This window comes from Streptomyces sp. NPDC042201, from assembly GCF_055582185.1.
Map to the genome: position 1 here is coordinate 170,497 of NZ_JBVJDS010000011.1, position 113,405 is coordinate 283,901.

The window sequence follows — 113,405 nt, forward strand, 5'->3', positions numbered from 1 at the left end:
GCCCGTTGGATCGTCGAAGCGGCGAACATGCCGGTGCTGGCCGAGGCCGAGGAGCTGCTGGCGCGGCGCGGGATCACGGTGCTGCCCGACGTCGTGGTCAACTCCGGTACGAACGCCTGGTGGTGGTGGACCCTCTTCGGCGATATCGGCCCGGACGCGGACGAGGCGTTCGCCCATACCCGCCGGGCGATGCGCGGGCTGATCGACCGGATGCTGGAGCGCGCCGACGCGGACGATACGACTCCGCGCGCCGCCGCGCACGCCATCGTCGCCGACCGGCTGCCGGTCATCGCCCTGCGGTACGGCCGGTACCGCTGAGCCGGCTGGATAGGGTGGCGGGCGTGGCGAGAGTGCGGCTGGGTGTGGAGGAACGGCGCGAGGCCCTGCTGCGCGCCGCCGTCGGGCAGATCGAGGCGCGGGGTGTGGCGGCGCTGCGGATCTCCGATGTCGCCGCCGTGCTCGGCGTCAGCAACGCGCTGGTGCTGTACCACTTCTCGACGAAGGAGAAGTTGGTCGCGGCCGCGTTCGCCCATGCCGCGCGGGACGATCTGGCCCAGCTGCGCGCGCTGCTCGGCCGGCGCACCACCGCGCTGGCGCGGCTGCACGGCGCGGTCCGCTGGTATGCGCCGACGGGCGAGGCGAAGGGCTGGAAGCTGTGGATCGAGGGATGGGCGGCGGCGCTGCGCGAACCCGCGCTGCGTGACGTGGCCCGCGATCTCGACCAGCAGTGGAAGGCGGCTCTGACCGAGGTCATCGCGGAGGGCTCGGCCACGGGTGAATTCCGGTGTACGGACCCGGCGTCGGCGGCCTGGCGGCTCACCGCACTGCTGGACGGGCTCGCGGTCCAGATGACCTCGTACGCGGGTTCGCTGTCGCGCTCCACCCTGCTGGAGTGGGCGGACGCGGCGCTCGCCCGTGAGCTGGGTGTCGACCTCGCGGTGCTCGACGGCCCCGGGGGATAGGGCAGCGGCCGTAGTGTGGCGGACGGACATCCGAACCGGAGAGGGAGACTATGGCGCAGCAGCGGACCGACCAGCTCGATCAGAGCGATGGCACCGACCGGACCCAGCACGACCAGCAGGCCGACCGGCCCGGTCAGCCCGGTCCACTCGGTCACGATGTGCTGGTCATCGGGGGCAGCGGGGTGGACACGGTGGTCCGGGTCGACTCACTGCCCGTTCCGCTCGCCGATTCGGTCGGCGTGGGACCGATCCGCGAATGGCCCGGGCACACCGGCGGCAATGTGGCTCTCGGCTGCCGGCAGCTCGGACTGAACGTCAAGTTCCTCGACTACATAGGGGATGACTGGACCGGCGGCCAGGTCCGCGAGCGGCTCGCCAAGGGCGGGGTGGACTTCGAGGCCCTGATCTCCCCGGCGGGCACCCGGCGCGCGGTCAACCTGGTCGAGAAGACGGGCCGCCGGATGTCCTTCTACGACGCCAGGGATCCGGACGATCTGCGGATGCCGCGCGACTTCTATCTCCCTCATCTCGAGCGTGCCCGCCATGTCCATCTGTCGATCACCAACTTCGCGCGGTTCCTCTTCGATGACATCCAGGCGCTCGGGGTGCCGGTCTCGACCGATCTGCACGACTGGGACGGTCTCGACGACCACCACAAGGATTTCGCGTTCCGCTCCGATCTGGTGTTTCTCAGCGCGGCCGGGGCGAGCGAGCGGATCGCCTCGGTGATGCGGGAGATCCTGCGCGAGGGCCGGGCCGAGGCAGTGGTGGCGACGGCGGGCGCCGGCGGCTCGTATCTGATGATCCGTGAGGGAAGCCGCACCCCGCGCCCGATCCGGGCGACCGTCCCACCCGCGCCGGTGGTGGACTCCAACGGTGCGGGTGACGCGTACGTCTGCGGATTTCTGTACGGACGGCTGGCCGGCCGGGATCTCGAGGAGTGCGCCCGGCTCGGCGCGGTGGCCGGTGCCTACGCCTGTACGGGCGAGGGCGGCGCGGCGCTGATCGACGAGGACGGACTGCTCGCGGCCAAGGCCTGAGCGACGCGCCGCCGAGCGGCCCCGGGCTGGGCAGGTCCGGGGCAGGGCGGGTCCGGAGCAGGGCGGGTCCGGAGCAGGGCGGGTCCGGAGCAGGGCGGGTCCGGGCCTTTCAGGTCTGGCTCGTCGGTTCGTATGCCTCCGCTTCGAGCCCGAACGTCCAGGCGACGCCCTCCTTCGCCGTCCTGGCGGAGGGGGGCACCCGCAGCCAGTAGGTGCGGTGCGACCCGTCCGGCTCCGGCGTGGAGTTGACCACCTCGACCATCACGACGTCCTCGTCGCCGACCAGTGCGATCCGCCAGAGTATGCCGGTCTCGTCGCGGTGGACGGGCTGTGCGTCCGACTCGCTCAGATAGCGGTCATAGCCGTAGTACTCCAGCATCACGCGGCGCAGTTCGGCGTTCGCCTCGGCGCGGATCCGCTCGGGCGTCAGCTCCGGCAGCTCACTCAGGAACGCGGCCGGGACCGGCATCCCGCGCCACGCGTACAGGGCGAAGCCGTCGGGATAGGCCAGCGCGGGGCCGTCCCCGCGGTCGAGACGGCCCGCTTCGTCGCGATGCAGGGCGACGGGACGCTCACAGATCACCACGGCGCGTTCGTACGGCCACCACCAGCCCGCGTGCCGCGCCACCTCGGCCAGTCCTTCGAGGCGCTCGCTGCGGCCGTCGAACGCCGCGAGCCAGGCCGCGTCGTGCTGCCCGAGCACCGCGTCGAGCAGCACCGTCCGGATCCCGGCCGTCTCCGAGGGCTTCTCGGCGAGCGCCTCGACGACCCCGGTGCGTATCCGCTCGGCGAGCGCCCGGGTGGTGTCCCAGAGGCGGGCGCCGGTGACGCTCCAGTGCTCGGCCCAGCCGGCCGGGCCCAACGCGTCGTGCACCCTGCGCCGTTCCTCCGCCCAGGGATACGTGCGCACGTCGTCGCGCACCGACCGTCCTGCGTCGGTCAGCGACCGCGCGGCCTGCGCGCCGGCCAGCGGTGACCCGGCCCAGATGATCCGCTCCGGCTCCGCCAGGCCCGCCCTGCGGTAGGCGAGCCGCACCCCCTCCTCGGCGGCCGGCCGGTCCGTCGCACCCGTCGCCGCCGCGACAGCCCGCCATGTGTCCACGTAACTCATGTCTGAAGCCCCGTCCCCTGTGGTCCCTGTGGTCCCTGTCCGGTGTCTGCGCACCGCTGATTTCCCTGCCACCGCGTGCCGCCGCTGGTGCGCGGCGACGGAGGTCCGCGCTCAGTCCGCGACGACGCGCACCGCGCCCGGCAGGTATTCGCGCTGGCGCACCACCCGGAACCATCCCTGGGGCAGCGGTATCACCGCGTGCTCCTCATGCACCACCCGTCCGCCGTCCGGGAGATGGAGAAGCATCGGCCCGGCCTGGTCACCCGGCTCCCGGAAGAGCCGGCCGGGACCGGTCACGGCGTGGGCATGACCGGTGACCTCACCGAGCGCCAGGACCATCCGGCCGCGCGCGTCCCTCGGCTCGCCGGACGCGGCCGCCGCGTCCACGAACTGCGACGGCACCGTCTCTTCCGCGACGGGCATGATGAGCACGTCTCCTTGCCGGTACATGGCTCTCCCCTCCACCGGCGGCGCCGAGTGCGCCGAACCTGTGAACGACGCTAAGGGGAGGGTCTGACAATCCGGCCCCGACGACGGACGTTGTCAGTGGTGCTTGGTAGAACTGCTCGCACGTCAGCCGATCAACGTCACCCGGTGTCTGGAGCATCCGCCATGACCATTTCGAACCATCTGCAGGAGCTGTACGGCCTGCCCGCGTTCGACTTCCCCGGCGCCGAAGCGACGGCGGAGCTCCCGGCTCCGGCTTCCGTGGCCTGGCGCGTCTCGGTCGATTCGTACGAGGCCGAGGAGCAGTGGGAGGAGGCGTTCGCCCGCTTCACCGACGCGGTGGACACCACCGAGGTCCGGGCTCTGATCGTCGGCTCCTGGAGCGACGCCTACGAGTCGGGGCCCGGCGAGGTCATCTCGGCCCTCGTCGCGGCGAGCGGGCGGCTGCCGGCGCTGCGCGCCCTGTTCCTCGGCGACATCACGTTCGACGAGTGCGAGATCTCCTGGATCAACCAGGGGCTGGTGACCCCGCTGCTCGACGCCTTCCCCGCGCTGCGCGAGTTCGGGGTCCGCGGCGGCCAGGATCTGCGCTTCCCCGCCGTCCGGCACGACCGGTTGCGCTCGCTGACCATCGAGACGGGCGGCCTGGACGCCGAGGTGGTGCGCTCCGTCGCGGCGAGCGACCTGCCCGCGCTGGAGCATCTGGACCTCTGGCTCGGCACCTCGTGGTACGGCGCGAACGCGCAGGTGGCCGACCTGGCACCGATCCTGGCCGGGTCGCGGCTCCCCCGGCTGCGGTATCTGGGGCTGCGCAACAGCGAGATACAGGACGAGATCGCGACAGCCCTGGCGGGTGCCCCGGTCGTCGCCGGTCTGGAGATCCTCGATCTTTCGATGGGCACTCTCGGCGACGAGGGCGCCGAAGCGCTGCTCGGCGGCCAGCCGCTCACGCACCTCAAGAAGCTCGATCTGCACCACAACTATCTGGGTGAGGCCATGCGGGAGCGGATCCTCGCCACGCTCGGCGCCGCCGGGGTGGAGGTCGACCTCGCCGACAGCGGGGAAGTGGACACCGAGGACGACGGCACGGAGCACCGCTACACCGCGGTGGCGGAGTGACCCGATGCCGCCGTTCCTGAGCAGCCCCGCCCCGGGCGTTACGGATCTGAGCGATTCGGTCCCGGCCGTTACGGATCTGAGCGCTTCGGTCCCTGGCGGTACGGCTCTCACCCTCGCCGTGGTCGGTAATCCCGGCAACCGCCGCGTCACCCTGTTCCAGGACGCCGTGCGGGCCGCCGGGCTGCCCGCGGCCCGGGAGGTGGCCTGGCTCGATGTGCTGCGCGGGCAGGCCCGGTTCACGGCCGGTGAGACGGTACGGATCGACTCCCCGGGCGAGGACCCCGAGGTGGAGCGGTTGCTCCGCGGCACGGACGACCCGACCAGGGTCGAAGGCACCGCGCGCTGGTACGAGACGTTCACGGCCGCCGCCCGAGGGCTCGGCCGCGCGGCCCGCGCCGCAGGAGCGGATCTGCTCGACGATCCGGACGAGCTGGCGGTGCTCTTCGACAAGCGGCTCTGCCACGGCGTGCTGGACGCGGCGGGGGCGCCGGTTCCCACGTCACCCACCTCGTCGCCCGCCTCGGGATCCGGCGCTCCGGCCGTGTCCGGCTGGCCCGAGGTGCGGGCCCTGATGGCGGCGGCCGGGCTGCGCCGGGCGTTCGTCAAGCTGGCCCACGGCTCATCGGCGTCCGGGGTCCTCGCCGTCGAGACGGCGGGCCCCGGGCGGGTGTGCGCCACCACCTCCGTCGAGCGCGACGATACGGGCCGCCTCTTCAACTCGCTGCGGGTGCGCCGCTACACGACCGAGCGCGAGGTGGCGGCGATCGTCGACACCCTCGCGCCCGACGGGCTGCACATCGAACGCTGGCTGCCCAAGGCGGCGCAGGACGGCCGGTCGGCCGATCTGCGGGTGGTGGTCGTCGCGGGCCGCGCCACCCACGCGGTCGTACGGACCAGCCGCTCCCCCATGACCAATCTCCACCTCGGCGGGGCCCGGGGGGATCTGGGCGCGGTCCGGGCCGCCGTCGAGGCGTCCGGCGGCAGCTGGGCCGCGGCTCTCGCCGTCTGCGAAGAGGCGGCCGGCTGCTTCCCCGGCACCCACTGCGTGGGCGTCGATCTGCTGCCCGCCCCGAGCTGGCGGCGGTTCGCGGTCGGCGAGGTCAACGCCTTCGGCGACCTGCTGCCCGGTCTCACCGGACTGCCCGGCGGCGGCGCCGACGGCCTGGACACGTACGCGGCGCAGCTCGCCGCCCTGCCGACGCGTGCGGCCCGCCGCCCCGGACGACCGAGGAACGCGCATGCGGACACCTGACATGAACGAGGTCGTCGGGCAGGACGATCTGCTGCTCGTCACCCTCGACACCCTGCGCTTCGATGTGGCGGAGGAACTCGCCGCGGCGGGCCGGATCCCGCATCTCGCCCACCATCTCCCGGACGGCCGCTGGGAGCGGCGGCACGCGCCTGGCAGCTTCACCTACGCCTCCCACCAGGCGATCTTCGCCGGTTTTCTGCCCACGCCCGCCGAGCCGGGTCCACATCCACGGCTGTTCGCCGCGCGCTTCGGGGGCAGTGAGACCACGGCCGACCGGACGTTTGTCTACGACACCCCTGATCTGGTGTCGGGCCTCGCGGCGGCCGGCTATCACACGGTGTGTGTCGGCGGGGTCGGCTTCTTCAATCGGCGGGGCGCGCTCGGCTCCGTCCTGCCCGGCATGTTCCAGGAGAGCCACTGGGAACCGGAGTTCGGCGTGGCCTCCCCGGCCTCCTTCGAGGCCCAGATCGACCGGGCGGAGCGGGTGGTCGCCGGGCTGCCGCGCGAGCGGCGGCTGTTCCTCTTCGTCAATGTCTCCGCGCTGCACCAGCCCAACTGGTTCCATCTGCCCGGCGCCACCCGGGAAACCGGCGACTCCCGGGCCACGCACGCCGCCGCCCTCGAATATGTCGACCGGCACATAGGCCGGCTCTTCGCCGCCGCGAGCAGCCGCCGCCGCTGCTTCACGATCGTGTGCTCCGACCACGGCACGGCCTACGGCGACGACGGCTGGACCGGGCACCGGCTGGGCCATGAGGTCGTCTGGACCGTGCCGTACGCCCACTTCTTCCTGGAACCTGGGGCCGCCCGATGAACACCGCCACCACCACCGCACCCCGTCCGTACGAGAGTTATGTCTACGCCTATCCGCACAAGACGGCGTACCGCCCGCTCGACGACCGCCCGGCGCTGCGCGACCTGTGGGCCGGTGAACGCAAGGACGCCCTCTCCCTCTATCTGCACATACCGTTCTGCGAGGTCCGCTGCGGCTTCTGCAATCTCTTCACCCGGATCGGCGCTCCCGACGAGCTGACGACGCGTTACCTCAACGCCCTCGACCGGCAGGCGACGGCCGTTCGCGACGCGCTCGGCGAAAATGGCGGAAGCGGCGATGGCGGAAGCGGCGACGGTGGCGACGGCTCCGTACGGTTCGCCGCCGCGGCCTTCGGCGGCGGCACACCCACCTACCTCGACCCCGATGAGCTGGACCGGCTCTGCGACATCGCCGAGAAGCGGATGGGCGCCGATCTGCGCGCCGTTCCGCTCTCCGTCGAGACCTCCCCCGCCACGGCCACCGCCGACCGGCTCGCCGTGCTCGCCGAGCGCGGCGCCACCCGGCTGAGCATCGGCGTCCAGAGTTTTGTCGACGCGGAGGCGAAGGCCGCCGTGCGCCCGCAGCGCCGCGCCGAGGTCGAGGCCGCGCTCGGCCGGATCCGCGAGGCGGGGATCCCCGTCCTCAACATCGATCTCATCTACGGCATCGACGGCCAGACCGAGGAGACCTGGCGCCACTCCCTGGACGCCGCGCTCGCCTGGCAACCCGAGGAGCTGTATCTCTATCCCCTGTACGTACGGCCCCTGACCGGCCTCGGCAGGATCGGCGCGGGCAGCGACGCGGCCTGGGACGCACAGCGGCTGCGGCTCTACCGGCAGGGCCGCGATCACCTCCTCGCGCAGGGCTACGAGCAGGTGTCCATGCGGATGTTCCGCCGCACCGGCTCCCCGTCCCAGGGGGCCGACGACCACGCCTGCCAGACCGACGGCATGATCGGCCTCGGCTGCGGAGCCCGCTCGTACACCTCAGGGCTGCACTACTCCTTCGACTACGCCGTCGATATGCGCGAGATACGGACGATCATCGACGCGTACGCGGCGGCGGAGGACTTCTCACGGGCCGAGGTGGGCTACCGGGTCGACGGCGACGAGCCGCGCCGTCGTCATCTTCTCCAGTCGCTCCTGCAGGCCGGGGGCATGGAAGTGGCCGGCTACCGCGAGCGGTTCGGCAGCGGCCCCGCCGAGGACTTCCCGGCGGAGCTGGGCCGGTTCGCGGCGCTCGGCTGGCTCGACGGCGGCGCGGGCCCCGGGCTGCTGCGGCTCTCCCCCGAAGGGCTCGCCCACTCGGACGCTCTGGGCCCGGCGCTCTTCTCCCCTGCCGTACGGGCCGCGATGGCCACGTACGAAGCGAAGTGAGACCCCGTGGACCTGACGATCCTCTACCGCGGCCCGCTCTCCTCCTGCGACTACGACTGTCCCTACTGCCCGTTCGCCAAGCGGCGCGACAGCCGCGAGCAGCTGCGCGCCGACCGGGCCGCCCTGGAGCGCTTCACCGCCTGGGCGTCGGCGCAGACGGAGGACCGGCTGTCGGTCCTGTTCACCCCCTGGGGCGAGGGTCTGGTCCGCTCCTGGTACCGGCGCGCGCTCACCGAGCTGTCCGGGCTGCCGCATGTCCGCCGGGTGGCCATCCAGACGAATCTCAGCTGCCGCACCGACTGGCTGGCGGACGCCGACCCACGGACGCTGGCCCTGTGGTGCACGTACCACCCGGGACAGACGCCGTACGACCGCTTCCTGGCGAAGTGTCATGACCTGGCCGACCGGGGCATCCGGTTCAGCGTGGGCGTCGTCGGCATCCCCAGCCATCAGGAGCACGCACGCCGGCTGCGCGCCGAGCTGCCCGGACACATCTATCTCTGGATCAACGCGGCCGAGGGGCACAGCTATACGGACGAGGAGGCCGACCGCTGGACGGAGCTCGATCCGCTCTTCCCGTACAGCCGCCATCCGCACCGCTCGGCCGGTCTGCCGTGCCGTACGGGTGAGTCGGTGATCTCGGTGGACGGGGAGGGTACGGTACGGCGCTGCCATTTCGTCCGCGCCGAGCTGGGCAATCTCTACGACGGGTCGTACCGGCGGGCGCTCGGCCCCCGGGCCTGCCCGCTGGCCGTGTGCGACTGTCATATCGGCTATGTGCATCTGGAGACGCTGCCGTTGTACGACGTCTTCGCTGGCGGGGTACTGGAGCGGATCCCGGCGGGGGCGTAGCGCGGGCCCCGGCACACCCCCGCCGTCAGTGCTTCAGCGGCAGCAGATCGGGCCGTTTGGCCGCGACATGGTCCCCGGAGGAGACGCCGCGCAGCCGGCGCCCGATCCAGGGCACCAGATACTCCCGCGCCCAGTGGATGTTGTCGCGCCGCACCTCGAACGTGCCGCGCGGCTGCTGTGGCGGCCACACCTGGTCCGGGTCTGCGGGCACGTCGAGGCCGAGCACCTGTGCGGCGCGCAGCGCGACACGGGTGTGTCCCTCGGGTGACAGATGCAGCCGGTCGCCGTCCCAGGCCCGCCTGTCCTGGACGGACTTGAGGGACCAGAGGTCGAGCACGGGACAGTCGTAGCGGTCGGCGATGGACCGTACATGAGCGGTGTACGTGGCGATCTTGCCGCGCAGATGGCGCAGCACGGGGACACCCCGGGTGTCGAAGCCGGTGGTCACCATGACGGTGCCCACGGCGCCGGTGAGGTCGGCGACGGCGCGTTCGAAGCGCTCGGCGACATCGTCGGGGTCGGTGCCGGGCCGGATGATGTCGTTGCCTCCGGCGCAGAAGGTCACCAGGTCCGGGCCGAGTTCCTTCGCGCGCGGTATCTGCTCGTCGACGATCTGGTCCAGCAGCCGGCCGCGTACGGCGAGATTGGCGTACCGGAAATCGCCGTGCACGGCGTCCGCCGTCTCGCCGGAGACCGGAAGCTGGTCCGCGAGCAGAACCGCGAGGCGGTCCGCCCAGCCGACGTACAGCCCGTCGGGTCCTGGGTCTCCCACGCCTTCCGTGAAGCTGTCACCGATCGCCGTGTACGACCCGAATACGCCTCTTCTTCTTGATCTCGAATCGTCTGCCACAGCAGCACATCTTTCACCCGTGGATGTGACCTACGCGACCGTAAGAAGGAGTTGACGGTGGGTGAGATATGCCATCGGTCAAGATTCGCCCAAGCGGGAATACGCGAAATGATCTCCGCCCGGCACTCCAGGTGCCGGGCGGAGGTGATGTCATATCAGGGCTTCCCCGATCAGATGGAGACGCCGTGCTGACGGAGGAATTCCAGCGGGTCGATGTCCGAGCCGTACTCCGGGCCGGTCCTGATCTCGAAGTGCAGGTGCGGTCCTGTGACATTGCCGGTGGCGCCGGAGAGCCCGATCTGCTGGCCCTCGCTGACGGTCTGGCCGGCCGAGACGGAGAGGGAGGACATGTGGCCGTACTGCGAGTAGTGGCCGTCGCTGTGCTGGATGACGACCTGGTTGCCGTACGAGCCGCCCCAGCCGGCCGTCACGACGGTGCCCGCGCCGACCGCCTTCACCACGGTGCCGGTGGAGGCCGAGAAGTCCACACCGGTGTGGTAGCCGCTGGACCAGCTGCTGCCGGAGGCGTGGTACGGCGTGCTGGGCTGCCCGCCGTCGATGGGCAGGGTGAAGCCGGAATCGCTGCTCGGCGCGGGGGTCTCGGTGGCCGGGGCGGTGGGCTCCGTGACGGTGGACGGCTCCGAGGGCTCCTCGGACGGCTCCGCGGGCTTCGGGGGCTTGCTGGAGGTCGTGGCCGGGGTCGCGGAGTGGGCGGCCCTGGCCTTGGCGCCGAGGGTGAGCTTCAGGCCGGGGTGGATCAGCGACGGGTCGGCGCCGATCGCCTTGCGGTTGTCCTTGTACAGCTTGTGCCAGCCGCCGCGGACCTTGTGGTCGCGGGCGATCTTGGACAGATAGTCGCCGGCGACCACGGTGTAGAGCCTCGGGGACTTGGCGGAGGCGGACAGGCTCTGGGCCGTGTGCGCGACGGAGGCGGACTGCGGCGCGGCCTTCTCGGCGGCGTGCGCACCGGTGGCGCCCATGAGCGGAAGCGCGAGGGCGGCCCCGCCCGCGCCGGCGACGATGAATCCGCGGGCAATCGGGTTGGACTTGGGACGGCGATGCTTACCGGGCATGACGAATTCCTCTCCGGCGCCTGCGAGGTAAGCTGTCGGGTTCGGGCTGGAGATGCCCGGCCGCGCGTGCTGCGCGACTTCACCCCAAGCCGGTCCTGGCCTAAGGGCCGGCGTACTACCTGGGTTCCCCGCTCCTGCCACGCGTGGATGGGTGAGTGCGAATTCCGAGCGGCGGCAGGATTTGGCGTTCCGCTCGGATTGAGGGTGAACGTAGGCGAGTCGGGACGGCCTGAACAAGCCCTCTGATTTCCGCCGATGACACCCGCTTCGATATCACCGGGGAATTCCGGTCACCCTGCGTGGATTACCGATCTTCGGATTCCATGTGAGGCGGCAAATTCCGTTTCTTGGTACAGCCACGCAACGTCACGGATATGATCCTGCTCACTGGCCGAGGCTCATCTCGCCCTCGACCGGGGCACGTTGGGCCAAATATCCCAATGCGGACAGATGATGATTTGGGCGATATCAACCCGTGCGCGATGTCCGAATAATGTCGATCTGTATCCCCGGCGGTCGAACTGATTGCCGTGCGAACAGATGTCGTAGGGTCAGGAGTCGACATCGTCGGCGAGCAGCGCCGACGGCAGACACGGAGGAGCAGGCCGTGACGCAGCAGCTGCCGCAGGTCCCGTCGACCGAGCCCGAGCTGTCCGGAGTGCGCAACTTCCGTGACGTGGGCGGGCTGCCGACCACGGACGGCCGACGGGTACGGTACGGACGGCTCTTCCGCAGCGGCCATCTCGCCAACGCCACCGCGGCCGACGCCGCCTTCCTCTCCTCCCTCGGCCTGCACACGGTCTTCGACTTCCGCAATGCCGCCGACCTCAAGCTCGACGGCGTGGACGTGGAGCTGGCCGGGGTGCGAAATGTGAACATTCCGCTCACCGACCCGGCCGACGGCGCCGAGTTCTGGAAGATGGTCCGGGACGGTGATCTCGACCAGCTGCGCTCGCTCCTGTCGGACGGCAAGGCCGCGGACCGGATGATCAACTCGTACCGGGCGATCATCACGGACCGCGTCGCCGAGCACAGCCGGGTGCTGCACGCCCTCGCCGAGGAAAGCGTCCCGGCGCTGATGCACTGCGCGGCGGGCAAGGACCGGGCAGGGCTCTCCATCGCCGTGTCCCTGCTCGCGGTCGGGGTCGAGCCCGAGGCGATCGAGGCCGACTATCTGAAGTCGAACGACCCGCACCGCCGTTATCTCGTACGCCGCAGCGACAACTCGCCCGCCGGCAAGTCCCCCGAGGTGATGGAGCTGCTCAGCCCGCTCTTCGACGCCCGCGCCGAATACCTCGCCGCGGCCTTCGAGACCATCGAGAAGACCTGGGGCACCACCGACCGCTATCTCACCGAGGGCCTCGGCCTCGCCCCCGAGACCCGCGAGCGGCTGCGCGCCCGTCTCCTCGACGAGAGCTGACCGAGCGGCGGCGGGCCGGCCGCCCCGGCCCTCGCCGCTGCCCTACTGCCCGCGCGCTCCCAGTTCGAAGAGCAGGTAGAGGAAGCCCGCGAAGAGATGGCCGGCCACCAGATAGGCGAAGAGCCGGATCACCAGCCCACGGGGGAACGACTTCTCCTCATGCGTGACGCGCGCCGGCCCGGCTTCCGGCTCGGCAGGCGTCGCGGCCGGGTTCCCGGCTGGATTCTCCGACATGGTGACTGGCCTTTCTCTGGCAGGTCAGCGGCGATGGGCCCCGCCACCGAGGCACAGCTCGGCGGCGGGGCTCTGCAGCAGGGTATGGACGAAGAGCAGCTCGGTCCCGGCGGGCCCGGCGGCCGCGATCCGGTGCGGTGTGAGCGAGTCGAAGTGCGCGCTGTCCCCCGGGCCGAGCACATGCACGGCGTCCCCGAGGCTCAGCCGCAGCCGTCCTTCGAGGACATAGAGCCACTCCTCCCCCGGGTGTACGCGGACGAGGTCACCCTGCGCCCCGTACGGCACCTGGACGCGCAGCGGCTGCATGGCCCGGCCCGAGCCGCCCGCCTGGTGGTACGTCCAGCCGTCCGCCTCCACGGGCTCCGTCCGGCCGGCGCGGACGATGGGGTCGCGCTCCGGCGGGATCTCCCCGAGCAGCTCGGAGACGGTCGTCCCGTAGATACGGGCCAGGGCCAGCAGCATGGGCAGGGAGGGCTGCCGGCGGCCCGTCTCCAGCCGGGAGAGATGGGCGGGGGACAGCCCCGCCCGCCCGGCGGCGGTCTCCAGGGTGAGGCGCCGGCCACGGCGCAGCTCGCGCAGGCGTGGCGCGACATCGGGGAGCTCGTCGGGCAGCTCGCCCGTCGGCTCTCCGGTGGGAGGAGTGCTCATACCTCCATTGGGCCAAAATATTTCCTCCGGGGCAACTTTCTTGCCCCGGAGGCAAATACGCCGTCCACCGCGTGCGAGGCCGCGTCCTACCGGTTGGCGACGGCCTGCTTCACCAGTGTCCTGCCGAAGTCCCACATCAGTCCGCCACCGCCATGGGCGTCGTCCATCACCGCCGTGAAGGCGTCCACGAAGCGCTCCACCTCGCGTTCGCCGATGGTCAGCGGCGGAATCAGCTTGATCACTTCCAGATGGTCGCCGGAGACCTGGGTGAGGATGCGGTGCTTCTGGAGCAGCGGCACGACCACCATCTGCGCGAAGAGTCCCTTGCGGGCCGCCTGCAGCATGGTCCAGCGACTGCGCAGCTTGATCGAGGTCGGCCGGCCGAACTCGATGCCGATCATCAGGCCCCGGCCCCGTACCTCGTACAGCAGCTCGTAGCGGCCGACGAGCGCGGCCAGCCGTGATCTGAGCAGATCGCCGGTCGCCCGCGCATTGGCGACGATCTTGTCATCCTCCATCACCGACAGCACGGCCAGGCCCGCCGCCATGGCCTGGGCATTGGATCCGAAGCTGGCCGAGTGGACCAGCACCCGGTCCATCGAGGAGTAGACCTTCTTGAAGATCCAGTCCTTGCCGAGGGTCGCGCCGACGGGCACATAGCCGCCGGAGAGCGCCTTCGCCACACAGACGAGATCGGGCTCCACCCCTTCCTCGTGCTGGTACGCGTAGAAGTCGCCGGTCCTGCCGAGACCGGTCTGCACCTCGTCGACGATGAGCAGCGCCTTGTGCTGGTGCAGCAAGTCCTGGGCGGCACGCAGAAAGCCGGGCGGTGTCGCGTGCACCCCCTTGCCCTGGATGGGCTCGACGATGAACCCGGCCACGTCGCCGCGCTTCAACTCCCTCTCCAGCGCGTCGAGATCGCCGAGCTCCATGGCGGTGTCGGGCAGCAGCGGTGCGAAGCCGTCCCGGAATCCGTCCTCGCCGTTGACCGACAGGGATCCCGTGGTGAGCCCGTGGAAGGCGTGCGCGCAGTACAGGATCCTGGGCCTGCCCGTCGCGTACCGGGCGAACTTGAGGGCGGTCTCCACCGCTTCCGTACCGCTGTTGCCGAAGAACACCCGGTCCAGATGCGGGGAGTGGGCCAGCAGCTTCTCGGCGAGCAGTCCGGGCAGCGGCTGGCAGTCGAAGCGGGTGAGATCGGCGAGCGAGGCGTCGAGGACATCATGGAGGGCCTTGCGTACGACGGCGTGGTGCCGGCCGAGCCCCATCACGCCGAAGCCGGCGAGCATGTCCAGATAGTCGTTGCCGTCCTCGTCCCAGAAGTAGGCGCCCTCGGCCCGCTCGTAGACCCGGTCGAAGCCGATGGTGTGCAGCATGCGCGGGAGCTGGTGATTGAGGTACTTGGCGTGCAGTTCGTAGCGCTCGGCGCCGCGCTCCGCGAGAAGCTGGGTGAGGTCGAAGCCCTTCGGCTGCTTGAGTTCCTTGACCTCGTTGAGCTGCGCGGACTCCTTGGGCTGGGTCATTCCGTGCTCTCCTTGTGTGCCGGGCCTGCCGCACCGCCCCCCACCGGCCGCCGCCGGCCGGGCCCGGACGCGCCATGAACGGCGCGTCGCGATCGGCCGGGCCGGCGGCTCGGGGAGCCCCGGTGCGACAGGCTCTCCAGCGGTCGTCCCGTCAGCGCGAGCCGGCGACCGTCTCACGGACCGCCCGCAGGGACTCCTTGAGGGAGCCCATGGTGGCGAGGACGGCGGTCGGCTCGTAGCCGCAGTGCGCCATGCAGTTGGCGCAGCGCGGGTCCTTGCCCCGGCCGTACTTGTCCCAGTCGGTCTCTTCGATGAGCTCACGGTAGGTCGGCACATACCCGTCGCTCATCAGATAGCAGGGTCGCTGCCAGCCGAAGAGCGAGTAGTTGGGAATGGCCCACGCCGTGCAGGGGAAGTCGGCCTTTCCTTCGAGGAAGTCCAGGAAGAGGGGCGAGTGATTGAGGCGCCAGCGTGCCCGGTTGCCGCCGGAGAACGCCTTCTTGAACAGCTCCCTGGTCTGGTCGACACCCAGGAAGTGCTCCTGGTCGGGGGCCTTCTCGTAGGCATACGCGGGCGAGATCATCATCTCGTCCACCCGCAGATCGTCATTCAGGTAATTGAGCACCTCGATGATGGTCTGCGGGGTGTCCGTGTTGAAGAAGGTGGAGTTGGTGGTCACCCGGAAGCCGCGCCTCTTGGCTTCCTTGATGGCCGCCACCGCCTCGTCGAACACTCCCTCCTTCGCGACGGACTCGTCGTGCCGCTCACGCAGGCCGTCGATATGAACGGCGAAGGCGAAATACGGCGAAGGAGTGAAATTCTCGATCTTCTTGCGCAGCAGCATCGCGTTGGTGCACAGGAAGACGTACTTCCTCTTGGCCACCAGCTGCCGGACGATCTCATCGATCTGCGGATGCATCAGCGGCTCGCCGCCGGCGATGGAAACCATCGGTGCCCCGGACTCCAGCACCGCCCCGACGGCCTGGGCAACGGGCATACGCTGCTTCAGGACGCCGGCCGGGTGCTGGATCTTGCCGCAGCCCTCACATTTCAGATTGCAGGCGAAGAGGGGTTCCAGCTCGACAATGAGCGGAAACTTCTCACGCTTGCGGAGCTTCTGTTCAACGAGGTACGTCCCGACCCTGATGGTCTGACGAAGCGGCATGGCCATCTAGCTCACCTCCTGGGGAGCAGCAAAGAACGGTGCCATTCATAGAAAGCCGGCAGGACGGCACGGAGAACGCGGAAGGCTGATATTCCACCGCGCACTGTGCCAATACGGAGGAGCTCATGCTCTGGAGCGTCCACGACCACCCGGACGGCCGCAACCGGGCGGGGCCCGGCGCTCAGAGCACTTCGGAGCGTGGCGGCGGACTCCATGTCCACCGCGACCGCCCCCGTGGTGCGCAGTTCGGCCCGCTCATGGCCGCGTACCACATGGTCGGAGCCGGTCAGTGGACCGGTGTGGACCGTGCGGCCGGGTACGGCCCGGGTCAGCGCGTCGACGAGCAGCCCGGTGCCCGTACAGGGCGTGCGTCCGTACGGGCCCCGGGTCTCGTCAGCGACGATCAGATCCCCCGGGTTCATCCCCGGGGTGAGCCCGGCACAGAATCCGGCCGCGATGACGGCCGCGTCCCTGGTCCGCTGCTCTCCGAGCGCGCGTGCCACGGCGCGCTCGGCGTTCTTGGGCCCCATGCCCGTACGGAGGACGGTCACCGGCCCCGGTGCGTCGCCGTGGCCGCCGCCGCGCAGGGCGAATCGCTCGATGCCGAGCGCGCAGGCGATCAGCAGCGCCGCGTGGGGGCCGGCCGGGGCGTCGGCCGGTCCTGAGGACCGCGCCATCAGCCCCCCTTGCGGCTGCCCGCGCGAGCAGCCAGGGGCTCCCCGTGGACATACCGGCCGAGGGCCGTGAGCGGGAAGACTTCCCGGTAGAGGTGGTAGTTGATGCTGAAGTCCCAGGGGAAGCCGGTGCCGGTGAACTGCGGCTCGTCCCAGGAGCCGTCCTCCCGCTGGGTCTCGGTGAGCCAGCCGATACCCCGCTCGACGGCCCTGCCCTCGCGCTCCCCGGCCGCGAGGAGCGCGAGCAGCGCCCAGGCGGTCTGGGAGGCGGTCGAGGCGCCGTGCCCGATCCACCGCTCCTCGCGGTACGAGCGCAGGTCCTCGCCCCAGCCGCCGTCGTCGTTCTGCACGGATTCGAGCCAGCTGACGGCGCGTCGGATCGCGGGGTGGGTGAGCGGCAGCCCGGCGGCGGTCAGCGCGGGCACCACCGACCCTGTCCCGTAGACGTAGTTGACGCCCCAGCGCCCGAACCACGCTCCGTTGGTCTCCTGTTCGGCGAGGAGCCAGTCGATTCCGCGCCGGGTGCCGGGGTGATGGGCCTGGCCCTCGTAGGCGAGCATCTCGACGACATGTCCGGTGACATCCGCGGACGGCGGGTCGATGACCTCGCCGAAGTCGCAGAAGGGCAGCCGGTTGGGGAACCGGCTGGTGTTGTCGGCGTCGAAGGCGCCCCAGGCTCCGTTCCTCGACTGCATGCCCATATTCCACCGGGCGCCGCGTTCGATGGCCGCGTCGAGCCGCGCGGGGTCGGGGTGCCTGACCCGGCGCAGCGCGAGGATGACCTCGGCGGTGTCGTCGATGTCGGGGTAGTTGTCGTTGTGGAACTCGAACGCCCAGCCGCCCGGGGTGAGTCCGGGCCTGCGTACGGCCCAGTCGCCCGGTCGGACGATCTGCTCGCCAATCATCCAGTCGGCGGCCTTGACGAGCGCCGGGTGGTCCGGGCTCAGGCCGGCGTCGGCGAGCGCGATGGTGGCGAGGCAGGTGTCCCAGACCGGCGACTGGCAGGCCTCGATCATCCGGGCGCCGTCCTCGCGCCAGACGGCGAAGCGGTCGAGCGACTCGAGTCCGGCGCGCATGACCGGGTGGTCGAGGTCGTACCCGAGCAGATGCAGCGCGATGACGGAGTAGACGGCGGGCGGCTGGATCCCGCCCCAGCAGCCGTCGTTCTCCTGCCGTTCGATGATCCAGCGCGCGGCCGCGTTCATGGCGGTACGGCGCAGTCGGCGCGGCGCGACCTTGTGGTACACGTGCAGGGCCTTGTCGAGGCGCTGGAAGGCGCCGTCCCAACTGGCCACCGGCGCCAGCGGCTTGGCCGGGTTGGGGTTGCCTGCGTCGGCGTGCAGCTCGTCGAGGGCGAAGGGGGCGGGCCGTACGGGCCGCAGCGCCGAGACGATGGTGAGCGGAACGACGGTCTGCCGTGCCCAGCAGCCGAAGTCATAGATGTTGAGCGGGAACCACTTGGGGAAAAAGATCAGCTCGGGTGGCAGTTCGGGGAGGTCGTCCCATTTCCACCAGCCGAAGAGGGCGAGCCAGATGCGGGTGAAGACCCGGCTCGCGGCGATGCCGCCCTGTTCCCGGACCCAGCCGGCGGCGCGTGCCATGTGCGGATCGTGGGGGCGGTCCCCGGCCAGCCGCAGGGCCACGTACGCCTCGATGGTGGCGGAGAGTTCACCCGGGCCGCCGTGGAATGTGGCCCAGGTACCGTCCGGGCGCTGCTCGCCCCGGATGAAGAGGGCGGCCGCCTCGGTGGTGCGCGCGTCCTGGATCCCGAGGAACTGACGGAGTAAGAGATCCTCGGCGTCCATCGAGACATTGGTTTCCAGGTCGCCCTTCCACCAGCCCTGGGCGTCCTGCAGGCCGAGCAGATGCTCGACGGATCGTGCGGTGGCCCGCTCGGCGGCGACCCGTAGGTCACCGCCGGGGGCGAGAGGGACATCGGTTGGTCCGCTGGCCGAGGCTGCTCGGGGTCTCATGGCCCCGGTGCTTCCGTCGGTCGTCGCTGTCATGGCTTCCCCTTCGTGCAGTGGTGTGCTTCTGCTGTGCCTGGGGTCTCCGTCGTCCGGTGCCTGCGGCTGTGGACGGCGACTGCGGTCATATGCGAATAGTGATCATCTCTTTCGTACGACGACGAAGTCCGCCAGCGCGGTGAGCTGCGCGCGGATCTTTTCCGGCATGTCTACGCCATCCAGGGCCTCGATGGCGACGGCATGCTGCCTGCGGGCCTCCTGGGAGGTCCACTCCCGGCCGCCCGCCTCCTCGATCAGCGCGGCCCTGGCGGCGAATTCCTCTTCCGAGAAGTTCTGGAAGTCGGTGCTCTTGGCGTCGGCGGCGAGCAGCTCGCCGAGCCGTTCCGAGGCGGGTCCGCCGGCCGCGAGCGCGGCGACGACCGGCAGGGACTTCTTGCGCTGGCGCAGATCGCTCCAGGTCTGCTTGCCGGTGGCCTCGGGATCGCCCCAGATGCCGAGCAGATCGTCGACGGCCTGGAAGGCGAGACCGAGGTGATGGCCGTACGCCTCCAGTGTGTCGGCCGTCCGGTCGTCGGCGCCGCCGAGGACCGCGCCGATGGAGACGGCGCAGGCGAGCAGGGCGCCCGTCTTGTTGCCCTCCATCTCCAGGCATTCCTCGACGGTGACCCGCTCGCGGTGCTCGAAGGAGATGTCCTGCGCCTGACCGTCGATCAGCTTGCGGGAGGCGGTGGTCAATCGGCGGGTCGCGCGGCCCGCTTCCACGGTGCCGAGCTCCAGCAGCACTTCGTTGGCGAGCGCGAAGAGGGCGTCGCCGACGAGGATCGCCTGAGCGGGACCGTGCATCTTCCAGACGGTGTCGCGGTGGCGGCGCTGCTCGTCACCGTCCATCAGATCGTCGTGCAGCAGTGAGAAGTTGTGGACCAGCTCCACGGCGACGGCGCCGGGGATCCCCTTCTCGGGAGCGGCGCCCGCCGCTTCGGCGGAGAGCAGCGCGAGCGCCGGGCGCACCGCCTTGCCGCCGTCGCCGTCGGAGGGCCGGCCCTCAGCGTCGATCCAGCCGAAGTGGTAGGCGGCGACGGTGTCCATGGGCGGGGCGAGCCGGTTGACGGCGGCGCGCAGCACCGGCGTGGCCAGGCTCCGCCCGCGCTCCAGCAGCGCGTAGACGTCCGCGGTGTCGACAGCCGGATTCGCCGGGGGCACAGTCGGCACGGTCTCTCCTCTTGTTCCAGTACTCGTAGGTGCAGTACTCGGGCTCATGCCGCCTCCTGCAGGGGATGTTCATGGCGGCGACCGAGCTCGGAGAGGGCGGCGCCCGCGGCGCTGAAGCCGCTTCTCACGGCGCCCTCCATGGTCGCGGGCCAGCCGGTGGCGGTCCATGCGCCGGCCAGGAAGAGGCCGGGGACGCGGGTACGGGCCTCGGGCCGCAGCCGGCCCACGCCGGGCGTGGGCGCGAACGTCGCTGTCCGCTCCCGGGTGACGAAGAAGTCCCGTACCTCCGCGCCCCGGGCGGCGGGCAGGAGGCGTTCCAGCTCGGGGAGGTAACGCGCGCGCAGTTCGGCGACGGGCAGGTCGATCTCGTCCTGGACGGCCGACTGGGACACCGCCAGATACTGGCCGTCCGTGAGTCCGGACGCGTCGGTGCGGTCGAAGACCCACTGCACCGGGCTGCCGAGCGCGGCGAAGAAGGGGCGGCGCAGCACTTTACGGTCGTACACGACATGGACGTTGAGGATCGGCGCGGTGCCGATGTCGAGCAGCCGGTCGGGGTCGTCGAGCGCGCCCGCGGGCAGCAGGGCGTGGGCCTCGCGCTGGGGTACGGCGAGGACGACGGTGTCCGCGTCGAGCCGCTCGCCGTCCACCTCGACGTGCCAGCCGCCCTCGGCGGCACGGGAGACGGCGTTCACGCGCGTGCGCAGCTCGGTCCGCACCCCCGCGGAGTCGAGGGCCTTGCGTGCCAGCGTGTCGTGCAGCTCGCCGAGCGGGACGTGCGCCCAGCCGATGTCGGCGGCGCCGGGCTCGGAGAGCAGCCCGGTCTTGAAGACCATCGCGGCGAGCCCCATGGAGGCGTGCGGCGCGGTGGCGTTCAGGGTCGCCACGCCGACCAGGTCCCACAGGGCCTCGATCGTCCGGTCCGACTGTCCGTGCCGGCCGAGCCAGGTGGCGAAGTCGATGCCGTCCAGGGCGGGATCGGCCGGGTCGAGCCGCTTGAGGGCGAGCGCGGCCCGCCCGACGGAGGCGCGCTCCGCGAGCGAGAGATGCGGGTACGTCGCGAGTCCGGCGGCGAGATGCAGCGGTACGGGCAGGGCGTTGCGGCGCAGTCGGCCGAGCCGCGGCCGGGCACGGCCGACGTCGAGGACGGGTACGTCCAGCCGGTCCTGCAGGGGAGCGAGCGCGGCGCCGTCCACCCGGTCGAGGAACCAGCGGTACGCCGTGCAGCAGCGCAGATACACATGCTGGCCGTTGTCGATGGTGAGGTCGCCGCGGCGGAACGAGAAAGCCAGACCGCCCAGGCGCGGCCGCCCCTCGACGAGCGTCACCCGCACGCCGGCGTCGGCGAGCTGAAGGGCCGCGGTGACCCCGGCGAGCCCGGCACCGACCACGACCGCGTGGCGGGACCGCGAGCCGTCATCTGTCGTCATGCGTGCCCCCTCGGACCGTCGCAGTCAGGGACGCGTCATACCGGCGCGGGGTTGCGACCCGCCGGTGCGCGGATGGCGGGAAGGAACCGACCCGGGCATCGAAGTGCCGCATCAGCCACGCCTCCTGACGGTCTGCCGGGAGATGTGCCGGGCGTCCAGGCCGGAGAGCCCGCGCACCGCGACGTACGCCTTCTCGTGCCCCGGGAGCGAGACCCGGCCGCGCAGGACGGCCTCGGGGTCGCGCTCGATACGGTCGAGGAGACGGCGGTAGATGCCCGCCATGGCGGCGACACAGGCGCCGCTGCGCCGGTCGAGCAGGGGCAGCAGGCGGTAGCCCTCGGCGAACAGGGCGCGGGCGCGGCGGACCTCGAAGTGCACCAGGCCGGCGAAGTCGGAGCCGGCGGGCGGGGTGGCGCTGTGGAAGCCGGTGGAGCAGCCGAACTTGGCGAGGTCGTCGGCGGGCAGATACGTACGTCCGTTGCCCGCGTCCTCCCGGACGTCCCGGAGGATGTTGGTCAGCTGGAGGGCGAGCCCCAGCGTGTCCGCGTACTCGGCGGCGCGCTCGGCGCCGGGCGCGCCCGTTCCGCTGCCGAACACGCTGAGCGACACCCGGCCGATGGCGCCCGCGACGCAGCGGCAGTAGACCTTGAGGTCGTCCCAGGTCTCGTACGTGTCGCCGCGGACATCCATCAGGACGCCGTCGATCAGCTCGTCGAGCCCGCCGAGCGGGATCGGGAAGCGCCGTGCCGCGTCCGTGAGGGCGACCGCGACCGGGTCGGTGTCGTCCTCGTCCACCTCGCCTTTCCTGACCCTGTCCAGCAGGGCGCGGGTGTCCTCGAGCCGTGCCTGCTTGGCCTCGGGTGCGAGTGTCCCGTCGCCGATGTCGTCCACCCGCCGGGAGAACGCGTACAGCGCGGACATGGCCTGCCGCTTGTCGGTCGGCAGCAGTCTGATGCCATAGGCGAAATTACGGGCCTGCTGTCCGGTGACGGCCTCGCAGTAGCTGTAGGCCGCCAGTACCGGCGCGGACACGGGTGTCTGTCCCTCCACGTTCCGGCTCACCCCTCTCTGTGCGCACTTCGCAAGACAGCTCCCACTTCACGCAGCAGACGCGGCTTGGTGGGTTTGGGCGGTCCGGGGAGCACATCGTGCCCGGCGGCCGCGATCGAAGCGAGGGCGGCACGCCCTCCGGCCACGAATCCGGCGAGCAGCAGCTTGAGCCTGCCGTGGACGCTACCCACCAAGGGGGTGCCTTCATTCAGCAGTTGCCCGGCGCGCTCGGCTTCGAAGGCGATCAGGGCGCGTACCGACGCGTTCGCGGTGGCGGCGGCCAGATCCGCGTCGGTGACATGGAACCGCTTCATGTCCTCGGCGGGCAGATAGATACGGTCGCGGCCCAGGTCCTCGGTCACGTCCTGCAGGTGTTCGATGATCTGGAGCGCCGTGCAGACGGCGTCGGAGCGGCGCAGGCGCTCGGGGCTCGCGGTGCCGGTGATCCCGAGGACCAGCCGGCCGACCGGGTTGGCGGACAGCTCGCAGTAGGCGAGGAGGTCGTCGTAGGTCTCGTAGCGCCGCACCAGCTGGTCCTGGCGGTTGGCCTCGATCAGCCCGAGGAACGGCTCCGGAGTCAGGGAGCGGCGCCGTACGACCGGTGTCAGGGCGCGCAGCAGCGGGTGGCCGGGGGCCGGTCCCGCGGGGTCGAAGACGCGCCGCAGATCGGCCTCGAAGGCGTCGAGCACGGCCGGCCGGTCATCGGCGCGGGCGGCGTCGACACCCAGGTACGCGGCGTCCGCGCCGCCGGGGGCGAGGTCGCCGTCGCCGATGTCGTCGACGAGCCGGGCATAGCCGTAGACGGCCATCAGATCGTCGCGCCAGGCGCGCGGCAGGAAGAACGGGGCCACGGGGAAGTTCTCGTCCGCGGCCTTGTCCAGCGTGGTGCGCGAGGCGGCGTCGGGGCGCGCCTGTGGAGTGCCCGTCACTTCGGACTTCCCAGTACGTGGACGGCGGAATCATCCTCGCGGAGCTGGAGATTTCCCGTCATTGCCGTCACATCTCCCGTTCTACACTGCTGACCCAATACATCCCATTTCGGACACGCCGCCCGCCCTCCTGAGTACAGAACACTGTTTGGCGGGTGGGATGCTCAGGGGGTATCACCCCACTTGCCGCGAATCAGCACCTGCACAGCTTACGTTGTACGACTAAGGGGACCACGCCCGGGTGTTGCGCGCAGTACGCCAACGCCGCAATACAGGCCAACCTTCCCCCACGCCAAAGGACTTGACTGAATCTTTGACGAGTGACGGCCCGTGGCCGGGTGGGGCTCGGCGGTCCTCCCGCCACGGCGGAGCCCCCGCCGGAGCGGTCCGGCAGGGGCTTCGTCAGTGCGGAAGGATCCGTTCCGGTGGACCGGCCTACTTGCCGGTCTCCTTCTCGTACGCCTTGATGACCTCGTCGGTCGGGCCGTCCATCAGCAGCTCGCCCCTCTCCAGCCACAGCACCCGGTCACAGGTGTCCCTGATCGACTTGTTGCTGTGGCTGACCAGGAAGACCGTGCCGGCTTCCTTGCGCAGTTCCCGGATCCGCTGCTCGGAGCGGATCTGGAACTTCCGGTCGCCGGTGGCCAGCGCCTCGTCGATCATCAGGACATCGTGGTCCTTGGCCGCGGCGATGGAGAACCGGAGCCTGGCCGCCATGCCGGACGAGTAGGTCCGCATCGGCAGGGTGATGAAGTCGCCCTTCTCGTTGATGCCGGAGAAGTCGACGATCGACTGGTACCGCTCGCGGATCTGCTCGCGCGTCATCCCCATGGCCAGGCCGCCGAGGATGACATTGCGTTCGCCGGTCAGGTCGTTCATCAGCGCGGCGTTGACGCCCAGCAGGGAGGGCTGGCCATCGGTGTAGACCTTGCCGCTCTCCGTCGGCAGCAGACCCGCGATGGCGCGCAGCAGGGTCGACTTTCCCGAGCCGTTCGTGCCGATCAGGCCGATCGCCTCGCCGCGGTACGCGGTGAAGGTGACCCCCCGCACGGCGTGCACCTTACGGACACCCCGCGACTCCCCCTTGTCGCGGCGGAGTATGCGGCTCAGCGCGGCGGTGGCACTTCCCTTGCCGCCGCCACCGCCGTTGACGCGGTACACGATGTGCACCTCGTCGGCGATGACCGTGGGGATACGTCCCTGCTCGATGTCATCAGCCACGGCCGTACCGCTCCTCAGCCTTCCAGAAGTACACGAAGCCGGCGACGCCCAGGAGGACGGCCCACAGCAGTGCGACAAGCCAGACATGCGCGGGCAGATTCGACCTGTCGTAGCCGTCGATCAGCGCGAACCTGACCAGGTCCATGTAGATGGCGGCCGGGTTGTACTGAAGGACGTCGCCGATCCAGGCGGGCTTGTCCTTGAGCATCACCGGGATGGAGAACATCACGCCCGAGGCGTACATCCAGGTACGCATCACGAACGGCATCAGCTGGGCGAGGTCGGGGGTCTTGCTGCCGAGCCTCGCCATGATCAGCGCGAGACCGGTGTTGAAGAGGAACTGGAGCGCCAGCGCGGGCACGACCAGCAGCCAGCTCAGCGACGGATAGCTGCCGAAGGCAATCGCCACGACGATCAGCACGATCATCGAGAACAGCAGCTGCTGGAGCTGCTGGAGGGAGAACGAGACCGGCAGCGAGGCCCGGGGGAAGTGCAGGGCCCGGACGAGCCCCAGATTGCCGGAGATGGCGCGGACCCCGGCCATTACCGAGCTCTGGGTGAAGGTGAAGACAAAGACCCCGGTGACCAGGAACGGGACGAAGACATCCTGCGGGATGTCCTTCTTGGTCCCCAGGATCAGGCCGAAGATCAAGTAGTAGACAAAGGCGTTCAGCAGCGGCGTCGCCACCTGCCAGAGCTGGCCGAGCTTCGCCTGGCTGTACTGGGCCGTGAGCTTCGCCTGGGAGAAGGCCAGGATGAAGTGGCGCCGGCCCCACAGCTGCCGGACATAGTCGGCCAGTCCTGGCCGGGCACCACTCACCGCCAGGCCGTACTTGGCGGCGAGCTCCGCCGAGGTCAGACCGTCGTCGGGCGACGGCGGGGTGCTCACAGCGATCGCACCCTCATGGGTTGTGTCACTCACAAGTTGAAACTTTCGTGTTCAAGATGCGCAGCCGGTCGGGCACAGGCACGGAGGGCCAGGCCCCGGGAGTACGCCCGATGCTCTCAGAACCGAGCTTGTCAGATGACAGGCGGTCGGCCCAGCCGGGTCAGCCGCCATACCGTACGCCACTTCATCGGACGACGCGGACCGCACGGGGTCGCCCAGCCCTCCCTGAACCCGCCGAGCCATGCCTTCAGCGCGGGTACGGAGGGGCGCCGGACGAGGGTGAGCAGCAGCCATACCCCGAGATAGAGCGGGACGACGGGGGCGGGCAGATTCCGGCGCGCGAGCCAGACCCGGTTGCGGGCCACCATACGGTGGTAGACCGCGTGCCGGGACGGCGGCATCGTCGGATGGTTGAGCACCATGTCGGCGCGGTAGTCGATCATCCAGCCGGCGTCCAGCGCCCGCCAGGCGAGATCCGTCTCCTCATGGGCGTAGAAGAATTCGCCCGGCAGCGCGCCGACCTCCGAGAGGACCTTCGTCCGTACGGCGTTGGCGCCGCCGAGGAAGGTCGTCACCCGGGACGACCGCAGCGGGTCCGAGGCGCGCAGCCGCGGGACGTGCCGCCGCTGGGTGAGTCCGGTCTCCGGGTCGGCGATCCGGAAGCTGACGATACCGAGCACAGGATCGGCCGCGAAGGCCTCCCGGATCAGCTCGGCGGTGTCGGTGTTCGGCAGCAGACCGTCGTCGTCCAGGAAGAGCAGGGCGTCCACATCCGAGCCGGCGGGCCCGAATGCCTCGATGCCGACGTTGCGGCCGCCAGGGATGCCGAGATTCTCCGGCAGCTCGACCGTCCGTACGCCGGCGGGAACGCCGCCCACAGGGGCGCCGTTCCCGACCACGACGATCTCGATCGGGTCGCCTTTCTGCCGGGCGACCGATTCGAGCAGCGCACGCAGATCGTCGGGGCGGTCACCCATGGTGATGATCACCGCGCCGAGCCGCATGTCACTCACCTCAGCCTGCTGGACGCCAGGATGGAGACCAGGTGCAGGACTGTCTGGACTATGGCGATACCGGCGAGGACCGCGATACCGAGGCGGGTGAAGAACAGATCGCCCTGGATCGTGTCGAGGATGGCCACCACGAGGATGAAGAGGCTGGCCTCGATGCCGCCGACGAGCCGGTGGAACTTGAGCGCGGCCGCGGCCCTGCGGGCCAGGGCCAGACCGGAGGAGCGGGGCGCGGACGCCTCGTCCTTGACGGCGGGCAGTCCGCTGCGCTGGCGGGCCACATCGACGAGGTCGGTCTCGGCCTTGATCAGGATCGCACCCAGCGCGGCGAGTGTGCCGAGGAAGGCCCACAGCCAGTTGGTGGCCGTGCCGTTCTGGTGGAAGATGTCCGCGCCCCGTATGCCGAAGCCGATCAGCAGGGCGGCCTCGCACAGATAGTGGCCGACCCGGTCGAGATAGACCCCGGTGATGGAGGTCTGCTTGCGCCAGCGCGCCACCTCGCCGTCGACACAGTCGAGCAGCAGATAGACCTGGAACAGGACGACCGCGAGGATCGCACCGGTGAGACCGGGCACGAGCAGCGCGGCGCCGCCGATGACACCCACGACCACCATGAGGTAGGTGAGCTGGTTGGGCGAGATCCGGGTGTTCACCAGGTACGGGTCGACGTGCAGCGAGATCTCCCGCATGTACATGCGCCCGGCCCAGTGTTCTCCGCTGCGCCGGTCCTTCACGCCCTCCGGGTGAACGACCGGACGGAGTTCAGCTACTGATGGTCTTGGCATAGTCGGAGTACGCGTCCCTGATCTGGTCGGTGGACAGGTCGAGGTGCTCGAGGATCGTGAAACGGCCCGGACGGGTCTGCGGCGCGTAGGCCACGGCCCGGACGAACTCGTCGACGGAGAAGCCGATCTCCTCGGGCAGCACGGGCAGTCCGTGCCGGTGCAGCACCTCGGTGAACAGCTGGGATTCCTCGTGGGCCCCGCGCAGGTGCATGGCGAAGGCCGCGCCGAGGCCGACCTGCTCGCCGTGGAGCACGGAGCGCTTGGGGTAGAGCAGGTCGAAGGCGTGGTTGATCTCGTGGCAGGCACCGGAGGCCGGCCGGCTGTCGCCCGCGACGGACATGGAGATGCCCGTCATCACCAGGCCCTCGGCCAGCACGGTGAGGAAGGTGTCGTCGCCGACCCCGCCGGGGTGGCGCAGCACGGCCTCACCGGCCTGCCGGGCCATGGCGGCGGCCAGGCCGTCGACCGACTCGCCCGTGACGCGGTGGGACAGCTCCCAGTCGGCCACGCACGAGATGTTCGAGATGGCGTCGCCGATACCGGACCGGACGAAACGGACGGGGGCGTCGCGGATCACATCGAGGTCGATGACCACGGCGATCGGGGTGGGCACGCCGTACGAGCCGCGGCCGTTGTCGTTGTCCAGCGTGGCGACCGGCGAGCACAGGCCGTCGTGCGCGAGGTTCGTCGCGACGGCCACCATCGGCAGTCCGACCCGGGCCGCCGCGTACTTCGTCACGTCGATGATCTTGCCGCCGCCGAGGCCGACCACGGCGTCGTACCGCTTGCCCCTGATGTCGTCGGCCAGTCTGACGGCCGAGTCGATCGTGCCGTCGATGACCTGGAACCAGTCGGCGCCCGGCAGGTCGGGCGCGAGCCGCTCCCGCAGCGCCTGGCCGGAGCCGCGGCTGATCGCCACGGCGAGCCGGCCCGAGCTGGAGATCCGCTGGTCGGCGAGGAGTCCGGCGAGATCGTCCAGGGCGCCGCAGCTGATGTCGACGACGACCGGTGACGGGATGAGCCGGGTCAGTACAGGCACGCGATCTCACGGCCCTTCGCGAGGTCGTCGTGGTTGTCGATCTCGACCCACGGGATATCGCCGATGGGGGCCACATCGAGGGTGAAGCCGCGGTTGACCAGCTCCTGATAGCCGTCCTCGTAGTAGAGGTCGGGGTCGCGCTCGAAGGTGGTCCTCAGCGCGTCGGCGAGGTCCGCCGCGGCCTCGGGTTCGATCAGGGTGACCCCGATGTACTCGCCGGTGGCGGTGGCGGGGTCCATCAGCTTGGTGATCCGGCGTACGCCCTTGTCACCGTCCGTGATGACCTTCATCTCCTCGTCGGCGAGGTGCTTCACCGTGTCGAGGGCGAGGATGATCCGCCGGCCGTCGCCGCGCGCGGCGAGCAGGGTCTTCTCGACGGAGACCGGGTGCACGGTGTCGCCGTTGGCGAGGATCACGCCCTGTGTCAGGACGTCACGGGCGCACCAGAGGGAGTAGGCGTTGTTCCACTCCTCGGCCTTGTCGTTGTCGACGAGGGTGAGCTTGAGGCCGTACGTCTTCTCCAGGTCGGCCTTGCGCGCGTACACGGCCTCCTTGCGGTAGCCGACGACGATCGCCGCTTCGGTCAGGCCGACCTCGGCGAAGTTGCCCAGCGTCAGGTCGAGGACCGTGGTGGTCCCCTCCCCCGCCGGGTCCACGGGCACGAGGGCCTTCGGGAGCGTGTCGGTGTAGGGGCGCAGACGCCGTCCGGCACCGGCGGCCAGTACGAGGCCGATCATGCGGGTTCTCCTTCGTCATGTACGGCGGGGGCTCCGGAGGACACCCAGAACCGGATGGACTCCGCGAGCGCGACCAGCGCCACGGCGGCCGCGAGCACCGTCAGGGCCAGGGTGAAGTCCGCGTTCCGCGTCACCAGGACGGCGGCGAGCGCGGTCACCACCAGCGTGCGGCCCTCGTGGCCGCCGATCGTCCGGACCAGCCAGCGGGGCGGCGCGCCGGTGCCGCCGCGGATGCGGTACACCGTGTCGTAGTGATGGTAGGCGACGGCGGCCACCAGGCCGAAGGCCGCAGGCAATGCTCCGTTCACCTCGGAGCGGGCGGCGAGGATCAGGACGGTGCCGTATTCGGCCGCCCTGAACACCGGCGGTACGAGCCAGTCGAGCGCGCCCTTGAGGGGCAGCGCGACCGCGGCGCCGGAGAGGACGGCGTACAGCACGGCGGCGCCGACGACCCAGAGACTGCCGACCGGCTCCGTCCAGGCGGCGGCCACCAGCAGGGCCGCGCCGAGGGCGGCGATGACGACGCGGGAGCCGAACGGCGGATACGCCTTGATCCTGCTCAGCACCCCGGCGACACCCTCCGCCAGCGGTCCCGAGTCGGCGAGGTCGGCCAGGGCCTGGGCCGCCCGGTCGGTGCGGGTGGCCTTGCGGGTGACCGAGCGCAGGACGCGGCCCGCGGTGGTGTAGCAGGCGGCGAAGCCACAGCCGACGAGCAGCGCGTAGAAGACGATCCTGGGCGTGGTGACGGCCGTCAGCACGGCGATCATCGCCCAGCGCTCGCCGATCGGCAGCACGATCATCCGGCGTACCCAGACCGTCCAGCCCACGCTGTCGAGCCGGCTGGAGAGCGCGGCGGTGGGGGTGCCCACCACGGCCTTGCCCGCGGCCGTCGCGTCGTGGTTCGCCTCGTTGAAGGAGAAGTCGACGACATGGCGGCAGGTCTGCAGGACCATCGCGCCGAGGGCGAGCGCCCATACGTCGTCGCCGCCCCGGGCCGCGCCCAGCGCGAGGCCCGCGTAGTACGCGTACTCCTTCGCGCGGTCGAAGGTCGCGTCCAGCCAGGCGCCCATCGTGGAGTACTGCAGCGAGTAGCGGGCGAGCTGCCCGTCCGTGCAGTCCAGGACGAAGGAGAAGAGCAGCAGCGCGCCGGCGGCGACATATCCGCCGCGGGTGCCGGTGGCCGCGCAGGCCGCCGCGATCAGGGCGGTGAGCAGCGACGCGGTGGTGACCTGGTTCGGGGTCAGACCGCGGCGCGCGCACCAGCGGGCGAGATAGCGGGAGTAGGGGCTGATGCAGAAGGTGGTGAAGAAGCCGTCACGGGCCTTCACGGCGGAGCGCAGCCGTACGGCTTCGTCGTCGACGGCCGCGACGGCGGCCTCGGCCTGTTCCCTGGCGCTCGCGTCGGCCGGTACGGCGGCGACGAGCGAACCCAGCTCGGGCCGCTGGACCGCGCCGCCGTCGGCGTCGAGCACGGCGGCGACCCGGTCGGCGAGGGGCTCGCTCGGGGCCACGGTGGTGGCGGACGTCCGCTGGGGTTCCGCCGTGCCGTTGCCGGAGGCGTTGTCCGCCGGCCGGGCCGGGGAACCGCCCTCGACGACGGTGGTCACGGCGCGCAGCAGCGCGGCGCGGGCCTCGGGCTGGGCGGTGAGCGCCCCGGCCACGGCGGCCGTCGGGAACCGGGGGTCGGTCAGTGCCAGCCGCAGGGCGTGGACATGACCGACGAAGCGGGAGTCGACGAGGGCGACGCGTTCGGCCGCCGGGGCCGCGGCGAGGAGCTGCCCGGCTTCCGTGGCGTCCGGCGCGTTACGTACCTCGAAACCCAACGACCGCAGATGGCCCTCGAGCGGCGATCCGGGTACCGGGGGACCGGTGAGGATGGCGGTCGACAGACGAACTCACTCCTTGGCGCTGACAGGGCTGCGTGCGCGGCGACGTGACCCGGGATCCGGGCGGCGGCACGTCGGCAGAGGCTATCGGATGAACGGAAGACTGAGTTCACCGCCCGTTTACGCCCCGGACGCCGTGGTCTGAGCCATGATCGGCCCACGTAGTGATCATCATTGTCGATCCGCGCCCCCGCTCACAAACCGTGGCCCCACGCCGCGGGCGGGGCCGAGCCCTGCCCCGGGAGGCTTCCCGGCACCTGGCCTAGGGTGGCCGCATGACGTGGCTGATCACAGGCGGAGCGGGTTATATCGGGGCACATGTGGCGCGGGCCATGACCGCGGCGGGCGAGCGGGTCGTCGTCCTCGACGATCTGTCCAGCGGTGATCCCGAGCGGCTGCCCGCGGAGATTCCGCTGGTGCGGGGCTCGCTGCTGGACCGGCGGCTGGTCGACCGCACGCTCGCCGGGCACGAGGTCACCGGTGTGGTGCATCTCGCGGGGAAGAAGCAGGTCGGAGAGTCGGTCGAGCAGCCGTTGGCGTACTACCGGGAGAATCTGTACGGGCTCACGGTGCTGCTGGAGGCCGTGGTCGCCGCCGGGGTGCGGCGCTTCCTCTTCTCCTCCTCCGCTGCCGTGTACGGCGTACCGGATGTGGAGTTGATCACGGAGCGGACGCCGGCCGTGCCGATCAATCCGTACGGCGAGACGAAGCTCGCGGGCGAGTGGCTGGTGCGGGCGACCGGGCAGGCGCACGCGATGGCCACGGGCTGTCTGCGCTACTTCAATGTGGCGGGGGCGGCGCGGCCCGAGCTGTCCGACACCGGAGTGTTCAACATCATCCCGATGTTCTTCGACCGGATCGGCCGGGGCGAGGCGCCGCGGATCTTCGGCGCCGACTATCCGACTCCGGACGGCACCTGCGTCCGCGACTACATCCATGTCGCCGATCTCGCCGAGGCCCATCTCGCGGCCGCCCGGCGGCTGACCGCCCAGGAGGGCGCCGGGGACCTCACGGTCAATATCGGGCGCGGCGAGGGGGTCTCGGTCCGCGAACTGGCCGATCTGGTGGCCGAGGTCACCGGTCACCGCGTGCCGCCGGTGGTCGAGGCGCGCCGCCCCGGTGATGCCGCGAAGGCCGTCGCCTCGGTCGGCCTGATCGCCGAGGAACTGGGGTGGACGGCGTCCCGCGGGGTGCGCGAGATGGTCGAGTCCGCCTGGGAAGGCTGGCAGCTGCACCATCCGGCGGCGTCGGTCGGGTGAGCGTCGCACCGCTCTGACCTGCGCTCATTTCCGCAGGTCAGACCATATGACAACGGTGTTCAGTCCCGTGTTGCCCGATACCCCCCACCAGTAGTTGACTGGCGTGGTCGGCACAGCATCCAGACGACCGGAAGGCGCGTCCTCATGGGGGCAGGGCACAACCACGGACACACACACGGAGGGCCGCCGGCGGGTACCGCGACCGCCGCCTACCGGGGCAGGCTGCGGATCGCGCTGTCGATCACGCTGTCCGTGATGGTGGTGGAGATCATCGGCGGGCTCGCCTCCGACTCGCTCGCCCTGTTCGCCGACGCGGCGCACATGGCGACGGACGCGGTCGGGCTCGGCATGGCCCTGCTGGCGATCCACTTCGCCGCGCGGCCCGCCGACGAGAACCGCACCTTCGGCTACGCGCGGGCCGAGATCCTCGCCGCGCTGGCCAACTGTGTGCTGCTGCTCGGAGTCGGCGGCTTTCTGCTGTACGAGGCGATCGAGCGCTTCATCGTGCCGCCCGAGACCAAGGGCGGGCTGACGATCGTCTTCGCGTTGATCGGTATGTTCGCCAATCTGATCTCCCTCTCCCTGCTGGTACGGGGACAGAAGGAGAGCCTCAATGTGCGCGGGGCGTATCTGGAGGTCCTCGCGGACACGCTCGGCTCGCTCGCGGTGCTGATCTCGGCCGCTGTCATCCTGACCACGGGCTGGCAGACGGCCGACCCGATCGCGGGCCTGCTGATCGGACTCATGATCGTCCCGCGTACGGTGAAGTTGCTCCGGGAAACGCTCAACGTCCTGCTGGAGGCAGCGCCCAAGGACGTGGACATGAGTGAGGTGCGGGCACATATGCTCGCACTGCCGGGGGTGGCGGACATCCATGACCTCCATGTCTGGACCATCACTTCCGGTATGCCCGTGCTCTCCGCACATGTGGTGGTGGACCAAGACGCACTGGACGCGGTGGGCCACGAGAAGATGCTTCACGACCTGCAGGGATGTCTCGGCCATCACTTCGATGTCGAGCACTGCACCTTCCAGCTGGAGCCCAGAGGCCATGCGGAGCACGAAGCGAGGCTCTGTCACTGACGCCCCGTCACCGGCGTCTCCAGGGGAACGGACATGCCCACGCCCCCGAAGTGCGGACACGGGGCTTTTGTACGGCAGACTTGGGGGCCGAGGCCCGAAGCGAAGGATGGTTATGCCGACCACATCAGTCACTGCGGCGAACGACTCGTCGAACGGCGTACAAGAAACGATCTTGCTGGAGCTGGTCGACGAGGACGGCAACACCATCGGCACCGCCGAGAAGCTCGCGGCCCATCAGCCGCCGGGACAGCTGCACCGGGCGTTCTCCGTCTTCCTCTTCGACGAGCAGGGCCGGCTTCTGATCCAGCGCCGCGCGCTGGGCAAGTACCACTCCCCCGGCGTCTGGTCGAACACCTGCTGCGGGCATCCGTACCCGGGCGAGGCGCCGTTCGCCGCGGCCGCCCGCCGCACCCATGAGGAGCTGGGTATCTCGCCCTCGCTGCTCGCCGAGGCGGGCACCGTGCGCTACAACCACCCGGACCCGGCTTCCGGGCTGGTCGAGCAGGAGTACAACCATCTTTTCGTGGGTCTGGCGCAGTCCTCGCTGCGGCCCGACCCGGAGGAGATCGACGAGACGGCGTTCGTCACCCCGGCGGAGCTGGCCGAGCGGCACGGCGAGGCACCGTTCTCCGCGTGGTTCATGACCGTGCTGGACTCGGCGCGCCCGGCGATCAGAGAGCTCACGGGGCCGGCCGGGGGCTGGTGACGCTCCCCCGTGCCGGCAGCCCGCCGAACGGCGAGGTGAACGGGAGCAGCGCCCAGACGATCTTCCCGCCGCCGGCGGTGTGCTCGGCATCGCAGCTGCCGCCGGCCTCGCGGGTGATCTCCCGTACGAGCAGCAGCCCCCGCCCGCCGGTCCGCGTCTGGTCCGTCCCCGGCTCCAGCGGCCCGGGGCGGTAGGGGTGGTCGTCCTCGACCGACACCCGGATCCACTCCGCGCCGACAGCGATCTCGACGGCGAGCTCGGGCGAGAGCAGGGCCGCGTGCTGTACGGCATTGGTGACCAGCTCGGAGACGATCAGCAGCACGCCCTGGACGACGTCGTCCCTGACCGGCACCCGCTGACGCTTCAGCAGGTCGCGTACGGCGTGCCGGGCCCGCGGTACGGAGATCCCGACGGCGGGCGCGGTGAACCGCCAGACTCCCTCGTACGACAGCGGCCGGGCCGGATCACTCCCGCGGCTCTCCATACTGGCGCACCCACCCCTGGCTCGACCGGCGTTGTCCATCGGCTGTCGAGTGTTGGGAACGCGCCGGTCGTACCGAGCCACTGAGCGGAAGTCCGTCGTTATTGGCGGAGCGTGGCCGCATCCGAGCGACGGCGTCAGAAATGTGATCGTTCCTGATCCTGTGCTGGTGGTTCGGGAGCGGTTCCGCTTTGCCCGTCCGGCCACCGGTAGCGGCCGTGAACAGCCCCTTCCCGGTCGCGGGTCCGGGGTGCCCGGATAGCATCCGGCGCATGGAGCCGCAGCTGCTGCACACCGTCGCGGACGGCGTCGCGACCGTCGTCATGCACCATCCCGCCAAGCGCAACGCGATGACGGCGCCGATGTGGCGGGAGCTGCCGCCCCTGCTGGAGCGGCTGGCGGCCGACGCCGCCGTACGCGTGCTGGTACTGACCGGCGAGGGCGCCACCTTCTGCGCGGGCGCGGACATCTCCTCGCTGCGGGAGCCGAGCGAGGATCCGCCGTCCCTGGCGGTGGCGGCCGAGGAGGCGCTGGCCGCCTTCCCCAAGCCGACCCTCGCCGCCGTACGCGGTCACTGCGTGGGCGGCGGCTGTCAGCTCGCGGCGGCGTGCGATCTGCGGTTCGCCGAGGAGGGGGCGCTGTTCGGGGTCACCCCGGCGCGGCTCGGCATCGTCTATCCGGCGTCGTCCACCCGGCGGCTGGCCTCGCTGGTGGGGCCCGCCACCGCCAAGTACCTGCTGTTCTCGGCCGAGTTGATCGGTACGGAGCGGGCGCTGCGTACCGGACTCGTGGACGAGGTGCTGCCCGCCGGGGAGCTGGCCGGGCGGGTGGCGGAGTTCGCACGGGTGCTGGTCTCCCGCTCGCAGCTGACCCAGGCGGCCGCGAAGGACTTCGCCTCCGGCCGTACCGACCGCGCCGGGCACTGGACGGAGCAGGCGCGCGGCAGCGGCGACACCGCGGAGGGGGTCGCCGCCTTCCTGGAGCGGCGGGAGCCGCGCTTCAGCTGGACCGCTGGAGGCTGAAGCGGCTCTTGGCCCGCAGCTCCTCGACGAGGTCCGCGGGCGCCTTGTCCGGTGATCCGGCGTCGTAGGGCGGCTGCGGGTCGTACTCGGTCAGCAGCTGTACGGACCGGGCGAACCGGTCGCCCGCGAGCGTACCGAGCAGGGTGAGCCCCATGTCGATGCCGGAGGAGACGCCGGCCGCGGTGACGTACTTGCCGTCGATGACGACGCGTCGGCCGGTCGGCTCGACACCGAATGTCCTGAGCGTCTCCAGGGCCAGCCAGTGGGACGTGGCCTGCCTCCCCCTGAGCAGTCCCGCGGCGGCGAGCAGGAGCGTGCCGGTGCAGACGGACGTCGTCCAGGTGCTGGTGGCGTCCACCGCGCGCAGCCAGTCGAGGAGCGGCTCGTTCTCCATCTGGCCGGTCTGTCCCGGACCGCCGGGCACCACCAGGATGTCCGGGGCGGTGACCTCCGCGAGCGTCTTCTCGGCGACGAGCGAGAGGCTCCCCCGGTTGTCCAGCACCGGGCCGGTCCGCTCGGCGACGAAGACGGTCTCGGCGCCGGGGGCGGGCGAGAGCATCTGATACGGGCCGACGGCGTCGAGCGCGGTGAAGCCTTCGAAGAGCAGGATCGCGATCTGCATGACGGGCCTTTCAGGAGTGCGGGTGGCGGCGCGTCGGGCCCGCCCTGTTATCCGTACCGACCGGTCGGTAATATACGCCCATGACCACTCTGCCCGAGCGCGCCGCGCGGCGCTGTTACGCCGTAGTCAACCCGATCCACTCGGCCATCTACTTCTCCCCCGACCTCGGACGCGAGTTCGCACGCGCCGGGCTGGACAACGGGAGGGCCGCCTACTTCGCGGCGCGCGCGGCGCCGCTCGGCCGGGCCGGCGCGGGCGCCGTCACCGCGACCTTCTACAACTTCAAGCACGAGCTCGTCGCCCGGCACCTCCCGCGCGTCTGGGACACCGTCTCCCCCGAGGCCGCGCTCGACGCCAGGCTGCGCGCGGTCGACTCCCTGCTGCGGCGGCTGCTGGGCGAGGAGGCCGTGGCCTCCAAGGAGCTGGCCGAGGCGGCGGAGCTGGCGCTGCGGGCCACCGAGGCGTGCGCACGCCCCGCGCGTCCCCTGTACGCCGCCAACGCCGACTTGCCCGTGCCGGACGCGCCGCATCTGGCGTACTGGCACGCCGCGACCCTGCTGCGCGAGTACCGCGGTGACGGCCACCTGGCGGCCCTGGCCCTCGCCGAGCTGGACCCCTTGGAGGCGCTGGCCAGCCATACCGCCAGCGGCCACGGCATGTCACCGAAGTGGATCCTGTCCAGCCGCGGCTGGACGCCGGAGGAGTGGGAGGCCGCCAGGGAGCGGCTGCGCGAGCGCGGGCTGCTGGAAACCGACGGCGAGCTGACCCCGGCCGGCACGGACCTGCGCAAGGCCCTGGAGGACGAGACCGACCGACTGGACCGGGCGCCGTACGAGCATCTGGGTGAGGCGGGCGTGGCCCGCCTCACCGAGCTGGCCGGCGGATTCGCCGAGGCGGCGCTGGCGGCCGGAGCGTTCCCCGCGGACCTCCTCGGCAAGCACTGAAGGCCGTCCCGCGGTTTACGGACAGTCTGACCGGACACTCGCTTGTGTAGGTGGTAGGCCGCGTTTCCCACCGCCTGAAGGGCGCTCACAGCGCGTGCCGCATACGCAGGCACCGGCCCGTACGCCGTGTGCGGAGCGCCCGACGCGGCCGACGACCCGACAGCCACCTGAAGGAGGGCCTTGTGTTCCGTGCCATCGCCGATGTGCTGCGCGCCATCGGATCGACGCTCGCTTCCGTCGTGACGCTTCCCTTCCGCGCGGTCGCCCGCCTCTTCGGCGGTGCGGCGCACGGGTGAAAGCGCCCCGGCGCGAGCACGTCGGATCAGCTCCCCGGCCCGGTCCCGATCCCTTCGGGACCGGGCCGAGGACTGCCGTACACGCCGGTCACCGCCGGTCGCGCCCGCTGATGTCACCGCTACCTGCCACAATGCAGACGGCGGACCACAGAACAGCGGAGCGTGATCGTGACGACGTCCATCGAAGGCAGGATCGCCGGGGAACTCGGCGTACGGGAGCGGCAGGTGAAGGCGGCCGTCGAGCTGCTCGACGGCGGTTCGACCGTGCCGTTCATCGCGCGCTATCGCAAAGAAGCGACCGAGATGCTCGACGACGCGCAGCTGCGCACGCTCGAGGAGCGGCTGCGCTATCTGCGCGAGCTGGAGGAGCGGCGGACCGCGATCCTCGAATCCGTCCGCGAGCAGGGCAAGCTCGACGAGGCCCTGGAGGCGCAGATCCGGGCCGCCGACACCAAGGCGCGCCTGGAGGACATCTACCTGCCGTTCAAGCCCAAGCGGCGGACGAAGGCGCAGATCGCCCGCGAGGCCGGTCTGGAGCCGCTCGCCACAGGACTGTTGAGCGACCCCTCGGTGGAACCGCTCACCGCGGCCGCCGCGTTCGTGGACGCCGACAAGGGCGTCGCGGACCCCGCCGCCGCGCTGGAGGGCGCGCGCGCCATCCTCACCGAGCGGTTCTCGGAGGACGCCGATCTCACCGGCGAGATGCGCGAGCGGATGTGGACGCGGGGCCGGCTGGCCGCGAAGGTGCGGGACGGCAAGGAGGAGGCCGGCGCCAAGTTCGCCGACTACTTCGACTTCGCCGAGGGCTTCCCCGAGCTGCCCTCGCACCGCGTGCTCGCCATGTTCCGGGGCGAGAAGGAAGACATCCTCGACCTGGTCCTGGAGCCCGAGGAGCCGTCGGAGCAGCCCGGGCCGACCATGTACGAGAACATGATCGCGCGGCGCTTCGAGGTCGCCGACCGCGGCCGTCCCGGTGACAAGTGGCTCGCGGACACGGTGCGGTGGGCGTGGCGGACCCGGATCCTGGTGCATCTCGGCATCGATCTGCGGCTCCGGCTGCGGACGGCCGCCGAGGACGAGGCCGTGCGGGTGTTCGCCGCGAATCTGCGCGATCTGCTGCTGGCCGCGCCGGCCGGCACGCGCGCCACGCTGGGGCTCGACCCCGGGTTCCGTTCGGGCGTCAAGGTCGCCGTGGTCGACGCGACCGGCAAGGTCGTCGCCAAGGACACGATCTATCCGCATGTCCCCGCGAACAGGTGGGACGAATCGCTCGCGAAGCTGGCACGGCTCGCCAAGGAGCACGCGGTCGATCTGATCGCCATCGGCAACGGCACGGCCTCCCGCGAGACCGACAAGCTCGCCGCCGACCTGTGCGCCAAGCACCCCGAGCTCAAGCTCACGAAGGTGATGGTCTCCGAGGCCGGCGCCTCCGTGTACTCGGCCTCGGCCTTCGCCTCGCAGGAACTGCCCGACCTCGACGTCTCGATCCGTGGAGCCGTCTCGATCGCACGCCGGCTCCAGGACCCCCTCGCCGAGCTCGTGAAGATCGACCCCAAGTCCATCGGTGTCGGCCAGTACCAGCACGATCTGTCCGAGGTGAAGCTGTCCCGCTCGCTGGACGCGGTCGTGGAGGACTGTGTGAACGGCGTGGGCGTCGACGTCAACACCGCGTCCGCGCCGCTGCTCTCGCGCGTCTCGGGCATCGGCGCGGGGCTCGCCGAGAACATCGTCGCCCACCGCGACGCCAACGGGCCCTTCCGCTCCCGCAAGGCGCTCAAGGCCGTGGCCCGGCTCGGCCCGAAGGCGTACGAGCAGTGCGCCGGCTTCCTCCGTATCCGCGGCGGGGACGACCCGCTGGACGCGTCGAGCGTGCACCCCGAGGCGTATCCGGTGGTGCGGTCGATGGTGAAGACGACGGGCAGCGAGGTCGCGTCGCTCATCGGGAACGCGTCGGTGCTGCGCTCGCTGAAGCCCGGGGACTTCGTGAACGAGTCCTTCGGTCTGCCGACCGTGACGGACATCCTGCGAGAGCTGGAGAAGCCGGGCCGCGACCCGCGGCCGGCGTTCAAGACAGCCACGTTCAAGGACGGCGTCGAGAAGCTCGGCGACCTGGTGTCCGGGATGGTGCTCGAAGGGGTCGTGACGAACGTGGCGGCGTTCGGCGCGTTCGTCGACGTCGGCGTGCACCAGGACGGTCTGGTCCATGTCTCGGCCATGTCCAGGAACTTCATCAAGGACCCGCGCGAGGTGGTGAAGCCGGGCGACGTGGTCAAGGTGAAGGTGATGGACGTCGACATCCCCCGCAAGCGGATCTCCCTGACGCTCCGTCTGGACGACGAGTCACCGGCTCGCGACCGGTCCGACCGCTCTGACCGGTCCGACCGGTCCGACCGGTCCGGCGGCGGGCGGCCTCCGCAGCAGCGGCAGGGCGGCCGTGGCGGCGGCGACCGGCGCGGGTCGGGCGGCGGGGGCGGTACGGGCGGCGGGGCCGGGCGGCAGGCGGCGCCTCCGGCGAACAGCGCGATGGCGGACGCGTTGCGTCGGGCGGGTCTGACGGACCCGAAGGGCGGGGGGCGCGGGCGCGGCTGAGTCGCCGTCCGGGGTGCGGGGCTGTTCGTCGGGGTGCGGGTGCGTTTCGCCGTCCGGCGGGGGGGTGCGGGGTCGTTCGTCGTGGTGCGGGTGCCGGGGGTTCCGGAGGTCCGTGTCCGGACTGCATGATTTACGGCGCCCTGCGGACCGGATGAACGGTGCGGCTTGTGTGCGCCGACAAATCACGCTTTACGTCCGGACACGCACCTCCTGCACCCCCGACCCCCTCCCGCCGGTGGCCCCGCGCCCGGCTTGGGGTGGGGTGGGGGTGGGGGTCTGTGCGGGTGGTGGAGGGGGACGGGTAGGGGTGGTGTCCAGGACGTAGAGCGTGATTTGTGGCGCTCGACAAACCCGCACCCGGGATCCGGTCCGCACGCGCCGTAAATCATGCAGTCCAGGACACCACCCCTACCCGGCACCCGGCGACAACCCGCACCCGAGAAACCGGCCCCCACCCAAGACAACCCGCACCCCGCCGGACGGCGAACCGCACCCGGCGACAACCCGCACACGAACACCGGCCCCCGCCCAAGACCACCCGTACCCGGCCAACCGCCGGACGGCGAAACGTCACGCCTCCGTTACGTTGCCTGACGTTACGTCGAGGCGGCGTGTCGTGCGGACCGCGTTCAGCATGCGGCGGTCGTGGGTGACCAGCAGCAGCGTGCCGTCGTACGAGTCGAGCGCCGACTCCAGTTGCTCGATGGCCGGCAGGTCGAGGTGGTTCGTCGGCTCGTCCAGGACGAGGAGGTTGACGCCCCGCCCCTGCAGGAGCGCGAGCCCGGCGCGGGTTCGTTCGCCCGGGGAGAGGGTGGTCGCCGGGCGCAGCAGGTGGCCCGACTTCAGGCCGAACTTGGCAAGGAGGGTGCGCAGTTCGGCCGGCTCGGTGTCGGGGACGGCTTTGCGGAAGGCGTCGAGCAGGGTTTCCGGGCCATGGAAGAGCGCGCGCGCCTGGTCGACCTCGCCCACGACCACGCCCGAGCCGAGCGCCGCGTTTCCCGCGTCCAGCGGCAGGCGGCCGAGCAGCGCGGCCAGGAGGGTGGACTTGCCCGAGCCGTTGGCTCCGGTGATGGCGACCCGGTCGGCCCGGTCGATCTGGAGGGAGACGGGGCCGAAACGGAAGTCGCCTCGGGTCACCTCGGCCGCCCGGAGGGTCGCCACGACGGCCCCCGAGCGGTCCGCGGTGGCGATCTCCATCCGCAGTTCCCACTCCTTGCGGGGCTCTTCCACGACGTCGAGGCGCTCGATCATGCGCTGCGTCTGGCGTGCCTTGGCCGCCTGCTTCTCGGTGGATTCCGTGCGGAGATTGCGGCCGATCTTGTCGTTGTCGGACGCCTTGCGCCGGGCGTTCTTGACGCCCTTCTCCATCCAGGACCGCTGCATCTGCCCCCGTGCCTCCAGGGACGACTTCCTGTCGGCGTACTCCTCGAACTCCTCACGGGCGTGGCGCCGTGCGGTCTCCCGCTCTTCGAGGTACGCCTCGTAGCCGCCGCCGAAGAGCGTGATCTTCTGCTGGGCGAGATCGAGTTCGAGCACCTTGGTCACGGTGCGCACCAGGAATTCGCGGTCGTGGCTGACGACGACGGTGCCGGCGCGCAGACCGGTCACGAAGCTTTCCAGCCGTTCGAGGCCGTCGAGGTCGAGGTCGTTGGTGGGCTCATCGAGCAGGAAGATGTCGTACCGCGAGAGCAGGAGCGAGGCGAGGCTCGCGCGGGCGGCCTGGCCACCGGAGAGGGTGGTCATGGGCTGGTCGAGGCCGACGGTCAGGCCGAGCGAGGCGGCGACCTCCTCGGCCCGCTCGTCCAGGTCGGCGCCGCCGAGGCCGAGCCAGCGCTCCAGGCCGGTGGCGTAGGCGTCGTCCGCGCCCGGTGCGCCGTCGACGAGCGCCTGGGTGGCCTCGTCGAGTGCGGTCTGCGCGGCGGTGACTCCGGTACGGCGGCCCAGGAAGGCCCGTACGGTCTCCCCCGCGCGCCGCTCGGGCTCCTGGGGGAGGTGGCCGACGGCGGCGGCGGGCGGGGAGAGCCTGAGCTCCCCGTCCTCGGGCGTGTCGAGTCCGGCGAGCAGCCGGAGCAGGGTGGATTTCCCGGCGCCGTTGGCACCCACGAGTCCGATCACATCGCCGGGCGCGACGACCAGGTCGAGCCCGGAGAAGAGCGAGCGGTCACCGTGTCCTGCGGCGAGATCCTTGGCTACGAGCGTGGCAGTCATCAGACCGCTGATCCTAACGAGGCCGGGGCGTGCCCACGGAATGGGCCTGGCTGCCGTATTCCGCTACGGTCCGGACATGAACGGCGATGTGATCGTGGTCGGTGGCGGAGTCATCGGACTGACGACGGCGGTGGTGCTCGCGGAGAGCGGCCACCGCGTCGGACTGTGGACCCGTGATCCGGTCGCGCGGACCACCTCGGCGGTGGCGGGAGCGCTGTTCTGGCCCTATCGCATCGAGCCGGCGCGGCAGGTCGGCGGGTGGCTGGAGCGGTCGCTGAGCAGGTACGAACAGCTCGCGCTGAGCCCGGAGGAGACCGGGGTGCGTATCGTCGCGGGGCTGATGGCGGACACCCCGCTCGACGGCCTGGGCAGCTGGGCTTCCAGGGTTCCGGGGCTGCGCGAGGCCCGTGGGGACGAACTGCCCGACGGCATAGTCCAGGGGCTGCGGGCCGCTGTCCCGCTGATAGACATGCCCGTCCATCTGCGGTATCTGAAGGAGCGGCTGCGCGCGGCGGGCGGCACGGTCGAGCGGCGTACCGTCACCGGCTTCGACGAGCCCGCGGCCGAGGCACCGGTCGTGGTGGACTGCACCGGTACCGGCGCCAGGGAGCTGGTGCCTGACGCGTCGGTGTATCCGGTGCGCGGCCAGGTGGTGGTCGTGGAGAACCCGGGGATCGACGAGTGGTTCGTGGCGGCCGTCCCCGGCTCCGCCGATACGACGTATGTGATGCCGCAGCCGTACGGCGTGCTGCTCGGCGGCACCGCGACCGAGCACTCGTGGGATGTGGGCCCCGACCCGGCCGAGGCCGAGGCCATCATCGCGCGCTGCGCCCGGATCCGTCCCGCGCTCGCCGGGGCGCGGGTGCTGGAACACCGGGTGGGACTGCGGCCCGCCCGCCCCCGGGTCCGGCTGGAGGCCGTACAGCTGCCGGGCGGTGCGCGGCTGGTGCACAACTACGGCCATGGCGGCGCGGGCGTGACCGTGGCCTGGGGCTGCGCGGAGGAGGCCGCCCTGTTGGCGACGGGCTGACGCGGTCAGCGGGCGTCGGTGTCCCCGTCCGCCGGGCCGATGCGGATCTCGAAGTCTCCGTCGTACTGCTCATGGCCCGCGATCACGGCCGATTCGACGACCTCGGCGCCTCGCTCGCCGCGCACGATCAGCGGGTCGCGCCGCAGGTCGCGCATGAGCGCCACACACATGCCGATCATGACGAGGACGAATGGAGCCGCCACCAGGATCGTCAGATTCTGCAGCCCTTCGAGCGCGTCGCCCTGGCCGTCGCCGATGAGCAGCATCACCGCCGCGACGGCGCCGGTGACGACACCCCAGAAGACGACCACGAAGGTGCCGGGCTCGAACGCCCCCTTCTGGGAGAGCGTCCCCATCACGATGGACGCGGCGTCCGCGCCGGAGACGAAGAAGATGCCGACGAGGACCATCACCAGCACGCTGGTGACGGTGGCGATCGGGAACTGCTGGAGCAGGGCGAAGAGCTGCCCCTCGGGTGTGGCCTCCTTCGCGAGCCTGCCCTCCTGCTGCTGCGCCCTCAGCGCCGTACCGCCGAAGATCGCGAACCAGACCAGGCTGACGGTGCTCGGCACGAGAATGACCCCGCCGATGAACTGACGGATGGTGCGGCCCCGGCTGATGCGGGCGATGAACATACCGACGAAGGGCGTCCAGGAGATCCACCAGGCCCAGTAGAAGACTGTCCAGCCGCCCAGCCATTCGGCGACGCCCTTGCCGCCCGTGGCGTCGGTCCGCCCGGCGAGCTGCGCCAGATTGCCGAAGTAGGACGCGATCGAGGTCGGTACCAGGTCCAGGATGAAGATGGTCGGTCCCGCGACGAAGACGAACACGGCGAGCAGCAGCGCCAGCACCATATTGGTGTTGGACAGCCACTGGATCCCCTTCTCGACCCCGGAGACTGCGGAGGCGACGAAGGCCAGGGTCAGCACGCCGATGATGGCGACGAGCAGCGCGGTGCTGACCTTGTCCAGCCAGCCGAGCTGATGGAATCCGCTGCCGATCTGGAGGGCGCCCAGGCCCAGTGAGGCCGCGGAGCCGAAGAGCGTCGCGAAGATCGCCAGGATGTCGATGATCCGGCCGGTCGTGCCGTAGGCGTGCTTCTTCCCGATGAGCGGTACGAACACCGCGCTGATCGTCTGGCGCCGCCGGCGCCGGAAGGTGCTGTACGCGATGGCGAGGCCGACCACGGCGTAGATGGCCCAGGGGTGCAGGGTCCAGTGGAAGAGCGTGGTGGCCATGGCGGTCTCGATGGCCTCGGCCGAGGAGAAAGGGTGGGTGCCGGGCGGCGGGTCGGTGAAGTGCGTGAGCGGCTCGTTCACTCCGTAGAACATCAGCCCGATGCCCATGCCGGCGCTGAACATCATGGCGACCCAGGAGACCGTACGGAATTCGGGCTCCTCGTCCTCGTGGCCGAGGGTGATCCTGCCGTAGCGGCTGATCGCGAGCCACAGGGCGAAGACGACGAAGCCGGAGGCGGCCAGTATGAACGCCCAGCCGCCGCCGCGGATCAGGCCCTTGAGCATGCCGGTGGAGATGTTCTCCAGTGAGGTGGTGCCCACGGAGCCCCAGACCACGAAGGCGAGGGTGAGGGCGGCGGTGACGCCGAACACCACCCGGTCGGTCGCGGGACGTCCGGAGTCCTGGGGGTGACCGTTGAGGTCCACCGTCACCGGCGGACCTCCCCGGCTGTCTCCTTCGTTCTGTCCGTCCTGCGTCACGAGCGACACCTTTCGGGGTTTCACGGAGCCGGAATGCGCGCTTCGCTACGCCCTACCACAGGTGATCTTCGTCGAGCCGGATCAACAGGCTTCGGGCTGCCCCGCGGTCAGGTGATACTCCGCCCGCTCGTCGAGGAGCAGCGGCACCAGATTCCGCTGGGACTGACGGAGCGGCACGAAGGCTGCCTTCCCGAGCGGCACGGCCAGTACACCGTGCAGGGCGAGTTCATCCTTGACGTCCGCGTACTGGGCGGCGTCGAGCCGGTAGCCGCACGGCGGGTCCTGGATGATCTTCTCCGGCGTCGCGGGATCGTTGTCCGCGCCGCCGAGGTAGACCGGGCCGCGGTCCTTCAGCCCGGCCAGCCTGGCGGTGGCCGTGGCGGTCACGATCCGGGCCCTTCGCTCGTCGGTGAAGGAGAACAGGCCCTTCAGGGAGTCGAGTTGGCTCGTCACCCGGCGTCGGTTGTTGAGCGGCTCGCTGGCCTTCTCGGCGTCGGTCATCGGGTCGACGCGGCTCTCGATGAGCAGGCCCAGTGAGTGCTTGACGCCTGAGGCGTTGCGCAGGATGCGCTCCTGACCGTCGCCCGCGGTCTGCTTGATGGGGTCGCCGGTGACCGGGTCGGTCCAGATGCCGTACGTGCCGATGGAGTGGCCGCCGGCGCGTGCGGCGGGGCGTACGTACCGCTCGGAGAGCGTCCGTGACTCGTCGTGGATCCGTGCGTCGGTGTTGAGATTGCGCGGCCAGAGGTCGAACAGGTCCTTGTCGTAGTACGGCGGGGTGGCGCCGTACTCGTGCAGGTCGTAGATGACGTCCGGGCGCCGGTCGCGGATGACGGCGGCCATGGCGCGGCCCTCGGCGGTCTTGAGCGCGATGTGGTCGCGGTTGATGTCGACGCCGTCGGAGTTGCCCCGGGTGTCGGCGGCGCGTCCGTCCGGGTTGGCGGTGGGGACGACGAGCACGCTCGTCCGGGCCAGGAAGCGCTGAGTTGCGCGGTCCTCGGCGTACGCCAGATCGCGGACCGTGGTCAGACACGCCTCGCGGCCCGACGGCTCGTCGCCGTGCTGGCTGCAGACCAGCAGCACGGTGGTGGCAGCGTGGCGGGCGCCGATCTCGACGAGCTGGAGCGGGCGGCCCTGTGCAGTGGCGCCGATCGTGGTGAGGGAGGCGCGGTCGCTTCCGCGGTCGACGGCGGACAGGAACTGCTGTTCCTGGGGCTGGCTGGTCCAGTCGGCGCCGTCGTTGGTCTCGAAGCCGGTACGCGGCGGGGTGGGGGCGGCCTGGGCCTGGACGGTCGCCAAGGGCATGACGAGGGCCGCGGTCGTCGCCGCCAGGACGAGGGTGCGTATACGGGGCTTCATCAGGTGCGGTCTCCCGGGATCGGAGGGGTCCGGCGCGGCTCGGCCACGCCGTTGTGCGGGGTTTCGCGGGGTGAGCTGTGCGGCGGGACGGAGCCGGTCGTGGCACGGGTGAATGCCTCGGCGCCGCCGACGAGCGGAAGTCTCGCGGCCGTGGTGGCCAGATCGACGGTCAGGGTGGGGGTGGTGGACGGCGGGTCGATGAGGCCCTGGTCCGTACCGCCGATGATCAGGGCGAGCCGGTGGCCGGCCGGGACGACATGGTCGCTCGCGGCGAGTTCGAGGGTGAGGGTGTACGGCTTGCCGGGGGTGAGCGGGCGGCCGTGGCCTGCCGAGGCATAGGTGTTGAGGTCGGCCCAGCCGCGGCTGAAGACCGTATGGCCGACGTCCACCGTGCGGGCCGCGGTCTCCCGGTAGCAGGAGCTGTCCGCGGTGGTGCTCGGGCCCCAGCAGGTGCGCTCGGTGAGGGTGGTGATGCCTTCACCGGTCGCGCCGTAGTCGCGGATGGTGTCGGGGCCGAGGTCGACAAGGACCGCGGAGAGATGCGCGCTGGAGGTGGACGGCGTGGCGGTGACGGTCACCGTACCGGAACCGGACAGGCGCAGATCATGGCTGAGCGGCCTGGTGAGGAAGCCGGACTTGGCCGGGGTCGACCGGTCGATGTCGGCGGCCCAGTCGCTCTCGCCGAGGCGCGGGTCGTCGGTGAAGGTCTCGGTCGAGCCGGGCCTCGCGGGGGTACGGCCGAGGGTGCCGACCCCGGGGGCGGAGCCCTTGCCCGGGCGCAGCGTGGTGGTGTCCGTGGTGCGCGGCGGCCACACCCGGTCGGTGGACCACTGGTCGGGGGCGCGCTCGATGTCCGCCATGGGCTCGCGGTCGACGCCGTTGTCGTAGCCGAGGAGGTAGTGGTCGAACCAGCGGTGCAGGGTGGAGACCCACGCGGTGCGACGGAAGTCGAAGGGGTCGACATGGCCGGTCTGGGAGAGCCAGATCTTGCGCTCCACGCCCGCGTCGGCGAGCGCGTCCCACCACTGGCCGAGGTGCTTGGTGCGGACGTTGAGGTCCTGCATGCCGTGCACGGCGAAGACGCTGGCCTTGACCTTGTCCGCGTTGCGTACGTAGTCGCGCTCGCTCCACAGCCGGGTGAGGTCGCCGGTGCGCGGGGCCCCGTCGATCAGGCGCTGCTGGACGGCCTGGCAGCGGGCGCGGGCCTCGGGGCTCTCCACATAGCCGGAGAGCCAGTCGGGCCCCGAGTCGTAGAGGGGGGCGCCCTGGGCGAAGTAGTAGTCGTACCAGGAACTGATCGCGCTGATCGGGACGATGGTCTTGAGTCCTTCGACCCCGGTGGCGGCGACGCCGTTGGCGATGGTGCCGTCGTAGCTCTTGCCGATCATGCCGGTGGCGCCGGTGGTCCAGCCGGCCCGTACGCGGTCGGTGCCACCACGGCTCCCGTAGCCGCGGGCGCGGCCGTTCAGCCAGTCGACGACGGCCTTCGCGGACTGGATGTCGGAGCGTCCGCCGACATCGATACAGCCGTCGGAGCGGTTGGTGCCGGTCAGGTCGACGGCGACGAAGGCGTAGCCGCGCGGTACGAAGTAGTTGTCGTAGTGCAGCGGGAAACCGGCCGGGGCGCCGTCCGCGTCATAGGTCTTCTTCTGGCTCTCGTTGCCGCGTCCGCAGCAGGAGTAGTACGGGCTCGCGTCCATGATCACGGGGATCTTCCGGCCCTGCCGCGCGGGCTCGTGAGGGCGTATGACATCGACGGCGACGCGATCGGTCCTGCCGTCCGCGTCGGCGTCGATCCCGGTGTCCACCCAGACGGATTCCCTGATGGCGTCCGCGTACGAGTACGTGGGCTTGCTCTCCTTCGCGGGCGGCGTGGCCCGCGCCGCGCCGTGTGCTCCCGGGGCGAGCAGCACCCCGAGCAGGGCGGCGGAGGCCGCCGCGACCAGCGTTCTGCACGACCAGCGGGCGCCCCGCGCACGGATCTCCATGGGGCGGAAGCTGCCCGGGCAACTCCGGTGCGAAACAGTGCAGTCGTGGGGACAAAGGGACAGGCGGGGGACGGACGGAGACGGGCGGGGCGGCCGCCGGCGGGTCATCGTGCGGTACCGGGGGCCATGGACGTACGGCTCCGGGCCCCGGCCGGGTCGCGTCACCTCCCGGGGCCCGGAAGGGCGCCGTCCCTGCTGGGACGCCGTGGAAGCGCTCTCAGGACGTCGGACGCAGCGGCTAGGCTGTAGCTGTCCGACAGCCCGCCTCGCCCGCGTATGCGTGGCTGCCGTACGGTGCCGCCATATCCGCCGACGAGGAGCGCACGCCTTGCCCGAGCAGTCCCCTGGGTTCCGCCCCACTCTGGAAGCTGTCGCGGCGCGCGCCGGTGTCTCCCGGGCCACGGCCTCCCGGGTCGTCAACGGCGGCGCCGGGGTGCGCCAGCCGCTGGTCGACAAGGTGCGCCGGGCGGTCGACGAGCTGGGGTACGTACCGAATCACGCGGCCCGCACGCTGGTCACCCGGCGCACCGGCGCCGTTGCGGTGATCATCGCCGAGCCGGAGATCCGGATCTTCTCCGACCCGTTCTTCTCCCAGCAGATCCGCGGCATCAGCAAGGAACTGACGGCGCACGACACCCAGTTGGTGCTGCTGCTGCTCGAAGGGCCCGGCGACTACGACCGGATCGCCCGCTATCTGGCGGGCGGCCATGTCGACGGCGCGCTCGCCTTCTCGCTGCACACCGACGACCCGATCCCCGAGATCACCCTGCGGTCCGGCATGCCGACGGTGTACGGAGGCCGGCCGAGCTGGACGGCGGCCCCCGACCACCGGGCGGTGCCGTATGTGGACGCCGACAACCGCGGCGGCGCCCGCACGGCCGTGCAGTATCTGCGCGACCTGGGCCGGCGGCGGATCGCTCATATCGCGGGCCCGCGCGACCAGACCTCGGCGACCGACCGCCTCGACGGTTACCGGGACGTGCTGCTGGACGCGGATCCGGCGCTGATCGCCGAGGGAGCGTTCACGGCGGAGAGCGGGGCACTGGCGATGGCGGAGCTGCTGGAGCGCTGCCCTGATCTGGACGCGGTGTTCGCCGCCAACGATCTGATGGCCTCGGGCGCCCTGCGCGTGCTGAAGGAGCGGGGCCGCGCGGTGCCCGACGAGGTCGCTCTGGTCGGTTTCGACGACATGGACTCGGTCGCCGGGGCCACCGATCCGCCGCTGACCACCGTCCGGCAGGACATCGAGGGGCAGGGCCGGCTGATGGCGCGGCTGCTGCTGCGCGGTCTCGACCGGGAGCGTGAGGGCGCGTCGGCCCCGGCCTCGGTGATCACCCCGACCACGCTGGTGCGGCGGGCCTCGGCCTGAGCCGAGTCCCGCCGCACTCCGTGCGTCTGTTGCCTGATCTTCTACTTGGTCGCCGTCGAGCGGGCCGGCACCTCGAGGGTCGTACCGTCCGAGAAGGTGACGGTACGGGCCGCCGACTCGAAGTTGTGCGCCGCGTAGGTGCGTACGCCGCCCTTGCTGAAGACGGCGGCGCTCGGAATGGATCCGGTCACCGTCGCGTCAGGGGCGCCGAGCGCGTCCAGCGTGTTGATCCAGTGGTAGGTGTGGGCCTTGGACTCGCCGGCCTCGGGTGTGTAGCCCGCGTTGCCCGCGTCCCACTTGGCCTTGGCTCCCGCCGGATCGGCGAGGGCCTCGAACGACCAGAGGATGTCGCGCCATTCGACGGCCGGGCCGCCATTCTCCCGTTCCAGCTCGGCGAGGTTGCGCTGGATGGCCGCCTTCTCGCGTCCCAGGTGGAGTGAACCGCCCGTCACGGGAAGGACGTTGATGCCGTGGATCTCCTCGGGGTTGGCGGTCCACCAGGTGGAGTACGCGCCGCCGCTGCCCCAGACCATGCCGACCGTGTCATGCCCGAAGGAGGCCGGGAAGACCTGCTCGTCCGCGTCGAACCAGTACTGGCCGATCGCCTCGGACTCGGTGGCCAGCAGATAACTGCCCAGGTCACGCAGCTCGTTGTCACCGGTCGCCGAGCCCCACAGCACCAGTGCGGCGCTCAGGTTGGTGGACTCCGAGGACGACTCCTGGTTGTTGCCGGCGGCGAAGCCCTGGTGGCCGGAGGCCCAGCTGTGGCCCGCGTACACGTCGAAGCCGCGCAGGAAGGGGAAGTCGGCGTCGGTGCGGCTGGGGTTCGCCGCGTCGCGTATCAGCGCCTTCACCATGCCGCCCCAGGCGGAGTCGGCGGCCCACTGCTGGTCGTACTGGGCGACGATCGCCGCCGCGTAGACGTAGTAGCTGTAGTGGAAGTGGTGGTCGTTGAGTTCCGTGTCGCTGCCGTACGACGCCGGGTAGCCGGTCAGCGTCTTCCAGTCCTTGTCGTACGAGAACTCACTCGCGCCGCCCGCCGTGAACCACTCCTCCAGCCGGCCCTTGAGCAGTCCGAGGAGCTTGTCGCGGGTCGCGCTCTCGCCGATCTGGTCGGCCATCGGCACCAGCTGGGCGAGCCTGCCCAGCGCCTTGCCCGTCCAGTACGTGTCGGTCGCGCCGGAGAACGGATCGGCCGCGCCGGCCACCTCGTCCAGATAGCCCTTGAGCCGGGCCGCGTCCACACCGGTGGACTTCGGCAGGGCCGGCAGCACCCCCGAGGTCTGCTGGCTGGTGGTGAATGACGTGCCCTCGCGGACCTTCATGGTACCGCGCGGTGATACATAGGTGTACGGAGTCAGCGCGTCGGTGCTGTTCAGCCACTGGTGCCGGTAGAGCGCCTGGAGCGTGCCGGTCTCGGTGCCCTCCTGGGGCGCGGTGGTGAGGCTGTAGGTCGCCTTGACCGTGCCGCCGGCGGCGCTCCAGCTCACCTTGGAGCCGGTGACGAAGCTGTACGCGTACTTCTGGTACGTCGCGAGGGCGTCCGTGGACGGCAGGACCGCGAGCGAGAAGTAGTCCTTGGCGCCGAGCCCGGCCGTGATGTCCGAGCCGGACACCGACCAGTCGCTGCCGGTCGGCGCGAACAGCGCGTAGTGGTGGCCCGCGACGGTGATGCCGAGGACATTGCCCTGGTCGGCGAAGACGGCGGGCGCGGCCGCGGTGGTGATCCGCGCGTCGCCGCCCGATCCCTTGGCGTAGACGAAGGGCAGGCCGTGGCCGATGGTGGTCCGCAGGGTGCGGGCGCCGTCCGACCAGTACGGCGTGACGGTCCAGTCCGACCAGTCGTCGGCCTTGGTGTCCGCCGAGTTGAGCCCCGCCAGGCCCAGAGTGAGGTCGGCCTTGTGGGCGTACTCGTACTGGCGGCCCTCGCCGACGATCGCCGGGGTGGTCGGGTAGCCGACCTCCAGGCCGCCCGCCGTCGCCTGATAGGTGAGCGGGTGGCCGTACATCGGGGTGGAGTACGGGTTGTCGCCGTACCGCTGGAAGGCCAGCGAGGACCACCAGTCGTTGGTGGGCACCGGCTTGTCCCGCGCGGCGGTGGTCACCTTGGGGGTGACCGGGGTGCCGGTCCCGGTGGTCGGGCCGGAGGTGCCGGCGGGGCGGGCGTCCGAGTAACTGCCGGATCCCACAGGGACGTTGGCGGCCGCCGCCGGGGTGGCGGCCGGGCCGAGGCCGATGGCGGCCAGGGCGGTGACGAGGACCAGCGCCGAGGCGGGTCTGGCACGGGAGACGGACATGGACGGCACCTCGAAGACATGGGGGGAAGGGGTGTCCGAGAGCGCTCTCAGATACCAAGAAACGTAAAACTCCTGAAACAGAAGTGTCAATACGTCTGACACACAAGGCAGTTGTTGGGGGACCGAGGCTGTTATGTGTTCGAGTCTTGACGAAGGGAGGCGTCTCGGGCACGCTCCAACCCATCTTGTTGAGAGCGCTCTCAAACGGCTCTCGCGCGCACTCCGAAGCCAAGGGAGGCTTCCCATGCCCATCGCCCGAGCCGCCAGGAAGGCCGCGGTCCGTCTGGGGGCGGTCGCGCTCTCCGGGGCACTGCTCGTCGCCTGCGGATCCGGTTCCTCGGGAGGAACCTCCGACAGCGCAGGCGGCAAGGTCACACTGACCGTCGACCTCTTCGGATCGTTCGGCTACAAGGAGGCCGGGCTCTACGAGGAGTACCAGAAGCTCCACCCCGGCGTCACCATCAAGCAGAGCGACACCGAGGACGAGGCCGACTACTGGAAGTCGCTCCAGACCCGGCTGGCCGGCGGGGGCGGGCTCGCCGATGTGCAGGGCATCGAGGTGGGCCGTATCGCCTCGGTCACCCAGCAGCAGTCCGACAAGTTCGAGGACCTGAAGCAGTTCGGCGCCGACCAGCTCAAGGACCAGTTCGCGGAGGCCAAATGGTCCGCCGCCACGACGGAGGACGGCCGGATCCTGGGGCTCGGCACCGATGTCGGCCCCGAGGCCATGTGCTACCGCACGGATCTGTTCAAGCAGGCCGGTCTGCCGACCGACCGCGACGAGCTGGCCGAGAAGTGGTCCACCTGGGACGGCTATCTGGCCCTCGGCGAGGAGTACATGAAGAAGGCGCCCCCGAAGGGCGCCTGGCTCGACAGCGTGGCCAGCCTCTACGCGATCATGATCGGCCAGGAGGAGGAGCGGTACTACGACGCCTCCGGAAAGCTGATCTATGAGAACAACCCGGCGGTGAAGACCGCCTGGGACACCGCGGTCCAGGCGGCAGACACCGGACTGAGCGCCAAGCTCGACCAGTGGTCACCGCAGTGGAACCAGGCCTTCGCGGCCGGCTCGTTCGCCACCATTCCGTGCCCCGCCTGGATGCTCAGCTACATCAAGGGCCAGGCCGGTGAGAGCGGTTCCGGCAAGTGGGACATCGCCAAGCTGCCCGGCGGCGCCGGGAACTGGGGCGGCTCCTACCTCACGGTCCCTCGCGCGGCCCAGCACAAGAAGGAGGCGTACGAGCTGATCAAGTGGCTCACCGCCCCCGAGCAGCAGGCGAAGCTCTTCCAGAAGCAGGGCATCTTCCCGTCCGCCACGGGCGCCATCGCGAAGGTCTCGGGCGCCGAGGACCCGTACTTCTCCGGCGCTCCGACCGGCCAGATCTTCGGTGACGCGGCCAAGGCCGCGCCGGTGCAGGTCCTCGGTGTCCATGACGCCAATGTCACCCAGCAGATCACCAACGCGCTGAGTGAGGTGGAGCGCAAGGGCACCTCGTCGGACAAGGCGTGGTCGACGGCGAAGAAGGGCGTCGACAACACCATCGGCTGATACGGCTCCGGGGGCCGGCTCCGGCCGGTCCCGCCCCTTCCCCGACCGGGACCGGCCCCCGGCATTCCCCGCCCACGCCCACGCCTCCGAAGGGCCGCACCATGACCCTCACCGCCACCGCGGAAGCCGCGCCCCCGCCGCCGTCAGGACCCGCCGCCCGGCCGTCCGCCGCGCACCGCACCTGGCGCACCCTCTCGCCGTACGCCTATATCGCCCCGTTCTTCACGCTGTTCGCCGCCTTCGGGCTCTTCCCGCTGCTCTACACCGCGTATGTCTCGCTCTACCGGGTCGAGCTGCAGACGCCCGGCGCGATGGAGTGGCGCGGCTTCGGCAACTACACCGCTCTCTTCACCGACGAGTTCTTCTGGACCGCGCTGCGCAACACCTTCACCATCGGCGTGCTCTCGACGGTCCCGCAGCTGGTGATGGCCCTGGGCCTGGCCCATCTCCTCAACTACAAGCTGCGCGGCCGGACGTTCATCAGGACGGCGATGCTGCTGCCGTACGCCACCTCCGTCGCCGCGGCGACCCTGGTCTTCGCCCAGCTCTTCGGCCGGGACTTCGGGCTCATCAACTACCTGCTGGGGCTGGTCGGTTTCAGCCCGGTGGACTGGCAGACGGGCACGGTCGCCTCGCAGATCGCCGTATCGACCATCGTCATCTGGCGCTGGACCGGCTACAACGCGCTGATCTATCTGGCGGGCATGCAGTCCATCCCGAGCGAGCTGTACGAGGCCGCCGAGATGGACGGGGCCTCGCGCTGGCGGCAGTTCATCCATGTCACGCTGCCGGGCCTGCGCCCGACGATCGTCTTCACGGCCGTCGTCTCGACGATCGGCGCCACGCAGCTCTTCGGTGAGCCGCTGCTCTTCGAGGGGTCCATCTCGGGCGGCATCTCGCATCAGTACCAGACGCTCGGTCTCTACATGTACGAGCAGGGCTGGGGCTTCTTCCATCTGGGCCGGGCCGCCGCCATCGCCTGGGTGATGTTCCTCCTGATCCTGCTGCTGGTCGGGGTCAACGCCCTGGTCGCACGCCGCCGTTCCCGCAAGGAGGCCGGTCGATGACCGCGCTCGCCGCACCGCCGACGCCGCCTTCGCCGTCCCCCGGGGCCGCTGAACGGCCCTCGCCCTTCCGGCGCCGGAGCCGCGCAGGACGCACCATGCACGGCGGCCGGCTGTCGTACGTGATCCTGGCCGTCGCGCTGCTCTTCTCGGCGTTCCCGTTCTACTGGACGATCGTCGCGGCCAGCCGCTCCAACGCCGATCTGGCGAAGGTGCCGCCCACCCTGCTGCCGGGCCCGAACCTGATCAAGAACTTCGAAGCGGTGCTGGAGGAGGCCGATATCGGCAAGGCCCTCCTCAACTCCCTGATCGTGTCCGGGTCCATCACGGTGGGCACGGTGCTGTGCTGCACGCTCGCCGGGTTCGCCTTCGCCAAACTCCGCTTCCGCGGCCGCGGCGCGCTGCTGGCCCTCACCGTGGGCACGATGATGATCCCACCGCAGCTCGGGGTGATCCCGCTCTTCATGCTGATCGCGAAACTGCAGTGGGTGAACCAGCTGCAGGCCGTCATCCTGCCCGGACTCGTCTCCGCCTTCGGTGTGTTCTTCATGCGCCAGTACCTGATCCAGGCGCTGCCCGACGAGCTGATCGAGGCGGCCCGCGTCGACGGCGCGTCCACCGCGCGGATCTTCTGGTCGGTCGTGGTGCCCATCGCCAGGCCGGGGATGGCCGTGCTGGGCATGCTGACCTTCATGGCCGCGTGGAACGACTTCTTCTGGCCGATCATCGCCCTCTCCTCGCAGGAGCCGACCGTCCAGGTCGCCCTGCGCCAGCTCGGCGGCGGCTATGTCCACGACCAGTCCGTGATCATGGCAGGCACGCTGCTCGGCACGCTGCCCGTGCTGCTGGTCTTCGGTCTGCTGGGCCGGCAGATCGTCGGCGGCATCATGCAGGGCGCCGTCAAGGGCTGACCACTCCCCCGCCGTCCCCCCACCGTCCGTCTCACTCCCGGGAGTTCCTTCCTCATGACCGCTGTCGACGCACGTCCCACGACCACCACGGAGCTGCGCTTCCCCCGCGGTTTCCGCTGGGGGACGGCCACCGCCGCCTACCAGATCGAGGGAGCCGCCACCGAGGACGGCCGTACGCCCTCCATCTGGGACACCTTCAGCCGCATCCCCGGGCGGGTACGCAACGGCGACACCGGCGACATCGCCGCCGATCATTACCACCGGATGGACGAGGATGTCGCGCTGCTCAAGGAGCTGGGGGTCACGGACTACCGCTTCTCCGTGTCCTGGCCGCGCGTCCAGCCGACGGGCCGCGGTCCCGCCGTACAGCTCGGTCTGGACTTCTACCGGCGGCTGGTCGACGCGCTGCTGACGGCGGGGATCCGGCCGGTCGCCACCCTCTACCACTGGGATCTGCCGCAGGAGCTGGAGGACGCGGGCGGCTGGCCGCAGCGTGACACCGCGAACCGGTTCGCGCAGTACGCGCAGATCATGGTCGACGCGCTCGGCGACCGGGTGGCCACCTGGACCACCCTGAACGAGCCGTGGTGCGCGGCCTTTCTCGGGTACGCCTCCGGTGTCCACGCCCCGGGCCGTACGCAGCCGGTCGCCGCGCTGCGGGCCGCGCACCACTTCAATCTGGCGCACGGCCTGGCCACCCGGGTGCTGCGCGACGCGCTGCCGAAGAGCGCCGAGATCTCGCTGACCCTCAATCTGCACGCCGCACGGCCGCTGACGGACTCGGCCGCCGACCTCGACGCGGTGCGCCGCATCGACGCCGTCGGGAACCGGATCTTCCTCGATCCGGTCTTCCACGGCCGGCTTCCGCAGGATCTGATCGATGACACGGCGTCCCTGACGGACTGGTCCTTCGTCCGGGACGGCGATCTGGAGACGGCGTCCGCGCCGGTCGATTCGCTGGGGATCAACTACTACTCCCCCACGATCGTCGCGGCGGGCTCTTCGGCCGGGGATCCTTCCCCGTGGCCGGGGGCGGACGAGCACGTGCGCTTCGTGCCGGCGCCGGGCCCGCGGACCGCGATGGACTGGCCGATCGACGCGGACGGGCTGTACGAGCTGCTGACGCGGCTGCGGGACGAACTGCCCAGCACGCCGCTGATGGTCACCGAGAACGGAGCGGCGTACGACGACTACGCCGACCCCTCCGGGGCGGTCCACGACCCCGAGCGGGTGGCCTATCTGCGCGACCACCTGACGGCCGTCCACCGGGCGATCGGGGACGGCGCGAAGGTCCGCGGCTATTTCCTGTGGTCGCTGCTGGACAACTTCGAGTGGGCGTACGGCTACAGCAAGCGGTTCGGCATCGTCCACGTCGACTTCGCGACCCAGCGCCGTACGGTCAAGGACAGCGCCCGCTGGTACGCGGCGGCCATCAGCCGCAACGGTCTGGCCTGAGGCACCCGGGGGTCACCCGATGGCTACCGGAAAGTAACTCCGGCTGGTTGGATGTGCGTCGCCCTTCGTACACCCCACCGGAATCGGGAGTCCCTGTGCCGCACTCCGCGCTCCGCCGTATCCCCGGCGCCGCCCTGTCCATCGCACTCGCCGCCGTCCTCCTGGCCGCGACCGCCCCCGCCGCCATGGGCGCCACGGGCGCCACCGGCCGGGCCGGCGCCGAGCCGCCCGCGCTGAAGGTGCTCACTTTCAACTCGTTCCTGTTCAGCGAGCTCCTCTCCCCCAACTGGGGACAGGACTACCGGGCCGCCGCCATCCCGGCGGCGGCCTTTTACCAGGGCAACGATGTGGTCGTGGTGCAGGAGGCGTTCGACAACGCGTCCTCCGACGCGCTCAAGCGGAACTCCGCCGACCAGTACCCGTACCAGACGCCCGTGCTGGGCCGGAGCAAGGCCGGCTGGGACGCGACGGGCGGGGCTTATGCCGCGCTCGCCCTGGAGGACGGGGGTGTCTCGGTGCTCAGCAAGTGGCCGATCGTGCGCAAGGAGCAGTATGTGTACGAGGACGGGTGCGGCTCGGACTGGTTCTCCAACAAGGGCTTCGTCTATGTGGTGCTGGAGGTGAACGGCACCAAGGTCCATATGGTCGGCACCCACACCCAGTCCACCGACCCGGGCTGCGGTTCCGGTGAGGCCGTGCGGACACGGAGCCTTCAGTTCAAGGCGGTCGACGCCTTCCTCGACGCCAAGAACATCCCCGCGTCCGAAGAGGTCATCGTCGCGGGCGACTTCAATGTCGACGGGCACAGCGCCGAGTACGCCTCGATGCTCGCCGACGGGGGCCTGGCCGACGCCGACGCCCGTACCGGACATCCGTACTCCTTCGACACGGCGGAGAACTCCATCGCCGCGGAGCGCTATCCGGACGACCCGCGCGAGGATCTCGACCATGTGCTGCACCGCGCGGGGCACGTACGGCCGGCCGGCTGGACCAATGAAGTGATCAAGGAGCAGAGCGCGCCCTGGACGGTCTCCAGCTGGGGCACGGAGTACACGTACACGAATCTCTCCGACCACTATCCGGTCGTCGCCTCCGCCCGTTAGGCCCTGTCTGGTCGGACAGGACCTAGGCCCCGCGGGGCACCCCGGCACTGTACGTCGCCGGCCGGTCACCACCGGCTTTCGCCGCTCTCCAGCACTTTCACAACAGTGGTGGCACAGCAATACTGTTGAACGTGGCCCACGTGCGGATCCGGGCCGGTCCACCGATGTGCGGCAGCGGGAAGCGAGGCGCGGACATGACCACGAGGACCGAGGAGCCGGCGCTCACCGTCGACGAGCTGGCCGCGCGGGCCGGGGTCACCGTGCGCACGATCCGCTTCTACAGCACCCGCGGCCTGCTGCCGCCCCCGGTGATCGGCCCGCGCCGGGTCGGCCACTACGGGCGTGAGCATCTCTCCCGGCTGGCGCTCATCGAGGAGCTCCAGCACCAGGGCATGACCCTCGCGGCCATCGAGCGTTATCTGGAGCAGCTGCCGCCCGATCTGAGCGCGCACGATCTGGCGATCCACCGGGCGCTGGTGGCCTCCTGGTCGCCGGACTCGGCGGAGGACGCGTCCCGCGCGGAGCTGGAGCGCCGCGCGGGACGGGCCCTGGCCGAGGACGACATCGACCGGCTCGCCGCCATGGGGGTCCTGGTCCGGGCCGACGGTCCTGACACCTACCGGCTGGATCCCGGGCTGCTGCGGCTCGGCGTGGAACTGCTGGACGTACCGATCCCGTACGAGACGATCCTCGCGGCCCGTACGGTCCTGCTGGAGCACACCCGTGAGGCGGCGCACGAGCTGACCCGGCTGTTCCGGGACGAGGTGTGGACGCCGTACCGCAAGCGCGAGCCGGACCCCGAGCAGGTGGCGGCGATGAAGTCGCTCTCGGCCCATATGCAGCCCATGGTGGTCCAGGCTCTGGTGACGGCGTTCCAGCGGTCGCTGAAGGAGGAGCTGCGGGCCGCGTTCCAGGCGGAGTGAGTACGCCGTGAACACGGCCCGCGCGCCGCACCCCGGGCGGCCGGCCCCGGGCGCCGGACGTCAGGCGTCGCTGAACCGCTCGCCCTTCGCCGCCTTCTCGACCAGCAGCGCGGGCGGGGTGAACCGCTCGCCGTACCGCTCGGCCAGCTCACGGGCGCGTGCGACAAAGCCGGGCAGGCCGCCTTCGTAGCCGTTGATGTACTGGAGCACACCGCCCGTCCAGGCCGGGAAGCCGATGCCCATGATGGAACCGATATTGGCGTCGGCGACCGAGGTCAGGACGTTCTCCTCCAGGCAGCGGACGGAGTCCAGCGCCTCGGAGAAGAGCATCCGCTCCTTCAGGTCGAGGAACGGGACCTCGACGCCGGCCGCGCCGAAGTGCTCCCGCAGGCCCGGCCACAGGCGTGTGCGCCTGCCGTCCTCGCCGTACTCGTAGAAGCCCGCGCCGCCGCTGCGTCCCGTACGTCCGAACTCGTCCACCATCCGGTCGATGACCTCGTCCGCGGGGTGCCCGGTCCAGGCGCCGCCGGCCTCCTCGACCGCGCGCTTCGACTCGTTACGGATCTTGCGTGGCAGGGTGAGCGTCAGCTCGTCCATCAGCGAGAGCACCTTGGCCGGGTAGCCGGCCTGCGCGGCGGCCTGTTCGACCGAGGCGGGCTCGACGCCCTCGCCGACCATCGCGACCCCCTCGTTGATGAACTGCCCGATGACCCGCGAGGTGAAGAAGCCGCGCGAGTCATTGACGACGATCGGGGTCTTCTTGATCCTGCGCACCAGGTCGAAGGCGCGGGCGAGGGCCTCGTCGCCGGTCCCCTCCCCCTTGATGATCTCGACGAGCGGCATCTTGTCGACCGGCGAGAAGAAGTGCAGCCCGACGAAGTCGGCGGGCCTCGACACCCCTTCCGCGAGCACCGTGATGGGCAGGGTGGAGGTGTTGGAGCAGAGCAGCGCGTCCGGCTCGATGACGTCCTGGATCTCCTGGAACACCTTGTGCTTGAGCGCCGTGTCCTCGAACACCGCCTCGATCACGGCGTCGCAGCCGGCGAGATCGGCGGGGTCGGCGGTCGGGGTGATACGGGCGAGCAGCGTGTCCCGCTCGGCCTCGGTCGTACGGCCCCGGGAGAGCGCCTTGGCGAGAAGCTCCCGGGAGTACGCCTTGCCCCGCTCCGCGGCCTCGGGGGTGACATCCTTCAGGACGACGTCGAGGCCGGCGCGCGCGCAGGAGTACGCGATGCCCGCGCCCATCATCCCGGCGCCGAGGACCGCGACCTTGCGGACCTCGCGCGGTGCGATGCCCCGGGGCCGGCCGGCCCCGGAGTTGACCGCCTGGAGGTCGAAGAAGAACGCCTGGATCATGTTCTTGGCGATCTGCCCGGTGACCAGCTCGGTGAAGTAGCGGGCCTCGATGGTCTGCGCGGTCTCGAAGTCGACCTGCGAGCCCTCGACGGCCGCCGCGAGGATATTGCGCGGCGCCGGGTAGGGGGCGCCCGCGATCTGCTTCTTCAGGTTGGCGGGGAAGGCGGGCAGATTGGCGGCGAAGCGGGGGCTGGAGGGTGTACCACCCGGAATCCGGTAGCCCTTGACGTCCCAGGGCTGCTGCGACGCGGGGTGGGCGTCGATGAAGGCGCGGGCCAGAGCGAGCATCTCGTCGGTGGTGGCGGCGACTTCATGGACCAGCCCGTTGTCCAGCGCGCGCTTCGGGGAGTACTGCGTGCCCTGGAGCAGCACCTTGAGCAGCGCGTCGGCGATGCCCATCAGCCGTACGGTACGGGTGACTCCGCCGCCCGCGGGCAGCAGTCCGAGCGTGACCTCGGGCAGGCCGATCTTGGATCCCGGCGCGTCGAGGGCGACGCGGTGGTGGCAGGCGAGGGCGATCTCGTAACCGCCGCCCAGCGCGGCGCCGTTGATGGCGGCGACGACGGGCTTGCCGAGGGTCTCGATACGGCGCAGGGCGTGCTTGATGCCCATGCTCGTGTCGAATACCTGCTGGGCGTCGTCCGGGCCGACCTTGATCATGTCCTTGAGGTCGCCGCCCGCGAAGAAGGTCTTCTTGGCGGAGGTGATGATGATGCCGCGGATGCTGTCCTGCTCGGCCTCGGCGCGGTCGGCGATCACCGCGATGGAGTCCTTGAATGCCTGGTTCATGGTGTTGGCGGACTGGTCCGGGTCGTCGAGGACGAGGGTGACGACGCCGGTGCCGTCCTGTTCCCAGCGAATGGCCGAGGAAGCCGGGGTGATGGACTCGCTCATGCTGCTGCTCCGTAACGGGAAGAGGGACGGGCCGGTCAGAGACGCTCGACGACGGTGGCGACACCCATGCCGCCGCCGACGCACAGCGTGGCGAGGCCGTACCGCTTGTCCCGGCGTTCCAGCTCGTCGATGAGGGTGCCGAGGATCATCGCGCCGGTGGCCCCGAGCGGATGGCCGAGCGCGATGGCTCCGCCGTTGACGTTGACCTTGTCCAGCGAGAGCCCCATGTCCTCGACGAAGCGCAGCACGACCGCGGCGAAGGCTTCGTTGATCTCGACCAGGTCGATGTCGTCGATGGTCAGTCCGGCCTTGGCGAGGGCCTTGCGGCTGGCGGGGGCGGGTCCGGTCAGCATGATGGTGGGCTCGGAGCCGGAGACGGCGGCGGAGACGATCCGGGCGCGGGGGGTGAGTCCGTAGCGCTCGCCGATCTGCTGGGAGCCGATGGCGACGAGGGCCGCGCCGTCCACGATGCCGGACGAGTTGCCCGCGTGGTGGACGTGGTCGATCTTCTCGACCCAGTGGTACTTCTGCAGGACGACGGCGTCGAAGCCGCCCAGGTCGCCGATCCCGGCGAACGACGGCTTCAGCGCGGCGAGCGAGTCCGCGGTGGTGCCGGGGCGCAGATGCTCGTCGCGGTCGAGGACGGTGAGTCCGTTGCGGTCGCGTACCGGGACGACGGAACGCTCGAAGCGGCCGTCCTTCCACGCCGCGGCGGCCCGCTCCTGGGACAGCGCGGCGAACTCGTCGACATCGCGCCGGGTGAAGCCGCCGATGGTGGCGATCAGGTCCGCGCCGATGCCCTGCGGGGCGAAGCCCGTCGCGAAGTTGGTCATCGGGTCCATCGCCCAGGCGCCGCCGTCCGAACCCATCGGCACCCGCGACATCGACTCGACGCCACCCGCCAGGATCAGGTCCTCCCAGCCGGAGCGGACCTTGGCGGCGGCCAGGTTGACGGCTTCCAGGCCGGACGCGCAGAAGCGGTTCTCCTGTACGCCGGCGACGGTGTCGGGCAGGCCGGCGGCGATGGCCGCGACCCGGGCGATGTCCGAGCCCTGGTCGCCGAGCGGGCTCACCACGCCGAGCACGATGTCGTCGATGGCCGCCGGGTCGAGTCCGGGGAAGCGGCCGCGGAGCTCGTGGATCAGGCCGACGACGAGATCGATGGGCTTGGTGCCGTGCAGGGCGCCATTGGCCTTGCCGCGGCCGCGCGGGGTGCGGATCGCGTCGTAGACGAACGCTTCGGTACTCACGACAGCTGCCTTTCGGAAGAGCGGTACGGGCGAGGGAGCGGTACGGGCGAGGGGTACGGAAAGGGGGTGGCCGGAGGGTTCAGGCCAGCAGCGAGCGGCCGATGATCTCCTTCATGATCTCGGTCGTACCGCCGTAGATCGTCTGGATACGGCCGTCCGTGAAGGCCCTGGCGACGGGGAACTCCGTCATATAGCCGTAGCCGCCGTGCAGTTGCAGACAGCGGTCCGCCGTCCGCTTCTGCAGCTCGGTGGCCCACCATTTGGCCATCGAGGCGTGCACCGCGTCGAGTTCACCGTTCGAGTGATCGACGATGCAGCGGTCGAGGAAGGTACGGGTGACGGCGCATTCGGTCGCCATCTCGGCTATCTCGAACCGGATGTGCTGGAGCGTGGCGAGCGGCCGTCCGAACGCCTCGCGTTCCTTGACGTACCGCGTGGTGATCTCCAGCAGATGCTCGGCGCCCGCGATGGCCGCCATCGCGATGCTCATCCGCTCCTGGGCCAGATGGGTCATCAGATGGATGAAGGCGCCGTTGAGTTCACCGAGCAGATTCTCCTTGGGGACGCGTACGTCGTGGAAGAACAGCTCGGCCGTGTCCTGGGCCTTCTGGCCGATCTTGTCGAGATTGCGACCGCGTTCGAAGCCCGCCGCCCCGCGCTCGACCACCAGCAGGGACAGCCCCTTCGCGCCGCCCTCCGGGGTCGTCCGCGCGACGACGATCACAAGATCGGCGAGGATGCCGTTGGAGATGAAGGTCTTCGAGCCGTTGAGCAGCCAGTGGTCGCCGCGGTCCGCCGCGGTGGTGCGGATGCCCTGGAGGTCGGAGCCCGCGCCCGGTTCCGTCATCGCGAGGGCGGTGATGAGGTCACCGGTGCAGAAGCCGGGCAGCCAGCGGCGCTTCTGCTCGTCCGTGCCCAGCGTGGCGAGGTAGGGGCCGATGATGTCGTTGTGCAGGCCGAGCGCGAGCCCGGGGGCGCCGGCGCGGGTGAACTCCTCGGCGAGGACCGCGCTGTAGCGGAAGTCGGGGGTGCCACCGCCGCCGTACTCCTCGGGTACTGCGAGTCCGAGCAGTCCCTGCCGGCCGGCCGCGAGCCAGGCGTCGCGGCTCACGATTCCGTCCTTCTCCCACTGCTCGTAGTGCGGGAGCACCTCCTTGGCGAGGAGGTACGGACGGTCGCGCGGAACGCCTCGTGCTCGGCGGCGTAGATCTGGCGCTTCACCTCAGCTGTCCTCCTGGTCGCGTACGGGCAGATCCCAGTCACGGGCGACCTCGGCGGTGTCCGCTCCCGGCCGGGCCGGAGCGAGCCGCACCGAGCCGGGGGTGGCGGAGAACCGGGGCGCCGGCGCGGGCTGGACGAGCCCCGCGTGGTCGGTGAAGGTGCCACGGGCCGCCAGATGGGGGTGGGCCGGCGCCTCGCGCAGCGAGAGCACCGGAGCGACACAGGCGTCGGATCCCTCGAAGACCGCCGTCCACTCCTGACGGGTCCTCGTCCTGAACCGGGCGGCGACGGCGTCCCGCAGCTCGTCCCAGCGGCCGAAGTCCTTACGGGCCGGGACGTCGTCCGCGATCCCGAGCAGCTCGATGAACTCGTTGTAGAACCGCTGCTCCAGCGCGCCGACCGCCATGTACTCGCCGTCGGCGGTCTCGTACGAACCGTAGAAGGGGCTGCCGCCGTCGAGCAGGTTGGCCCCGCGCCGGTCCTGCCAGCCGCCCGCGCCCATCATGGCGTGGATCATGGTGGTGAGATGGGCGGTACCGTCGACGATCGCCGCGTCCACGACCTGTCCGGTGCCGTCCGGGGTGCGGGCGTGCTGGAGCGCCGCGAGCACGCCGATGACCAGATAGAGCGAGCCGCCCGCGTAGTCACCGAGAAGATTCGCCGGAAGGGCGGGCGCCTCCTCGGCCTTGCCGATCATGGAGAGGGCGCCGGTGACGGCGATGTAGCCGATGTCGTGCCCGGCGCGCGCGGCGAGCGGGCCCTCCTGGCCCCAGCCGGTCATCCGCCCGTACACGAGCCGCTGATTGCGCTGGAGACACTCCTGCGGGCCGACACCGAGGCGCTCGGCGACGCCCGGCCGGTAGCCCTCGATCAGCACATCGGCGCGCTCGGCCAGATCGAGGACGCGGTCGGCGCCGTCCGCGGCCTTGAGGTCGATCAGCACGGACCGCTTGTTGCGGTTGGTCAGGTCGTACGCCGGATCGATGCCGAGTCCGGCGCCGCCCGGCCGGTCGACCCGTACGACATCGGCGCCGAGGTCGGCGAGCGTCATGGCGGCGAACGGGCCCGGCCCGATTCCGGCCAGCTCGACCACGCGTACGCCGGTCAGCGGACCGTTTCCTGTCGCTGCCATCTGGCTCCCTGGACTGTGACACAACTGATGTAACAGCAGTGATGCTAAGAACGCGTCCCCCGTGACACAAGACCCTGGGCCGAGCAAGCGCTTAGTTCTTCGGGTTCTTGTCGCACGCGGTCGCACACCGGGCCTTCCCTCACGCTAGCCTCGGCCAGCGGCAATGGCATGGGGCGGACTGCGGACGGCGGAGGGGCCATGGGCAGGAAGAACGGGACGGAGCGCCCGTACGACATCGTGCTCTTCGGAGCGACGGGCTTCGTCGGAACACTCACCGCGGAGTATCTCGCCGCCCATGCCCCGGAGGGCTGCCGCTGGGCCGTCGCGGGCCGTGACCGCGGCCGGCTGGAGCGGCTGCGCGAACGGCTCACCGCGATCGATCCGCGGTGCGCCGTACTGCCCGTACTGCTGGCGGACGCGGACGACCCGGACTCGCTGCGGACGCTCGCCGGGTCCGCCCGGGTGATCGCGTCGGCCGTCGGGCCGTACCTCTGGTACGGGGAAGAACTGGTCGCGGCCTGCGCGGAGGCGGGGACGGACTACGCCGATCTGTGCGGCGAGTCGGAGTTCGCGGACCTGATGTACCTCCGCCATGACGTGCGCGCCCGCGAGACGGGCGCGCGCCTGGTGCACGCCTGCGGTTTCGACTCGGTCCCGCACGACCTCGGTGTGTACTTCACCGTCCAGCAGCTGCCCCAGGACGTGCCGCTGCGCGTGGACGGATTCGTACGCTCCAACGCCTTCTTCTCCGGCGGTACGCTCGCCTCCGCGCTGACCGCGATGGGCCGCGGCCGGCAGCTGCTGCGGGCCGCACGGGAGCGGCGGCTGTACGAGCCCCGGCTGGTCGGCCGCCGGGCGCGGGCGCCGTTCGGCGCACCGCACTTCAGCCGGGAGACCGGGGTCTGGGCGCTCCCGCTGCCGACCCTCGACCCGCAGATCGTGGCGCGCTCCGCGGCCGCGCTGCGGCGGTACGGCCCCGACTTCCGTTACCGGCACTTCGCGGCGGTCAGGTCACTGCCGGTCGCCCTGGGCGGCAGCGCGGCGGCGGGGGCGGGCCTGGCCCTCGCCCAACTGCCCGCGGCCCGGAGCTGGTTGATGGAGCGGTACGAGCCCGGCTCGGGACCGGACGCGGAGCGCAGGCAGGCGAGCTGGTTCTCGGTGCGCTTCGTGGGCACGGGCGGCGGGCGCCGGGTGTTCACCGAGGTATCGGGCGGCGACCCCGGCTATGACGAATCGGCGAAGATGCTGGCCGAATCGGTGCTCTGTCTGGCCTTCGACACGCTGCCGGACACCGCGGGCCAGGTGACCACGGCGGTGGCGATGGGCGACGCGCTGCTGGAGCGGCTGCGGTCGGCGGGGATGCGATTCCGGGTCGCTGACGCGCGTTAGGTGCCGGCCGTCGCCTCCCGGAGGGCCCGGCGGCAGAGGGCGTCGGCGCGGCGGGTGGACTCGGGAAGGCGGTAGTCGGGGGCCAGGCGCAGGGTGTGCGCGCAGGCGGTGGCCAGGTCGACGCGGTGACCGACCGACACGAAGACCGGCTTGACGCCCTCCTGGGTGCGCAGCGCCCGGCCGACCTCCTGGCCGTCGTCGGCGAGCAGCGGCGAGGAGTCGCCGCGCCGGGTGCCCGGCTGCTCGTACGAGAAGGTGAACGGGTTCTTCGCCACGCCGATCACCGGAAGCCCGGTGAGGACACCGAGATGGGCGGCGAGCCCGAAGCGGCGCGGATGGGCCAGGCCGTAGCCGTCGCAGACGACCAGACCGGGGTCCGAGGTCAGGGATTCGAGGGCAGCCAGGACCGTCGGGATCTCCCGGAAGGCCAGCAGGCCGGGGACGTACGGGAAGGCGACCCGGCCGACGGCGGTGGCCTCGTCGACCACGGCGAGGGTGGCGGCGTCGAGCACGACGGCGGCCGCGGCGACGACATCCCGCTCGTCGTCGTACGCCACATCGACCCCGGTCACCAGGCCCGTGCCGGGCGGCGGCCCCGGTTCGTCGAGCACGACGCGGCCGCGCAGCTCGTCCTGGATGGCGCGTGCCTCGGTCTCGTCCGCGGGCGTCCTGAGCGTCGTCATGGTGACCTCCACCCTAAGGGCCGCCCGCCCGGTCAACCCCCGCCCGTCCGATCAACCGTGGTCGTCCGATCAACCGCGCCCGTCCGGTCAACCGCGGCGCACGGTGAACTCGGGGCGGCGCACCCGCAGGACGGTGCGTCCGCCCTCGGTCGATGTGCGGGCGCCCTCGCAGGTCGCCGCGCCCTCCACCGCCACCACTGCTTCCCCGCCGAGCGCGCGGAACGTCGCCCGGCCGTCGGCCGCGCCGGTGAGTTCCGCCGTCGCGTACGCGATCCGCAGGCCGCCCGCCGCCAGCCCGAGCGGCAGCATCGCGGCCGTACGGCCGGGCAGGTGCAGCTTCTCGCCCCCGAAGAGGGGCTTTCCGTTCTCGGTGACCGTGAAGTCCTGGTCGTAGCCGGAGGAGACGTTGAAGGCGTGCAGCAGCCGTCCGCGTTCGCCGTCGGCCGTCGTCAGCAGGAAGACACCCGGGTCGGTGGCGCTGTGCCGCAGGGCGGGGGCGGCGTCCAGGGCCCGGAAGGCGCGGCCCCAGAAGGTCAGGTCGCACTGGTAGTCCGTCGTGATGACCACGGCCCGCCCCTTCCCGAGCGGGATGTCGAAGCCGCAGCCCTTTCCGGTGGAAAGCTCGCGCAGCACCGTCTTACCGCGTGCGGGCTCACACAACTGGGCGCGTGAGAGACGCACTTCGGGCAGCGGCGCCGCCCAGCCGTGGGCGGTGACGGACAGCCAGAAACGGTTCGCGTCGGTCAGCGTCGTGCCCACCGTGAGACCCAGCGCCTCGGCCAGTACCGTGCACCGCTTGTCGGCCATGTCCTTGACCGGCAGCCGTCCGGAGAGCAGCAGCTTTCCGCCCGCTTCGACATAGCGGACCAGCCGCCGCTGCAGCCCGGCCCCCAGATGCTCGCCGGTGGCCAGCGTGAACACCGGGACACGCCGCGGATCGAGATCGCCGGCCTGAAGGTTCACGCTCCGGTAGCGGAAGCCGCCGAGCAGCATCGCGCGGGCCAGCGAGCCGCGCGGGCCCGCGCCGCGTGTGTTCACCGCTTCGTCCAGCACGCGCTGGACCGATTCGAGCTCCGGCGGGTGGTACTCGGTCAGATAGTGGTCGGGTACGAAGCCGAGCACCACGTCGTCGTAGGTCGTACGCATCGGCGCGAGCACGCCGGCCAGACCGTCCATGGCGCGCACCGTCCGCCGCGTCGAGGCGTAGCTGACCCCCGGCCGGCCCTCCGGGTCGACGGGCGCCGCGAAGCCGTGCCGCTCGCCGGTGATGCCGATCCGGTCGTTCCCGTCGCCCGCCGGCTCGTCGAGTTTCGGGTTGAACCCGCCCGCGAACAGGTAGTAGTTGATCATTTTGGCGCCCTGCGCGACACACAGGCGGGTCTTGAGGTCTACGCCGGACGGGCTGGTCTGACTGTCCAGGTTCTGCCCGTAGTCGGCGTGGCCCGCGTCGAACTCCAGCGCCGTGACCGGCTGGTCCTGGTCGTTGACCGCGTCCATGAAGGCATTGATGAGGTACAGGTCGGTGACGTTGCGCAGGGTCAGATCGCCCAGGTAGAAGTCCGCACCGGATATCGTCCCCGCGATCCCCGCGTAGGTCTCCATCAGTTGGCTGATGCCGATGGGGAAAGGCTCGGCGCGGCTGTCCGAGGTGCCGTGGATGTTGATGACGAAGGGGATGCCGGTGACGCCGTGGTCCTCGGCGGCCGTGCGCAGTTCGGCGGCGTACCGCGCGAAGCGGCCCCGCATGAAGCGGCCCAGATCGTGCATCAGGGCCGCGCCGTACGCGTCCTTCGGGTTGCGGATCGCCTTGCGCCGCCCGGCCAGATCCTCGTCGGCGAAGGGGTAGCGGCCGGCGAGGCCGTCCCCGTACTCCGTGCGCAGCCAGCCGTCGAAGTCGGCCGTCAAGTGGTCCGTGAGATCGGGGGAGTTGCTGACCCAGGCCAGCATGCCGATCTCGTTGTCGAGCTGTACGGAGATGACGGGGCCGCCCTTGCCGTGCAGCCGCTCCGCGAGGACCGGCATGACGGCCCCGTACCAGTGGCGCATCTCCTTGAGGAAGGCGGGCGCGAGGTAGTCGACGGTGGGGGTGGTGGCGGGTGCGTCGTGCCAGCCGGTGGAGACGATCTCCGGGTGATCCGCGCGTACCCGGTCGGGGACGCCCTCGCCCTTGAGCTCGGCCATGGTGAAGGGGCCGGGGCGGGCGATGAAGCGGAAGCCGTTCTGGTGGCAGAGGTCGATGAAGGCGCCGAGGTCGCGCTCGGGGCGGGTGCGACCGGTGACGTCGATGGTGCCGTCCGGCAGCTCGTGCCACATCCACGGGATGTACGACGCAATGGTGTTGAGGCCGGCGGTCTTCGCCCGGTCGAGCCTGGACTGCCAGTCCGCCTTCTTCAGCCGGAAGTAGTGGATCTCTCCGGCGAGGACGAGCGCGGGCTTGCCGTCGATGAGGATCTGCTTGTTCCGGTAGGTGACGGAAGCGGCCGGGGCCTGATCGGCGGGCGCGGCCTGCGCCGCCTGGGCGGCCGGGGCGGACAGGCCCGCTGTGGCCAGGCCGCCGAGGGCGGCGCCGCCCAGGACGGTACGGCGGCGGGGGGCGGGGGCATGCGTCATGGAGTCGTACTTCCTCAGATGCTGAAGCCTGGGCGAGCAGCCATGTATGCGCTGTCTGTATGCGCATACAGCACCCTGCGGCAGCCTCCGATCGCTCCACAAGAGCCCTTCAGGTCACGCTTGCGTAACGGGCACGAAACATCCCGCCGCGTGACGGGCCGGGGTCCGGCCGGGGTGTCAGAAGGCCGACCGGGCGACGCGGCCCTGTTCACCGGCGGCCCAGCAGCCCAGGTCCCAGGTGCAGTCGACCGTGTCGTAGGACCCGTTGTCGACGGTGCGCCAGGTGCGGCCGCCGTCGGTCGTCAGGTCCGTCCCCGTCGGGCCGACGGCGAGCGCCGCCGAGCCGCTGTACGGCAGCCAGGCCACGCCCGACCGGTACGCGGACGGCGGGGTTTTCGCCTGCCGCCAGCCGCGGCCGCCGTCGCCGCTCACCGCGGCGGCCTGCGGCGACGCCTGCTCGGGCCGGTAGTCGCCACCGACCGCCAGACCGTGCAGCCGGTCACGGAAGGCGAGCCCGAAGACACCGCGCGCCGGGTCGCCCGCGGGGAGCGTCGACTCGGCGACCGTCCAGTTCAGCCCCCGGTCGGCGGAGTGCAGCACCCGCGCCGTGGCCCCGCCGCCGGTGGCCAGCCAGACGTCCTTCGGGCCCGAGCTGACCAGACACTGGCCGCTGGCGGCGAAGCCCGCTTCGCCCGGCAGCGCGGCCGGCATCCCGGCGTCGGGCAGCACCTTCCAGGACGAACCGCCGTCGCCCGTGGACAGGATGCGGAACTTCCCGTCGACCGGATCACTCATCGCGAGGCCGTGCCGGCTGTCGAAGAAGGTGACGCAGTCGTAGAAGGCCCTCGGGTCGGTGTTGCGGAAGGACTCGGTCCAGTGCGCTCCGCCGTCCTCCGTACGGAAGATCCTGGACGCCTCCCCCTCGCCGATGGCCAGGGCCACGGCGCGGCGTCCGTCGAACGCCTCGATGTCACGGAACTCCAGCCCGTCCGCGCCGGCCGGGGAGACATTCCGCCAGCTGCGGCCCCCGTCGGCCGTGCGCAGCACGGTGCCCCCCGAGCCGGCGACCCAGGCGGAGGTGCGGCTCACCGCGGCGAGGCCCCGGAACCGCGCGTCGCTGCCGGTGTCCGTGAGGCGCCAGCCCGGCGCGGCGCCGCCGCTCGCTCCCTGCGCCTGCGCCGGTACGGACAGCGCCGCGGCCAAGGCGGCCCCGCTCACGCCGGCCGCGAGTCCCGCACACACCATTCGCCGCAACTTCCCCATGGACTTCATGGCGCTGGAAGCTAGCCCACCGGCCCGATGCCGTCCAGAGTGCCCCCGCGGCGGACGGCCGGGGACGGCACGGTGACGCAGGTCACTCCTCTTCCTGAGCACGGATCGGCTCGCTCAGCCGTCTTTCCAGTAGGCGAAGACGCATCCGATGCGTCTCCGGTCCGTCGAAGGGGAGCAGACCATGTCACCCGTCATCGAAGAGGCCGTACAGGCCCGCCTGGTCGCGTCCGTTCCCCGGATGGAGACCGTTCCCGCGACGCTCCGCTACGACCGGGGGGATCCCTTCGCCGTGCGCATGGCGTTCCCGCCCCCGGCGACGCTGGAGGGCACCGAAGTGACCTGGGAGTTCTCCCGCGAGCTGCTGGCCACGGGGCTGACCGAGCCCGCCGGTGACGGCGATGTGCGGGTGCGCCCCTTCGGCTACGGCCGTACGGTCCTGGAGTTCCACGCCCCCGAGGGCACCGCGATGGTCCATCTCCGCACCTCGCAGCTGCGCCGCTTCCTGGAGCGCTCGCAGGGCCTGGTCCCGGTGGGCCGTGAGCATCTCTATCTGGATCTGGACCACGACCTGACCGAGCTGCTGGGCGACGCCTGCTGACGTCCGGCCGGCGAGCCTGCTCCCGCTGCCCGCGCGGGCATCCGACACGAGATCAATGGCGTTGACAGCCGCCGAATCGGACTCGTACGTTCTACGGGTCCTGTTGTCGTCGATTGGAGTAGGACGTTGCTCGTCTGAGGTCGTGAGACACCGTGCCGCACAGCGCTCCGCTGTGTGCCTCGCGTGCGACCTCGGCTGCTGAGCCGTCCTCCCCGACCGGGACTTTTCCTTTTCCCCCCGGCGGACGTCGTCCGTATCGCGGTGTCTCCATCCGTTGCCCTGAGCTTCTCGCATCCTTCGCAGCAACCGGAGACCCGTATGTCAGCCTCCTCCTCGCACATCACCTGTACCGCTCTCTCCTTCTCCTGGCCCGACGGGACCGGCGTGTTCGACGGTTTCCAACTGGCGGTCGGACCCGGCAGAACCGGGCTGATCGGACTCAACGGCTCGGGAAAGTCAACCCTGTTGCGGCTGATGGCGGGCGACCTGGCCCCGGCCGAAGGGACCGTCAAGGTCGCCGGTGACGTCGGCTATCTGCCGCAGACCGTGGTGCTCGACACCGCGCTGCGGGTGGACGAGGCCCTGGGCATCGCCGCGACCCGCACCGCGCTGCACGCCATCGAGGCGGGCGACGCGAGCGAGGAGCACTTCACCGCCGTCGGCGACGACTGGGATGTCGAGGAACGGGCCCGCGCCACCCTCGACCAGCTCGGTCTCGGCCGCATCGGCCTCGACCGGAGCATCGGCGAGGTGTCGGGCGGCGAGTGCGTCCTGCTCCGGCTGGCGGCGCTGCTGCTGGCCAGGCCCGGTGTCCTGCTGCTGGACGAGCCGACGAACAACCTCGATCTGCACGCGCGACGACGGCTGTACGCGGCCGTGGAGTCCTGGTCCGGGGTGATGGTCGTGGTCAGCCACGACCGTGAACTGCTGGAGCGCGTCGACCAGATCGCCGATCTGCGGGACGGCGAGGTGCGGTGGTACGGCGGCAACTTCTCCGCGTACGAAGACGCACTCGCCCAGGAGCAGGATGCGGCCGAGCGAATGGTGCGGGTCGCCGAGGCCGACGTACAGCGCCAGAAGCGCGATCTGTCCGACGCCCAGGTCAAGTTGGCCCGGCGCAAGCGGTACGGACAGAAGATGGCGGACAGCAAACGTGAACCCAAGATCGTCATGGGGGCCCGCAAGCGGGCGGCGCAGGAGTCCGCGGGCAAACACCGCATCATGCACACCGAGAAGCTCGCCGAGGCGAAGGAGCGCCTGGACGAAGCGGTGGAGGCGGTACGGGACGACGACGAGATCCGCATCGAGCTGCCGAACACCACGGTGCATCCGGGCCGGAGCGTGCTGACCCTGCGCGAGCTGCGCCTGCGCTACGGAGCCGAGGCCAGGGGCGAGTTCGAGATCCGCGGCCCCGAGCGGATCGCGCTGGTCGGCCGGAACGGAGCGGGCAAGACGACGCTGCTGCGTACGGTCGCCGGAGAGCTGGAACCGGTCTCCGGCGAGGCGCTCGCCCATGTCCCGCTGCGCTTTCTGCCGCAGCGGCTCGATGTCCTCGACGACACCCTGAGCGTCGTGGCGAATGTGGCGCGCTTCGCGCCCGCGGCGACCAACAACATGATCAGGGCGCGGCTGGCGCGCTTCCTGTTCCGGGGCGCGCGGGCCGATCAGCCGGCCGGAACGCTCTCGGGCGGGGAGCGTTTCCGTGCCTCGCTCGCCGCGCTGCTGCTCGCCGAACCGGCGCCGCGGCTGCTGATGCTGGACGAGCCGACGAACAATCTGGACATGGCGAGCGTGCGCCGGCTCGCGGCCGCTCTGGAGTCGTACGAGGGCGCGCTGATCGTGGCGAGCCACGATGTGCCCTTCCTGGAGTCGATCGGCATCACCCGCTGGCTGCTGCTCGACGGCGAGCTCCGCGACACCACCGCCGAGGAGGTGAGGGAAGCGGAACCGTGGCCTTTGTAGGGGCCGTTCCGCAGCCGGGGTACGGCGGGTCATGATGGGCGCGACCTGACCCCGCATCGAACGGAGACCGCCCGTGGCCGGCAGGAAAGCTCTGATCCGACGTCCGGGCCCGCGCCTCACCGAGGGGCTTGTCACCCATGTCGAGCGCGTCCCCGTCGATGCCGGGCTCGCGCTCCGGCAGTGGGAGCGGTATGCCGGGACGCTGCGCGAGCACGGCTGGGAGACCGTCGAGGTGGCGCCCGCCGACGACTGCCCGGACGGGGTGTTCGTCGAGGACACCGTCGTGATGTTCCGGAATACCGCCCTCGTCGCCCGGTCCGGCGCCCCCTCACGCCGGCCCGAGCCGGCCGCGGTGGAGAAGGCGCTCGGCCGGCTCGGCTGTTCGGTGGACCGGGTGCGGGAACCGGGCACGCTCGACGGCGGCGATGTCCTGAAGACCGGCGACACGGTCTATGTGGGGCAGGGGGGCCGGACGAACGCGGCGGGGCTGCGGCAGCTGCGGACGGCCTTCGAGCCGCTCGGGGCGCGGGTCGTCGCCGTACCCGTGAGCAAGGTGCTGCATCTCAAGTCCGCGGTGACGGCGCTGCCGGACTCCACAGTCATCGGCTACGCGCCGCTGGTGGACGAGCCTTCTCTCTTCCCGCGCTTCCTGGCCGTGCCGGAGGAATCGGGCGCGCATGTGGTGCTCCTGGGCGGCGGGAAGCTGCTGATGGCCGCGAGCGCGCCCAGGAGCGCGAAGCTTTTCATGGCTCTCGGCTACGAACCGGTGCCGGTCGACATCAGCGAGTTCGAGAAGCTCGAAGGGTGCGTGACCTGCCTCTCTGTACGCCTGCGCGAGCTCCACACATAGTCGTGCGTAAAGGACACAGATAGCGGAGTGTGACGCTCCTTCGCCGTACCGGGCTTGGCCTCCGGCTTACCGCGGCTTTAACCTACGGTGTCGTAACCTACGAACCCGTAGGTAAAAAACTCCCGTCCCCAGGAGCACCCGTGACGATCACCTCTCCCCACCTAGGCAGTTCGGAAGCGTGGACCGACGCCCGACTGCTGTACGCGCTGGAAGAGGTGGTGGAGAAGGAACTCAACCGCCATCTCAAGGTCGCCAAGGACTGGATGCCGCACGAGTACGTGCCCTGGTCCGACGGCCGCAACTTCCCCGGCATCTTCGAGAACGGCGAGGCCTGGGATCCCGCTCAGTCCAAGGTCACCGATCTCGGCAAGATCGCGCTGGTGGTCAATCTGCTGACCGAGGACAACCTCCCCAGCTACCACCACGAGATCGCCAGCCTCTTCGGCCGCGACGGAGCCTGGGGCACCTGGGTGCACCGCTGGACCGCGGAAGAGGGCAGGCACGGCATCGTGATGCGTGACTATCTGCTCACCTCGCGCGCCGTCGACCCGGACAAGCTGGAGCAGTTCCGGATGGCGCACATGGCGGAGGGCTTCGAGTCCGACAACCGCCACTCGATGCTGCACTCCGTCGCGTATGTCGCCTTCCAGGAGCTGGCGACGCGCGTCTCGCACCGCAACACCGGGCACCAGTCGGGCGACCCGGTCTGCGACCGGATGCTGGCGCGGATCTCCACCGACGAGAATCTGCACATGGTCTTCTACCGGAATCTGCTGGGCGCCGCCTTCGAGCTCGCCCCCGATCTGACCATGCAGTCCGTCCGTGATGTCGTCGTGCACTTCCGGATGCCCGGCCACGGCATGCCCGGCTTCGAGCGCGCCGCCGCGCAGATGGCCATCGGCGAGATCTACAACATGCGGATCCACCACGACGACGTGCTCCAGCCGGTGCTGCGCTATCTGAAGGTCCTGGACATAGACGGGCTCGGCCCGGAGGGTCTCAAGGCGCAGGAAGAGCTCGGCCTGTACATGGGCGGCCTGGACAGCGAGGCGAGCAAGTTCGACGAGAAGCTCGCCGCCCGCAAGGCGCGGATGGCCGCGCGCGCCGCCGGCTGATCCGGCGGCCGCGGACACCGCGTACGCCTGACGGGACATTCACGAGACCTTCATGGCGGCGGCCATCCCCGTTGCCGGGGAGGTCGCACAGGGAGGCGCGCCGGCGCGTCGTACGCTGTGCCGGATGAAGCCTGTCACGCGTCTCTTCCTCATAGGCGCCCCGTTAATCGTCGCTGTCGCCGTCATCTTCGGCGGCGGCGACGATTCGGGTGTGCTCGCCGATCACCCGCCGTCCTATCCCGCGCAGAGCGGCGCTCCCAATCCGCTGGCGTCCGGGGACACGGACGACAAGGAGGAGCTGGCGCAGCGGATCGACAAGATGCCGCCCGGACTCGCGGCTCCCGGGAAGAAGGAGATCGCCGCCGAGCTCGTGGCCAGCGCGGAGAACTCCACTCTGGACTGGCGCAGCCAGTACGGCGTCATCGAGGACATCGGCGACGGCAACGGCTACACGGCCGGGATCATCGGCTTCTGCTCCGGTACGAACGACATGCTGCAACTGGTCGAGTCGTACACCAAGGACCATCCGGATAATCCGCTCGCCCGGTATCTTCCGGCGCTGCGCGCGGTGGACGGCACCGACTCGCACGAGGGGCTCGACCCCGGCTTCCGGGACGCCTGGGCCCAGGCCGCCGAGTCCGCCGCTTTCCGCACGGCGCAGGACAGGACCCGCGACACGCTCTACTTCGAACCGGCCGTCCGGCTGGCCAAGATGGACGGGCTCGGGACGCTCGGGCAGTTCATCTACTACGACGCGATGGTGCTGCACGGCCCCGGGCTCGACGCCGAGGGCTTCTACGGCATCCGCCACGCGGCGATGAAGAAGGCGAAGACGGCGGCCGAGGGCGGCGACGAGAAGACGTATCTGCACGCCTTCCTGGACGGCGGCCGGTCCGTGATGAAGGCGAAACTCATCACGGAGCAGCGCGACTCGTCACGGATCGACACCGCTCAGCGGGTGTTTCTGCGGGACGGCAATATGGACCTCGATCCGCCGTTGGCCTGGCGGATGTACGGGGAGCCGTTCCGGATCGCCGCACGCTGAGGGGCGCCGCCCCCCTGAGGCCGGCGCCCCCTGAGGCAGGCTCAGCTGCCGTCGCGCCGGAGCCGCTGCCGTTCCTTCTCGGAGAGCCCGCCCCATACGCCGAATCGTTCGTCGTGGGCGAGCGCGTACTGCAGGCAGGCGACGCGGCCTTCGCAGGCGCCGCACAGCCGCTTCGCCTCCCGGGTGGAGGAGCCGGGGGCGGGGAAGAAGAATTCCGGCCCGGTCTGGGCGCACAACGCGCTCTCCTGCCAGGAGAGTTCATGCTCCGCGCGGTCGGTCGTGGCGGTGGTGCTGGTCATGGTGTTGATCGGCATGCCGGACAGGCTGCCCCGTCGCGATAAACAGTCGCTTGACGAAAGGTCAACGGCCGCGGCGGCCGGGCTCCACGTGCACGGGGCAACCAGGATGCACGGTGGGTGCCAGGTCCGTCAGCCGTCCCCCGCCACCCCCTGCATGACCGCGAAGAGCGCTCCGTAGGGATCGGCGAGCTTGGCGAACCGGCCGACGCCTTCGATATCGGTCGGCTCCATCCGGATCGTACCGCCCAGCTGCTGGGCCGTGACCGCCGCCGCGTCGCAGTCCGTGACCGCGAAATACAGCTGCCAGTGCGGCCCGCTGTCGGCTTCGACCGGATCGGCGCCGAGCGGTACGAACCCGCCGAACATGGTGTCCGGGCCCTGACCAGCCGGGTTCACCATCCGGTACGTACCGACGCCGTCCGGCATCGGCATGCTGAGCGCCTCCCAGCCGAAGACCGTGTGGTAGAAGGCGTACGCGGCGTCCTCATCGGGTGTGTACAGCTCGGCCCAGCAGAGGCTGCCCGGCGCGTTGACGACCCCCAGGCCCTTGTTCCTGCCGGGCTGCCAGGCCGAGAAGCCGGCCCCGGCCTGATCGGTGAAGACCGCCATTCTGCCGAGGTCCATGACGTCCATCGGCTGGAACGCCACAGAGCCGCCGGCCTGCTCGACGGCTTTCGCCGTGGACTCGGCATCGGGTGTCTGGAAGTACAGCGACCAGGAGGGCGGCCCCTGGTCGGGCGGGACGGGCATGACCCCCGCCGCGGTTCCGCCGCTCAGCTGGAACATGCCGTAGCCGCCGGCCTCGAGCCCCGCCGACATGAAGTCCCAGCCGAACAGGCCGTGGTAGAAGGCGGTCGCCCCCTCGATGTCGGGGGTGCCGAGATCGGCCCAGTTCGGGGAACCGGTGACGAACGGGGTGGTGAGCATGGTGCGCTCCTTCATGGGATCCCGTTGCTCTCCCTTTCGAGTCTCCTCCAGATGCCGCGAGGCCGCATGTACTCCCGGGGCGGATGGCGTAGGGCGGACGGCGGTCGGCATCGCCCGCTGCCGGGCGTGGGAGCATATGAGCCGGTTGAGGCGGTTCGGTCGAGCGGAGCGGCGTCATGGCGGGTGCGGGTGTCGGACCGGAACGCGTTCCGGTCCCCGCGGGCAGAAGAGCCGCGTCCCTCATCGACGCGGCGGCTCACCTGCTGGAGAGCGCGCGGCGGCTGCTGGACGACCACGCCCGCGCGGTCACCGCCATACGGGACGCCTTCCGCCCGCTCCAGGAGGAACTGGTCGGTACGGAGCTGGGCGCGATCCCGGTCGCCCGGCTGAAGGATGTCACCGAGGGCCGGCTGCGGCTCGGCGCCCTCGAACAGGCCGGATTCACCTCCGTACGCGGAGTGCACGAAGCGGGCCGGCACGCCCTGCGCCAACTGCCAGGAGTCGGGGCCCACACCGCCGACCAGGCGGTGGCCGCGGCCGCCCGGATCGCCGAGGCCGTCGGGGAGACCGTCTCCGTACGCATCGATGTCGACCACCCGGAACCGCGCACCACCGCGCTGGTGACCGCCCTGCACCGGCTGGTCGGGGCAGGACCCGGGCTGCGGCGCGCGCACGACACCGCCGAGCGGCTCGCCGCTGAGCTGCGCACGCTGCTGCCGGAGGCGGCGCCCGCCAGGCGGCGGCTGCGGATGGCTCTCGCCGGACGGGACCGGCGGACCAGGGCCCTGGGCGCGGTGGGCCGGATCGGGCGGCTGCTCGACGAGGCGGCGGAACAGGACGTGCCACTGCTGCTCGCGCAGGTCTCGGTGGATCTGCTGCGGGAGCCGGCGTCGGAGATCGAGAGCTGGGTCGATTTCGAGCTGCGCTCCGCGGAGTACTACAGCCTGCTCGCCGAGACGGCGGGCAGCAGCCCCGATCTCGCCGCGTCCGAGGGCTTCATGCCGTCGGACATCGCCGGGCGAGTACGGGCCCAGCAGCTCGACGACACCCGGCTGCGGGTGTCGCTGCGCGGCTACCAGTCGTTCGGCGCGCGCTTCGCGCTGGCCCAGCGCCGCGTGATCATCGGTGATGAGATGGGGCTCGGCAAGACCGTCCAGGCCATCGCCGCGCTCGCGCATCTCGCGGCGCTGGGCGGCACGCACTTCATGGTGGTGTGCCCGGCCAGTGTCCTGATCAACTGGACACGGGAGATCGGCTCCCGGAGCGTCCTGCGCGCCATTCCCGTACACGGCCCCGAGCGCCAGGAGGCGTTCACCGAGTGGAGCGAGCGCGGCGGAGTCGCCGTCACCACCTTCGACTCCCTGCATACGCTGCCGCTCCCCCGGGACGGCGAGCCGGCCGGGTCGGAGCCGCAGATGCTTGTCGTGGACGAGGCCCACTATGTGAAGAACCCGGACACCCGCCGGTCGCGCGCCGTGTCCGGATGGACGGAACGGGCCGGGCATGTCCTGTTTCTGACGGGGACGCCGATGGAGAACCGGGTCGGGGAGTTCCGCAGTCTGATCCGCCGTCTCCAGCCCGAACTGGCCCCCGGTGCCCAGGGCATCGACGCGGTCGCGGGCTCCCATGCCTTCCGCCGCGCGGTCGCCCCCGCCTATCTGCGCCGTAACCAGCAGGACGTGCTGGCCGAACTGCCCGCGCTGGTGCAGGTCGACGAGTGGGAGGAACTCAGCGCCGGTGATCTGGCGGCCTACCGGGAGGCGGTGTCGACCGCCCACTTCATGCGCATGCGGCGGGCCGCGTACGCCCGCCCCGAGACCTCCGCGAAGCTCGGGCGCCTGCGGGAACTGGTCGCCGAGGCCGCGGCGAACGAACTGAAGGTCGTGGTCTTCTCGTACTTCCGCGATGTCCTCACCACGGTGCGCGAGGCCCTCGGCGAGGAGGTGTTCGGACCGCTCTCCGGCGAGGTGCCGGCCGCCCGCCGCCAGCGGATCGTCGACGCCTTCGCCGCCGTCCCCGGCCATGCCGTCCTGCTGAGCCAGATCCAGGCGGGCGGCATCGGGCTCAATATGCAGGCCGCGTCCGTCGTCATCCTCTGTGAGCCGCAGGTCAAACCGACCCTGGAACACCAGGCGGTGGCCCGGGCCCATCGCATGGGCCAGGTCCGCCCGGTCCAGGTCCACCGGCTGCTCGCGGTCGACAGCGTGGACCAGCGCCTGCTGGACATCCTGGCCGACAAGGACCGGCTGTTCGACGCGTACGCCCGTCGCAGCGACATGGCCGAGGCCACGCCCGACGCGATCGACGTCTCGGACCGCGACATCGCCCGCCGGATCGTCGAGGAGGAACAGCTGCGCCTGGCGGAGTGAGACCGCGACGGTGGCCCGGCCGGACAGGACCGCCGCCTCCGCCGAGACGACGGCCCGTCCGGCCGCGAGCAGCTCAGTCACTCCCTAGTGCCCGGAGTGCTCCGCCGCTCCCTTCGCGTCCTTCGCTCCCTTGGCGTCGGACGCGCCCGTCGGATGGTGCGGCTCGTAGCCCGGGATCGTGCCGTCCGGTTTGGCCACCAGCAGCAGGCCGGCCATGCCCATGTCGGAGTGGCTCTGGACATGGCAGTGGTACATCCACGCCCCCGCGCCCACGTTCTCACCCGCGATGATCTGCAGGCCGAAGGAGTCCGCCGGCCCCGTGATCTTGTTGTCTACCACCCGGCTGGGGTCGTCCGGCCCGGTGAGCAGGCCCGTTCTGTTGTCCGCCCAGCGATGACCGTGGATATGGAACGTGTGGTAGAACTCGCCGTGCGTGATCATGACGATCTCGACCCGGTCGCCCACCGTGGCCTCGAAGTTGGGGGTGTCGGCGCCGGACTTGTTGTTGATCGTCATGTCGTTGAAGACGATCGTGAACTGCTTGTCCGGCAGGATGTCGCCCTTCCTGCGGACGATCACCGGGCCGTAGAGGCCCTTGCGGATACCTCCCGTGCCGTGGTCCGTGCCGACGACATGGTCGTGGTAGTGCCAGTAACCCGCGCTGCCCGCCTGCCAGGTGCCGTCCTTGCGCTTGCCGGGGGCATGGGTGCGCCAGGTGTAGGTCCGGGTGCCGCCGGGTTCGACATGGCTCTTGTTCATCCTGGTGCCGTCGCTGGCGATGTCGTAGTCCACGCCGTGGACATGGAGACTGGCCGCCACGTCCGTCGTGTTCTCGAACTCGATATGGACGGTGTCGCCCTCGACCAGTTCGATCAGCGGGCCCGGGACGGTCGCCTTGCCCTTCTCGAAGCCGTAGCCCATCTGGCCGTTGGGCAATGTCTCGGCGTAGAGCTTGAGATGGCGCACCTGGCCGCCCGCGGGAGCGGTCCTGGGCGGTGGTTCCGCCGAGGTCGCCGAAGGGGCAGAGGCGACCGACAACGATGTCACCCCTGTCGCGGCGACCGCGCCACCCACCAACAGGCGCCGGTTGAAGCTCCGTCTGTCCATGGCCATACCGAACTCCCCAGTGCCGTACGGATATTCACGGGGCACATGAGGCCCCGGGGACGGCCACACGGTAGACCAGTGATCTTCGTTTATCCACACTCAGGACAAAGTTGGAGTGATTACGGTCATACCTATTGGCGAGTCACCGAAAGAGGTCTAGCTTCAGGCGCTGTTGCTGTGACCAAAGAGGGGTTGGGTGAACACATGCAGCGCGCACCACATCACCGGTCAAGATCCAGGCGCGGAATGGCCGCGGCCCTGGTGGCCGGAACGATGGCGGCGTCTCTGCTCGGCGGCACGGCCGCCACGGCCAAGCCGTTCCCGGAGCCGCCGTCGACAACGTTGTCCCTTCCGTCGCCTCCCGGCGGTAATAACGTCAAGGTCCTCGTCTTCCACGCCTCGGCCACCGAGGAGTCACCGGTCGTCAACGCCGGGATCGAGGCCATCGAGGCGATCGGCCGCTCGGGACCGACCGCGCAGCGCTTCAAGACCGAGGCCACGGACGACGGTTCGGTCTTCACCAAGGCCAAGCTCGGCACGTACAACGCGGTCGTGTTCCTCACGGGCGGCGGCGATGTGCTGGACCCCGCGCAGGAAGCGGGCCTGGAGGCTTATGTGGAGGCCGGTGGCGGCTTCCTCGGCATCCATGACGCGGCCCGTACGGAGCCGTACTCCGACTGGTTCACCGGGCTGATCGGAGCCCGGCCGGCCGCTTCGAGTCCCACCACCGTCCAGCGCGCGACCGTCGAAGTGGGCGACCGCGTCAACCCGGCCACCAAGAACCTGCCGCTGGAGTGGAAGCGGCCGGACAAGTGGATCAACTGGGCCACCAACCCCGCCGGTTCGGTGCACACCGTCGCCCGGGTCAGGGAGGCCAGCTACCAGCCCGGTACCGGCGCCAACGGCGCCGACCACCCGGTCTCCTGGTGCCGTGACTACGACGGCGGCCGGTCCTTCTACACCGGCATGGGCGGTACGGCCGACTCGTACGCGGAGACGGACTTCCGCGACCATCTGCGCGGCGCCCTCGAGTGGACGACGCGGCTCTCCCGCGCCGACTGCAAGGCGACGATCAACGCCAACTACAAGGCGGAGCGCGTCACCCAGGCGAACCAGCCGGGCCAGCAGGACCAGATCGGCGAGCCGCACGGCCTGGTCGTCGCGCCCGACGAGCGGGTGCTGTACATCGGCCGCGGCGGCGGCGACAACAGCGCCCCCGTCGTCACCGACTGGAACGACCCGAACGTCGGCAAGGGCGTGGGCCAGATCCATGTCTACGACCCGAAGACCAAGAAGGTGACGCTCGCGGGCGCGCTGACGGTCTTCGGCAACAAGGGCGGCGGCGACGAGCTGGTCAAGGTCGAGGAGGGGCTGCTCGGCATCGAGCTGGACCCCGCCTTCGAGACCAACGGCTGGGTGTATCTGCACTACACCCCGCACTCCCAGGTCGACCGTGACAAGCAGACCGCCGAACGGCGCGTCTCCCGCTTCACGCTGAACCTGACGACCAACAAGCTGGACCTCGCCTCCGAGAAGGTTCTGCTGAAGTGGCCCGTACAGGTCCACAGCTGCTGCCACGCCGGCGGCGGTATGGCCTTCGACTCGAAGGGCAACCTCTACATCGCGACCGGCGACAACAACTCGTCGGGATTCAGCGACGGTTATTCGGGCAACAACCCGCAGCCCAACTACAAGGGCCTGTCCTTCGCGGACGCCCGCAGGACCGCGGGCAACACGAACAACCTCAACGGCAAGATCCTGCGGATCCACCCGGAGGACGACGGGACGTACACCCTGCCCGCGGGGAACCTCTTCACGGGCGAGGAGCCGGACGAGGGCGGCGACAAGACCCGCGGCGAGATCTATGTGATGGGCGTGCGCAATCCGGCACGTATCACCATCGACAAGAAGACCGACGTGCTGTACGCGGGCTGGGTCGGCCCGGACGCCGGCGCCCCGAGCACCACCTGGGGTCCTGCGAAGTACGACACGTTCTCCGCGATCACCAAGGCCGGCAACCACGGCTGGCCGTACTGCATGGGCAACAAGCAGCCCTACCGGGACCGCAATCTGCCGGACCCGACGAAGCCGCTGGGCTGGTACAACTGCGACGCCCCGAAGAACGAGTCCCCCAACAACAACGGTCTGGTGAATCTGCCCCCCATCACGGGCAACACCATCTGGTACTCGCCGCAGGGCGGTGCCCCGGACTATCCGCGTGACGCGAACGGCGTCCCCAGCTACAAGGCCGAAGAGGCGAAGTTCCTGCTGCCGTGGCTCAAGGGCGGCGGCCAGGCGACGATGGACGGTCCGGTCTACCGGTACGACGCGCAGAGCGCCTCCACCGAGAAGTGGCCGGAGTACTGGGACGGCAAGTGGTTCGTCGGTGACTTCTACGACGCGGCGGACAGTCCGCGCCACGCGGTGCTGACCGACCCCAAGACGCTCGGCAAGGGCGGCCTGCCCGTGCACGCCGAGTCGCTGAAGAAGATCATCCCGGTCGGCCAGGGCGGTATCCGCAACCTGATGGACTGGAAGTTCGCCCCGGACGGTTCGCTCTATGTCCTGGACTACGGACGCGGCTTCTTCACCTCCGACAACCAGTCCGCGCTGTGGCGCGTGACGTACAAGGGCGGCGAGCCGACACCGGCCGCCAACGATCTGGCCAGGAAGGCGGCGCAGTGAGACACCGACCTCTACGCCTGTGGACGGCCCTGGTGGGCGCGTTGCTCATGGTGCTGGGGCTGACCTCGACAGCGGCGTACGGACGTTCCGACGACCGTACGGACAACCGCGAGGCGGCCGCCCAGGTGCTCACCTGGACGGCCGGCGACCCCATCGACCGCTATCTCAGTTTCCCGACCACCGCGGTGGCCGGGGCGACCACGATCGTGTTCGAGAACAGCGCGGCCACCGGCAACACCACCGGAATGCCGCACACGTTGACCTTCGACGTGTCCGATCCCGAGTACAACAACGATGTTCCGCTGAACATCCTGGCCAATCCCAGTGACGCCAACGGCGGCAAGTACACCGCCGAGGTCAATCTGACCCCGGGCAGGTACCGCTTCCACTGCTCGATCCCGGGTCATGGCCAGATGACCGGCATCCTGACCGTGACCGAGGGCGGCGGTGGCGACGACACCGCCGCTCCCGAGACCGCGGCCAAGGTCGAGGGCCAGCAGAACGGCGACGGCGCGTACGTCGGTTCCGCGACCGTCACGGTGACGGCGACCGACGACGGCTCCGGCGTCCAGACGACCGAGTACGCGGTCGGGGCGGACGGGCCGTGGCAGGCCTACACCGCGCCGGTGGTGGTCGACCAGGTCGGCGAGCACACGATCAGGTACCGGGCCACCGACAAGGCGGGTAACGCGGCGGCCGAGAAGTCCGTCGACTTCACCGTCGTGGCCCCGCCGACCGATGACACGACCGCGCCGGAGACCTCGGCGACCGTCAGCGGCGAGAAGGACGAGGCGGGCAACTATCTGACGATGGCCACGGTCACCGTCACCGCCTCGGACACCGGCTCGGGCGTCAACACCATCGAGTACGCGCTCGGGGCCGACGGCGCCTGGCAGCCGTACACCGCTCCGGTGATGGTCCATGAGACCGGCACCCACACGGTCCGCTACCGCGCGGCCGACAAGGCGGGCAACGCGGCGGCCGAGAAGTCCGTCGGCTTCACCGTCGTCGAGCCGCCGGCGCAGGACACGACCGCGCCGGTGACCTCGGCGGCCGTGACCGGTGAGAAGAACTCCAACGGCGCCTTCATCACCAGCGCCAAGGTGACGCTCACCGCGACCGACGCCGACTCGGGTGTGGACAAGACCGAGTACTCCCTCGACGGCGGGCCGTACCTCGCGTACACCACGCCCGTCATCGTGGACCGGGTCGGCTATCACACGCTCGCGCACCGTGCGACCGACAAGGCGGGCAACACCTCGCAGGCCAAGCAGGTGTCGTTCACCATCGCGCAGGGCGGCGGCGTTCCCGCGCCCAACTGCCCCGAGTTCGACGAGAGGCTGACGGTCATCGTCGGCACGGTCGACACGGGCGTGCCGAACCGGCTCACCCGTAACCGGTGCACCATCAACGAGCTGATTGAGGACGAGCGGGAGTGGACCTCCCAGGCCCTCTTCCTCAAGCACGTCGACGGTGTGCTGGACAAGCTGCTGACCGACAATGTCATCGACCAGCGCGAGTTCAACAAGATCACCAAGGCTGCCAAGCAGTCCAAGATCGGCAAGCCGGGCCAGACCGAGGGCTACCGCTCCCTCTTCGACGGCACGGCGGCGTCCCTCGCCAAGTGGGAGCAGGTCGGCGGCGGTAAGTTCGCGCTCTCCGACGACGGTGCCATCACCAGCAGCACCACGGTCGAGGGCATGGGCATGCTGTGGTTCCCGGAGCGCAAGTACGGCGACTTCTCGCTGAAGCTCCAGTTCCGCGACGACGCCCCGGGCGCGGGCAACGCCAACGGCGGAGTCTTCGTCCGCTTCCCGAACGTCCATGAGCACCCGGAGGAGTCCCGCCCCGAGTGGGTCGCCATCAACTACGGCCACGAGATCCAGATTCTCGACAAGCCGGACGGCGACATGTACAAGACCGGCTCGGTCTACGGTTTCGACCGGGTGGGTCTGGGCGGCGCGGGGGTCACCCCGAAGGGCACCTGGAACGACTACGAGATCCGCGTGGTCGGCCAGCACTTCACCATCCTGCGCAACGGTGTCGTGATCAATGAGTTCGACAACGTGGGCGGCCAGGAGTTCACCCCCGCGCGCGCCGGTGACCCGGGCACGGACGGCCGGCGGTACGCCACCGGTTATGTCGGGCTCCAGGTCCACGGCACGACGGATGTGATCTCGTACCGCGACATCCGCGTCAAGGAGCTGTAGCCGGAGCGGTGCCGACGCACCGGTGAAGCACGAAGTGCCCCCTCTCGCCGTAGAGGGGGCACTTCCGTGGTCAGACGCCTTCCTGCTTGGCCCGGCTCGGCTGGACCCGCTTGGGTTCCCCCGGCATCTTCGGATAGTCGGGCGGATACGGCATGTCCCCGAGGCCGTGGTCGCGTTCGTACCGGTCGGCCAGCTCCAGCAGCCCTTCCAGGCTGTGGGCCTCGTCCACCATCTCCGCATGTACGTCGCCGAGTTCGGTGAAGCGCACCGGCATGGTCGCGAGGTCGAAATCGCGCGGCGCGACATCGTCGAGCTCCGTCCAGCGCAGCGGCGCGGAGACCGGGGCGTGCGGCAGGGGGCGTACGGAGTAGGCGGAGGCGATGGTGCGGTCGCGGGCGGTCTGGTTGTAGTCGACGAAGATCCGCTCGCCGCGCTCCTCCTTCCACCAGGCCGTGGTCACGCGGCCCGGCATCCGCCGCTCCAGCTCATGGCCGACGGTGATGGCGCACCGGCGCACCTCGGTGAACGTCCAGCGCGGTTCGATCGGCACGAACACATGGAGCCCGCGGCCGCCGGAGGTCTTGGGCCAGCCGTTCAGCCCCTGTTCGTCGAGGAACGCGTGCAGCTCGTGGGCGGCTCTGACCGCGTCGTTGAAGTCCGTGCCCGGCTGCGGGTCCAGGTCGATGCGCAGTTCGTCGGGGTGGTCGGTGCGGCCCCTGCGTACCGGCCAGGGGTGGAAGGTGAGACAGCCGAGGTTCGCCGCCCAGAGCACGGCGGCGACCTCCGTCGGGCAGATCTCGTCGGCCGAACGGCCGCTGGGGAAGTCGATCCGCGCGGTGGGGATCCAGTCGGGCAGGTTCTTGGGCGCCCGCTTCTGGAAGAAGGACTCGCCCTCGACGCCCTCGGGGAAGCGTTCCAGCGTGGTCGGCCGGTCGCGCAGGGCGCGGAGCATCCCCGGCCCCACGGCCAGGTAGTACCGAGCGACATCCAGCTTGGTGAAGCCGCGCTCGGGGAAATAGATCTTGTCCGGGCTGGACAGCCGTACGGTCCGGCCACCCGCCTCAAGCTCCACCGCTGCACCCATGGGGGCCACGGTAGGCCCGGCGCACCCGGAGCGCATATCGGGCGGGGCCGGTCATTCCCCCGCACAATCGGGGCATGGATCTGCCGGTGATGCCTCCCGTGAAACCCATGCTCGCCAAGTCCGTGGCGAACATCCCGCCCGGGATGCAGTACGAGGCGAAATGGGACGGCTTCCGGGCGATCGTCCACCGCGACGGTGACGAGGTGGTGATCGGCAGCAGGACGGGGAAGTCCCTCACCCGCTACTTCCCCGAGCTGGTCACGGCCCTGCTCGCCCAGCTGCCCCAGCGCTGTGTCATGGACGGCGAGATCGTGATCGTCCATGAGGGGCGGCTGGACTTCGACCGGCTCACCGAGCGCATCCATCCGGCGAAATCGCGGGTGGACATGCTCGCCGAGCGGACCCCGGCGAGCTTTGTCGCGTTCGATCTGCTGGCCCTCGGGGACGCCGGTCTGCTCGCCGTCCCGCAGGCGCAGCGCAGAGAGGCGCTGGAGGCCGCGCTCATCGGCACCGGTCCGCCGCTCCATCTCGCGCCCGCCACCACCGATATCGCGCTGGCCCGTGAGTGGTTCGAGCAGTACGAGGGCGCCGGGCTCGACGGAGTGATCGCCAAGCCGCTCGATCTGCCGTACCGGCCCGACACCCGGTCGATGTACAAGATCAAGCACGAGCGGACGGCGGATGTGGTCGTCGCCGGGTACCGCCTCCACAAGAGCGGTCCGGTGGTGGGGTCGCTGCTCCTCGGGCTGTACGACACGCGGGGCGTCCTGCAGCATGTCGGGGTCTGCGCCGCGTTCTCCATGAAACGCCGCGCGGAGCTGGTCGAGGAACTGGCGCCGCTGCGGATGGAGTCGGCGCAGGGCCATCCGTGGGCCGCGTGGGGGGACGAGTCCGCGCATGAGGGCGCCCGGCTGCCCGGCGGGCCGAGCCGCTGGTCCGGTACGAAGGATCTGTCGTGGCTGCCGCTGCGGCCGGAGCTGGTGTGCGAGGTGGCGTACGACCATATGGAGGGCGACCGGTTCCGGCACACCGCGCAGTTCCGCCGCTGGCGCCCCGACCGTACGCCGGCGAGCTGCACCTACGAGCAGCTGGAGGAGCCCGTGCGGTACGACCTGGCGAAGGTGCTGGGGGTGACCGGTCATTGAGCGGCGCCGGTCCGCGTGCGGCCGAGGAAGAGCGGACCGGTGATCTTACGGACCTGTGACGCCCCGGCGCGTGACCGGGCGCGGGGACCGTACGGCGCATAGCGTCCCCGTCATGCGTGTACTCGTCACCGGAGGCGCGGGCTTCATCGGCTCGCACATCGTCACCGCCCTCGTCGCGGACGGCCATGAGCCCGTCGTGCTGGACGCCCTGCTGCCTTCGGCGCATCCCGTGGATCCACCGCCGCCCGTGGAGGCGGAGTGGATCCACGCGGACGTACGGGACGGGGCGGCCGTCGCGCGGGCCCTGCGGGGTGTGGACGCGGTCTGCCACCAGGCGGCGATGGTCGGTCTCGGCAAGGACTTCGCGGCCGCGCCGGACTATGTGAGCTGCAACGATCTGGGCACCGCCGTGCTGCTGGCCGCCATGGCCCTGGCAGGCGTCCGGGATCTCGTGCTCGCCGGGTCGATGGTGGTGTACGGCGAGGGGCGGTACGACTGCCCACGGCACGGCCGGGTCGGGCCGGGGCCGCGCACGGCGGCGGATCTGGACGCCGGGCGCTTCGAGCCCGGATGCCCTTACTGCGGCGCGGAGTTGGCGCCGGGGCTGATCGGGGAGGAGGCGGCCACCGACCCGCGCAATGTGTACGCGGCGACCAAGCTGGCCCAGGAGCATCTGACGGCGGCCTGGGCACGGGCCACGGGCGGCCGGGCCGTCTCGCTGCGCTACCACAATGTGTACGGGCCGGGGATGCCGCGCGACACGCCGTACGCGGGGGTGGCGTCCTTCTTCCGCTCCTCGCTCGCGCGCGGCGAGGCGCCGCGGGTCTTCGAGGACGGCGGGCAGCGGCGGGACTTCGTGCACGTACGGGATGTGGCGGCGGCGAACGCGCTGGCGCTGGCGGCCGTGCGGGGCCGGGAGCCCGGGGCGCTGAGCGCCTTCAACACCGGCAGCGGGGAGCCCCGCACGGTGGGTGAGATGGCCGCCGCGCTCGCGGCCGCGCACGGCGGTCCAGGACCGGTGGTCACCGGGGAGTACCGGCTCGGCGACGTCCGGCACATCACGGCGTCGTCGCAGCGGCTGAGAGCGGAGCTCGGCTGGCGCGCCGAGGTCGGATTCGCGGCGGGCATGGCGGAGTTCGCCCGGTCGGGGCAGCGGGCGGCGGCGGTGCCGTGAGGGCGTGACGCGCCGCGACGCCCGCAACGGCCCGAGCGGCCGCCGGGCCGGTCCGCGCTGCCTTGACCCGAACGGACCGGGGCGGTCGCCCGCGCGGTGATGTCCGTGTTTCGTAAGGCCTCATATCCCTTGTGCCGATTTCTGGATTCATACGGTGATGGACATGACTCACTCGATCCCCACGACGGTTGACGTCGTACTTCCCTGTCTCGACGAGGCCCGTGCGCTGCCCTGGGTGCTGGACCGCGTGCCGGCCGGCTGGCGGGCGATCGTCGTCGACAACGGCTCGGCCGACGGCTCCGCGGAGATCGCCGCCGGGCTCGGCGCGACGGTGGTGCATGAACCGCGGCGCGGGTTCGGGGCCGCCTGCCATGCCGGACTGCTCGCCGCCGAGGCGGAGTTCGTCTGCTTCTGCGACTGCGATGCCTCGCTCGACCCCGGGCTGCTGCCCGCGTTCGTGGCGGAGGTGGCGGCCGGCCGGGCGGATCTCGTGCTGGGCCGCCGCCGGCCCCGGACGCGCACGGCCTGGCCGCTGCACGCCCGGGCCGGGAATCTGGCGCTGGCCCGGATGACGCGCCGCAGGACGGGCCTGCCGCTGCACGATCTGGGCCCCCTGCGCGCGGCGCGCCGCGCGGCGCTGCTCGGCCTGGCGCTGACCGACCGCCGCAGCGGCTATCCCCTCCAGATGGTCGTACGGGCGGCCGACGCGGGGTGGCGGGTCACGGAACGCGATGTCCCGTATCTGCCACGGACCGGCACGTCCAAGGTGACCGGCACCTGGCGCGGCACCTGGCAGGCGGTCCACGACATGCGGGGCGTCCTCGCGGAAGCGCCGGGCGTCGAACAGGTCCGTGCGGACCAGGCGAACCGGGCGGACCGGGCGGGTGCCCGGTGACCACTCTGCTGGTGATCGCCAAGGCGCCGGTGGCCGGGCGGGTCAAGACGCGGCTCACTCCGCCGTTCCTGGCCGAGGAGGCCGCCGCGCTCGCGGAGGCGTCGCTCGTCGACACACTCACCGCGGTGCTCGCCGCGCCCGCGCGTCGGCGGGTGCTGGTACTCGACGGTGTACCCGGCGACTGGCTGCCGGCCGGGATCGAGGTCGTACCGCAGTCGGGCGGCGGGCTGGACGAGCGGCTCGCCGCCGCCTTCGGGCAGTGCACCGGTCCTGCCCTGCTCGTCGGGATGGACACCCCGCAGCTCACCCCGGAGCTGCTGGCCCCCGCGCTGGCTCCGGACGCCTGGCAGGGGTGCGACGCGTGGTTCGGCCCGGCCGTCGACGGCGGGTTCTGGGCGCTGGGCCTCGCCGCGCCGGACCCCGCTCTGCTGCGGGGCGTGCCGATGTCCGTGCCCGAGACCGGGGCGGTGCAGCGTGAGCGGCTCACCGACGCGGGACTCGCCGTACGGGACCTGCCGCTGCTGCGTGACGTCGACACCGCGCACGACGCGGAGCTGGTCGCGGCGGACGCCCCCGGCAGCCGGTTCGCCGCGGCCCTCGCCCGGCTCACCCCGGCCGGGGTGCGATGACCGCCACCGAGACCGGGACGACCACGCCCCCCGCCCGCCCCCGGTCGGCCACGGCCGGCGCGCTGCGGCCACGCCGTACGACGCCCTGGCAGGCCGACCCGTACACCGACGCGCTGCGCACCGGCCGCGGGCCGCTCTTCCTGCGGCGCTCGGACGGCTGGCTGCTGCCGCTGGAGGTGGAACGCTGGTGCGCGGGACCGGACGCCGCGGATCTGACCGTGCTGGAGCGGTGTCACGGCACGGTGCTCGACATCGGCTGCGGTCCCGGCCGGCTGGTCGCGGCGCTGACCGCCCGGGGCCGCCCGTCGCTGGGCATCGATGTCAGCCCGGCGGCCGTCGCGCACACCGTGCGCGCCGGCGGGAGCGCGCTGGTCCGTTCGGTGTTCGATCCGCTGCCGCGCGAGGGCGGCTGGAACACGGCGCTGCTGATGGACGGCAACATCGGGATCGGCGGCGATCCGGTGGCGCTGCTCACCCGGCTCGCCGTGGTGGTCGGCGAGGCGGGCTCGCTGATCGTCGAAGCGGCCCCCACCGGGATGGACGCGGAGCTCGACGAGCGGGTCCGGGTCCGCGTCGACAACGGCAACGGCGCTCCGGGAGAGGCCTTCTCCTGGGCCCGCCTGGGCGCACGCGCGCTCGTGCGGCACGGACACGCCACGGGCTGGGCCTCCGCCGAGCAGTGGACGGCGGCGGGCCGCCGCTTCGTCACCCTGGAGCGTACGGCCCGGATATCGGGCTGATCACTCCAGGAAATCGCCGTCCACATACACCCAGGCACCCTCGTGCCGGGCGAAGCGGCTCCGCTCGTGCAGGGCGCCCCGCTCGCCCTGCTGGGTGAAGCGGGCACGGAAGGTGACGGTGCCGGTGGTGTGGAACGGGCTGCCGTCGGTGGCGTCCAGGATCTCCAGCCCGGTCCATCGCATCGCGGGGTCGGGCGCCGCGCCCGAGGGGCGGGTGGCGGGATCCCAGGTCCTCAGCAGATACGGCTCGTCGCGCACGGCGAAGGCGCTGTAGCGGGACCGCATCAGCAGCTCGGCGGTGGGCGCGGTGGCGGTTCCCGCGTGGAACCGCCCGCAGCACGCGCCGTACGTGGCCGGCAGCCCGCAGGGGCAGGGCGAGGCGGCGGTGACGGCCTGCTGGTCGGATCGAGCGGGGCGGCTGGTGCGTGCGGTACGTCGGGCCATGTCCTCATTCTGCCCGCGGCGGGCGTGCGGTCCGGCGATGATCGTTCCATGAGCACCGAACCCGTAGAGCCCGCCGCGTCCACCGAACCTGTCGCTCTGAGCCAGGCCCTCGGCTCGTTCGACGCGCTGTGGAGCCCGCGCATCGTGACCCGCGTCAACGACTACGACGTACGGGTCGCCAAGGTCGCCGGCGACCATGTCTGGCACGTCCACGACGACACGGACGAATTCTTCCAGGTCCTCGAAGGGGAGTTGCTGATCGCGCTGCGCGAGGACGGCGGCGAGCGGACCGTCACCCTCCCCCGCGGCTCGGTGTTCGTCGTCCCGCGCGGCGTCTGGCACAAGCCGTCGTCGGCGCAGGGCGCGGCACTGCTGCTGTTCGAGCCGAGCGGCACCCTGACGGTCGGGGACCGGCACGACGAGGTGCCCGGCCATGTCGACGCGACGACGGGACATGCCCTCTGACCCGGGCCGGGTCCTGAGAGCCTGTCGGATGACCTCTGAGCCTCAGCCGGCGAAGGGCGTGCCGGGCAGGCCCTGCCCCGCGTCCGGCAGGACCAGCAGCGAGCCGGAGAGCGGGTGCGGGCGCTCGATGCCCGTACGGGCCGAGGTGATGTAGAGATCCCGCAGCCCGGGACCGCCGAAGGCACAGGAGGTGGGGCGGCGTACGGGCAGCACGACGGTACGGTCCAGCTCACCGCGCGGGGTGTAGCGACGGATCTGCCCGCCGTCCCAGAGGGCGACCCAGACACAGCCGTCGGCGTCGACGGTGAGCCCGTCGGGGTAGCCCGCTCCGCGCTCGACGGTGGCCAGCGTGGACCGGTCCGCCAGGCGTTCGCCGTCCGCGCGGAAGCGGTCGATGCGGCGGGTGGGGCTGTCGATGTGGTACATCGTCCGGCCGTCGGGGCTCCAGCCCGTGCCGTTGCCGACGGCGACGGTCAGCGCTTCGGTGACCGCGCCGTCGGGCGCCACCCGGATCAGGGCGCCGCCGCCGGCCGCCTCGTCATAGCGCATGCTGCCGGCCCAGAGCGATCCGTCGGGGGCGACGGCCGCGTCATTGCCGCGGCGGCCGGGCACCGGGTCGTGGACCAGCCAGGAGAACGTCGTCCCGTCGGGGCCGTACAGGCCGATGCCGTCCCGGAGGTTGACCACCAGACCGCCGCCGGCGCGTGGCGCGGCCGCGCCGACGTGCTGTCCGGTGGCCAGGACCGTACGGCGGCCGCCGGCCGGATCGTAGGTGTGGACGCGCGAGGAGAGTATGTCGACCCAGATCAGCCGGCCGGCCGCGGCGTCCCAGGTGGGGCCCTCGCCGAGGCGGGCCTCGGCTCGGACGGCGACCTCGGCCCTCACGGCCGGCCCCGGTGGCCCAGCCGTACGGAGAGCGCGTCCGCGCCCTTCGCGGCGAGTTGGGCGAGTTCGGCCTCGCGCTCATCGCTCCAGCGGCTCATCGGCACGGAGATGGACAGGGCGGCGACGACCCGGCCCGAGCTGTCCCGTACCGGCGCGGCCACACAGCTCACATCGGGGTTGGACTCGCGGTGCTCCGCGGCCGTGCCGCGCTCCCTGATGTCCGCCAGCTCGGCGCGCAGCACATCCGGATCGGTCACGCTGTTGGGCGTCATCGCGGTGAACTCGTGCTCGGCGATGCGGACTTCCAGCTCGGTCTCGGGCAGTGAGGCGAGCAGCATCTTGCCGACCGAGGTGCAGTGGGCGGGCAGCCGGCGTCCGGCGGCGGAGACCATCCTGACCGCGTGGGTGGAGTCCACCTTCGCGATGTAGATGACGTCGGTGTCCTCGAGGATGGCGACATGGACGGTCTCGTCGCAGGTCTCGGCGACCTCGCGGGCCACCTGTTCGCCCTCGGCGGCGAGGTCGAGCTGTTCCGCGTACCGGCTGCCGAGCTGGTAGGTGCGTACGCCGAGCCGGTAGCGGCCGGGCTGTCCGGGGACGGGCACCACATAGGAGCGGGCGGCGAGGGTGGTGAGCAGTTCGTGCACGGTGGTGCGCGGCAGTTGAAGCCTGCGGATGACATCGGGCGCGGAGAGCGTGCCGTCGCCCTCCAGGAACAGTTCGAGTATGTCCAGGGCCCGCGTCACCGCGGGGACCAGCCGTCCCATGGCCGACCACCCCCATCCTGTTCGGTACTTCGGCCACTGGCCGGAATGACGAACACAGGCTAACCGGCGCGCAACCCATTGACACCCCTCGGACTGCCTGAATACGGTCACGCCACGATTTCGAACGTGTGACGAAATATCGAACACACCCTAGGGACAGCTGCCTTGCGCATTACGGGAATCAGCACACATGTCGTCGGTACGCCCTGGCGTAACCTCACCTACGTTCTCGTCCACACCGACGAAGGGCTCACCGGTGTCGGCGAGACGCGGATGCTCGGCAGGACCGACGCGCTGCTCGGCTATCTGCGCGAGGCGGAGGCCAACCACATCGCCGGGTCCGATCCGTTCGCGGCCGAGGATCTCGTACGCCGGATGAAATACGGCGACTTCGGGCGGGCCGGCGAGATCGTGATGTCGGGCATCGCCGTGGTGGAGATGGCCTGTTGGGACATCAAGGGCAAGGCGCTCGGCGTACCGGTCTGGCAGCTGCTGGGCGGCAAGGTCACCGACCGGGTCAAGGCGTACGCCAACGGCTGGTACACCACCGAGCGCACCCCGGAGGCGTACCACAAGGCGGCGGAAGCGGTCGTCGAGCGCGGCTACCGGGCCCTGAAGATCGACCCGTTCGGCACCGGGCACCTGGAGCTGGACCGGGCGGCGACCAACGACGCGGTGGCGCTGATCGAGGCGGTACGGGACGCGATCGGGCCCGACACCGAACTGATGCTGGAGATGCACGGGCGGTTCAGTCCGGCGACGGCGGTCCGGCTGGCGCGCGAGATGGCGCCGTACGCCCCGGCCTGGCTGGAGGAGCCGGTCCCGCCGGAGAATCTCAAGGCGCTGAGCAAGGTCGCCGAGAAGGTCGACCTGCCGATCGCGACCGGCGAACGGATCCATGACCGGATCGAGTTCCGTGAGCTGTTCGAGTCGCAGGCCGCCGACATCATCCAGCCGGACCTGGGGCACATCGGCGGCATTCTGGAGACCCGGAAGCTGGCCGCGACCGCCGAGACGCACTACACGCTCATCGCGCCGCACAATGTCGGCGGATCCGTCCTGACCGCGGCCAGTCTTCAACTGGCCGCCTGCACACCGAACTTCAAGATCCTTGAGCACTTCAACGACTTCGCGGACGCGGAGATCAAGAAGGTGGTCCGCGGCGCTCCGCAGGTCGATCCCGCCACCGGCTGTTTCGAGATCTCGCACGCGCCGGGTCTCGGGGTCGAGTTCGACGCGGAGGCCGCGGCCGAATTCCCGCAGCAGCGGGCGCGGTTCGACCTGTGGGCCGAGGGCTGGGAGAAGCGTGACCCGAAGGCGCCCCGATGACCAGCAGGGCGGTCGTCGTCGACCGTCCCGGCGTCCATCGGCTGGTGAGCGGCGCCGAGCCCGAGCCGGGCCCCGGCGAGGTGCGGGTGCGGGTCGCGGCCGCCGGTATCTGTATGAGCGACCGCGAGGTGTACGACGGCCGTCGCGACGCGGCCTATGTCCGCTACCCGGTGACGCCGGGGCACGAGTGGTCGGGGACCGTCGAGGCCGTCGGCGAGGGCGTGGCACCGGAGCTGATCGGCCGCAGGACCGTCGCCGAGGGGTTCCGCGCCTGCGGGAGGTGCGCCCGGTGCCGAGCCGGCGACACGTCGCTGTGCACCGCCGGCTACGACGAGACCGGCTTCACCCGCCCGGGTGCGTTCGCCGACCATGTCGTCCTGCCCGCACGGCTGTTGCATCCGCTCGCCGATGACGCCGATCTGCGGGCCGCCGCCCTGCTGGAGCCCGCCGCGGTGGTGGCCGCTGCCGTACGGTCCAGCCGCCCGGAGCCGGGCGAGCGGATCGCGGTGGTGGGGGCCGGGACGCTGGGGCTGCTCGCCGTGCAGCTGCTCGCCGCCTCCTCCCCCGGTGAGCTGGCGGTGATCGACCCGCGTACCGAACGGACGCGGCTTGCCCGGGCGTTCGGGGCGACCGTGGCCCGCGCCCCCGAGGAGGCCGAGACCTCGCACGGGCGCTACGACCTGGTCGTGGAGACGGCCGGGGCGCCGACCACGGCCGCCTCCTCGTGTCTGCTGGCGCGGCGCGGCGGCCGGGTGGTGCTCACCGGGATGTTCGCACCGGGCGCGACCGGTATCGATCCGGTGCATCTGTCACTGAGCCAGCTGACGGTACGGACCGTCTTCGGGGCGTCCTCCGCCGCCTGGTCCTTCGCCGTACGGGCCTTCACCACCGGGCTGCTCGACCCCGCGCCGCTGGTCACGCACGAATTCCCGCTGGAGCGGTACGCCGAGGCCGTGGCGCTGGTCGGCGGGGGTGATCCCGGCACCGGAAAGGTGCTCCTGCGCCCCTGACCGGGCCGCGCCCGCCGGCGTACCGGCGCATGCCGGCCACTCCGAACCACGTTCGACCCACCGAACACGCCCGACCCGCAGGATCGAACAGAAGGACTCGTCCGTGACCGACGCATCAGCCCCCGGCCCCCGCCGCCCCGGTGAGCAGGCGCTCGCCGTGCTCGGCCTGGCCGCGCCCGACCACGACCCCGCGGACGCCTCCCCCCACACGTTCCCCGACGGCGGCCGCTGGCGCACCGAGATCCCGTCCGTCGAAGGGCCCGAGACCCTCGCCGAGGTCCTCAAGGAGTCCGCCCGTCTCGATGTGCCGGTCCACCGCGTCAGCCAGGGCAGCGGCGTCTGGATGCTCTCCGACGCCGACATCACCGAGATGGTGGACGCCTGCGCGGCCCGCGACATCGAGCTGTGCCTGTTCACAGGACCGCGCGGCACCTGGGACACCGGCGCCTCGGCCCGTACCGACTCCGGCGGCGCGGGACTGCGCGCCCGCGGCCATGACGCCGTGGCCGGCTGTGTCGAGGACGCGCTGCGCGCGACGGAACTCGGCGTGCGGTGCCTGCTCGTCGCCGACGAGGGCGTCCTGTGGTCACTGCACCGGCTGCGCGCCCGCGGTGTGCTGCCCGCCGGCACGACGTTCAAGGTCTCGGCGCTGGTCGGTCCGGTCAATCCGGCGTCGTACGCGGTGTTCGAGCACCTCGGGGCCGACTCGATCAACGTCCCCTCGGATCTCACGCTCGCCCATCTCACCGAGATCCGCCGGATCAGCCGCGCCCCCATGGACCTCTATATCGAGGCGCCCGACGACCTCGGGGGCTATGTCCGGATGTACGAGACGGCGGAGCTGATCCGGCGCGGCGCCCCGCTCTATCTGAAGTTCGGCCTGTCCAGGTCCCCCGGCATCTATCCGTACGGCGCCCAGCTCCGCGACCTCGCCCTCAGCAGCGCCCGCGAACGGGTGCGCCGCGGACGGCTCGTCCTCGATCTGCTCATCCGGCACGGCGCCGACGGCGGTATGTCGCCGCTCGGCTCCCGGCTGCCGGGCCCCCTCAGCCGCTTCCCCCTCACCGACGACAAGGACTGATGCCCCATGCGTACCCGCCGAGCCGCACTCACCGTCACCGCCGTATCCCTGGTCCTCTCCCTCGCCGCCTGCGGACAGAGCAGCGAGGGCGGCAGCAAGGAGGAGAAGAAGGGCGGTGCGGGATCCACCGTCGGTATCGCGATGCCGACCAAGTCCTCGGAGCGCTGGATCGCCGACGGCGCCAACATGGTCACCCAGTTCAAGAAGCTCGGCTACAAGACCGACCTCCAGTACGGCGAGGACAATGTCGCCCAGCAGGTCTCCCAGATCGAGAACATGATCACCAAGGGTGTCGATGTGCTGGTGATCGCGGCCATCGACGGCCGGGCGCTCAGCGACGTCCTCCAGCAGGCGGCCGACAAGGACATCAAGGTCATCTCCTACGACCGGCTGATCCTCGGCACCGAGAATGTCGACTACTACGCGTCCTTCGACAACGAGAAGGTCGGTGTCCTCCAGGCCACGTATCTCCTCGACAAGCTCGGGCTGAAGGACGGCGGCGAGAAGGGCCCGTTCAACATCGAGCTGTTCGCCGGCTCCCCGGACGACAACAACACCCGCTACTTCTTCGACGGCGCGTGGAAGACCCTCAAGCCGTACATCGACTCGAAGCAGATCGTCGTCAGGAGCGGCCAGACCGACCTGGACCAGATCACCACCCTGCGCTGGGACGGCGGTACGGCGCAGAAGCGGATGGAGGACCTGCTCACCAAGGCGTACGGCTCGCAGGACGTGGACGCGGTGCTCTCACCGTACGACGGCATCTCCCTCGGCATTCTCTCGGCGCTCAAGTCCGACGGATACGGGACGTCCGCCCAGCCGTACCCGCTGGTCACCGGGCAGGACGCCGAGGTCGCCTCGGTCAAGTCGATCGTCGCCGGCCAGCAGACGCAGACCGTCTACAAGGACACCCGGGCGCTCGCCAAGCAGGCCGTGCAGATGGCGGACGCCGTGCTGAACGACAAGAAGCCCCAGGTCAATGACGAGAAGACCTACGACAACGAGGTGAAGGTCGTCCCGGCCTATCTGCTGGACCCGGTCAGCGTCGACAAGTCCAACTACCAGGCGGTGCTGGTGGACTCGGGATACATCAAGGCGAGTGACCTGAAGTGAGCGCTCCTGTCCTGGAGATGCGCTCCATCGTGAAGACCTTCCCCGGGGTCAGAGCGCTCTCCGATGTCAGCCTCACGGTCGCCGCCGGCGAGGTGCATGCCATCTGCGGGGAGAACGGCGCGGGCAAGTCCACCCTGATGAAGGTGCTCAGCGGGGTGCATCCGCACGGGAGTTACGGGGGCGAGATCCTCTTCGAGGGCTCCCCCTGCGCCTTCAAGGACATCAGGGCCAGCGAGTCACAGGGCATCGTGATCATCCATCAGGAACTGGCCCTCATCCCCTATTTGTCGATCGCCGAGAACATCTTCCTCGGCAACGAGCACGCCACCCGGGGAATCATCAGCTGGAACGAGACGCTCAAGCACGCCGCGACGCTGCTCAAGCGCGTGGGTCTGGACGAGCGTCCGCAGACCCGGGTCGCGGACATCGGTGTCGGCAAACAGCAGCTCGTGGAGATCGCGAAGGCCCTCGCCAAGAAGGTGAAACTGCTGATCCTGGACGAGCCGACAGCCGCGCTGAACGACGGCGACAGCGCTCAGCTGCTGCGCCTGATCCTGGAGTTGAAGGCGCAGGGCATCACCTCGATCATCATCTCGCACAAGCTGAACGAGATCGCCGAGGTGGCGGACTCCGTGACGGTCCTGCGGGACGGCAGGACCATCGAGACCCTCGATGTGAAGGCCGGGACGACCACCGAGGACCGGATCATCCGGGGCATGGTCGGCCGTGACCTCGACCACCGTTTTCCCGAACGCACCCCCTACGAGGGCGATCCCGGCGCACAGCCCGCGCTCGACGTGCGCGACTGGACCGTGCACCACCCCATCGACCAGCAGCGCAAGGTCGTCGACGGCGTCTCGGTCCATGTCCGCAGGGGCGAGATCGTCGGTATCGCGGGGCTGATGGGCGCGGGCCGTACGGAGCTGGCGATGAGCGTCTTCGGGCGCTCGTACGGCCGCAACATCAGCGGGACGGTCCGCAAGGACGGCCGGGAGATCCGGACGAGAACGGTGCCGGAGGCGGTCGGGCACGGCATCGCGTACGTCACCGAGGACCGCAAGCAGTACGGGCTCAATCTCATCGACACCATCGGCCGGAACATCACGCTGGGCGCCCTGTCCAAGGTGGCCCGGCACGGGGTGGTCGACGAGCACGAGGAGACCCGGGTCGCCGAGTCGTACCGGAAGAGCATGAACATCAAGGCGCCGACCGTCTTCGAGCAGGTCGGCCGGCTCTCCGGCGGCAATCAGCAGAAGGTCGTCCTGAGCAAATGGATCTTCGCGGGCCCCGACGTGCTGATCCTCGACGAGCCCACCCGCGGTATCGACGTCGGCGCGAAGTACGAGATCTACACCGTCATCGACCAGCTCGCCGCGCAGGGCAAGGCCGTTGTCTTCATCTCCTCCGAACTCCCCGAGCTGCTCGGCATGTGCGACCGCATCTACACGATGGCGGCCGGCCGGCTCACCGGTGAGATCCCCCGGGCGGAGGCGACCCAGGAAGTCCTGATGCGCCACATGACCAAGAACACGAGGTAGTCGACATGGGTCCGGTCACCACCGACACACCGAAGGGCGACACACCCAAGGACGCCCCACGGGCGCCCGTGTCCTCGCGCGCCGCCACGGGGGCGCTGCTGCTGGAGGCCGCGCGCCGCAATATGCGGCAGTACGGCATGCTCATCGCGCTCGGACTGATCGTCGTGCTGTTCCAGATATGGACCGACGGCGTGCTCCTCAAGCCGAACAACGTCACCAATCTGGTGCTGCAGAACGGCTACATCCTGGTCCTCGCCATCGGCATGATGATCGTGATCATCGCGGGCCACATCGATCTCTCCGTCGGCTCGCTGGCCGCGTTCGTCTCCGCCGCCTGCGCGGTGATGATGGTCGAGCACAAGATCCCCTGGGTGCTCGCCCTGGTCCTGGGGCTGCTCATCGGCGCGGTCGCGGGGGCCTGGCAGGGCTTCTGGATCGCGTACGTCGGCATCCCGTCGTTCATCGTCACGCTCGCCGGGATGCTGCTCTTCCGCGGCGGCACACAGATCTTCCTCGGCTCACGCTCGCTCGGCCCGTTCCCCGAGGGCTTCCAGAAGATCTCGACCGGCTATCTGCCCGAGCTCGGCCCGGCCACCAACTACCACAATCTGACGCTGCTGCTGGGTCTCGCGCTGCTGGCCTTCGCGCTGTTCCAGGAGGTCAGGGACCGGCGCCGGCAGCAGGCGTACGACCTGGAAGTCCTCCCCCGCAATCTCTTCCTCCTCAAGTGCGCGGCGCTGGCCGCGGCCGTCCTCGCCTTCACGATGACGCTGGCCAGCTACCGCGGGGTGCCGATCGTCCTGCTGCTGCTCGCGGCGCTGCTCATCGGCTTCGGCTATGTCATGCGCAACGCCGTCGTCGGCCGTCATGTCTACGCACTGGGCGGCAACCGGGCCGCGGCGAAGCTCTCCGGGGTCAAGGACAAGCGCGTCACCTTCCTGGTCTTCGTCAACATGGGCGTGCTCGCCGCCCTCGCCGGAATCGTCTACGCGGCCCGGCTCAACGCGGGCGTACCGCAGGCCGGGATCAACTTCGAACTGGAGGCCATCGCGGCGGCGTTCATCGGCGGCGCGTCCATGAGCGGCGGCGTCGGCACGGTATTCGGCGCGATCATCGGCGGGCTGGTCCTGGGCGTGCTCAACAACGGCATGTCGCTGGTCGGCATCGGCACCGACTACCAGCAGGTCATCAAGGGGCTGGTGCTGCTGGCCGCGGTGGGCTTCGACGTGTGGAACAAACGCAGGGTGGGTGCCTGACCCGGACCCGGCGGAACCGCGCGCGGCGCCGCAGCACACCTGAAGGTGCTGCGACGCCGCGCGCCCCTGCGCCACTACGGCTTGCGTGCCACGCCCGCGTACCCGGGGATCGGCTTGTCGCCGGGGACCGGCACGACCTCACCCAGCTCGGGACGCCAGTCGGCGGCCAGTGAGACACCCGGCTCGATCAGATCCAGGCCCTTGAAGAACGCGGCGAACTCGTCGCGCGACCGCGGGGCCAGGGTGAGACCCCGCCGCTCGTACAGCTCCGTGGCCTGGTCCGCGCTCAGCGGGTCGAAGTCCCCGGTGACATGGGAGAGGACCAGATAGCTGCCGGACGGCAGCGGATCCAGCAGCCGGCGCACCAGTTCGTGCGCGCCGTCCGCGTCCGAGATGAAGTGGAGCAGCGCGACGAGGGAGAGCGCCACCGGGCGGCTCAGATCCAGGATCTTTCCCGCTGCCTCGATGATGGTCTCCGGCTCGCGCGCGTCGGCCTGGACGTACTCCGTGACGCCCTCCGGGGTACTGCGTAACAGGGCCTCGGCGTGCCGCAGGACTATCGGGTCGTTGTCGGTGTAGACGATCCGGGAGTCCGGGGCCACCTGCTGGGCGATCTGGTGGAGATTGGGCTCGGTCGGGATGCCCGTACCGATGTCCAGGTACTGGCGCACCCCGCCCTCGGTGCCCAGCCAGCGGGTGGCGCGGTGCATGAACGCGCGGTTGACCCGGGCCATGTCAGGACCCCTGGCATCCAGCGCGAGAAGCTGCTGCGCCATTTCCTCGTCCACCGGGTAGTTGTCCTTGCCACCCAAGAGCCAGTCGTACACCCGGGCCGGGTGCGGCTTACTGGTGTCGATGCGGTCATATCCGGCCATGTGCGCTCCAGTCTCAGGGTCGGTGAGCAAGCTCTGTGGAACAGATGAAGCATGTCGGACCATGCGCTGCGCAGCTGGTGCGGATCCGGCGGCAGCCGGATCCGGAGCCGGATCGGGGTCCGGACCGGGTGAGGATCCGGATCAGGTGAGGAGGAAATCCGCCTGACCCGATTTGGCTCCCTGGATGAAGGCGGCGATCTCGCTGGTGGTGTAGATCAGTGCGGGGCCGTCAGGGTCGGCGGACTGGCGTACGGCGACTCTGCCGTCGGCCAGCTTCATGGCCTCGATGCAGTTGCCGCCATTGCCGCCGCTCCACGGCTTGTGCCAGCCTTCGGTGCCGAGATCGGCGGCGGGCATGCCGTTGTATATGGGATCCATTCACAGCTCCTTGCGGACATCCTTGAGGATCTCCTTCGTGCGTTGTGCAGTTGCGGCCTGAGCCGCCATCCGGTCCATGACCTCCAGATGAGTGGCCACCTCGGGACGCGCGTCGAGATAGACGGCACCGGTCAGGTACTCGCTGTAAACCATGTCCGGCAGTTCCGGTACGGCGAAGCGGAAGATCACGAACGGCCCGTAGGTACCGGGATGGTGTCCGCTCGAGAATTCCGCGATCTGCAGGGTCACATTGGACAGGGTGGAGGCGTCGATGAGCCGGTCGATCTGCTCCCGCATGACGTCCGGGCTGTTCCCCACGGGGCGGCGCAGCACGGTCTCATCCATGATCACCCAGAATCTGGGCGCGTCGGTACGGGTGAGGAGGGACTGACGCTCCATACGGAGCGCCACATGGCGTTCGATGTCCTCCGGCCGGGCCTGCCCCACGGCGCCGGCGTTCATGACGGAACGTGCGTACTCCTCGGTCTGGAGGAGTCCGGGGACGAAATGCGGCTCGTACGTCCTCAGCAGGGCGGCAGCGCCCTCCAGGCTGACGTACATGCTGAACCAGTCCGGCAGGATGTCGTGAAAGCGCTGCCACCAGCCGGGCTTGTTGGCCTCCTCGGTGAGTTCGACGAAGGCCGCGGCCTCGTCCTCAGGAATCCCGTAGGCCTTGAGCAGCACCTGTACATAGGGAATCTTGAGGGCGACCTCCGCCGTCTCCATCCGTCGTATCGTGGCGGGAGCCACGCGGAGGAGCTTGGCGGCCTCCTCGCGTTTCAGGCCGCACCGCTCACGCAGATCTTGCAGGCGTCTGCCGAGTACGACCTGACCCACGGTCGGGGCGGACCGCGGTTCACTCACTTTGGGACCTCCCCACGCATGTTTGTTCAGCAGTCTGCCATGCCTCCACGACGAAGAACACGCCACTCTGAATTTTTCAGAGTGCTACTTGCCAAGTGTCCTCGGCGGGTGGAGAGTGGATCGGTGAACCAGTTCACGCGGTTCCCGCGCTCTGCCCAGAGAGAGGTATTGCGCACCACCGCTGCTCCCCCCCACCGTTAGGATCGGTCGTGGCACCTGGTAACGCGCTCACCTCAAAGCTCATCACCCTGTGCCCGGAGAACGTCGTACGCCGCTACGGATTCGAACTACCGGCACGGGCGGAATCGGTCGGTCGAGCGAGAAAGCTCGCGTACGACCGGCTCGCCCGGTGGGGCATAGACGACGAGGCCTGCGAGACCGTGGTGCTGGTCGTCTCCGAACTCGTCACCAACGCGATCGTGCACGCGGCGGGCGACCATGTCGTCTGCGAGATACGCGAAGGCAAGGGTCATCTGCGGATCGCCGTGGAGGACCAGGGATACGGTCCGACGGGGCCGCAGATGCGCCGCACCTCGGAGGGCGAGGGCGGCCGCGGTCTGTTCCTCATAGATTCCATGTGCAGCGGCTGGGGAGCCCACGACACATCGGGATACGGCCCCGGCCGCGTCGTCTGGGCCGAGCTGCCGCACGGAGCGGGGCAGCCGTGCTGAGGACCGCGCTGCACCGCATCACGCGCGGCCTGCGCGGCGACTACCCCGGCCATGTCGAGCTGCCCCTGCCGCCCACCCTCCCGGCGTCGCTGGGCTGTGACGCGGTGGGCGTCCCGGCCCGGCACGGCTTCCGGCTCATGGCGCGGCTGCCGAGGACGGGCTGCGTCTTCGCGGACGCCGACTGGTGGTGGTGGATCGTCCCCGCGGGCTCCGACCTCGATCTGACCTGGCCGTCACCGGCGCGCTATGTCGCCGGGACGAGCGTGCCCGCGGTGCATCCGAAGCTGATCCACTGGCCCGACGCCCCCACCCCGTACACCCCGCCGATCCCCTTCTACCTCATGGTCTGCCAGCTCGCCGGTACGGCGCCGGCCTGGACCCAGGACGGCGCGGGGACGGTCCCCGTGCTGAAGGGACTGCCGAGCGGGCCGAAGGGGCGCGGTGCTGTCGAGAGGGAGGACGCGCGCAGGGTCGCGCGGTCCGAGTGACCTGAGCCGGGCCGCGAGCCGCGGTCCGAGCTGGTCGCTTGCCCGAGCTTGTTCGAGCCTGTGTGCTGAGCCGAGGGTGTCGTCCTCGGCTCAGACACCGGCCGGGCCACCCGCCGACCAGGTCGCGTCGTCCGCTGCCAGCAGTTCCTTCATCCGCGCCGGTGGCGGCAACGGGCCGTGGTCCGCAGTGACGCGCAGTGCCGACGCCGCCGTCAGATGGCCGAGGCGCAGCGCTCGTACCGGATCGTCGGACTGCCGCGAGGCCGCCAGGAAGCCCGCGGCGAAGGCGTCCCCCGCGCCCACCGGTTCGACCACGTCGACCGCCAGGGCGGGGACTGTGTAGGGCATCGGCCCGACGAAGGCCGTGGCCGCGCGGGAGCCGTCCTTGACCACCAGCGTCCCCGGGCCGGGCAGCAGCTCGCGGACCGCCGAGGCATCCGTCATGGAGTCGCCCCACAGCGCCTGGGCCTCGTCGAGACCGACGAAGACGATGTCCGCGCGGCCGGCCAGGGAGAGCAGTACCTCGGCCGCCGACCCGTCCCGCCAGAGTGCCGGGCGGTGGTTCACGTCGAAGCTGACGGGGTACGGCCGGCCCGGCGACAACGCCTCCTCCACCAGGGCGCGACAGGACGCCGACAGGGCTGGGGTAATGCCGGTGAGATGGACAAGTCCGGCGCCCCGTACGGCTTCTCCGTGCAGCAGCTCCGGCGTGAGGGCGGAGGCGGCGGAGCCGCGCCGGTAGTAGAGGACACGGGTGCCGTCCGGACCGGGGTCCTTGATCAGCAGGCCCGTCGGGCGCGTGGGATCGGTCCGTACACCGGCGACATCGACGCCGAAGGCGGCGACCCGCTCCCGTACCCGCCGCCCGAACGGATCGTCGCCGAGCGCGGACACCCAGCGCGCGGGCACACCGTGGTCGGCCAGATACATCGCGACGTTCGACTCGGCGCCCGCGATGTCGAGGCGGAGCAGATCCGCGGTGTCGAGCGGGGCGGCCGGGTCGGGCGCCAGGGCCGCCATCGTCTCGCCGACACAGACGACCGGCCCCGGCCGCGTCGGCCGGGCCGCACTCATGACGCGTCCGCCAGCGGCCGGGAGCCGGACTCCGGGCCGGGTTCCGGCCCGGGTTCCGACCCGAGCACCGGCCGGGGTTCCGGGCGGTACGGCGCCGTCGGCAGGCCCGGCACCCCGACCCGTACGCGGAAGACCGCGCCGTCGAGCGGGCCCGGCCGGGACAGGCCCGTCCGCGCGCTGGTGATGTACAGGGTGCGGCCGTCCTCGCCGCCGAGACAGACCCCGGCCGGCTGCTCGGCGGGCACCGGCACCACCCGGTCGAGCGTGCCGTCCGCCCGGTAGCGGTGGACGGCGCCCTCGCCCCAGACGGCGGTCCACAGACCGCCCTCCGCATCGACGGCCATACCGTCGGGACTGCCGGAGCCGAGCGTCGCGAACAGCGACGGCTCGCCCAGCTCCCCCGTCACCGGCTCGACCGGATACCGGCGGATGATCCCGCGGGCGCTGTCTGCGAGGAACAGGGTCGTGCCGTCGGCGGAGAACGCCGGACCGTTCGGCACGGTGATGCCGTCCAGCACCCGGGTCACCGCCCCGTCGCGGTCGATCCGGTACAGCGACCCCGCCCCGTCGACGGCGTCGTACGCCATGCTGCCCGCCCAGAACCGGCCGAGCGGATCGGCGATTCCGTCGTTCATCCGCGTGGGTACGGACGCGGAGTCCTCCGGACGCGCCAGCCACTCGGTCGTCCCGTCCGGGCCGATCAGGCAGATGCCGGTGCCCGCCGCGGCGATCCAGTGGCCGGGGCGGCCCGCGACCGGGGCCACCGCGCCCAGCGGTACGGCCAGTTCGGCGAGGACGTCCAGCGAAGCGGGCTCCGAAGCCCCGTGCGCCCCGTCGTCGCCGGCCGGGGCGGACAGCAGCCGTCCGGCCAGGATGTCGACGAGGACGATTCTGCCGTCGGTCCAGCGAATGCCCTCGCCGAGTTCCAGCCGGTCGGACCAGCAGGAGACCGGTGCGGGTGCGGTGTCGTTCATCGGCCTTCCTCCCCCGTCTCGCGTACGACATCGAGGAACTCACATGCCCGCGTGCGTAGTTCGTCGAGACGTCCGCCGTCGGCCGCGTCGCCGATCAGCGGCGAGCCGACCCCCACCGCCACCGCTCCGTGGGCCAGATACTCCCGCGCGGCCGCCGCGTCCACTCCCCCGACGGGAACGAACGGCAGGCCGGGGAACGGCCCCCGCAGCGCGCGCAGATACCCGGGGCCGCCCGCCTGCGCGGCCGGGAAGATCTTGAGTGCCTCGGCGCCCAGCCGGATCGCCGACAGGATCTCCGTCGGGGTCATCACCCCCGCGAGGACCGGAAGTCCTAGCTCACGGGCTGCCGTGATGCCGTCGCTGACCGCCGGCGTGACGATGAAGTCCGCGCCGGCCCGGTGGGCGGCACGCGCGTCGTCGGTGCCGAGGACGGTGCCCGCGCCGAGCGGCGCGTCCGGACCGAGGGCGGCCCTGGCCCGGGCGATCACCTCCAGCGCGGCCCGGCCGCTGAGGGAGACCTCGACCAGGGCGATCCCCTCCTCGACCAGGGTCAGTACGGTCTTCAGCGCCGCGTCGGGGTCGTCGCCGCGCACGATGGCGACGAGACGGTGGGAGCGCAGGGCGGCCAGCAGATCCACGGGAGGGGTTCCTTTCCTGTTGGTACGGCTTGGTACGCAAGGGCGGCGCGTGTACTCACGAGCGCCGCGTCGCCGTCACGGTGAGCCGCCAGCGGACCTCGCCGGACGCCGGGACGCACGCGGCGTCGCCCGCACCGGCCGCGGCCAGGTCGAAGACCCGGCCGAGCATCGGCTCGACGCCGATGGAGCGGTACGGCGTGTCCTCGGGGAAGCCGCCGAGGTTGCGCCACAGGGCGACGGAGACGGGCTGTCCCTCGGCCTCGACCGCCAGATGGAGCGCATCCGCCCCGTCCTGTACGGACGCCTCCGCGACGTCGACCACCGCGCCCACGGCCGTACCGTCGTCCGGGCCCAGCCGGTCGAGCGGCACACCGTCGACCAGCGGCCAGGTGCCCGGGATCCAGCGGGAACCGCCGTCGGGGTACAGCCGGACGGCCGCCCCTTCCGTCAGCTGGAGCCGTCCCTGATCCGAGACGTCCAGCAACGCGTGCGCGGCCCAGAGGAAGCGGTAGCCGGGCGCGGCGGTGAGCCGGTAGTCGACCACCGTCCGGTCCGGGACGTCCGTACGGATACGCCGGGTGAGGCGGAAGTCCGGGCAGTCGACGGACTCCTCACCGCCGACCCTCCGCCCCGACCGTTCGCCGTCCTGTCCTCCGTCCCGCCCGCCGGACCGGATCCAGGGCCGCGCCCAGGCGTCTCCGTGGTCGGGTGTCCCGCGCACGGTCGGAACGCACTCCTCCAGGCCGCCCGCGTCGGCGAAGGCGTCTCCGGGCCGGACGCCCGCCCTGCGCGGCTCGTCGCGGTGCCACAGCCACTCCCGGCCGCCGCCGTCACCCGCGGTCAGTGAGGTCCAGCGCCCGCCGTGCGCAGGGTCGGTGACGATCGTCACTCCGGACACGGTCTCCCTCACCATTCCGCGAACGATCCGTCCGCGTGCCGCCACACCGGATTGCGCCAGGCGTGGCCCGTACGGTCGGCGGCGCGGACCGCCTGCTCGTCGATGGTGATGCCGAGCCCCGGCAGATCGCTCCGGCGGGCCTGCCCGTCGGTGAAGCGGAACGGCTCGGTGTCCATGAGATAGGAGAGGAGGTCGGCCTCCTTGTTGTAGTGGATGCCGCGGCTCTGCTCCTGGATGAGGAAGTTCGGCGTGCAGAAGGCCAGTTGGAGGCTGGCCGCGAGGGCGATCGGCCCGAGCGGGCAGTGCGGGGCGAGCTGCGCCCCGTACGTCTCGGCGAGCGAGGCGATCCGGTGGACCTCCGAGATGCCCCCGGCGTGCGAGATGTCCGGCTGGGCGACGGCGATGCCCGCGGCCAGGGCGGGCAGGAACTCGGCCCGCCCGTACAGCCGTTCGCCCGTCGCGATGGGCACGGGGCTGGACGCCACCAGTGCGGGCAGCAGATGCCCCTGCTCCGGCAGGAGCGGCTCCTCGGCGAACAGCGGGTGGAGCGGGGCTATTTCGTGCAGCACCCTGCGGGCACTGGCCGGGCTGAACCGGCCGTGGAAGTCGACAGCCACGTCCCGGTGCGGCCCGAGGGCCTCACGCGCGGCGGCCACCCGGTCCACCACGGCCGCTGTCTCGGCGGGCGAGGTGATCGGTGAGGTGCGCCCCGCCGCGTTCATCTTGACCGCGGTGAAACCCGCCTCGACCTGTGCGGCGATCTCCTCCGTGAGCCGGTCGGGTTCGTCGCCGCCGACCCACGCGTACACGCGGACCGAGTCCCGTACGGGCCCGCCGAACAGGGCGTGCACGGGCGCGCCGTACGCCTTGCCCGCGATGTCCCACAGCGCCTGGTCGATCCCGGCGACGGCGCTGGACAGCACGGGTCCGCCCCGGTAGAAGCCGCCCTTGCTCAGTACCTGCCAGTGGTCCTGGATCCGCAGCGGGTCCTGGCCGACGAGATACTCGGCGAGGACGTCGACCGCCGCGCGTACCACCTCGGCCCGCCCCTCGACCACCGGCTCGCCCCAGCCGACCAGGCCCTCGTCGGTCTCCACGCGGCAGAACAGCCAGCGGGGCGGAACGAGGAACGTTTCGACGCGGACGATCTTCACTTCGCCTCGGAGCCTTTCGTGTGGGGGGTGCCATGGACCTTGTCGAGGTCGCGTACCGCCTGGTCGAGCAGGGCGCGCATGGCCTGTTCCGCCGCATCCTGGTCCCTCGCCCGTACGGCGTCCAGGACAGCCCGGTGGCTGGGCACGGGATCCTCGCCGTGCGGGGAGCTGTGCACGATCTGGTCGCGGTGGGCGAGTCCCGACTCGATGACCATCTCCATGCGTTCCAGCAGTTCGTTGTGGGTGGCGGCGAGGAGCGCGCGGTGGAAGGCGAGGTCGGCCTCGACGGCGTGGGCGGCTCCGCCGTCCCCCTCCCCCATCGCCGTCAGCGCCGCTTCCAGCTCCGCCAGGTCGGCGTCGGTACGGCGCTCGGCGGCCAGCCGCACGGCGGCCGGCTCGATGATCCCGCGGACCTCGCCGAGGTTGCGCAGCAGCCCGAGGTCGGCGTCGGCGCTGGTGCCGCCGGCGAACTGCCAGCGCAGCACGTCCGCGTCCAGGAGGTTCCAGTCGGCGCGGGCTCTGACGAACGTGCCGCGCTTCTGCCGTGCGTCGACCATCCCCTTGGCCGCGAGCACCTTCAGCGATTCGCGCAGAGCGGTCAGACTGACGTCCAACTCACTCTGCAACGCCACGAGATCGAGTGTCGCCCCCTCGGGGATCTCCCCGCTGAGCACCCGGCGCGCAAGAGTCTCCACGGTCTGGCCGTGCACTCCGCGGCGCGCGTATGGCGTCATGTCGTTCTGCCTTTCTGCTGGTCGGGTTCGGTACGGCGGTCGGACGGCCGGTGGTCGGACGGGCCGGTGGTCGGACGGGTGCGCGGTCCGCCGGCGCGCGGCGGTCAGGCCGAGGCCTTCACGACGCTCCAGCCGCCGTCCACGAGCAGGCTCGATCCGGTGATGTACGAGGCTTCCCCGGCCGCGAGGAAGGCGATGGCGGCGGCGACCTCCTCGGGCCGTCCGAAGCGGCGTGCCGCGGTCTCGGCGACGCTGCGTTCCCGGTCCTCCTCGGGCACCCGGTCCCAGGCGGCGGTGAGGATCGGCCCCGGCAGTACGGCGTTGACCCGTACCTCGGGGCCGTACTCGACGGCGAGCTGTCCGCAGAGCGAGAGCAGCGCGCCCTTGGAGGCGGCGTAGGCGGGGTGGCCGGGGATGCCCTTGTGCGCGTGGACGGAGGAGGTCAGCACCACCGCGCCGCGCTGCTCGCGCAGATCGGGCAGGACGGCCTTGAAGCCGAGGAATCCGCCGGTGAGATTGACGGCGAGCTGCCGCTCCCAGGAGGCGAGGGACATCTCGTGGGCGGCGGCGACCTCCACGGTGTAGGCGTTGCTGACGAGCACACCGACGGGTCCGAAGCGGTGTGCCGCGGCGACGATCCGCTCCCAGTCGCCCTGGTCGGCGACGTCCGCCGGGACGAATACGGCGCTGCCGCCGTCCTCGCGGACGCGCGCGGCGACGGCTTCCCCGCGCTCCGTGGCGACATCGGCGAGGACCACTGCGGCGCCTTCGGCGGCGAGGCGCCCGGCGGTGGCGGCGCCGATGCCCGAGGCGGCTCCGGTGACCACGGCGACGTGGCCGGTGAAGCGGGCGGTTCCGTTCATGCGGCGGGTCGACTCCTTGGGGTTCGAGGGCGCCTCGCGGCGTCCTGGCGACTTTAATGACTGCGCGGGCCGGTGACCGCGCGAGCCGTGGACGGGCTACTGCCTTTCCAGGACGACCAGTTCCGCGTCGAACCGCGCGGTCCAGGCGAACGGGATTCCGTAATGGACCAGATGGGCCCCGCTGTAGACCGTGCCGGACGCCGTGTCCAGGTAATGAGCCGTCAGATCCAGCCCCCGCAGGCGCAGTCGGGCCGGCCGGCCCGGTACGAGCGGTGCGCCGTCGAGGCGGCCGGTGTTCAGGGCGGTGACCACGACCCGGCCGCCGCCCGGCTCCTCGTACTGGACTCCGCAGGTCGCGTCCGCCGGGGTGTTGAGCAGCCGCGCCTCCCCCTGGTGGACGACCTCGCGGATCTCCTTGTAGCGGGCGATCCACCGCGCCGCCTCGGTGCGCTGTTCGGGCGACCAGGTACGGATGTCGGCGCCGATACCGAGGACTCCGGCCATCGCGTTGACGAAGCGGAAGCCGAGCGAGCGCGGCCGCGGGTCGAAGATTCCGGGGGCGTCGGTGACCCAGGAACTCATGGTGTGCGGGGCATGCGCGTGCAGATAGCCGTACTGGATGGAGAGCCGGTCGAGCGGCGCGGTGTTGTCGCTGGGCCACACCACATCCGTACGGGCGATCGTGGCGTGCTCGATCCGGGCGCCGCCGCCCGCGCAGCCCTCCACGGTGACCCGCGGGTAGTGGGTCCGCAGATGGTCGAGGACCCGCAGATAGCCGGCGACGTGCGCGGCGTCGAGGTCCTGCTCCTCGACGGGGCCGCCGCCGGGGCGGCCGCGTTCGGTCGGCGGGCGGTTCATGTCCCACTTGAGATAGCTGATGGCGTGGTCGCCGAGGAGCCGGTCGAGGGTGGCGAGGACGAAGTCCTGCACGTCCTCGCGGCCGAGGTCGAGCAGCAGCTGGTTGCGTACGAGCGTGGCGGGGCGGCCCTCGACGCGGTAGACCCACTCCGGGTGTTCCGCGTACAGGGCGGAGGCGGGGCTGATGGCCTCCGGCTCGACCCAGAGGCCGAAGTCCATGCCCAGATCGCGGACCTGGGCGATGAAGTGGTCGAAGCCCTCGGGGAAGGACGCCGGGTCCGGGTACCAGTCGCCGAGGCCGCCGGTGTCGTCGGCCCGGCCGGGGAACCAGCCGTCGTCGACGACGAAGAGTTCGGCGCCCAGTCCTGCGGCGATGCGCGCCAGCTCCAGCTGGCTCGCCGCCTCGACGTCGAAGCCGGTGGCCTCCCACGAGTTGTAGAGGACCTTGCGCGGGCGGTTCATGCGGTCGCCGGTGAGGCGTCGCTCGTAGCGGTGCCAGACCCGGGCGAGACCGTCGAGTCCTTCCGGGCTGAAGGCGCAGGCGAGCCGGGGGGTGGTGAGGGTGGCGCCCGGCGCGAGCCGGACGGCGCCTTCGTGGGGCAGCCGGCCCGCGCGGACGCGGACCGCTCCTCCTGGCTCGGCGTCGGTGGTGATGTGCCAGTTGCCCGACCACTCCAGGGCGACGCCGTAGGTGGGCGTGGCAGCTCCGTCGGGGTTCGCGGCGTCCTGGACGGCGAGCCAGGGCGCGTACGCGTGACCGGGGACGGCCTGGGTGGCGGCCATCTCGAACCGGCCGCGGGTCAGTTCGAGCTGGGTGCGCTGGAACTCCTGGGACCACTGGCCGGTGAGATACGTCAGCCGGGCGCCGCCGCCGGCGGGGATGTTCACGGCGGCGGAGTCGAAGCGCTCCAGGCGCAGTTCGTCGTCGCCGGTGCAGGTCAGCTCGGTCCAGCGGAGGATCACATCGGTGCCGGGGACGCTCTCGTAGCAGAGCGCCGCCGCCAGTCCGAGCGTCTCGTCGGTGAAGACCAGCCGCAGCGCGCGGTCGTCCTCATGCGTGGCTCCGGTGAACCGCCACCACACGCCGCGCTCCTCGCCGGGCCGCTGGGCGACCAGGTCGGCGCCGGTGAACGGCCGCAGCCCGTACGGGATGTACTCGGCGGGCGCGGCGTCGGCCGGGGTGATGAAGTGCGTACGGCGTGACCAGTCGAGCGGCGAGGGACCGGTCTCCACTCCGTGCGGGCCCCAGGCGGTCAGCTCGGCCCACCGTCCGTCTCCGGCGAGCGCGACCGCGTAGGTGGTGTTCTCGGTGCGCAGGATCCACCGGTCGTGCGAGGTCACTTGACTGCTCCCAGATTGAGTCCGGCCACGAAATGGCGCTGGAACCGGAGGAAGACGAGAACGGTCGGGGCCGCGGCGATGACCGAGCCGGCCGCGATGACGTTCCACATGGAGACGTATTGGCCCTGGAGTCCGATGAGGGAAGCGGTGATGGGCATCTGACTGTCCGTCCGCAGCACGGTGATCGCCCACAGCAGATCGTTGAAGATCCAGGTGAAGGAGAGGGCGCTCAGCGCGGCGAGGGCGGGTGTGGCCAGCGGCATGATGATGCGCCGGTAGATCTGCCAGGGGCTCGCGCCGTCGATGACCGCGGCCTGCTGGATCTCGGGCGGGATGGACCGCATGAAGCCGTGCAGGACGAAGACGTAGAAGCCGACG

Annotated in this window: 99 protein-coding genes, 2 pseudogenes and 1 riboswitch (2 of these 102 only partly in view); of the genes and pseudogenes, 47 read left to right on the forward strand and 54 right to left on the reverse strand. The window is 70.9% G+C overall.

Annotation, left to right across the window (positions count from 1 at the left end; genetic code table 11):
- The 3 genes from ACZ6MZ_RS25870 to ACZ6MZ_RS25880 all read left to right on the forward strand — a co-directional run.
- Window positions 1–318: the 3' end of a Glu/Leu/Phe/Val dehydrogenase dimerization domain-containing protein gene (locus tag ACZ6MZ_RS25870; RefSeq protein WP_469354761.1), read on the forward strand. Its footprint begins 870 nt before the window's first position; the window shows 318 of its 1,188 coding nt (coding positions 871–1,188); the start codon falls outside the window, past its left edge; its stop codon occupies window positions 316–318.
- Between the two features lie 23 nt (window positions 319–341).
- Entirely contained in the window at window positions 342–962 is a 621-nt protein-coding gene (locus ACZ6MZ_RS25875; protein WP_469354591.1) for a TetR/AcrR family transcriptional regulator, read from the forward strand.
- A 161-nt stretch (window positions 963–1,123) separates the two neighbouring features.
- The gene (locus tag ACZ6MZ_RS25880; RefSeq protein ID WP_469354763.1) at window positions 1,124–2,002 is read left to right on the forward strand and encodes a carbohydrate kinase family protein; all 879 of its coding nucleotides are present in this window, start codon (window positions 1,124–1,126) and stop codon (window positions 2,000–2,002) included.
- Between the two features lie 109 nt (window positions 2,003–2,111).
- Here ACZ6MZ_RS25880 and ACZ6MZ_RS25885 read toward each other — a convergent pair whose 3' ends face one another.
- Window positions 2,112–3,113 carry a DUF6745 domain-containing protein gene (locus tag ACZ6MZ_RS25885; protein ID WP_469354593.1) on the reverse strand — a complete coding sequence of 334 codons (1,002 nt, stop codon included), beginning with the start codon at window positions 3,111–3,113 and terminating at the stop codon, window positions 2,112–2,114.
- A gap of 111 nt (window positions 3,114–3,224) precedes the next feature.
- Window positions 3,225–3,563: a hypothetical protein gene (locus ACZ6MZ_RS25890; RefSeq protein WP_469354594.1), complete on the reverse strand. Its 339-nt coding sequence runs from the start codon at window positions 3,561–3,563 to the stop codon at window positions 3,225–3,227.
- A gap of 162 nt (window positions 3,564–3,725) precedes the next feature.
- Between ACZ6MZ_RS25890 and ACZ6MZ_RS25895 the strand changes: the two genes are divergently transcribed.
- The 5 genes from ACZ6MZ_RS25895 to ACZ6MZ_RS25915 all read left to right on the forward strand — a co-directional run bounded on the left by ACZ6MZ_RS25895 (window position 3,726) and on the right by ACZ6MZ_RS25915 (window position 8,973).
- Window positions 3,726–4,679: an STM4015 family protein gene (locus tag ACZ6MZ_RS25895; protein ID WP_389790800.1), complete on the forward strand. Its 954-nt coding sequence runs from the start codon at window positions 3,726–3,728 to the stop codon at window positions 4,677–4,679.
- Window positions 4,680–4,755: 76 nt separating this feature from the next.
- A complete protein-coding gene (locus ACZ6MZ_RS25900) occupies window positions 4,756–5,931 on the forward strand; it encodes an STM4014 family protein (protein ID WP_469354765.1) in 1,176 nt (391 codons plus the stop codon).
- Between the two features lies 1 nt (window position 5,932).
- Window positions 5,933–6,745, forward strand: a complete 813-nt coding sequence (locus ACZ6MZ_RS25905; protein WP_469354767.1) for an STM4013/SEN3800 family hydrolase — start codon at window positions 5,933–5,935, stop codon at window positions 6,743–6,745.
- Window positions 6,742–8,121 carry an STM4012 family radical SAM protein gene (locus ACZ6MZ_RS25910; protein WP_389790802.1) on the forward strand — a complete coding sequence of 460 codons (1,380 nt, stop codon included), beginning with the start codon at window positions 6,742–6,744 and terminating at the stop codon, window positions 8,119–8,121. The genes ACZ6MZ_RS25905 and ACZ6MZ_RS25910 overlap by 4 nt, the downstream gene beginning before the upstream one ends.
- 6 nt (window positions 8,122–8,127) lie before the next feature.
- The gene (locus ACZ6MZ_RS25915) at window positions 8,128–8,973 is read left to right on the forward strand and encodes an STM4011 family radical SAM protein (protein WP_469354596.1); all 846 of its coding nucleotides are present in this window, start codon (window positions 8,128–8,130) and stop codon (window positions 8,971–8,973) included.
- A 25-nt stretch (window positions 8,974–8,998) separates the two neighbouring features.
- Here ACZ6MZ_RS25915 and ACZ6MZ_RS25920 read toward each other — a convergent pair whose 3' ends face one another.
- Together ACZ6MZ_RS25920 and ACZ6MZ_RS25925 are read right to left on the reverse strand one after the other, a co-directional pair.
- Entirely contained in the window at window positions 8,999–9,823 is an 825-nt protein-coding gene (locus tag ACZ6MZ_RS25920; protein WP_384191097.1) for an SGNH/GDSL hydrolase family protein, read from the reverse strand.
- 170 nt (window positions 9,824–9,993) lie between these two features.
- On the reverse strand, window positions 9,994–10,896 hold the full coding sequence (locus ACZ6MZ_RS25925; protein ID WP_389790804.1) for a M23 family metallopeptidase: 903 nt from the start codon (window positions 10,894–10,896) through the stop codon (window positions 9,994–9,996).
- Between the two features lie 4 nt (window positions 10,897–10,900).
- Window positions 10,901–11,060, reverse strand: a riboswitch (cyclic di-AMP (ydaO/yuaA leader).
- 443 nt (window positions 11,061–11,503) lie between these two features.
- Here ACZ6MZ_RS25925 and ACZ6MZ_RS25930 point away from each other — a divergent pair.
- A complete protein-coding gene (locus ACZ6MZ_RS25930) occupies window positions 11,504–12,316 on the forward strand; it encodes a tyrosine-protein phosphatase (RefSeq protein ID WP_469354599.1) in 813 nt (270 codons plus the stop codon).
- 42 nt (window positions 12,317–12,358) lie between these two features.
- Here ACZ6MZ_RS25930 and ACZ6MZ_RS25935 read toward each other — a convergent pair whose 3' ends face one another.
- The 17 genes from ACZ6MZ_RS25935 to ACZ6MZ_RS26015 all read right to left on the reverse strand — a co-directional run bounded on the left by ACZ6MZ_RS25935 (window position 12,359) and on the right by ACZ6MZ_RS26015 (window position 30,715).
- Complete coding sequence (locus tag ACZ6MZ_RS25935) at window positions 12,359–12,550, reverse strand: DUF6126 family protein (RefSeq protein WP_469354601.1); 192 nt, start codon at window positions 12,548–12,550, stop codon at window positions 12,359–12,361.
- Window positions 12,551–12,574: 24 nt separating this feature from the next.
- On the reverse strand, window positions 12,575–13,198 hold the full coding sequence (locus tag ACZ6MZ_RS25940; RefSeq protein WP_384333220.1) for a helix-turn-helix domain-containing protein: 624 nt from the start codon (window positions 13,196–13,198) through the stop codon (window positions 12,575–12,577).
- Window positions 13,199–13,284: 86 nt separating this feature from the next.
- Complete coding sequence (locus ACZ6MZ_RS25945) at window positions 13,285–14,721, reverse strand: aspartate aminotransferase family protein (protein WP_469354603.1); 1,437 nt, start codon at window positions 14,719–14,721, stop codon at window positions 13,285–13,287.
- Between the two features lie 151 nt (window positions 14,722–14,872).
- Entirely contained in the window at window positions 14,873–15,892 is a 1,020-nt protein-coding gene (gene hpnH / locus ACZ6MZ_RS25950; protein WP_469354605.1) for an adenosyl-hopene transferase HpnH, read from the reverse strand.
- A gap of 5 nt (window positions 15,893–15,897) precedes the next feature.
- Window positions 15,898–16,563: a phosphorylase family protein gene (locus ACZ6MZ_RS25955; protein ID WP_384191080.1), complete on the reverse strand. Its 666-nt coding sequence runs from the start codon at window positions 16,561–16,563 to the stop codon at window positions 15,898–15,900.
- The gene (gene shc, locus ACZ6MZ_RS25960; protein ID WP_389790808.1) at window positions 16,563–18,566 is read right to left on the reverse strand and encodes a squalene--hopene cyclase; all 2,004 of its coding nucleotides are present in this window, start codon (window positions 18,564–18,566) and stop codon (window positions 16,563–16,565) included. Before shc ends, ACZ6MZ_RS25955 begins: the two co-directional genes overlap by 1 nt.
- Window positions 18,567–18,668: 102 nt before the next feature.
- Entirely contained in the window at window positions 18,669–19,784 is a 1,116-nt protein-coding gene (locus ACZ6MZ_RS25965; protein ID WP_389790809.1) for a polyprenyl synthetase family protein, read from the reverse strand.
- Window positions 19,781–21,166, reverse strand: a complete 1,386-nt coding sequence (gene hpnE / locus ACZ6MZ_RS25970; RefSeq protein WP_469354608.1) for a hydroxysqualene dehydroxylase HpnE — start codon at window positions 21,164–21,166, stop codon at window positions 19,781–19,783. The genes ACZ6MZ_RS25965 and hpnE overlap by 4 nt, the downstream gene beginning before the upstream one ends.
- Window positions 21,167–21,277: 111 nt before the next feature.
- A complete protein-coding gene (gene hpnD / locus ACZ6MZ_RS25975; protein WP_469354609.1) occupies window positions 21,278–22,228 on the reverse strand; it encodes a presqualene diphosphate synthase HpnD in 951 nt (316 codons plus the stop codon).
- The gene (hpnC, locus tag ACZ6MZ_RS25980; RefSeq protein WP_384191066.1) at window positions 22,225–23,145 is read right to left on the reverse strand and encodes a squalene synthase HpnC; all 921 of its coding nucleotides are present in this window, start codon (window positions 23,143–23,145) and stop codon (window positions 22,225–22,227) included. The genes hpnD and hpnC overlap by 4 nt, the downstream gene beginning before the upstream one ends.
- Before the next feature lie 435 nt (window positions 23,146–23,580).
- Window positions 23,581–24,366, reverse strand: a complete 786-nt coding sequence (locus ACZ6MZ_RS25985; protein ID WP_384191063.1) for an ABC transporter ATP-binding protein — start codon at window positions 24,364–24,366, stop codon at window positions 23,581–23,583.
- Complete coding sequence (locus ACZ6MZ_RS25990; RefSeq protein ID WP_384191060.1) at window positions 24,359–25,288, reverse strand: ABC transporter permease; 930 nt, start codon at window positions 25,286–25,288, stop codon at window positions 24,359–24,361. Before ACZ6MZ_RS25990 ends, ACZ6MZ_RS25985 begins: the two co-directional genes overlap by 8 nt.
- 98 nt (window positions 25,289–25,386) lie before the next feature.
- Entirely contained in the window at window positions 25,387–26,259 is an 873-nt protein-coding gene (locus tag ACZ6MZ_RS25995) for a glycosyltransferase family 2 protein (protein ID WP_384191125.1), read from the reverse strand.
- Window positions 26,260–26,264: 5 nt separating this feature from the next.
- Complete coding sequence (locus ACZ6MZ_RS26000) at window positions 26,265–27,050, reverse strand: CDP-alcohol phosphatidyltransferase family protein (RefSeq protein WP_469354611.1); 786 nt, start codon at window positions 27,048–27,050, stop codon at window positions 26,265–26,267.
- Complete coding sequence (locus tag ACZ6MZ_RS26005; RefSeq protein ID WP_389947028.1) at window positions 27,028–28,089, reverse strand: iron-containing alcohol dehydrogenase family protein; 1,062 nt, start codon at window positions 28,087–28,089, stop codon at window positions 27,028–27,030. Before ACZ6MZ_RS26005 ends, ACZ6MZ_RS26000 begins: the two co-directional genes overlap by 23 nt.
- Window positions 28,077–28,826: a phosphocholine cytidylyltransferase family protein gene (locus ACZ6MZ_RS26010; RefSeq protein WP_469354613.1), complete on the reverse strand. Its 750-nt coding sequence runs from the start codon at window positions 28,824–28,826 to the stop codon at window positions 28,077–28,079. The genes ACZ6MZ_RS26005 and ACZ6MZ_RS26010 overlap by 13 nt, the downstream gene beginning before the upstream one ends.
- A complete protein-coding gene (locus ACZ6MZ_RS26015) occupies window positions 28,823–30,715 on the reverse strand; it encodes a DUF5941 domain-containing protein (RefSeq protein WP_469354769.1) in 1,893 nt (630 codons plus the stop codon). Before ACZ6MZ_RS26015 ends, ACZ6MZ_RS26010 begins: the two co-directional genes overlap by 4 nt.
- A 272-nt stretch (window positions 30,716–30,987) precedes the next feature.
- On the opposite strand from ACZ6MZ_RS26015, the gene galE reads away from it, so the two are divergent.
- From galE to idi, 3 genes are all read left to right on the forward strand, one after another.
- Entirely contained in the window at window positions 30,988–31,971 is a 984-nt protein-coding gene (galE, locus tag ACZ6MZ_RS26020; RefSeq protein WP_384191049.1) for a UDP-glucose 4-epimerase GalE, read from the forward strand.
- Between the two features lie 144 nt (window positions 31,972–32,115).
- Complete coding sequence (locus tag ACZ6MZ_RS26025) at window positions 32,116–33,054, forward strand: cation diffusion facilitator family transporter (RefSeq protein ID WP_469354615.1); 939 nt, start codon at window positions 32,116–32,118, stop codon at window positions 33,052–33,054.
- A gap of 112 nt (window positions 33,055–33,166) precedes the next feature.
- Window positions 33,167–33,760, forward strand: a complete 594-nt coding sequence (gene idi, locus ACZ6MZ_RS26030) for an isopentenyl-diphosphate Delta-isomerase (RefSeq protein WP_389790816.1) — start codon at window positions 33,167–33,169, stop codon at window positions 33,758–33,760.
- On the opposite strand, the gene ACZ6MZ_RS26035 is transcribed toward idi, so the two are convergent.
- Window positions 33,735–34,244, reverse strand: coding sequence for an ATP-binding protein (locus ACZ6MZ_RS26035; protein WP_384191042.1), 510 nt, complete (start codon window positions 34,242–34,244; stop codon window positions 33,735–33,737). The genes idi and ACZ6MZ_RS26035 overlap by 26 nt on opposite strands.
- A 269-nt stretch (window positions 34,245–34,513) precedes the next feature.
- Here ACZ6MZ_RS26035 and ACZ6MZ_RS26040 point away from each other — a divergent pair, with 269 nt between their 5' ends.
- Window positions 34,514–35,263: an enoyl-CoA hydratase/isomerase family protein gene (locus tag ACZ6MZ_RS26040; protein ID WP_469354618.1), complete on the forward strand. Its 750-nt coding sequence runs from the start codon at window positions 34,514–34,516 to the stop codon at window positions 35,261–35,263.
- On the opposite strand, the gene ACZ6MZ_RS26045 is transcribed toward ACZ6MZ_RS26040, so the two are convergent.
- The gene (locus tag ACZ6MZ_RS26045; protein ID WP_469354620.1) at window positions 35,241–35,885 is read right to left on the reverse strand and encodes a DJ-1/PfpI family protein; all 645 of its coding nucleotides are present in this window, start codon (window positions 35,883–35,885) and stop codon (window positions 35,241–35,243) included. The genes ACZ6MZ_RS26040 and ACZ6MZ_RS26045 overlap by 23 nt on opposite strands.
- Before the next feature lie 80 nt (window positions 35,886–35,965).
- On the opposite strand from ACZ6MZ_RS26045, the gene ACZ6MZ_RS26050 reads away from it, so the two are divergent.
- The 3 genes from ACZ6MZ_RS26050 (at window position 35,966) to ACZ6MZ_RS26060 (ending at window position 39,714) form a co-directional block, all read left to right on the forward strand.
- Entirely contained in the window at window positions 35,966–36,829 is an 864-nt protein-coding gene (locus ACZ6MZ_RS26050; RefSeq protein ID WP_469354622.1) for an SCO6745 family protein, read from the forward strand.
- 182 nt (window positions 36,830–37,011) lie between these two features.
- Window positions 37,012–37,125 carry an LPFR motif small protein gene (locus tag ACZ6MZ_RS26055; protein WP_384191031.1) on the forward strand — a complete coding sequence of 38 codons (114 nt, stop codon included), beginning with the start codon at window positions 37,012–37,014 and terminating at the stop codon, window positions 37,123–37,125.
- 168 nt (window positions 37,126–37,293) lie between these two features.
- The gene (locus ACZ6MZ_RS26060; protein ID WP_469354624.1) at window positions 37,294–39,714 is read left to right on the forward strand and encodes a Tex family protein; all 2,421 of its coding nucleotides are present in this window, start codon (window positions 37,294–37,296) and stop codon (window positions 39,712–39,714) included.
- Between the two features lie 570 nt (window positions 39,715–40,284).
- On the opposite strand, the gene ACZ6MZ_RS26065 is transcribed toward ACZ6MZ_RS26060, so the two are convergent.
- Window positions 40,285–41,922: an ABC-F family ATP-binding cassette domain-containing protein gene (locus ACZ6MZ_RS26065; protein ID WP_469354626.1), complete on the reverse strand. Its 1,638-nt coding sequence runs from the start codon at window positions 41,920–41,922 to the stop codon at window positions 40,285–40,287.
- A 76-nt stretch (window positions 41,923–41,998) separates the two neighbouring features.
- Here ACZ6MZ_RS26065 and ACZ6MZ_RS26070 point away from each other — a divergent pair, with 76 nt between their 5' ends.
- The gene (locus tag ACZ6MZ_RS26070) at window positions 41,999–42,952 is read left to right on the forward strand and encodes an FAD-dependent oxidoreductase (RefSeq protein WP_469354628.1); all 954 of its coding nucleotides are present in this window, start codon (window positions 41,999–42,001) and stop codon (window positions 42,950–42,952) included.
- Between the two features lie 5 nt (window positions 42,953–42,957).
- Here ACZ6MZ_RS26070 and ACZ6MZ_RS26075 read toward each other — a convergent pair whose 3' ends face one another.
- The 3 genes from ACZ6MZ_RS26075 to ACZ6MZ_RS26085 all read right to left on the reverse strand — a co-directional run bounded on the left by ACZ6MZ_RS26075 (window position 42,958) and on the right by ACZ6MZ_RS26085 (window position 48,017).
- Entirely contained in the window at window positions 42,958–44,670 is a 1,713-nt protein-coding gene (locus ACZ6MZ_RS26075; protein ID WP_469354630.1) for a BCCT family transporter, read from the reverse strand.
- A gap of 81 nt (window positions 44,671–44,751) precedes the next feature.
- Window positions 44,752–46,029: a M14 family metallopeptidase gene (locus tag ACZ6MZ_RS26080; protein ID WP_469354633.1), complete on the reverse strand. Its 1,278-nt coding sequence runs from the start codon at window positions 46,027–46,029 to the stop codon at window positions 44,752–44,754.
- Window positions 46,029–48,017 (reverse strand): Xaa-Pro dipeptidyl-peptidase, encoded by a 1,989-nt coding sequence (locus ACZ6MZ_RS26085; RefSeq protein WP_469354635.1) that lies wholly within the window; start codon window positions 48,015–48,017, stop codon window positions 46,029–46,031. Before ACZ6MZ_RS26085 ends, ACZ6MZ_RS26080 begins: the two co-directional genes overlap by 1 nt.
- 328 nt (window positions 48,018–48,345) lie before the next feature.
- On the opposite strand from ACZ6MZ_RS26085, the gene ACZ6MZ_RS26090 reads away from it, so the two are divergent.
- Window positions 48,346–49,386, forward strand: a complete 1,041-nt coding sequence (locus tag ACZ6MZ_RS26090; protein ID WP_384333260.1) for a LacI family DNA-binding transcriptional regulator — start codon at window positions 48,346–48,348, stop codon at window positions 49,384–49,386.
- A gap of 41 nt (window positions 49,387–49,427) precedes the next feature.
- Here ACZ6MZ_RS26090 and ACZ6MZ_RS26095 read toward each other — a convergent pair whose 3' ends face one another.
- Window positions 49,428–51,683: a glycosyl hydrolase gene (locus ACZ6MZ_RS26095; protein WP_469354637.1), complete on the reverse strand. Its 2,256-nt coding sequence runs from the start codon at window positions 51,681–51,683 to the stop codon at window positions 49,428–49,430.
- 244 nt (window positions 51,684–51,927) lie between these two features.
- On the opposite strand from ACZ6MZ_RS26095, the gene ACZ6MZ_RS26100 reads away from it, so the two are divergent.
- The 6 genes from ACZ6MZ_RS26100 to ACZ6MZ_RS26125 all read left to right on the forward strand — a co-directional run bounded on the left by ACZ6MZ_RS26100 (window position 51,928) and on the right by ACZ6MZ_RS26125 (window position 58,688).
- Window positions 51,928–53,232, forward strand: coding sequence for an ABC transporter substrate-binding protein (locus ACZ6MZ_RS26100; protein ID WP_469354639.1), 1,305 nt, complete (start codon window positions 51,928–51,930; stop codon window positions 53,230–53,232).
- A gap of 101 nt (window positions 53,233–53,333) precedes the next feature.
- Window positions 53,334–54,299, forward strand: a complete 966-nt coding sequence (locus tag ACZ6MZ_RS26105) for a carbohydrate ABC transporter permease (protein ID WP_469354641.1) — start codon at window positions 53,334–53,336, stop codon at window positions 54,297–54,299.
- On the forward strand, window positions 54,296–55,207 hold the full coding sequence (locus ACZ6MZ_RS26110) for a carbohydrate ABC transporter permease (protein ID WP_384186659.1): 912 nt from the start codon (window positions 54,296–54,298) through the stop codon (window positions 55,205–55,207). The genes ACZ6MZ_RS26105 and ACZ6MZ_RS26110 overlap by 4 nt, the downstream gene beginning before the upstream one ends.
- Before the next feature lie 54 nt (window positions 55,208–55,261).
- A complete protein-coding gene (locus ACZ6MZ_RS26115) occupies window positions 55,262–56,662 on the forward strand; it encodes a GH1 family beta-glucosidase (protein WP_469354643.1) in 1,401 nt (466 codons plus the stop codon).
- Window positions 56,663–56,757: 95 nt separating this feature from the next.
- Window positions 56,758–57,765 carry a sphingomyelin phosphodiesterase gene (gene sph / locus ACZ6MZ_RS26120; protein ID WP_469354646.1) on the forward strand — a complete coding sequence of 336 codons (1,008 nt, stop codon included), beginning with the start codon at window positions 56,758–56,760 and terminating at the stop codon, window positions 57,763–57,765.
- A 194-nt stretch (window positions 57,766–57,959) separates the two neighbouring features.
- The gene (locus tag ACZ6MZ_RS26125) at window positions 57,960–58,688 is read left to right on the forward strand and encodes a MerR family transcriptional regulator (RefSeq protein WP_469354648.1); all 729 of its coding nucleotides are present in this window, start codon (window positions 57,960–57,962) and stop codon (window positions 58,686–58,688) included.
- Between the two features lie 60 nt (window positions 58,689–58,748).
- Here ACZ6MZ_RS26125 and ACZ6MZ_RS26130 read toward each other — a convergent pair whose 3' ends face one another.
- From ACZ6MZ_RS26130 to ACZ6MZ_RS26145, 4 genes and pseudogenes are all read right to left on the reverse strand, one after another.
- Window positions 58,749–60,938, reverse strand: a complete 2,190-nt coding sequence (locus ACZ6MZ_RS26130; RefSeq protein WP_469354650.1) for a 3-hydroxyacyl-CoA dehydrogenase NAD-binding domain-containing protein — start codon at window positions 60,936–60,938, stop codon at window positions 58,749–58,751.
- Between the two features lie 35 nt (window positions 60,939–60,973).
- Complete coding sequence (locus ACZ6MZ_RS26135) at window positions 60,974–62,188, reverse strand: acetyl-CoA C-acetyltransferase (protein ID WP_469354651.1); 1,215 nt, start codon at window positions 62,186–62,188, stop codon at window positions 60,974–60,976.
- A gap of 79 nt (window positions 62,189–62,267) precedes the next feature.
- Window positions 62,268–63,409 (reverse strand): annotated as a pseudogene (locus tag ACZ6MZ_RS26140) (acyl-CoA dehydrogenase family protein).
- Window position 63,410: 1 nt separating this feature from the next.
- Window positions 63,411–64,541, reverse strand: a complete 1,131-nt coding sequence (locus ACZ6MZ_RS26145; protein WP_469354653.1) for a CaiB/BaiF CoA transferase family protein — start codon at window positions 64,539–64,541, stop codon at window positions 63,411–63,413.
- Window positions 64,542–64,739: 198 nt separating this feature from the next.
- On the opposite strand from ACZ6MZ_RS26145, the gene ACZ6MZ_RS26150 reads away from it, so the two are divergent.
- Window positions 64,740–65,930 carry a saccharopine dehydrogenase family protein gene (locus tag ACZ6MZ_RS26150; protein ID WP_469354655.1) on the forward strand — a complete coding sequence of 397 codons (1,191 nt, stop codon included), beginning with the start codon at window positions 64,740–64,742 and terminating at the stop codon, window positions 65,928–65,930.
- On the opposite strand, the gene ACZ6MZ_RS26155 is transcribed toward ACZ6MZ_RS26150, so the two are convergent.
- The 3 genes from ACZ6MZ_RS26155 to ACZ6MZ_RS26165 all read right to left on the reverse strand — a co-directional run bounded on the left by ACZ6MZ_RS26155 (window position 65,927) and on the right by ACZ6MZ_RS26165 (window position 70,495).
- Window positions 65,927–66,613 carry an endonuclease V gene (locus ACZ6MZ_RS26155; RefSeq protein ID WP_389784680.1) on the reverse strand — a complete coding sequence of 229 codons (687 nt, stop codon included), beginning with the start codon at window positions 66,611–66,613 and terminating at the stop codon, window positions 65,927–65,929. The genes ACZ6MZ_RS26150 and ACZ6MZ_RS26155 overlap by 4 nt on opposite strands.
- 87 nt (window positions 66,614–66,700) lie before the next feature.
- Window positions 66,701–69,223, reverse strand: a complete 2,523-nt coding sequence (locus tag ACZ6MZ_RS26160) for a beta-galactosidase (RefSeq protein ID WP_469354657.1) — start codon at window positions 69,221–69,223, stop codon at window positions 66,701–66,703.
- Between the two features lie 177 nt (window positions 69,224–69,400).
- Complete coding sequence (locus ACZ6MZ_RS26165; protein ID WP_469354659.1) at window positions 69,401–70,495, reverse strand: WD40/YVTN/BNR-like repeat-containing protein; 1,095 nt, start codon at window positions 70,493–70,495, stop codon at window positions 69,401–69,403.
- A gap of 181 nt (window positions 70,496–70,676) precedes the next feature.
- Here ACZ6MZ_RS26165 and ssgD point away from each other — a divergent pair, with 181 nt between their 5' ends.
- The 5 genes from ssgD (at window position 70,677) to ACZ6MZ_RS26190 (ending at window position 76,065) form a co-directional block, all read left to right on the forward strand.
- Complete coding sequence (gene ssgD / locus ACZ6MZ_RS26170; protein ID WP_384186624.1) at window positions 70,677–71,093, forward strand: spore wall synthesis regulator SsgD; 417 nt, start codon at window positions 70,677–70,679, stop codon at window positions 71,091–71,093.
- Window positions 71,094–71,411: 318 nt separating this feature from the next.
- Entirely contained in the window at window positions 71,412–73,055 is a 1,644-nt protein-coding gene (locus ACZ6MZ_RS26175) for an ABC-F family ATP-binding cassette domain-containing protein (protein ID WP_469354662.1), read from the forward strand.
- Window positions 73,056–73,128: 73 nt separating this feature from the next.
- The gene (gene ddaH, locus ACZ6MZ_RS26180; protein WP_469354664.1) at window positions 73,129–73,905 is read left to right on the forward strand and encodes a dimethylargininase; all 777 of its coding nucleotides are present in this window, start codon (window positions 73,129–73,131) and stop codon (window positions 73,903–73,905) included.
- Window positions 73,906–74,045: 140 nt separating this feature from the next.
- On the forward strand, window positions 74,046–75,020 hold the full coding sequence (locus ACZ6MZ_RS26185; protein ID WP_384186615.1) for an acyl-ACP desaturase: 975 nt from the start codon (window positions 74,046–74,048) through the stop codon (window positions 75,018–75,020).
- Window positions 75,021–75,144: 124 nt separating this feature from the next.
- On the forward strand, window positions 75,145–76,065 hold the full coding sequence (locus ACZ6MZ_RS26190; RefSeq protein ID WP_469354666.1) for a chitosanase: 921 nt from the start codon (window positions 75,145–75,147) through the stop codon (window positions 76,063–76,065).
- A 41-nt stretch (window positions 76,066–76,106) separates the two neighbouring features.
- Here the strand turns inward: ACZ6MZ_RS26190 and ACZ6MZ_RS26195 are convergent, their stop codons facing one another.
- Entirely contained in the window at window positions 76,107–76,379 is a 273-nt protein-coding gene (locus ACZ6MZ_RS26195; RefSeq protein WP_384186610.1) for a WhiB family transcriptional regulator, read from the reverse strand.
- A 114-nt stretch (window positions 76,380–76,493) separates the two neighbouring features.
- Window positions 76,494–77,291, reverse strand: a complete 798-nt coding sequence (locus ACZ6MZ_RS26200; RefSeq protein WP_389678797.1) for a VOC family protein — start codon at window positions 77,289–77,291, stop codon at window positions 76,494–76,496.
- A 176-nt stretch (window positions 77,292–77,467) separates the two neighbouring features.
- On the opposite strand from ACZ6MZ_RS26200, the gene ACZ6MZ_RS26205 reads away from it, so the two are divergent.
- Complete coding sequence (locus ACZ6MZ_RS26205; RefSeq protein WP_469354670.1) at window positions 77,468–79,660, forward strand: DEAD/DEAH box helicase; 2,193 nt, start codon at window positions 77,468–77,470, stop codon at window positions 79,658–79,660.
- A gap of 84 nt (window positions 79,661–79,744) precedes the next feature.
- Here ACZ6MZ_RS26205 and ACZ6MZ_RS26210 read toward each other — a convergent pair whose 3' ends face one another.
- A complete protein-coding gene (locus tag ACZ6MZ_RS26210) occupies window positions 79,745–80,767 on the reverse strand; it encodes a multicopper oxidase domain-containing protein (protein ID WP_469354771.1) in 1,023 nt (340 codons plus the stop codon).
- 204 nt (window positions 80,768–80,971) lie between these two features.
- On the opposite strand from ACZ6MZ_RS26210, the gene ACZ6MZ_RS26215 reads away from it, so the two are divergent.
- Both ACZ6MZ_RS26215 and ACZ6MZ_RS26220 read left to right on the forward strand, forming a co-directional pair.
- A complete protein-coding gene (locus tag ACZ6MZ_RS26215) occupies window positions 80,972–83,452 on the forward strand; it encodes a ThuA domain-containing protein (protein WP_389784691.1) in 2,481 nt (826 codons plus the stop codon).
- Window positions 83,453–83,499: 47 nt separating this feature from the next.
- Complete coding sequence (locus tag ACZ6MZ_RS26220; RefSeq protein WP_469354774.1) at window positions 83,500–85,662, forward strand: OmpL47-type beta-barrel domain-containing protein; 2,163 nt, start codon at window positions 83,500–83,502, stop codon at window positions 85,660–85,662.
- 70 nt (window positions 85,663–85,732) lie between these two features.
- On the opposite strand, the gene ligD is transcribed toward ACZ6MZ_RS26220, so the two are convergent.
- Complete coding sequence (ligD, locus tag ACZ6MZ_RS26225) at window positions 85,733–86,746, reverse strand: non-homologous end-joining DNA ligase (RefSeq protein ID WP_389784693.1); 1,014 nt, start codon at window positions 86,744–86,746, stop codon at window positions 85,733–85,735.
- Window positions 86,747–86,820: 74 nt separating this feature from the next.
- On the opposite strand from ligD, the gene ACZ6MZ_RS26230 reads away from it, so the two are divergent.
- The 5 genes from ACZ6MZ_RS26230 to ACZ6MZ_RS26250 all read left to right on the forward strand — a co-directional run bounded on the left by ACZ6MZ_RS26230 (window position 86,821) and on the right by ACZ6MZ_RS26250 (window position 91,329).
- Entirely contained in the window at window positions 86,821–87,891 is a 1,071-nt protein-coding gene (locus ACZ6MZ_RS26230; protein ID WP_469354672.1) for an ATP-dependent DNA ligase, read from the forward strand.
- Window positions 87,892–88,003: 112 nt separating this feature from the next.
- Entirely contained in the window at window positions 88,004–89,065 is a 1,062-nt protein-coding gene (locus ACZ6MZ_RS26235) for an NAD-dependent epimerase/dehydratase family protein (protein WP_469354674.1), read from the forward strand.
- Between the two features lie 163 nt (window positions 89,066–89,228).
- Window positions 89,229–89,960 carry a glycosyltransferase family 2 protein gene (locus tag ACZ6MZ_RS26240; RefSeq protein ID WP_469354676.1) on the forward strand — a complete coding sequence of 244 codons (732 nt, stop codon included), beginning with the start codon at window positions 89,229–89,231 and terminating at the stop codon, window positions 89,958–89,960.
- Entirely contained in the window at window positions 89,957–90,589 is a 633-nt protein-coding gene (locus ACZ6MZ_RS26245) for a TIGR04282 family arsenosugar biosynthesis glycosyltransferase (RefSeq protein ID WP_469354678.1), read from the forward strand. The genes ACZ6MZ_RS26240 and ACZ6MZ_RS26245 overlap by 4 nt, the downstream gene beginning before the upstream one ends.
- Complete coding sequence (locus ACZ6MZ_RS26250; RefSeq protein ID WP_469354680.1) at window positions 90,586–91,329, forward strand: class I SAM-dependent methyltransferase; 744 nt, start codon at window positions 90,586–90,588, stop codon at window positions 91,327–91,329. Before ACZ6MZ_RS26245 ends, ACZ6MZ_RS26250 begins: the two co-directional genes overlap by 4 nt.
- On the opposite strand, the gene ACZ6MZ_RS26255 is transcribed toward ACZ6MZ_RS26250, so the two are convergent.
- A complete protein-coding gene (locus ACZ6MZ_RS26255; RefSeq protein ID WP_469354682.1) occupies window positions 91,330–91,773 on the reverse strand; it encodes a YchJ family protein in 444 nt (147 codons plus the stop codon).
- Between the two features lie 48 nt (window positions 91,774–91,821).
- Here ACZ6MZ_RS26255 and ACZ6MZ_RS26260 point away from each other — a divergent pair, with 48 nt between their 5' ends.
- Window positions 91,822–92,238 carry a cupin domain-containing protein gene (locus ACZ6MZ_RS26260; protein WP_384186594.1) on the forward strand — a complete coding sequence of 139 codons (417 nt, stop codon included), beginning with the start codon at window positions 91,822–91,824 and terminating at the stop codon, window positions 92,236–92,238.
- A gap of 42 nt (window positions 92,239–92,280) precedes the next feature.
- On the opposite strand, the gene ACZ6MZ_RS26265 is transcribed toward ACZ6MZ_RS26260, so the two are convergent.
- Together ACZ6MZ_RS26265 and ACZ6MZ_RS26270 are read right to left on the reverse strand one after the other, a co-directional pair.
- A complete protein-coding gene (locus tag ACZ6MZ_RS26265; RefSeq protein WP_469354684.1) occupies window positions 92,281–93,123 on the reverse strand; it encodes an SMP-30/gluconolactonase/LRE family protein in 843 nt (280 codons plus the stop codon).
- Window positions 93,120–93,890: an IclR family transcriptional regulator gene (locus tag ACZ6MZ_RS26270; RefSeq protein WP_389678794.1), complete on the reverse strand. Its 771-nt coding sequence runs from the start codon at window positions 93,888–93,890 to the stop codon at window positions 93,120–93,122. Before ACZ6MZ_RS26270 ends, ACZ6MZ_RS26265 begins: the two co-directional genes overlap by 4 nt.
- A 165-nt stretch (window positions 93,891–94,055) precedes the next feature.
- Here ACZ6MZ_RS26270 and ACZ6MZ_RS26275 point away from each other — a divergent pair, with 165 nt between their 5' ends.
- The 6 genes from ACZ6MZ_RS26275 (at window position 94,056) to mmsB (ending at window position 101,217) form a co-directional block, all read left to right on the forward strand.
- A complete protein-coding gene (locus ACZ6MZ_RS26275) occupies window positions 94,056–95,219 on the forward strand; it encodes a mandelate racemase/muconate lactonizing enzyme family protein (RefSeq protein ID WP_469354686.1) in 1,164 nt (387 codons plus the stop codon).
- The gene (locus ACZ6MZ_RS26280) at window positions 95,216–96,229 is read left to right on the forward strand and encodes a zinc-dependent alcohol dehydrogenase (RefSeq protein WP_469354687.1); all 1,014 of its coding nucleotides are present in this window, start codon (window positions 95,216–95,218) and stop codon (window positions 96,227–96,229) included. Before ACZ6MZ_RS26275 ends, ACZ6MZ_RS26280 begins: the two co-directional genes overlap by 4 nt.
- Window positions 96,230–96,332: 103 nt before the next feature.
- Window positions 96,333–97,310 (forward strand): hypothetical protein, encoded by a 978-nt coding sequence (locus tag ACZ6MZ_RS26285; RefSeq protein ID WP_469354688.1) that lies wholly within the window; start codon window positions 96,333–96,335, stop codon window positions 97,308–97,310.
- 6 nt (window positions 97,311–97,316) lie between these two features.
- Window positions 97,317–98,423: a multiple monosaccharide ABC transporter substrate-binding protein gene (chvE, locus tag ACZ6MZ_RS26290; protein ID WP_469354690.1), complete on the forward strand. Its 1,107-nt coding sequence runs from the start codon at window positions 97,317–97,319 to the stop codon at window positions 98,421–98,423.
- Window positions 98,420–99,961, forward strand: a complete 1,542-nt coding sequence (gene mmsA / locus ACZ6MZ_RS26295) for a multiple monosaccharide ABC transporter ATP-binding protein (protein WP_469354692.1) — start codon at window positions 98,420–98,422, stop codon at window positions 99,959–99,961. Before chvE ends, mmsA begins: the two co-directional genes overlap by 4 nt.
- A gap of 5 nt (window positions 99,962–99,966) precedes the next feature.
- Window positions 99,967–101,217 carry a multiple monosaccharide ABC transporter permease gene (gene mmsB, locus ACZ6MZ_RS26300; RefSeq protein ID WP_469354694.1) on the forward strand — a complete coding sequence of 417 codons (1,251 nt, stop codon included), beginning with the start codon at window positions 99,967–99,969 and terminating at the stop codon, window positions 101,215–101,217.
- Window positions 101,218–101,291: 74 nt separating this feature from the next.
- On the opposite strand, the gene ACZ6MZ_RS26305 is transcribed toward mmsB, so the two are convergent.
- The 3 genes from ACZ6MZ_RS26305 to ACZ6MZ_RS26315 all read right to left on the reverse strand — a co-directional run bounded on the left by ACZ6MZ_RS26305 (window position 101,292) and on the right by ACZ6MZ_RS26315 (window position 103,334).
- Entirely contained in the window at window positions 101,292–102,092 is an 801-nt protein-coding gene (locus ACZ6MZ_RS26305; RefSeq protein ID WP_469354695.1) for an SAM-dependent methyltransferase, read from the reverse strand.
- A gap of 141 nt (window positions 102,093–102,233) precedes the next feature.
- Complete coding sequence (locus tag ACZ6MZ_RS26310; RefSeq protein WP_384186569.1) at window positions 102,234–102,470, reverse strand: DUF397 domain-containing protein; 237 nt, start codon at window positions 102,468–102,470, stop codon at window positions 102,234–102,236.
- Entirely contained in the window at window positions 102,471–103,334 is an 864-nt protein-coding gene (locus tag ACZ6MZ_RS26315) for a helix-turn-helix domain-containing protein (RefSeq protein ID WP_389784723.1), read from the reverse strand.
- A 209-nt stretch (window positions 103,335–103,543) separates the two neighbouring features.
- Between ACZ6MZ_RS26315 and ACZ6MZ_RS26320 the strand changes: the two genes are divergently transcribed.
- Both ACZ6MZ_RS26320 and ACZ6MZ_RS26325 read left to right on the forward strand, forming a co-directional pair.
- Entirely contained in the window at window positions 103,544–104,005 is a 462-nt protein-coding gene (locus ACZ6MZ_RS26320; protein ID WP_384333330.1) for an ATP-binding protein, read from the forward strand.
- Window positions 103,999–104,394 (forward strand): annotated as a pseudogene (locus ACZ6MZ_RS26325) (hypothetical protein); the annotation flags it as partial. The gene ACZ6MZ_RS26320 and the pseudogene ACZ6MZ_RS26325, both read left to right, overlap by 7 nt.
- 189 nt (window positions 104,395–104,583) lie before the next feature.
- Here ACZ6MZ_RS26325 and ACZ6MZ_RS26330 read toward each other — a convergent pair.
- The 9 genes from ACZ6MZ_RS26330 to ACZ6MZ_RS26370 form a co-directional block, all read right to left on the reverse strand.
- On the reverse strand, window positions 104,584–105,567 hold the full coding sequence (locus ACZ6MZ_RS26330) for a sugar kinase (protein ID WP_469354699.1): 984 nt from the start codon (window positions 105,565–105,567) through the stop codon (window positions 104,584–104,586).
- Entirely contained in the window at window positions 105,564–106,541 is a 978-nt protein-coding gene (locus tag ACZ6MZ_RS26335) for an SMP-30/gluconolactonase/LRE family protein (RefSeq protein ID WP_469354701.1), read from the reverse strand. The genes ACZ6MZ_RS26330 and ACZ6MZ_RS26335 overlap by 4 nt, the downstream gene beginning before the upstream one ends.
- Entirely contained in the window at window positions 106,538–107,179 is a 642-nt protein-coding gene (locus tag ACZ6MZ_RS26340) for a bifunctional 4-hydroxy-2-oxoglutarate aldolase/2-dehydro-3-deoxy-phosphogluconate aldolase (RefSeq protein ID WP_469354703.1), read from the reverse strand. Before ACZ6MZ_RS26340 ends, ACZ6MZ_RS26335 begins: the two co-directional genes overlap by 4 nt.
- Before the next feature lie 55 nt (window positions 107,180–107,234).
- Complete coding sequence (locus ACZ6MZ_RS26345; protein WP_469354705.1) at window positions 107,235–108,092, reverse strand: hypothetical protein; 858 nt, start codon at window positions 108,090–108,092, stop codon at window positions 107,235–107,237.
- Window positions 108,086–109,231: a galactonate dehydratase gene (gene dgoD / locus ACZ6MZ_RS26350; protein WP_469354707.1), complete on the reverse strand. Its 1,146-nt coding sequence runs from the start codon at window positions 109,229–109,231 to the stop codon at window positions 108,086–108,088. Before dgoD ends, ACZ6MZ_RS26345 begins: the two co-directional genes overlap by 7 nt.
- Window positions 109,228–109,965 (reverse strand): FadR/GntR family transcriptional regulator, encoded by a 738-nt coding sequence (locus ACZ6MZ_RS26355; RefSeq protein WP_389784736.1) that lies wholly within the window; start codon window positions 109,963–109,965, stop codon window positions 109,228–109,230. Before ACZ6MZ_RS26355 ends, dgoD begins: the two co-directional genes overlap by 4 nt.
- A 104-nt stretch (window positions 109,966–110,069) precedes the next feature.
- Window positions 110,070–110,828: an SDR family NAD(P)-dependent oxidoreductase gene (locus tag ACZ6MZ_RS26360; protein WP_384186544.1), complete on the reverse strand. Its 759-nt coding sequence runs from the start codon at window positions 110,826–110,828 to the stop codon at window positions 110,070–110,072.
- Window positions 110,829–110,924: 96 nt separating this feature from the next.
- Window positions 110,925–113,027, reverse strand: a complete 2,103-nt coding sequence (locus tag ACZ6MZ_RS26365) for an alpha-galactosidase (RefSeq protein ID WP_469354710.1) — start codon at window positions 113,025–113,027, stop codon at window positions 110,925–110,927.
- Window positions 113,024–113,405, reverse strand: the 3' end of a protein-coding gene (locus ACZ6MZ_RS26370) for a carbohydrate ABC transporter permease (RefSeq protein WP_469354712.1). The gene runs 527 nt beyond the window's last position; only the last 382 of its 909 coding nucleotides appear in the window; its start codon lies beyond the right edge, outside the window — the gene reads right to left on this strand; its stop codon occupies window positions 113,024–113,026. The genes ACZ6MZ_RS26365 and ACZ6MZ_RS26370 overlap by 4 nt, the downstream gene beginning before the upstream one ends.

Bases quoted from the DNA above. Each gene is read 5' to 3' on its own strand.
- ACZ6MZ_RS26210 (WP_469354771.1), bottom strand. From the start codon at position 80,767: ATGGACAGACGGAGCTTCAACCGGCGCCTGTTGGTGGGTGGCGCGGTC.
- ACZ6MZ_RS26155 (WP_389784680.1), bottom strand. From the start codon at position 66,613: ATGACGACGCTCAGGACGCCCGCGGACGAGACCGAGGCACGCGCCATC.
- ACZ6MZ_RS26095 (WP_469354637.1), bottom strand. From the start codon at position 51,683: ATGTCCGTCTCCCGTGCCAGACCCGCCTCGGCGCTGGTCCTCGTCACC.
- ACZ6MZ_RS25940 (WP_384333220.1), bottom strand. From the start codon at position 13,198: ATGAGCACTCCTCCCACCGGAGAGCCGACGGGCGAGCTGCCCGACGAG.
- ACZ6MZ_RS26040 (WP_469354618.1), top strand. From the start codon at position 34,514: ATGGAGCCGCAGCTGCTGCACACCGTCGCGGACGGCGTCGCGACCGTC.
- ACZ6MZ_RS26215 (WP_389784691.1), top strand. From the start codon at position 80,972: ATGCAGCGCGCACCACATCACCGGTCAAGATCCAGGCGCGGAATGGCC.
- ACZ6MZ_RS25965 (WP_389790809.1), bottom strand. From the start codon at position 19,784: ATGAGCCCGAGTACTGCACCTACGAGTACTGGAACAAGAGGAGAGACC.
- ssgD (WP_384186624.1), top strand. From the start codon at position 70,677: ATGTCACCCGTCATCGAAGAGGCCGTACAGGCCCGCCTGGTCGCGTCC.
- hpnE (WP_469354608.1), bottom strand. From the start codon at position 21,166: ATGACGACAGATGACGGCTCGCGGTCCCGCCACGCGGTCGTGGTCGGT.
- ACZ6MZ_RS26115 (WP_469354643.1), top strand. From the start codon at position 55,262: ATGACCGCTGTCGACGCACGTCCCACGACCACCACGGAGCTGCGCTTC.
- ACZ6MZ_RS26100 (WP_469354639.1), top strand. From the start codon at position 51,928: ATGCCCATCGCCCGAGCCGCCAGGAAGGCCGCGGTCCGTCTGGGGGCG.
- ACZ6MZ_RS26305 (WP_469354695.1), bottom strand. From the start codon at position 102,092: ATGGCCGGATATGACCGCATCGACACCAGTAAGCCGCACCCGGCCCGG.
- ACZ6MZ_RS26070 (WP_469354628.1), top strand. From the start codon at position 41,999: ATGAACGGCGATGTGATCGTGGTCGGTGGCGGAGTCATCGGACTGACG.
- ACZ6MZ_RS26195 (WP_384186610.1), bottom strand. From the start codon at position 76,379: ATGCCGATCAACACCATGACCAGCACCACCGCCACGACCGACCGCGCG.
- ACZ6MZ_RS26050 (WP_469354622.1), top strand. From the start codon at position 35,966: ATGACCACTCTGCCCGAGCGCGCCGCGCGGCGCTGTTACGCCGTAGTC.
- ACZ6MZ_RS26345 (WP_469354705.1), bottom strand. From the start codon at position 108,092: ATGGTGAGGGAGACCGTGTCCGGAGTGACGATCGTCACCGACCCTGCG.
- mmsB (WP_469354694.1), top strand. From the start codon at position 99,967: ATGGGTCCGGTCACCACCGACACACCGAAGGGCGACACACCCAAGGAC.
- ACZ6MZ_RS26330 (WP_469354699.1), bottom strand. From the start codon at position 105,567: ATGAGTGCGGCCCGGCCGACGCGGCCGGGGCCGGTCGTCTGTGTCGGC.
- ACZ6MZ_RS26105 (WP_469354641.1), top strand. From the start codon at position 53,334: ATGACCCTCACCGCCACCGCGGAAGCCGCGCCCCCGCCGCCGTCAGGA.
- ACZ6MZ_RS25885 (WP_469354593.1), bottom strand. From the start codon at position 3,113: ATGAGTTACGTGGACACATGGCGGGCTGTCGCGGCGGCGACGGGTGCG.
- ACZ6MZ_RS26160 (WP_469354657.1), bottom strand. From the start codon at position 69,223: ATGACGCATGCCCCCGCCCCCCGCCGCCGTACCGTCCTGGGCGGCGCC.
- ACZ6MZ_RS26025 (WP_469354615.1), top strand. From the start codon at position 32,116: ATGGGGGCAGGGCACAACCACGGACACACACACGGAGGGCCGCCGGCG.
- ACZ6MZ_RS25935 (WP_469354601.1), bottom strand. From the start codon at position 12,550: ATGTCGGAGAATCCAGCCGGGAACCCGGCCGCGACGCCTGCCGAGCCG.
- ACZ6MZ_RS26085 (WP_469354635.1), bottom strand. From the start codon at position 48,017: ATGGAGATCCGTGCGCGGGGCGCCCGCTGGTCGTGCAGAACGCTGGTC.
- hpnH (WP_469354605.1), bottom strand. From the start codon at position 15,892: ATGGCCATGCCGCTTCGTCAGACCATCAGGGTCGGGACGTACCTCGTT.
- ACZ6MZ_RS26190 (WP_469354666.1), top strand. From the start codon at position 75,145: ATGAAGCCTGTCACGCGTCTCTTCCTCATAGGCGCCCCGTTAATCGTC.
- chvE (WP_469354690.1), top strand. From the start codon at position 97,317: ATGCGTACCCGCCGAGCCGCACTCACCGTCACCGCCGTATCCCTGGTC.
- ACZ6MZ_RS25890 (WP_469354594.1), bottom strand. From the start codon at position 3,563: ATGTACCGGCAAGGAGACGTGCTCATCATGCCCGTCGCGGAAGAGACG.
- ACZ6MZ_RS26240 (WP_469354676.1), top strand. From the start codon at position 89,229: ATGACTCACTCGATCCCCACGACGGTTGACGTCGTACTTCCCTGTCTC.
- shc (WP_389790808.1), bottom strand. From the start codon at position 18,566: ATGACAGCGACGACCGACGGAAGCACCGGGGCCATGAGACCCCGAGCA.
- ACZ6MZ_RS26065 (WP_469354626.1), bottom strand. From the start codon at position 41,922: ATGACTGCCACGCTCGTAGCCAAGGATCTCGCCGCAGGACACGGTGAC.
- ACZ6MZ_RS26035 (WP_384191042.1), bottom strand. From the start codon at position 34,244: ATGGAGAGCCGCGGGAGTGATCCGGCCCGGCCGCTGTCGTACGAGGGA.
- ACZ6MZ_RS26235 (WP_469354674.1), top strand. From the start codon at position 88,004: ATGCGTGTACTCGTCACCGGAGGCGCGGGCTTCATCGGCTCGCACATC.
- ACZ6MZ_RS25955 (WP_384191080.1), bottom strand. From the start codon at position 16,563: ATGGCGCGGTCCTCAGGACCGGCCGACGCCCCGGCCGGCCCCCACGCG.
- ACZ6MZ_RS26205 (WP_469354670.1), top strand. From the start codon at position 77,468: ATGGCGGGTGCGGGTGTCGGACCGGAACGCGTTCCGGTCCCCGCGGGC.
- ligD (WP_389784693.1), bottom strand. From the start codon at position 86,746: ATGGGTGCAGCGGTGGAGCTTGAGGCGGGTGGCCGGACCGTACGGCTG.
- ACZ6MZ_RS26310 (WP_384186569.1), bottom strand. From the start codon at position 102,470: ATGGATCCCATATACAACGGCATGCCCGCCGCCGATCTCGGCACCGAA.
- galE (WP_384191049.1), top strand. From the start codon at position 30,988: ATGACGTGGCTGATCACAGGCGGAGCGGGTTATATCGGGGCACATGTG.
- ACZ6MZ_RS26230 (WP_469354672.1), top strand. From the start codon at position 86,821: ATGGATCTGCCGGTGATGCCTCCCGTGAAACCCATGCTCGCCAAGTCC.
- ACZ6MZ_RS26250 (WP_469354680.1), top strand. From the start codon at position 90,586: ATGACCGCCACCGAGACCGGGACGACCACGCCCCCCGCCCGCCCCCGG.
- ACZ6MZ_RS26200 (WP_389678797.1), bottom strand. From the start codon at position 77,291: ATGCTCACCACCCCGTTCGTCACCGGTTCCCCGAACTGGGCCGATCTC.
- idi (WP_389790816.1), top strand. From the start codon at position 33,167: ATGCCGACCACATCAGTCACTGCGGCGAACGACTCGTCGAACGGCGTA.
- ACZ6MZ_RS25910 (WP_389790802.1), top strand. From the start codon at position 6,742: ATGAACACCGCCACCACCACCGCACCCCGTCCGTACGAGAGTTATGTC.
- ACZ6MZ_RS25905 (WP_469354767.1), top strand. From the start codon at position 5,933: ATGAACGAGGTCGTCGGGCAGGACGATCTGCTGCTCGTCACCCTCGAC.
- ACZ6MZ_RS26175 (WP_469354662.1), top strand. From the start codon at position 71,412: ATGTCAGCCTCCTCCTCGCACATCACCTGTACCGCTCTCTCCTTCTCC.
- ACZ6MZ_RS26255 (WP_469354682.1), bottom strand. From the start codon at position 91,773: ATGGCCCGACGTACCGCACGCACCAGCCGCCCCGCTCGATCCGACCAG.
- ACZ6MZ_RS25945 (WP_469354603.1), bottom strand. From the start codon at position 14,721: ATGACCCAGCCCAAGGAGTCCGCGCAGCTCAACGAGGTCAAGGAACTC.
- ACZ6MZ_RS26145 (WP_469354653.1), bottom strand. From the start codon at position 64,541: ATGGCAGCGACAGGAAACGGTCCGCTGACCGGCGTACGCGTGGTCGAG.
- ACZ6MZ_RS26335 (WP_469354701.1), bottom strand. From the start codon at position 106,541: ATGAACGACACCGCACCCGCACCGGTCTCCTGCTGGTCCGACCGGCTG.
- ACZ6MZ_RS25925 (WP_389790804.1), bottom strand. From the start codon at position 10,896: ATGCCCGGTAAGCATCGCCGTCCCAAGTCCAACCCGATTGCCCGCGGA.
- ACZ6MZ_RS26130 (WP_469354650.1), bottom strand. From the start codon at position 60,938: ATGAGCGAGTCCATCACCCCGGCTTCCTCGGCCATTCGCTGGGAACAG.
- ACZ6MZ_RS26220 (WP_469354774.1), top strand. From the start codon at position 83,500: ATGGTGCTGGGGCTGACCTCGACAGCGGCGTACGGACGTTCCGACGAC.
- ACZ6MZ_RS26360 (WP_384186544.1), bottom strand. From the start codon at position 110,828: ATGAACGGAACCGCCCGCTTCACCGGCCACGTCGCCGTGGTCACCGGA.
- ACZ6MZ_RS26000 (WP_469354611.1), bottom strand. From the start codon at position 27,050: ATGCCAAGACCATCAGTAGCTGAACTCCGTCCGGTCGTTCACCCGGAG.
- ACZ6MZ_RS26080 (WP_469354633.1), bottom strand. From the start codon at position 46,029: ATGAAGCCCCGTATACGCACCCTCGTCCTGGCGGCGACGACCGCGGCC.
- ACZ6MZ_RS26110 (WP_384186659.1), top strand. From the start codon at position 54,296: ATGACCGCGCTCGCCGCACCGCCGACGCCGCCTTCGCCGTCCCCCGGG.
- ACZ6MZ_RS26010 (WP_469354613.1), bottom strand. From the start codon at position 28,826: ATGATCGGCCTCGTACTGGCCGCCGGTGCCGGACGGCGTCTGCGCCCC.
- ACZ6MZ_RS26045 (WP_469354620.1), bottom strand. From the start codon at position 35,885: ATGCAGATCGCGATCCTGCTCTTCGAAGGCTTCACCGCGCTCGACGCC.
- ACZ6MZ_RS26165 (WP_469354659.1), bottom strand. From the start codon at position 70,495: ATGAAGTCCATGGGGAAGTTGCGGCGAATGGTGTGTGCGGGACTCGCG.
- ACZ6MZ_RS26270 (WP_389678794.1), bottom strand. From the start codon at position 93,890: ATGGGACGGCTGGTCCCCGCGGTGACGCGGGCCCTGGACATACTCGAA.
- ACZ6MZ_RS26260 (WP_384186594.1), top strand. From the start codon at position 91,822: ATGAGCACCGAACCCGTAGAGCCCGCCGCGTCCACCGAACCTGTCGCT.
- ACZ6MZ_RS25995 (WP_384191125.1), bottom strand. From the start codon at position 26,259: ATGCGGCTCGGCGCGGTGATCATCACCATGGGTGACCGCCCCGACGAT.
- ACZ6MZ_RS26280 (WP_469354687.1), top strand. From the start codon at position 95,216: ATGACCAGCAGGGCGGTCGTCGTCGACCGTCCCGGCGTCCATCGGCTG.
- ACZ6MZ_RS26355 (WP_389784736.1), bottom strand. From the start codon at position 109,965: ATGACGCCATACGCGCGCCGCGGAGTGCACGGCCAGACCGTGGAGACT.
- ACZ6MZ_RS25895 (WP_389790800.1), top strand. From the start codon at position 3,726: ATGACCATTTCGAACCATCTGCAGGAGCTGTACGGCCTGCCCGCGTTC.
- ACZ6MZ_RS26150 (WP_469354655.1), top strand. From the start codon at position 64,740: ATGGGCAGGAAGAACGGGACGGAGCGCCCGTACGACATCGTGCTCTTC.
- ACZ6MZ_RS26125 (WP_469354648.1), top strand. From the start codon at position 57,960: ATGACCACGAGGACCGAGGAGCCGGCGCTCACCGTCGACGAGCTGGCC.